General features: G+C 70.3%; 108 protein-coding genes (2 of these 108 only partly in view). 50 read left to right on the forward strand and 58 right to left on the reverse strand.

Annotated features, from left to right (window positions below; genetic code table 11):
- From IZR02_RS01100 to dinB, 3 genes are all read left to right on the forward strand, one after another.
- Window positions 1-545, forward strand: the 3' portion of a protein-coding gene (locus IZR02_RS01100; protein ID WP_025104131.1) for an enolase C-terminal domain-like protein. The gene continues 532 nt to the left of window position 1, outside the view; the window shows 545 of its 1077 coding nt (coding positions 533-1077); its start codon lies beyond the left edge, outside the window; it ends in the stop codon at window positions 543-545.
- A 1-nt stretch (window position 546) separates the two neighbouring features.
- Window positions 547-1350, forward strand: a complete 804-nt coding sequence (locus tag IZR02_RS01105; RefSeq protein WP_217316545.1) for an SDR family NAD(P)-dependent oxidoreductase — start codon at window positions 547-549, stop codon at window positions 1348-1350.
- Between the two features lie 61 nt (window positions 1351-1411).
- Window positions 1412-2608, forward strand: a complete 1197-nt coding sequence (dinB, locus tag IZR02_RS01110; protein WP_025104129.1) for a DNA polymerase IV — start codon at window positions 1412-1414, stop codon at window positions 2606-2608.
- A 69-nt stretch (window positions 2609-2677) separates the two neighbouring features.
- On the opposite strand, the gene IZR02_RS01115 is transcribed toward dinB, so the two are convergent.
- Window positions 2678-3028, reverse strand: coding sequence for a nuclear transport factor 2 family protein (locus IZR02_RS01115; protein ID WP_025104128.1), 351 nt, complete (start codon window positions 3026-3028; stop codon window positions 2678-2680).
- Window positions 3021-3770, reverse strand: coding sequence for an SDR family NAD(P)-dependent oxidoreductase (locus tag IZR02_RS01120; RefSeq protein WP_025104127.1), 750 nt, complete (start codon window positions 3768-3770; stop codon window positions 3021-3023). Before IZR02_RS01120 ends, IZR02_RS01115 begins: the two co-directional genes overlap by 8 nt.
- 77 nt (window positions 3771-3847) lie before the next feature.
- Here IZR02_RS01120 and IZR02_RS01125 point away from each other — a divergent pair, with 77 nt between their 5' ends.
- Together IZR02_RS01125 and IZR02_RS01130 are read left to right on the forward strand one after the other, a co-directional pair.
- Window positions 3848-4822, forward strand: coding sequence for a C-terminal binding protein (locus IZR02_RS01125; RefSeq protein ID WP_025104126.1), 975 nt, complete (start codon window positions 3848-3850; stop codon window positions 4820-4822).
- Between the two features lie 10 nt (window positions 4823-4832).
- Window positions 4833-5690, forward strand: a complete 858-nt coding sequence (locus IZR02_RS01130) for a fumarylacetoacetate hydrolase family protein (protein ID WP_025104125.1) — start codon at window positions 4833-4835, stop codon at window positions 5688-5690.
- Window positions 5691-5949: 259 nt separating this feature from the next.
- On the opposite strand, the gene IZR02_RS01135 is transcribed toward IZR02_RS01130, so the two are convergent.
- Genes IZR02_RS01135 through IZR02_RS01160 form a run of 6 tightly spaced genes read right to left on the reverse strand, consistent with a single transcriptional unit; the run spans window position 5950 to window position 11349 of the window.
- A complete protein-coding gene (locus tag IZR02_RS01135) occupies window positions 5950-6798 on the reverse strand; it encodes an SMP-30/gluconolactonase/LRE family protein (RefSeq protein WP_025104124.1) in 849 nt (282 codons plus the stop codon).
- Complete coding sequence (locus IZR02_RS01140; protein ID WP_025104123.1) at window positions 6795-7616, reverse strand: hypothetical protein; 822 nt, start codon at window positions 7614-7616, stop codon at window positions 6795-6797. Before IZR02_RS01140 ends, IZR02_RS01135 begins: the two co-directional genes overlap by 4 nt.
- Window positions 7617-7665: 49 nt before the next feature.
- Window positions 7666-8157, reverse strand: a complete 492-nt coding sequence (locus IZR02_RS01145; protein ID WP_025104122.1) for a gluconokinase — start codon at window positions 8155-8157, stop codon at window positions 7666-7668.
- Window positions 8154-9392 (reverse strand): D-mannonate dehydratase ManD, encoded by a 1239-nt coding sequence (gene manD / locus IZR02_RS01150; RefSeq protein ID WP_062766088.1) that lies wholly within the window; start codon window positions 9390-9392, stop codon window positions 8154-8156. The genes IZR02_RS01145 and manD overlap by 4 nt, the downstream gene beginning before the upstream one ends.
- Window positions 9389-10570 carry an N-acetylglucosamine-6-phosphate deacetylase gene (locus IZR02_RS01155; RefSeq protein WP_025104120.1) on the reverse strand — a complete coding sequence of 394 codons (1182 nt, stop codon included), beginning with the start codon at window positions 10568-10570 and terminating at the stop codon, window positions 9389-9391. The genes manD and IZR02_RS01155 overlap by 4 nt, the downstream gene beginning before the upstream one ends.
- The gene (locus IZR02_RS01160) at window positions 10567-11349 is read right to left on the reverse strand and encodes a 6-phosphogluconolactonase (protein ID WP_025104119.1); all 783 of its coding nucleotides are present in this window, start codon (window positions 11347-11349) and stop codon (window positions 10567-10569) included. The genes IZR02_RS01155 and IZR02_RS01160 overlap by 4 nt, the downstream gene beginning before the upstream one ends.
- 139 nt (window positions 11350-11488) lie before the next feature.
- Here IZR02_RS01160 and IZR02_RS01165 point away from each other — a divergent pair, with 139 nt between their 5' ends.
- The 7 genes from IZR02_RS01165 (at window position 11489) to IZR02_RS01195 (ending at window position 18895) form a co-directional block, all read left to right on the forward strand.
- Window positions 11489-12505, forward strand: a complete 1017-nt coding sequence (locus IZR02_RS01165) for a LacI family DNA-binding transcriptional regulator (protein ID WP_025104118.1) — start codon at window positions 11489-11491, stop codon at window positions 12503-12505.
- A 44-nt stretch (window positions 12506-12549) separates the two neighbouring features.
- The gene (locus tag IZR02_RS01170; protein ID WP_025104117.1) at window positions 12550-13593 is read left to right on the forward strand and encodes a Gfo/Idh/MocA family protein; all 1044 of its coding nucleotides are present in this window, start codon (window positions 12550-12552) and stop codon (window positions 13591-13593) included.
- Complete coding sequence (locus IZR02_RS01175; protein WP_025104116.1) at window positions 13590-14621, forward strand: Gfo/Idh/MocA family protein; 1032 nt, start codon at window positions 13590-13592, stop codon at window positions 14619-14621. The genes IZR02_RS01170 and IZR02_RS01175 overlap by 4 nt, the downstream gene beginning before the upstream one ends.
- Window positions 14622-14636: 15 nt before the next feature.
- Window positions 14637-15500, forward strand: coding sequence for a Gfo/Idh/MocA family oxidoreductase (locus IZR02_RS01180; RefSeq protein WP_025104115.1), 864 nt, complete (start codon window positions 14637-14639; stop codon window positions 15498-15500).
- A gap of 232 nt (window positions 15501-15732) precedes the next feature.
- Entirely contained in the window at window positions 15733-17013 is a 1281-nt protein-coding gene (locus IZR02_RS01185; protein ID WP_025104114.1) for an extracellular solute-binding protein, read from the forward strand.
- Window positions 17013-17993 carry a carbohydrate ABC transporter permease gene (locus IZR02_RS01190; protein ID WP_025104113.1) on the forward strand — a complete coding sequence of 327 codons (981 nt, stop codon included), beginning with the start codon at window positions 17013-17015 and terminating at the stop codon, window positions 17991-17993. The genes IZR02_RS01185 and IZR02_RS01190 overlap by 1 nt, the downstream gene beginning before the upstream one ends.
- Window positions 17990-18895, forward strand: a complete 906-nt coding sequence (locus IZR02_RS01195; RefSeq protein ID WP_025104112.1) for a carbohydrate ABC transporter permease — start codon at window positions 17990-17992, stop codon at window positions 18893-18895. The genes IZR02_RS01190 and IZR02_RS01195 overlap by 4 nt, the downstream gene beginning before the upstream one ends.
- A 61-nt stretch (window positions 18896-18956) precedes the next feature.
- On the opposite strand, the gene IZR02_RS01200 is transcribed toward IZR02_RS01195, so the two are convergent.
- Together IZR02_RS01200 and IZR02_RS01205 are read right to left on the reverse strand one after the other, a co-directional pair.
- Complete coding sequence (locus tag IZR02_RS01200) at window positions 18957-20324, reverse strand: mannitol dehydrogenase family protein (protein WP_025104111.1); 1368 nt, start codon at window positions 20322-20324, stop codon at window positions 18957-18959.
- A gap of 42 nt (window positions 20325-20366) precedes the next feature.
- Window positions 20367-21488, reverse strand: a complete 1122-nt coding sequence (locus IZR02_RS01205; RefSeq protein ID WP_025104110.1) for a GntR family transcriptional regulator — start codon at window positions 21486-21488, stop codon at window positions 20367-20369.
- Window positions 21489-21711: 223 nt separating this feature from the next.
- Between IZR02_RS01205 and IZR02_RS01210 the strand changes: the two genes are divergently transcribed.
- Window positions 21712-23370: an Ig-like domain-containing protein gene (locus IZR02_RS01210; RefSeq protein WP_025104109.1), complete on the forward strand. Its 1659-nt coding sequence runs from the start codon at window positions 21712-21714 to the stop codon at window positions 23368-23370.
- A 95-nt stretch (window positions 23371-23465) separates the two neighbouring features.
- Here IZR02_RS01210 and IZR02_RS01215 read toward each other — a convergent pair whose 3' ends face one another.
- Both IZR02_RS01215 and IZR02_RS01220 read right to left on the reverse strand, forming a co-directional pair.
- The gene (locus IZR02_RS01215; RefSeq protein ID WP_025104108.1) at window positions 23466-23810 is read right to left on the reverse strand and encodes a TraR/DksA family transcriptional regulator; all 345 of its coding nucleotides are present in this window, start codon (window positions 23808-23810) and stop codon (window positions 23466-23468) included.
- 229 nt (window positions 23811-24039) lie between these two features.
- Window positions 24040-26577: an MMPL family transporter gene (locus tag IZR02_RS01220; RefSeq protein WP_062766092.1), complete on the reverse strand. Its 2538-nt coding sequence runs from the start codon at window positions 26575-26577 to the stop codon at window positions 24040-24042.
- A 68-nt stretch (window positions 26578-26645) separates the two neighbouring features.
- Between IZR02_RS01220 and IZR02_RS01225 the strand changes: the two genes are divergently transcribed.
- A complete protein-coding gene (locus IZR02_RS01225) occupies window positions 26646-27218 on the forward strand; it encodes a TetR/AcrR family transcriptional regulator (protein ID WP_025104106.1) in 573 nt (190 codons plus the stop codon).
- A 78-nt stretch (window positions 27219-27296) separates the two neighbouring features.
- Here IZR02_RS01225 and IZR02_RS01230 read toward each other — a convergent pair whose 3' ends face one another.
- From IZR02_RS01230 to IZR02_RS01250, 5 genes are all read right to left on the reverse strand, one after another.
- Window positions 27297-27440: a hypothetical protein gene (locus IZR02_RS01230; RefSeq protein WP_017202962.1), complete on the reverse strand. Its 144-nt coding sequence runs from the start codon at window positions 27438-27440 to the stop codon at window positions 27297-27299.
- The gene (purL, locus tag IZR02_RS01235) at window positions 27440-29767 is read right to left on the reverse strand and encodes a phosphoribosylformylglycinamidine synthase subunit PurL (RefSeq protein ID WP_025104105.1); all 2328 of its coding nucleotides are present in this window, start codon (window positions 29765-29767) and stop codon (window positions 27440-27442) included. Before purL ends, IZR02_RS01230 begins: the two co-directional genes overlap by 1 nt.
- 109 nt (window positions 29768-29876) lie before the next feature.
- The gene (locus IZR02_RS01240) at window positions 29877-30257 is read right to left on the reverse strand and encodes a PIN domain-containing protein (protein WP_062766095.1); all 381 of its coding nucleotides are present in this window, start codon (window positions 30255-30257) and stop codon (window positions 29877-29879) included.
- Window positions 30254-30517 carry a type II toxin-antitoxin system Phd/YefM family antitoxin gene (locus IZR02_RS01245; protein ID WP_025104103.1) on the reverse strand — a complete coding sequence of 88 codons (264 nt, stop codon included), beginning with the start codon at window positions 30515-30517 and terminating at the stop codon, window positions 30254-30256. Before IZR02_RS01245 ends, IZR02_RS01240 begins: the two co-directional genes overlap by 4 nt.
- Before the next feature lie 138 nt (window positions 30518-30655).
- The gene (locus IZR02_RS01250; RefSeq protein WP_025104102.1) at window positions 30656-31606 is read right to left on the reverse strand and encodes a helix-turn-helix transcriptional regulator; all 951 of its coding nucleotides are present in this window, start codon (window positions 31604-31606) and stop codon (window positions 30656-30658) included.
- A gap of 99 nt (window positions 31607-31705) precedes the next feature.
- Here IZR02_RS01250 and IZR02_RS01255 point away from each other — a divergent pair, with 99 nt between their 5' ends.
- The 4 genes from IZR02_RS01255 to IZR02_RS01270 all read left to right on the forward strand — a co-directional run bounded on the left by IZR02_RS01255 (window position 31706) and on the right by IZR02_RS01270 (window position 33941).
- Window positions 31706-32146, forward strand: a complete 441-nt coding sequence (locus tag IZR02_RS01255; protein ID WP_025104101.1) for a VOC family protein — start codon at window positions 31706-31708, stop codon at window positions 32144-32146.
- A gap of 276 nt (window positions 32147-32422) precedes the next feature.
- Entirely contained in the window at window positions 32423-32650 is a 228-nt protein-coding gene (locus IZR02_RS01260) for a hypothetical protein (RefSeq protein ID WP_025104100.1), read from the forward strand.
- A gap of 7 nt (window positions 32651-32657) precedes the next feature.
- Window positions 32658-33380: a 3-keto-5-aminohexanoate cleavage protein gene (locus IZR02_RS01265; protein WP_025104099.1), complete on the forward strand. Its 723-nt coding sequence runs from the start codon at window positions 32658-32660 to the stop codon at window positions 33378-33380.
- 396 nt (window positions 33381-33776) lie between these two features.
- Window positions 33777-33941, forward strand: a complete 165-nt coding sequence (locus tag IZR02_RS01270) for a hypothetical protein (RefSeq protein WP_157544407.1) — start codon at window positions 33777-33779, stop codon at window positions 33939-33941.
- Between the two features lie 382 nt (window positions 33942-34323).
- Here the strand turns inward: IZR02_RS01270 and IZR02_RS01275 are convergent, their stop codons facing one another.
- Entirely contained in the window at window positions 34324-34701 is a 378-nt protein-coding gene (locus tag IZR02_RS01275; RefSeq protein ID WP_025104098.1) for a VOC family protein, read from the reverse strand.
- 257 nt (window positions 34702-34958) lie between these two features.
- Between IZR02_RS01275 and IZR02_RS01280 the strand changes: the two genes are divergently transcribed.
- Window positions 34959-35291 carry a hypothetical protein gene (locus IZR02_RS01280; protein ID WP_025104097.1) on the forward strand — a complete coding sequence of 111 codons (333 nt, stop codon included), beginning with the start codon at window positions 34959-34961 and terminating at the stop codon, window positions 35289-35291.
- A 61-nt stretch (window positions 35292-35352) separates the two neighbouring features.
- On the opposite strand, the gene IZR02_RS01285 is transcribed toward IZR02_RS01280, so the two are convergent.
- Window positions 35353-36354 (reverse strand): SDR family NAD(P)-dependent oxidoreductase, encoded by a 1002-nt coding sequence (locus IZR02_RS01285; protein ID WP_217316546.1) that lies wholly within the window; start codon window positions 36352-36354, stop codon window positions 35353-35355.
- A gap of 86 nt (window positions 36355-36440) precedes the next feature.
- Here IZR02_RS01285 and IZR02_RS01290 point away from each other — a divergent pair, with 86 nt between their 5' ends.
- Window positions 36441-37013 carry a TetR/AcrR family transcriptional regulator gene (locus IZR02_RS01290; protein WP_231729561.1) on the forward strand — a complete coding sequence of 191 codons (573 nt, stop codon included), beginning with the start codon at window positions 36441-36443 and terminating at the stop codon, window positions 37011-37013.
- Window positions 37014-37209: 196 nt separating this feature from the next.
- On the forward strand, window positions 37210-37485 hold the full coding sequence (locus tag IZR02_RS01295) for a hypothetical protein (RefSeq protein WP_162817552.1): 276 nt from the start codon (window positions 37210-37212) through the stop codon (window positions 37483-37485).
- Window positions 37486-37886: 401 nt separating this feature from the next.
- On the opposite strand, the gene IZR02_RS01300 is transcribed toward IZR02_RS01295, so the two are convergent.
- From IZR02_RS01300 to IZR02_RS01310, 3 genes are all read right to left on the reverse strand, one after another.
- Window positions 37887-38072 (reverse strand): hypothetical protein, encoded by a 186-nt coding sequence (locus tag IZR02_RS01300; protein ID WP_025104093.1) that lies wholly within the window; start codon window positions 38070-38072, stop codon window positions 37887-37889.
- A gap of 32 nt (window positions 38073-38104) precedes the next feature.
- Window positions 38105-38404, reverse strand: a complete 300-nt coding sequence (locus IZR02_RS18080) for a DUF2599 domain-containing protein (RefSeq protein ID WP_081811583.1) — start codon at window positions 38402-38404, stop codon at window positions 38105-38107.
- A gap of 75 nt (window positions 38405-38479) precedes the next feature.
- Complete coding sequence (locus IZR02_RS01310; RefSeq protein WP_217316547.1) at window positions 38480-39478, reverse strand: hypothetical protein; 999 nt, start codon at window positions 39476-39478, stop codon at window positions 38480-38482.
- A gap of 116 nt (window positions 39479-39594) precedes the next feature.
- On the opposite strand from IZR02_RS01310, the gene IZR02_RS01315 reads away from it, so the two are divergent.
- Complete coding sequence (locus IZR02_RS01315; RefSeq protein WP_157544415.1) at window positions 39595-39768, forward strand: hypothetical protein; 174 nt, start codon at window positions 39595-39597, stop codon at window positions 39766-39768.
- A gap of 12 nt (window positions 39769-39780) precedes the next feature.
- Here IZR02_RS01315 and IZR02_RS01320 read toward each other — a convergent pair whose 3' ends face one another.
- Window positions 39781-40299 carry a monooxygenase family protein gene (locus IZR02_RS01320; protein WP_025104091.1) on the reverse strand — a complete coding sequence of 173 codons (519 nt, stop codon included), beginning with the start codon at window positions 40297-40299 and terminating at the stop codon, window positions 39781-39783.
- 92 nt (window positions 40300-40391) lie between these two features.
- On the opposite strand from IZR02_RS01320, the gene IZR02_RS01325 reads away from it, so the two are divergent.
- From IZR02_RS01325 to IZR02_RS01335, 3 genes are all read left to right on the forward strand, one after another.
- Window positions 40392-41006, forward strand: coding sequence for a MerR family transcriptional regulator (locus tag IZR02_RS01325; protein WP_025104090.1), 615 nt, complete (start codon window positions 40392-40394; stop codon window positions 41004-41006).
- Window positions 41007-41577: 571 nt separating this feature from the next.
- Window positions 41578-45375 (forward strand): Eco57I restriction-modification methylase domain-containing protein, encoded by a 3798-nt coding sequence (locus tag IZR02_RS01330; protein WP_217316548.1) that lies wholly within the window; start codon window positions 41578-41580, stop codon window positions 45373-45375.
- Complete coding sequence (locus tag IZR02_RS01335) at window positions 45372-48839, forward strand: SNF2-related protein (protein ID WP_025104088.1); 3468 nt, start codon at window positions 45372-45374, stop codon at window positions 48837-48839. The genes IZR02_RS01330 and IZR02_RS01335 overlap by 4 nt, the downstream gene beginning before the upstream one ends.
- Window positions 48840-48936: 97 nt before the next feature.
- On the opposite strand, the gene IZR02_RS01340 is transcribed toward IZR02_RS01335, so the two are convergent.
- The 5 genes from IZR02_RS01340 to IZR02_RS01360 form a co-directional block, all read right to left on the reverse strand.
- Window positions 48937-49980, reverse strand: coding sequence for a C-terminal helicase domain-containing protein (locus tag IZR02_RS01340; protein WP_217316549.1), 1044 nt, complete (start codon window positions 49978-49980; stop codon window positions 48937-48939).
- A 77-nt stretch (window positions 49981-50057) separates the two neighbouring features.
- Entirely contained in the window at window positions 50058-51983 is a 1926-nt protein-coding gene (locus tag IZR02_RS01345; RefSeq protein ID WP_217316550.1) for a hypothetical protein, read from the reverse strand.
- Window positions 51980-53662: a phospholipase D family protein gene (locus IZR02_RS01350; RefSeq protein ID WP_157544419.1), complete on the reverse strand. Its 1683-nt coding sequence runs from the start codon at window positions 53660-53662 to the stop codon at window positions 51980-51982. Before IZR02_RS01350 ends, IZR02_RS01345 begins: the two co-directional genes overlap by 4 nt.
- An 85-nt stretch (window positions 53663-53747) precedes the next feature.
- Entirely contained in the window at window positions 53748-54923 is a 1176-nt protein-coding gene (locus IZR02_RS01355) for a DUF6361 family protein (RefSeq protein ID WP_025104085.1), read from the reverse strand.
- Complete coding sequence (locus tag IZR02_RS01360; RefSeq protein ID WP_025104084.1) at window positions 54923-55516, reverse strand: HNH endonuclease signature motif containing protein; 594 nt, start codon at window positions 55514-55516, stop codon at window positions 54923-54925. Before IZR02_RS01360 ends, IZR02_RS01355 begins: the two co-directional genes overlap by 1 nt.
- Before the next feature lie 71 nt (window positions 55517-55587).
- On the opposite strand from IZR02_RS01360, the gene IZR02_RS01365 reads away from it, so the two are divergent.
- Complete coding sequence (locus IZR02_RS01365; RefSeq protein ID WP_025104083.1) at window positions 55588-56805, forward strand: exonuclease domain-containing protein; 1218 nt, start codon at window positions 55588-55590, stop codon at window positions 56803-56805.
- 713 nt (window positions 56806-57518) lie between these two features.
- Complete coding sequence (locus IZR02_RS01370; protein ID WP_025104082.1) at window positions 57519-58700, forward strand: hypothetical protein; 1182 nt, start codon at window positions 57519-57521, stop codon at window positions 58698-58700.
- Window positions 58701-58769: 69 nt separating this feature from the next.
- Here IZR02_RS01370 and IZR02_RS01375 read toward each other — a convergent pair whose 3' ends face one another.
- On the reverse strand, window positions 58770-60272 hold the full coding sequence (locus IZR02_RS01375; protein ID WP_025104081.1) for a SulP family inorganic anion transporter: 1503 nt from the start codon (window positions 60270-60272) through the stop codon (window positions 58770-58772).
- A gap of 118 nt (window positions 60273-60390) precedes the next feature.
- Window positions 60391-61026, reverse strand: coding sequence for a hypothetical protein (locus tag IZR02_RS01380; RefSeq protein ID WP_025104080.1), 636 nt, complete (start codon window positions 61024-61026; stop codon window positions 60391-60393).
- Between the two features lie 97 nt (window positions 61027-61123).
- Between IZR02_RS01380 and IZR02_RS01385 the strand changes: the two genes are divergently transcribed.
- On the forward strand, window positions 61124-61636 hold the full coding sequence (locus IZR02_RS01385) for a hypothetical protein (protein ID WP_036292805.1): 513 nt from the start codon (window positions 61124-61126) through the stop codon (window positions 61634-61636).
- 4 nt (window positions 61637-61640) lie between these two features.
- Here the strand turns inward: IZR02_RS01385 and IZR02_RS01390 are convergent, their stop codons facing one another.
- The 5 genes from IZR02_RS01390 to IZR02_RS01410 all read right to left on the reverse strand — a co-directional run bounded on the left by IZR02_RS01390 (window position 61641) and on the right by IZR02_RS01410 (window position 67576).
- Window positions 61641-62519, reverse strand: coding sequence for a metallophosphoesterase (locus IZR02_RS01390; RefSeq protein ID WP_029989482.1), 879 nt, complete (start codon window positions 62517-62519; stop codon window positions 61641-61643).
- Between the two features lie 42 nt (window positions 62520-62561).
- Window positions 62562-63584 carry a LacI family DNA-binding transcriptional regulator gene (locus IZR02_RS01395; RefSeq protein WP_025104078.1) on the reverse strand — a complete coding sequence of 341 codons (1023 nt, stop codon included), beginning with the start codon at window positions 63582-63584 and terminating at the stop codon, window positions 62562-62564.
- A complete protein-coding gene (locus tag IZR02_RS01400) occupies window positions 63581-65290 on the reverse strand; it encodes an ABC transporter permease (protein ID WP_029989480.1) in 1710 nt (569 codons plus the stop codon). The genes IZR02_RS01395 and IZR02_RS01400 overlap by 4 nt, the downstream gene beginning before the upstream one ends.
- 151 nt (window positions 65291-65441) lie before the next feature.
- Window positions 65442-66461 (reverse strand): ABC transporter ATP-binding protein, encoded by a 1020-nt coding sequence (locus tag IZR02_RS01405; RefSeq protein WP_025104076.1) that lies wholly within the window; start codon window positions 66459-66461, stop codon window positions 65442-65444.
- 35 nt (window positions 66462-66496) lie between these two features.
- Window positions 66497-67576 carry an extracellular solute-binding protein gene (locus IZR02_RS01410; protein WP_025104075.1) on the reverse strand — a complete coding sequence of 360 codons (1080 nt, stop codon included), beginning with the start codon at window positions 67574-67576 and terminating at the stop codon, window positions 66497-66499.
- Window positions 67577-67841: 265 nt separating this feature from the next.
- Between IZR02_RS01410 and IZR02_RS01415 the strand changes: the two genes are divergently transcribed.
- Window positions 67842-69185 (forward strand): HNH endonuclease signature motif containing protein, encoded by a 1344-nt coding sequence (locus IZR02_RS01415; RefSeq protein ID WP_029989478.1) that lies wholly within the window; start codon window positions 67842-67844, stop codon window positions 69183-69185.
- A 48-nt stretch (window positions 69186-69233) separates the two neighbouring features.
- Here IZR02_RS01415 and IZR02_RS01420 read toward each other — a convergent pair whose 3' ends face one another.
- The 3 genes from IZR02_RS01420 to IZR02_RS01430 form a co-directional block, all read right to left on the reverse strand.
- Complete coding sequence (locus tag IZR02_RS01420; RefSeq protein WP_162817549.1) at window positions 69234-70835, reverse strand: glycosyltransferase family 2 protein; 1602 nt, start codon at window positions 70833-70835, stop codon at window positions 69234-69236.
- A gap of 127 nt (window positions 70836-70962) precedes the next feature.
- Entirely contained in the window at window positions 70963-72465 is a 1503-nt protein-coding gene (locus IZR02_RS01425; RefSeq protein WP_025104072.1) for a DUF4127 family protein, read from the reverse strand.
- 40 nt (window positions 72466-72505) lie between these two features.
- On the reverse strand, window positions 72506-73222 hold the full coding sequence (locus tag IZR02_RS01430; RefSeq protein WP_025104071.1) for a GntR family transcriptional regulator: 717 nt from the start codon (window positions 73220-73222) through the stop codon (window positions 72506-72508).
- Window positions 73223-73349: 127 nt separating this feature from the next.
- Here IZR02_RS01430 and IZR02_RS01435 point away from each other — a divergent pair, with 127 nt between their 5' ends.
- The 8 genes from IZR02_RS01435 to IZR02_RS01470 all read left to right on the forward strand — a co-directional run bounded on the left by IZR02_RS01435 (window position 73350) and on the right by IZR02_RS01470 (window position 82613).
- Window positions 73350-74639: an ABC transporter substrate-binding protein gene (locus IZR02_RS01435; protein ID WP_025104070.1), complete on the forward strand. Its 1290-nt coding sequence runs from the start codon at window positions 73350-73352 to the stop codon at window positions 74637-74639.
- A 10-nt stretch (window positions 74640-74649) separates the two neighbouring features.
- Window positions 74650-75618, forward strand: a complete 969-nt coding sequence (locus IZR02_RS01440) for a carbohydrate ABC transporter permease (protein ID WP_025104069.1) — start codon at window positions 74650-74652, stop codon at window positions 75616-75618.
- Window positions 75605-76471, forward strand: a complete 867-nt coding sequence (locus IZR02_RS01445) for a carbohydrate ABC transporter permease (RefSeq protein WP_025104068.1) — start codon at window positions 75605-75607, stop codon at window positions 76469-76471. The genes IZR02_RS01440 and IZR02_RS01445 overlap by 14 nt, the downstream gene beginning before the upstream one ends.
- Window positions 76468-77151 (forward strand): N-acetylmannosamine-6-phosphate 2-epimerase, encoded by a 684-nt coding sequence (locus IZR02_RS01450; RefSeq protein WP_025104067.1) that lies wholly within the window; start codon window positions 76468-76470, stop codon window positions 77149-77151. The genes IZR02_RS01445 and IZR02_RS01450 overlap by 4 nt, the downstream gene beginning before the upstream one ends.
- Window positions 77148-78059 (forward strand): ROK family protein, encoded by a 912-nt coding sequence (locus IZR02_RS01455; RefSeq protein WP_029989466.1) that lies wholly within the window; start codon window positions 77148-77150, stop codon window positions 78057-78059. Before IZR02_RS01450 ends, IZR02_RS01455 begins: the two co-directional genes overlap by 4 nt.
- 71 nt (window positions 78060-78130) lie before the next feature.
- Entirely contained in the window at window positions 78131-78754 is a 624-nt protein-coding gene (locus IZR02_RS01460) for a PadR family transcriptional regulator (protein ID WP_025104066.1), read from the forward strand.
- Between the two features lie 45 nt (window positions 78755-78799).
- Window positions 78800-80515, forward strand: a complete 1716-nt coding sequence (locus IZR02_RS01465; protein WP_025104065.1) for an ABC1 kinase family protein — start codon at window positions 78800-78802, stop codon at window positions 80513-80515.
- Window positions 80516-80651: 136 nt separating this feature from the next.
- A complete protein-coding gene (locus IZR02_RS01470; RefSeq protein ID WP_025104064.1) occupies window positions 80652-82613 on the forward strand; it encodes a BCCT family transporter in 1962 nt (653 codons plus the stop codon).
- Window positions 82614-82631: 18 nt separating this feature from the next.
- Here IZR02_RS01470 and IZR02_RS01475 read toward each other — a convergent pair whose 3' ends face one another.
- Window positions 82632-84215, reverse strand: a complete 1584-nt coding sequence (locus IZR02_RS01475) for an SDR family oxidoreductase (RefSeq protein WP_025104063.1) — start codon at window positions 84213-84215, stop codon at window positions 82632-82634.
- Window positions 84216-84330: 115 nt separating this feature from the next.
- On the opposite strand from IZR02_RS01475, the gene IZR02_RS01480 reads away from it, so the two are divergent.
- Entirely contained in the window at window positions 84331-85554 is a 1224-nt protein-coding gene (locus IZR02_RS01480) for an MFS transporter (RefSeq protein ID WP_051582236.1), read from the forward strand.
- On the opposite strand, the gene IZR02_RS01485 is transcribed toward IZR02_RS01480, so the two are convergent.
- A complete protein-coding gene (locus IZR02_RS01485; protein ID WP_025104061.1) occupies window positions 85551-86096 on the reverse strand; it encodes a MarR family winged helix-turn-helix transcriptional regulator in 546 nt (181 codons plus the stop codon). The genes IZR02_RS01480 and IZR02_RS01485 overlap by 4 nt on opposite strands.
- Window positions 86093-86329 (reverse strand): hypothetical protein, encoded by a 237-nt coding sequence (locus tag IZR02_RS01490; RefSeq protein ID WP_025104060.1) that lies wholly within the window; start codon window positions 86327-86329, stop codon window positions 86093-86095. The genes IZR02_RS01485 and IZR02_RS01490 overlap by 4 nt, the downstream gene beginning before the upstream one ends.
- 128 nt (window positions 86330-86457) lie before the next feature.
- On the opposite strand from IZR02_RS01490, the gene IZR02_RS01495 reads away from it, so the two are divergent.
- Together IZR02_RS01495 and IZR02_RS01500 are read left to right on the forward strand one after the other, a co-directional pair.
- On the forward strand, window positions 86458-86904 hold the full coding sequence (locus IZR02_RS01495) for a MarR family winged helix-turn-helix transcriptional regulator (protein WP_025104059.1): 447 nt from the start codon (window positions 86458-86460) through the stop codon (window positions 86902-86904).
- 69 nt (window positions 86905-86973) lie between these two features.
- Window positions 86974-87300, forward strand: a complete 327-nt coding sequence (locus IZR02_RS01500) for a DUF7882 family protein (protein WP_025104058.1) — start codon at window positions 86974-86976, stop codon at window positions 87298-87300.
- Window positions 87301-87467: 167 nt separating this feature from the next.
- On the opposite strand, the gene IZR02_RS01505 is transcribed toward IZR02_RS01500, so the two are convergent.
- Together IZR02_RS01505 and IZR02_RS01510 are read right to left on the reverse strand one after the other, a co-directional pair.
- Window positions 87468-88220, reverse strand: coding sequence for an SDR family NAD(P)-dependent oxidoreductase (locus IZR02_RS01505; protein WP_025104057.1), 753 nt, complete (start codon window positions 88218-88220; stop codon window positions 87468-87470).
- 124 nt (window positions 88221-88344) lie between these two features.
- Window positions 88345-89658, reverse strand: a complete 1314-nt coding sequence (locus tag IZR02_RS01510) for an MFS transporter (RefSeq protein ID WP_217316551.1) — start codon at window positions 89656-89658, stop codon at window positions 88345-88347.
- Between the two features lie 110 nt (window positions 89659-89768).
- Here IZR02_RS01510 and IZR02_RS01515 point away from each other — a divergent pair, with 110 nt between their 5' ends.
- The 3 genes from IZR02_RS01515 (at window position 89769) to IZR02_RS01525 (ending at window position 92603) form a co-directional block, all read left to right on the forward strand.
- Window positions 89769-90176, forward strand: a complete 408-nt coding sequence (locus IZR02_RS01515) for an ArsR/SmtB family transcription factor (RefSeq protein ID WP_025104055.1) — start codon at window positions 89769-89771, stop codon at window positions 90174-90176.
- Between the two features lies 1 nt (window position 90177).
- Entirely contained in the window at window positions 90178-91155 is a 978-nt protein-coding gene (locus tag IZR02_RS01520) for an SRPBCC family protein (protein ID WP_025104054.1), read from the forward strand.
- Between the two features lie 95 nt (window positions 91156-91250).
- Window positions 91251-92603, forward strand: a complete 1353-nt coding sequence (locus IZR02_RS01525) for a flavin monoamine oxidase family protein (protein ID WP_025104053.1) — start codon at window positions 91251-91253, stop codon at window positions 92601-92603.
- Here IZR02_RS01525 and IZR02_RS01530 read toward each other — a convergent pair.
- The 6 genes from IZR02_RS01530 to IZR02_RS01555 form a co-directional block, all read right to left on the reverse strand.
- The gene (locus IZR02_RS01530) at window positions 92594-93292 is read right to left on the reverse strand and encodes a Pr6Pr family membrane protein (protein WP_029989453.1); all 699 of its coding nucleotides are present in this window, start codon (window positions 93290-93292) and stop codon (window positions 92594-92596) included. The two genes, IZR02_RS01525 and IZR02_RS01530, sit on opposite strands and share 10 nt — an antisense overlap.
- A 139-nt stretch (window positions 93293-93431) precedes the next feature.
- Window positions 93432-93818 (reverse strand): DoxX family protein, encoded by a 387-nt coding sequence (locus IZR02_RS01535; RefSeq protein ID WP_025104051.1) that lies wholly within the window; start codon window positions 93816-93818, stop codon window positions 93432-93434.
- A gap of 28 nt (window positions 93819-93846) precedes the next feature.
- On the reverse strand, window positions 93847-94605 hold the full coding sequence (locus IZR02_RS01540) for a ribonuclease H family protein (RefSeq protein ID WP_025104050.1): 759 nt from the start codon (window positions 94603-94605) through the stop codon (window positions 93847-93849).
- A 99-nt stretch (window positions 94606-94704) separates the two neighbouring features.
- A complete protein-coding gene (locus IZR02_RS01545; protein ID WP_025104049.1) occupies window positions 94705-94926 on the reverse strand; it encodes a hypothetical protein in 222 nt (73 codons plus the stop codon).
- A gap of 103 nt (window positions 94927-95029) precedes the next feature.
- Complete coding sequence (locus IZR02_RS01550; RefSeq protein WP_025104048.1) at window positions 95030-95341, reverse strand: protealysin inhibitor emfourin; 312 nt, start codon at window positions 95339-95341, stop codon at window positions 95030-95032.
- On the reverse strand, window positions 95316-96386 hold the full coding sequence (locus IZR02_RS01555) for a M4 family metallopeptidase (protein WP_025104047.1): 1071 nt from the start codon (window positions 96384-96386) through the stop codon (window positions 95316-95318). The genes IZR02_RS01550 and IZR02_RS01555 overlap by 26 nt, the downstream gene beginning before the upstream one ends.
- A 176-nt stretch (window positions 96387-96562) precedes the next feature.
- Between IZR02_RS01555 and IZR02_RS01560 the strand changes: the two genes are divergently transcribed.
- On the forward strand, window positions 96563-98080 hold the full coding sequence (locus IZR02_RS01560; protein ID WP_062766101.1) for an SDR family oxidoreductase: 1518 nt from the start codon (window positions 96563-96565) through the stop codon (window positions 98078-98080).
- Window positions 98081-98150: 70 nt separating this feature from the next.
- On the opposite strand, the gene IZR02_RS01565 is transcribed toward IZR02_RS01560, so the two are convergent.
- Window positions 98151-99242 (reverse strand): sensor histidine kinase, encoded by a 1092-nt coding sequence (locus tag IZR02_RS01565; protein ID WP_025104045.1) that lies wholly within the window; start codon window positions 99240-99242, stop codon window positions 98151-98153.
- Window positions 99235-99906 carry a response regulator transcription factor gene (locus IZR02_RS01570; protein WP_025104044.1) on the reverse strand — a complete coding sequence of 224 codons (672 nt, stop codon included), beginning with the start codon at window positions 99904-99906 and terminating at the stop codon, window positions 99235-99237. Before IZR02_RS01570 ends, IZR02_RS01565 begins: the two co-directional genes overlap by 8 nt.
- A gap of 87 nt (window positions 99907-99993) precedes the next feature.
- Between IZR02_RS01570 and IZR02_RS01575 the strand changes: the two genes are divergently transcribed.
- From IZR02_RS01575 to IZR02_RS01590, 4 genes are read left to right on the forward strand one after another with little or no spacing between them, the layout of a single operon-like run.
- Window positions 99994-100665, forward strand: coding sequence for a M15 family metallopeptidase (locus IZR02_RS01575; RefSeq protein WP_025104043.1), 672 nt, complete (start codon window positions 99994-99996; stop codon window positions 100663-100665).
- Complete coding sequence (locus IZR02_RS01580; protein WP_217316552.1) at window positions 100662-101723, forward strand: alanine racemase; 1062 nt, start codon at window positions 100662-100664, stop codon at window positions 101721-101723. The genes IZR02_RS01575 and IZR02_RS01580 overlap by 4 nt, the downstream gene beginning before the upstream one ends.
- A complete protein-coding gene (locus IZR02_RS01585; protein ID WP_025104041.1) occupies window positions 101720-102670 on the forward strand; it encodes a D-alanine--D-alanine ligase family protein in 951 nt (316 codons plus the stop codon). Before IZR02_RS01580 ends, IZR02_RS01585 begins: the two co-directional genes overlap by 4 nt.
- 42 nt (window positions 102671-102712) lie before the next feature.
- Window positions 102713-103102 (forward strand): VOC family protein, encoded by a 390-nt coding sequence (locus tag IZR02_RS01590; protein ID WP_025104040.1) that lies wholly within the window; start codon window positions 102713-102715, stop codon window positions 103100-103102.
- Between the two features lie 15 nt (window positions 103103-103117).
- On the opposite strand, the gene IZR02_RS01595 is transcribed toward IZR02_RS01590, so the two are convergent.
- The 7 genes from IZR02_RS01595 to IZR02_RS01625 all read right to left on the reverse strand — a co-directional run bounded on the left by IZR02_RS01595 (window position 103118) and on the right by IZR02_RS01625 (window position 109869).
- On the reverse strand, window positions 103118-105703 hold the full coding sequence (locus IZR02_RS01595) for a DEAD/DEAH box helicase (RefSeq protein ID WP_025104039.1): 2586 nt from the start codon (window positions 105701-105703) through the stop codon (window positions 103118-103120).
- A 24-nt stretch (window positions 105704-105727) separates the two neighbouring features.
- On the reverse strand, window positions 105728-106228 hold the full coding sequence (locus IZR02_RS01600) for a hypothetical protein (RefSeq protein ID WP_025104038.1): 501 nt from the start codon (window positions 106226-106228) through the stop codon (window positions 105728-105730).
- Window positions 106225-106788 (reverse strand): GTP-binding protein, encoded by a 564-nt coding sequence (locus IZR02_RS01605; protein ID WP_025104037.1) that lies wholly within the window; start codon window positions 106786-106788, stop codon window positions 106225-106227. Before IZR02_RS01605 ends, IZR02_RS01600 begins: the two co-directional genes overlap by 4 nt.
- Before the next feature lie 68 nt (window positions 106789-106856).
- Window positions 106857-107228: a hypothetical protein gene (locus IZR02_RS01610; protein WP_025104036.1), complete on the reverse strand. Its 372-nt coding sequence runs from the start codon at window positions 107226-107228 to the stop codon at window positions 106857-106859.
- 110 nt (window positions 107229-107338) lie between these two features.
- A complete protein-coding gene (gene deoD, locus IZR02_RS01615) occupies window positions 107339-108052 on the reverse strand; it encodes a purine-nucleoside phosphorylase (RefSeq protein ID WP_025104035.1) in 714 nt (237 codons plus the stop codon).
- A gap of 13 nt (window positions 108053-108065) precedes the next feature.
- Complete coding sequence (locus IZR02_RS01620) at window positions 108066-108725, reverse strand: DNA alkylation repair protein (protein WP_025104034.1); 660 nt, start codon at window positions 108723-108725, stop codon at window positions 108066-108068.
- Between the two features lie 106 nt (window positions 108726-108831).
- Entirely contained in the window at window positions 108832-109869 is a 1038-nt protein-coding gene (locus tag IZR02_RS01625) for an FUSC family protein (protein ID WP_025104033.1), read from the reverse strand.
- Between the two features lie 101 nt (window positions 109870-109970).
- Between IZR02_RS01625 and IZR02_RS01630 the strand changes: the two genes are divergently transcribed.
- Together IZR02_RS01630 and IZR02_RS01635 are read left to right on the forward strand one after the other, a co-directional pair.
- On the forward strand, window positions 109971-110426 hold the full coding sequence (locus IZR02_RS01630; protein ID WP_025104032.1) for an SRPBCC family protein: 456 nt from the start codon (window positions 109971-109973) through the stop codon (window positions 110424-110426).
- Window positions 110427-110521: 95 nt separating this feature from the next.
- A protein-coding gene (locus IZR02_RS01635) for a DUF998 domain-containing protein (RefSeq protein WP_025104031.1) crosses the window boundary here: on the forward strand, window positions 110522-111597 show its 5' portion. 13 nt of this gene lie beyond the right edge of the window; only the first 1076 of its 1089 coding nucleotides appear in the window; the start codon lies at window positions 110522-110524; the stop codon falls past the right edge of the window.

Here is a 111597-nt window from a genome sequence, read left to right on the forward strand (position 1 = left end):
CGATCCTCGGCGCCGAGCTGCCGTCATCGACCGGACTCGTGGTGGATGTGGGCTTCGGCTGGCCCGACGCGGAGTCCGCCGTGGCGGAGGTCGCGCAGTGGGGCGCCCCCCGCCTGGCCTGGCTGGAGGATCCGCTGCTCCCCGAGGATGCGGCCGGTGTCGCCCGCATCCGCCGGGAGACCGGGCTGCCGGTGGCGGTGGGCGACGAGGTGACCGACCCCGCCGTGCTCCGGGCTCTCGTCGAGGTCGGCGAGGTCGACGCGCTGCGCCTCGACGTCGTGGCGATCGGCGGCATCACCCCCGCGCGCGAGCTCATCGCCTGGGCGGCAGAGCGCGGCGTCCCGGTGTCCGGACACGTGTACCCCGAGGTCACGGCCCACCTCGGCATCCAGGTGGAGACCTTCGCCCGCGGGGTGAATCCCTACGACCCCGCGCCCTCGTTCGTCACGGGCGGGCCGCAGTTCGCCGGCACCGTCACGCCCCCCGCGACTCCGGGGCTCGGCTTCGGCCTCGATCCCGCCGTCTTCCGTTTCGAGAGGGACTGACATGACACCTTCCCCGCGCAGCGTCGTGGTCACCGGCAGCGGCAAGGGCATCGGCCGCGCGGTGGCCGCGCGGCTCACCGCCGACGGCTGGATCGTGGTCGGGCTCGAACGCTCGCCCGGCTCCGGGACCGTGGAGGAGGGCATCGTCGCCGAGGTCGTGCTCGGCGACGCCTCCGACCGCACGGCCCACGAGCGTGCCGCCGCCGCCGCGCGCGCGAGGGCTCCGCTGGCCGGCTGGGTCAACAACGCCGGAATCACGAAGCGCACGCCGCTGCACGAGCTCGACGAGACGGTCGTGCGCGAGATCGTCGACATCAACGGCTTCGGCTACCTCTGGGGCTGCTCGACCGCCGTGTCCGCGTTCCTCGATCAGGGCGTCGGCGGGGCGATCGTGAACATCGGCTCGATCCACGGGCGGTCGAGCTTCGTGGACCACGCGGCCTACGAGTTCACGAAGGGCGGCATCGACGCCCTGAGCCGCAGTGTCGCCGTGACATATGGCGGACTGGGCATACGAGCGAACACCGTCGCGCCGGGCGGCGTGCGCACTCCGCATCTGGAGGCGCAGATCGCGCGGGCGGCCGACCCTGCGGCGGAGGAGCGCCTGCTCGCGGAGGGTCCGCCCATGGGACGCATCGCCCGTGCGGAGGAGGTCGCCGCGGTGACGGCGTTCCTGCTCTCCGACGAGGCCCCCTACCTCTCGGGACAGTCCATCGCGGTCGACGGAGCGTGGACGGCGTCGTTCGGGGACATCACGCTCGACCCCGCGCTGCGGGAGCGGTTCGAGGCGCCCCCGGCCTCCTGAACTCCGGCCACGCGGATGTCCCCGGTCCGTGCGACGATCCGCTCGTCGACGGGAGAACGGGATGCGCGGGGAAGCGACGGTTCTGCACGCCGATCTCGATGCGTTCTACGCCTCGGTCGAGCAGCGTGATGCGCCGGAGCTCCGCGGGCGTCCGGTGATTGTCGGCGGCGGGGTCGTGCTGGCCGCGAGCTACGAGGCGAAGGCGCGGGGCGTCCGTACGGCGATGGGCGGCCGGCAGGCGCGGGAGCTGTGCCCCGACGCCGTCGTCGTGCCGCCGCGGATGGAGGCCTACTCCGCGGCCAGCAAAGACGTCTTCCGCATCTTCCGCGACACCACCCCGCTCGTGGAAGGGCTCTCCATCGACGAGGCGTTCCTCGAGGTCGGCGGCCTGCGACGCATCGCCGGCACTCCCGAGGCCATCGCCATGCGGTTGCGGGAGCGCGTGCGCGCCGAGGCGGGCCTGGCGATCTCGGTCGGCGTCGCCCGCACGAAGTTCCTCGCCAAGGTCGCGAGTGCGGTGAGTAAGCCCGACGGACTCCTCGTCGTCGAGCCCGACCAGGAGGAGGAGTTCCTGCTGCCGCTCCCCGTCGAGCGGCTCTGGGGAGTCGGCGCGGTGACGGCGGAGAAGCTGCACCGTTACGGCATCCGCACGGTCGGACAGCTCGCGGAGCTCGAGGCCGCGACCGCGGAGCGCATGCTCGGTAAGGCGACCGGAGCGCACGTCCATGCTCTCGCCCGCCTGCGAGACCCCCGCCCCGTGGACACGACCAGGCGCCGGGGATCGATCGGGTCGCAGCGGGCGCTCGGCGTCCGTCCGCGGTCGCCGGAAGAGCTCGACGTCATCCTCACCCAGATCGTCGACCGGCTCGCGCGGCGACTCCGCGACGGCGACCGCGTGTGCCGGACGGTGGTGCTGCGGCTGCGCTTCGGCGACTTCGCGAAGGCCACCCGTTCGCGGTCGCTGCGGGCGCCGACCGACCGCACCGCGCTGCTGCTCGCCGTCGCCCGCACGCTCCTCGCCGCGGCGCAGCCCGAGATCAGTGGTCGCGGCATCACCCTGCTCGGTCTCTCGCTCACCCAGCTCGACGCGGCGGACAGCGTCCCGCCCGAGCTGCCGATCGACTGGGACGACGAATCCCGTCTGGACACCGTGCTCGACACGCTCCGCGACCGTTACGGCTCCGCCTCGGTCTCCCGCGCCGCACAGCTCGGCCGCGACCCCGGTTGGTCGTCTCCGGTGCTTCCGGAGCACCACTGACCCCTTTCGAATCGCTTGACTGGTCCCATTTCGGCCGGAAATACAGCCAATCGGGCGATTCGAAGCGGGTCAGGCCTTGAGCATCGACGCCCGCGAGATCACGCCGTCGACCACGTCGAACGTCGCGATGGTCTCCGTGGCGACGCCGGCGTTGATGACCCGCTCCTGCGCGACGACCCAGCGGGAGCCGAACAGGACGCTCGTGTCGATCACGCAGGAGAGCTCCGGATTCTGCAGCCGCGGCTCGTAGAAGGCGCGAATCGCAGCCGACCCGACGAGGGGCTCCGCCGCGACCCCGGTGACCACGGCGTCGTCGGCATACGTCGCGACGAAGGCGTCGAGGTCGTGGGCGTTGAAGGCGTCGAGCTGCGCCTGCACGGTGTCGAGGGCAGAACGGTCCTGGGCGGTGCGGTCAGTCAATGCGAACTCCTCCGTTGACGTCGTAGGTGGCTCCGGTGATGAAGCGGGCCCGCTCCGAGGCGAGCGACGCGATGATCCAGGCGACGTCCTCCGGCTGCCCGAACGCACCGAGCGGGATGCCCGACTCGAGCTTCGCGCGACCCTCGCCCTGGAGCTGATCCGTGATCGCGCTGGCGACCGGGCCGGGCGTGACGGCGTTGACGCGGATGCCCTCGGCGGCGAGGTGCCGGGCGAAACTGCGGGTGATCGCGAGGATCGCCCCCTTACTGGCCGCGTAGTGGATGCCCGTCTGCAGCGCGCCGACCTGCCCGGCGATCGAGGCGATGTTGATGACCGAGCGGTCGCCGTCGGCGGCCCGGAGCAGGAGGAGCGCCGCGCGGGTGAGCAGGAAGGTGCCGCGGGCGTTCGTCTCCAGGACGAAGTCCCACTCCTCGATGTCGATCTCGGGGTACGGGGTGTAGGGGCAGACGCCGCCGTTGTTGACGAGGACGTGCAGGTCGCCCCAGGCGTCCGTGATCTCGGCGATGAGCGCCGTGATGGAGTCGGGGTCGCGGAGGTCGAGGCGCGACACATGGACGTCCGGCGAGCCCGCGGCGCGGCACTCCTCCGCCACGCGTGCGGCTTCGGCCTCCCGTCCGGCGTAGGTGATCCAGAGGGCGACGCCCTCGCGGGCGAGTTCGAGGGCGGCGGCGGTTCCGATGCCGGAACTGGCGCCCGTGACGAGTGCGCGGCGAACAGTCATAACTAAACGCTATAGCAAGAACCGGCTCTCCGGACAGCGCTGTACGAGAAGTTGCTAGATGCTATAGCATCGCATCCATGACCGCGCCGCTCATCCTCGTCACCGACTGCGACCTCCCCGGGACCGTCATCGAAGACACCCTCCGCGCCGCCGGCCTCCGTGCCGAGCGGGCCGCCTCCGGGAGCCCGGACGACATCGCCGCCGCCGGAGCCGACGCCGAGGCGCTGGTCGTGCAGTGGGCGCGCATCGACGGCGACCTCATGGACCGCCTGCCGAACCTCCGTTTCATCAGCCGTGTCGGCATCGGCTACGACATGATCGACGTCGAGGCCGCCACGGCCCGCGGCATCGCCGTCGCAAACACGCCGAGCTACTGCATCGAAGAGGTCGCCGCGCACACCGTCGCGATGATCATGACCCAGGCCCGCGGCCTCTCCGCCTACGACCGGGCCGTACGGCAGGGCGTCTGGAAGGCCGTCGACGCCCGGCCGCTCGCCGTGCGGCCGTCCTCCACCACCGTGTCGGTGCTCGGCTTCGGCCGCATCGGATCGATCGTCGCCCGCGGGTGTCGGGCGCTCGGCTTCCGTGTGCTGGTGGCCGACCCGTATGCCTCCGACGACGCCGTGCGCGACGCAGGCTGCGAGCCCGTCGACATCCCGTCGGCGATCGCCCGCGCCGACATCCTCACCCTGCACGTGCCGCTGACGGACGAGACCCGCCACCTGATCGACGCCGCGGCCCTGGCGACGATGAAGCGGGACGCCGTGATCGTGAACACCTGCCGGGGGCCGCTCATCGACGAGGACGCCCTGGCCGCGGCGCTCCGCGACGGCCGGCTCGCCGGTGCTGCTCTCGACGTCTTCGCGGAGGAGCCGCTCCCCGGCAGCTCCCCGCTGCGCGCGCTCGACACCGTGCTGCTCACGCCGCACGCCGCCTGGTACTCCCCGGAGGCCCTGGCGGATCTTCCCGTGCACGCCGCCGAGAACGTGATCCGCTCGCTCGCCGGCGAGGCCGTGCCCATCGTCAACCCGGCCTTCGCCGCCGCGCGCTGAGAGGACTCCCATGGAACTGCTGCGACTCGGCGCGATCGGCCAGGAGCGCCCCTACGTCCGCGATGACGAGGGCGTGGTGCGCGATCTCAGCTCCCTGACCCGTGACATCGACGGCGCCTTCCTCGCCGCGGACGGCATCGCCCGCGTGCGGGCGGCACTCGCCGACGGCTCGCTTCCGAAGGTGGAGACCGCGGGACTGCGCGTCGGTGCCCCTGTGGCGCGGCCGACCGCGGTGATCTGCATCGGCCAGAACTACGCGGCGCACGCGGCGGAGTCGGGCTCCGAGCCGCCCGCACACCCGGTGGTGTTCTTCAAGCACCCGAACACGGTCGTGGGGCCGGACGACGTCGTGCTCCTGCCGCCGGGAGCCGAGAAGGTCGACTGGGAGGTCGAGCTCGCGGTCGTCATCGGCCGCACCGGGCGGTACCTGCCCTCCGCGGAGGCCGCGCGCGACGTGATCGCCGGCTACACCATCTCGAACGACGTGTCCGAGCGGGCGTATCAGCTCGAGGTCTCCGGCGGACAGTGGTCGAAGGGGAAGTGCTCCGAGACGTTCAACCCCCTCGGCCCGGCACTGGTCCCCGCGGACGAGGTCGACCCCCAGGCGCTGCGCCTGCGGTCCTTCGTGAACGGCGAGCCGCGGCAGGACTCCTCCACCGCCGACATGATCTTCCCCGTGCTCCAGCTGGTGCACGAGCTCAGTCACTACCTCGTGCTCGAACCCGGCGACGTCATCAACACCGGCACTCCGCAGGGTGTCGCGCTGTCCGGACGCTTCCCCTACCTGCAGGACGGCGACGAGATGACCATCGAGATCGAGCGACTCGGCCGCCAGCACCAGCGCACGGAGCGGGTCCGTCTCGGGTGAGGCCTGTGCCCGGGGCACGGTTCCTTTCGCTGAGTGCAACCGTGTCCCGGGTAGAGGTCTCTCCCGGGTGCCCGCGCGGGCTCAGGCATGCGCACAGGCTCAGGCGGCTGAGGGGAAAGGGGCCTGCTTTCGTGCGACAGCCTGGTGCCGCGAGCGCCCGGCGGCTCAGGCATCCACGGGTACTCAGGCATCCGCGCAGGCTCAGGCGGCTGGAGGCGAAAGTGCCTGATGCCGCGCGAGCGCCTGCCCCGCGGGCGGGTCAGCCGGCGAAGGGGAGGACCGGGAGGCCGTGCGCCCCGGGACGCACCGCGAACACCGACCCCGCGGCGGTGCCGTGATCGGACGGCAGGCCCTGCGCGGAGGTCGTGATGAAGAGCGTGCCGAGGTCGTCGCCGCCGAACGTGCAGGCACTGACCTGGGGCACCGGCAGCACGATGTCCTCGCGCACGGTCCCAGAAGGCTCGAACCCCCGCACGCGGCTCCCGCCCCACAGCGCGACCCAGACGCTGCCGTCCGCGGCGACCGTGAGGCCGTCGGGCACGCCGTCGTCCTCGGGGATGTGCGCGAACACCCGGCGTCCGCGGAGCTCGCCCTCGCTCACGTCGAACACGTCGATTCGGCCGGTGTCGGTGTCCACGTAGTAGACGCGGCGGCCGTCCGGGGAGTAGCTGACCCCGTTGGACGAGGTCACGCGGGGGAGCACCGTGGTCACGTCGAGGGCGGCGTCGATGCGCAGCACGGTCCCGGCACCCGCGGTGGAGGCCGTGGACATCGATCCGGCCAGGAGTCGTCCTCGCGGGTCGCAGCAGCCGTCGTTCATGCGCACCGGGCCGTCGTCGAGCAGGGTCGCGACGGGACGGGCCTCCGCGTCGGGGCCGTCGGCGAGGTACAGGGTGCGCGCGCCCACCGCCACGAGGCCCCCCGACGTCCGCGGGCGGAAGAACGCGAGGTACTCGTCGTCGATGTGCTGGCGGACGATCTCGTCGCCGCGGAGGGTGAGCAGGTCGCCCGCGTCGCCGTCGACCCAGCGCAGGCCGCCCCACCCGGGCCACCAGACCGGGGCCTCGGCGTGGACGGCGACCGGGCCGGTCACGTTCTCGGGAGTCATGCGCCCTCCGCCGTCCGCCGCGGGTCGGTCACGGGCAGCGGCTCCGGGACGGGGTCGGCATGATCCGCCGCTGCGGCAGGGGCGGACGGAAGCTCCTTCGCCACCTGCTTCTCGAGCACGGTCACGGCCTCGTCGGAGAGCAGGATGAGGCCGTCGAGCTCCTCGCGCACCCGCTTGTACGCGATGTTCCGCTCGGACTGCGTCGCCGACTCGTCCACGGCGACCTTGAGGAGCTGCTGCGCGCGGTCCAGGCGCTTGCGCTCGGCCTCGGTGAACGTCGAGTCGCGCAGCCGCCGGGCGTCCTTCTCCGCGATCTCGAACGCGACCGCGTAGTCGCCGACGGCCTGCAGGTACTCCGCGATCTGGTGCTCCGCGAGCTTCGCGTCGGCGGCGGCCGGACGCAGCGCGTCCGCGGTCTTCTTCGCGCGCAGGAAGGCGGCCGTCAGCGGCTGGCGGCCGTCGCTCATCGCGGGGAAGGCGATGAGCTTGGCGACGTCGAGCTCGTAGTCCAGCCACCGCGCGGTGATCTCATCGTGCTCGGCGAAGAGGCGGGCGAGCAGGTCGTCGGGCGCCACGGAGGCCGTGGTGTCGACGACGGTGGGACCCCCGTGCTTCGCCTGCCGGGCGGCCGCGCGCGCCTCGATCTCGGCGGTCTTGACCTGCGCCTTCATGCGCAGGGCCTCCAGCCGGCGCTCGTGTCGACGCTTGGAGCCGCGCTCCCAGGCCTTGGCGACCCCGCCGGCCATGCCCATGATCGGGAAGACGAGCCACCAGTAGTCACCCGCGAAGTTCCAGAAGCCCCGGATGAACTCGTCCATGATGGGTTCAGCCTACTGCGCGACGGCGGGTCGCCGGGGGCCCGCGCGGTCACGGGAGGGCGCGCACGATCCGGTCGCAGAGGACGGCGGATGCGTCGTCCACGACGATGACGACTCCCGCCTCGTCGGCGCCCAGCGGTTCGAGGGTGTCGAGCTGCGAGCGCAGGAGATCGGGCGGCATATAGTGCCCGGTCCGGCCGTCGATCTGCGCGGCGATGCGCGCGGGGCTCCCGACGAGGCTGACGAACCACGTCCCGGGTGCACGAGCGCGGAGGCGGTCGCGGTAGGCCCGCCGCAGGGCGGAGCACGCGACGACCACCTCGCCCGCGGCCGCGAGGTGGTCGCCCACCCGGTCGAGCCACGGCCAGCGGTCGGCGTCGTCCAGCGGGGTGCCCGAGCGCATCTTGGCGACGTTGGCCGGCCCATGCAGGTCGTCGGCGTCGATGAACGGGACGGCACGCCGCTGGGCGAGCTCGCGCCCGACCGTGGTCTTACCCACGCCGGACACCCCCATCACGACGATCGGCCGCGGAGATGTCACCAGTCGTGGACCGTCCCGTCGAGCAGACGGTTGTACGGCAGGTAGGCCTGGGCGTACGGGTACTTCCCCGCTTCATCGACGTCGAGCGCGACGCCGAGACCGGGGGCGTCACCGGGGTGCAGGTAGCCGTCCGTCCAGGTGAACGACTGCTGGAAGACCTGGTCGGTGCGCGTCCCGTGCCGCATGTACTCCTGGATGCCGAAGTTGTGGATGGCGAGTCCGAGGTGCATGGCGGCCGCCATGCCGACCGGCGAGATGTCGGTCGGCCCGTGCATGCCGGACTTGATCTGGTACATCGCGGCGTAGTCGAGGGTCTTCTTCAGGGCGGTGATGCCGCCCATGTGGGTGACCGCTCCGCGCACGTAGTCGATGAGCTGGTCGCGGATGACGTCCTTGAAATCCCAGACGGTGTTGAAGATCTCGCCGATCGCGAGGGGCGTGGTGGTGTGCTGGCGGACGAGCCGCAGGGCCTCCTGGTTCTCGGCCGGCGTGCAGTCCTCCAGCCAGAAGAGGTCGTACGGCTCGAGGTCCTTCCCGAGGCGGGCGGCCTGGATAGGGGTCATCCGGTGGTGGCCGTCGTGCAGGAGCGGCAGGTCCGGTCCGAACTCTTGGCGCACCGCGTCGAACACTCCGGGGAGGTGCCGCAGGTAGGCACCGGTGTCCCAGTCCTCCTCCACCGGGCGCGCGCCGCGGCGGGCCGGCTCGTGGTCGTACCGCACGGTCGCGTCGCCGACGTCGGCCCCTTGGGCGGCGATCCCGTAGATGGCGCGGAGGGTCGGCACCCCGGTCTGCACGCGGATGGCCCGGTACCCCTGCTCCTGATGCGCCCTGATCGAGTCGAACAGCTCCGGGAGCTCCTTGCCGGAGGCGTGTCCGTAGGCGAGGAGGCCGCCCCGGGAGGAGCCTCCGAGCAGCTGGTACACGGGGAGTCCGGCGACCTTGCCCTTGATGTCCCACAGGGCCATGTCGACGGCGGCGATGGCGGCCATGGTCACCGGGCCGCGGCGCCAGTACGCGCCGCGGTAGAGGAACTGCCAGGTGTCCTCGATGCGGGATTCGTCGGCGCCGAGCAGCAGGGGGACGACGTGCTCGCGGAGGTAGGCGACGACGGCGAGCTCCCGGCCGTTCAGCGTCGCGTCGCCGAGTCCGGTGACGCCGTCCGCGGTCGTGATCTTCAGCGTGACGAAGTTGCGGTCCGGGCTGGTGACGATCACCTCGGCCTTGTCGATGGTCATGCGATGCCTCCCGAGGCCGGTGCGCCGGTCGTGGTCTGGATGAGCTCGCCGGCGATGTGCACCTCGAGCGGGGTGATGCGGGTGTCGCCGGGCCGCCAGTCGAAGAGCAGCACGTCGGCCCGGGCGCCCGGTCGCCAGTGCGGCCCGTCGTCGAGCACGGCGGCGGGGGCCGCGGTGGCGAGGCGCATCGCGGTGGCGAGTGAGCCGGTGAGCCGGGCGACGGTGGCCACGCCGACGTCGAGCGTCTGCACGGAGCCGGCGAGGAATCCGGTGGAGAGGTGGCGCAGGGCGCCGTCGTCGGCGAGGTGCACGCCGCCGCCGACTGTGGAGACGCCACCGTCGCGGAGGGCCGCCGGGGTGGCGACGGCGTCGCTGACGAGGAAGAGGCCGTGGTCGCGCTTGGCGGCGATCATGGTCGCGAGGGTCGCGTCCGGCAGATGGTGGCCGTCGGCGATCACCCCCGCGGCGAGGCGGGGCTCGGCGAGCTGGGTCCACAGGTAGTTCGGATGACGGGGGAGCACGGCGTGCGCGCCGTTGCCGAGGTGCGTGGAGAGGGTGGCGCCCGCATCGACGACCGCGGCGATCTCGGCGTCGGAGGCGTGCGTGTGTCCGACGGCGACCCGCACCCCGTGGGCGACGAGGAAGCGGGTCGCCTCGACGGAGCCGGGGTGGTGCGGGGAGAGCGTCACGACGCGCAGGAGTCCGGGGGCCGCGTCGAGCCAGGACTGCAGCTCGGCGAGGGACGGAGGGCGGATGTGTGCGAGCGGGTGCACGCCGCGGGGTCCGTCCTGCTCCGAGAGACTGGGGCCCTCGACGTGGATGCCTGCGACCGCGCGGGAGGTGGCGGCGGAGGTGCGCACGGCCGCGGCGACGGCGCGGATGCGGGCGACCATGTCGTCGGCGGAGGCTGTGATGACGGTGGGGAGGAAGCGGGTCACCCCGTGCTCCGCGAGCGACGCGGCCATCGCGATAATGTGCGCCGGGTCCGGGACGATTGCGTTCGCGTCGCCGTCGCGGTGCCCGTTGACCTGCAGGTCGATGAGCCCGGGACCGATCCACGGGGCCCCGTCGCCCGGGTCGGCGACGGGGGTGAGGGCGCCGATGCGGCCGTGCTCCACGACGACGTCGAGTCCGCCGGTGCCGAGGGCGTTCCGTCCGTGGAGGGTGAGCGCGGTCATCGCGCCGCCTGCGCGGTCTCGACCCGGGCGGGGTGCAGCAGGGAGGCGGCGTCGCGGTCGACGTGCACCTCGCAGCAGGAGTGGCGGCGCAGCACGGTGCACGGCCAGCGGGCGCTGATCGGCTCCTCGACGAGGGCGCGCACGGCTTCGGCCTTGCGCGCGTCGGGGACGGCGCACACGAGGTGCGCGCCGGCGAGCAGGGCGGGGATGGTGAGGGTGAGCGCGTGCGTGGGCACGGCGTCGAGAGTGTCGAAGCACTCGTCGTCGACCTGCTGCACGCGGCTGGCGAGGTCGAGCTGCACGGTGCGCACGGGGCACGGGTCGCCGAGGTCGGCGTCGGGCGGGTCGTTGAAGGCGATGTGGCCGTTCACGCCGATGCCCAGGCAGACCAGGTCGATCGGTGCTTCCGCGAGCAGCTCGGCGTACTCGGCCGCGGCCGCCGCGGCGCCGCGTTCGGTGTGCATCGGGTGGAACGCGGCGGGGTGCACGACGTCGACGAGGTGGGTGCGCAGCCAGGTGCCGAATCGCTGCGGTGCGGCGGCGTCGAGCCCCAGGTACTCGTCCATGTGCAGGATCGTGATGCGGTCCCACGGCACCTCGGGCTCGGTGGCGAGCGCGCGGTACACGTCGAGCTGGCTGGGGGCCGCGGCGGCGATCATCCGCGCCGAGCCGCGGGCGGCGACGGCCTCGCGCAGGGTCTGCGCCGCGGATCGGGCGGCGGCAGCGCCCATCGCGATGCGGTCGGGATGGGCGTGCAGGGCGAACGTCGTCGTGCTCATGATCCGCCAGCGTAATGCAACCGCTTGCAAAGTCAAGCCCTCGACGCGGACCGACGAGACGGCACCCACCCCTGGGCGCCGGGCGGACGCGGACGCCGACACGCGCGCCGCAACCGCAGGCGGGCTTAGTGTGTGTGACGTGACAGCCAACAGGAAGACGCCGTCGGGTTCCGTGACGATCGGCGACATCGCGCGGGTCGCCGGGGTCTCCCGGTCGACGGTGTCGCGTGCGTTCAGTCGCCCCGAACTGCTCAACCCCGAGACGGTCCGCCGGGTCAAGGCCGCGGCGGACGAGCTGGGTTACGTCGTCAACCATGCGGCGCGCGCGCTGTCGACCGGTCGCTTCGGCAACGTGGCCGTCGTCGTTCCCGACATCGCCAACCCGTTCTTCCCTCCGCTCGTGCGCCGCGTGCAGACGCTCGCCGACGCCGAGGGGTACGCGGTCTTCCTCGGCGACTCCGACGAGATCGCCGACCGCGAGGCGAACCTGACTTCCCGCCTCAGCGCGCAGGTCGAGGGCTTCGTGCTCGCCGCACCCCGCCTGGACGAGGAGCGCATCCGGGAGCTCGACGCCGCGCGCCCCGTCGTGCTGGTCAATCGTGACATCGAGGGCCTGGCCCGGGTGCTCATCGACCCGAGCGGCGGGCTCGACGAGGCGGTGGCGCACCTGCACCGACTGGGTCATGCGCGCGTGGTGTACCTGTCGGGGCCGCGGGAGTCGTGGTCGGATCAGCAGCGCCGCGCGGCCCTCGATCGCGCGGCCACGCGGGTCGGGCTCGAGGTGATCGTGCAGGAGCTGGGTCGCCCCAGCTCGGCCGGCGGGCGCGACGCGGTCGGCGGCATCCTCGCCTCCGGTGCCACGGCCGTTATCGCCTTCGACGACGTGGTCGCGCAGGGGGTCATGGCGGGGCTGGCCCTGCGGGGAGTCGACGTGCCGCGGGACATCAGCGTGATCGGCTGTGACGACACGCTGGCCTCGGGGACGCATCCGGCCCTCACCACCATCTCCGCCGCGTCCGCCGCGGCCGGGGAGGCGGCGGCGGAGCTGCTGCTCGGGGTGCTCGCGAGCGGCCAGCGATCCGATGCGCGCGTGACCATCGCCACCCACCTCGTGGTGCGCGCGACGACGGAGGCCGCGCACCCGCCGCAGGGCTGAGCGGCGGTTGACAGTGCAACCGGTCGCATGATTCACTGTCGCCCATGCCTCGGATCGCGATCATCGGTGCCGCCCATCCGCACGTCGACTACGTGCTCGACGAGCTGGCCCGCACCGACCGCGCCGGATTCGAGCTCGTCGGCGTGCAGGACGCGGATCGGGAGATCGCCGAGCGGCACGCCGCCCGGTTCGGCGTCCCCGCCGTCGACCACGCGGACGACCTCCTCGCCCGCGGCGTCGACGTCGCGGTGATCGCCGGTATCTACGGCGGCCGCGGCGCGGAGGTCGTCGCCGCGCTCCGCGCGGGCGCTCACGTGCTGGCCGACAAGCCGCTGTGCACGTCCGTCGCCGAACTCGACGCGATCGCGGCGGCGGCCGCCCAGACCGGCCGCACGGTGAACCTCATGCTGGAGAAGCGGGGGTACCCCGAGACGCGGGCCGCGCTCGCGGTCGTCCGCTCCGGCGAGCTCGGCGACATCGTGGGCATCACCTCCTCCGGTCCGCACAAGCTCAACCGCGACCAGCGCCCGGCCTGGTTCTTCGATCCCGCGGCGTACGGCGGCATCCTCGGCGATCTGTCCGTCCACGACCTCGACGCGGCCCTGCTGTTCGCGCCCGCCGACGAGGGCGTCGTCCGCGGGGTCGTGTCCGCCCCGCTCGACGGAGAAGACCTCTTCCCCCGGTATGGCGCGGCGACCCTCACGACCCCGGGGACGGTGGTCACGGCGGAGGTGAGCTGGCTGACGCCGCGGGCCTCCGACGTGCACGGCGACTACGGTCTGCGGCTGGTCGGCACCCGCGGCACGGCCGAGATCTTCTGGGCCCGCGGCCGTGTGGAGGTCACGACCGACGATCGCCCGACGCGCGAGCTGGAGCTGCCGGCCGGTCTCCGCCCCGCCCAGGAGGCGCTGGACGCGTTCGCCGCCGGCCGCACCCCCCAGGTGGGCACGCGCGACTCGCTCGCGGCGACCCGCCTCGCCCTCCTCGCCCAGAAGTCCGCCGACCAGGGCGGCGTCGCGCTCCCCTGGTCGCGCACCGCCGACGGCGTCGTTCCCGACGTCGCGTCCCGACGACAGGAGTCCTCATGACCGAACCGCTGCGCATCGCCATCGTCGGCGCGGGGGTGATCGGCGCGGTCCATGCCCGCCTCGTCGCCGCGCTCGACGGCGCCGGAGAGCTCGCCGCCGTCGTCGACGTAAACGAGAGCAGAGGGCGTGCGCTCGCCGCGCAGTACGGGGTGCCCTTCCACGCCTCCGCCGCCGCGGCGTACGCGACCGAGCGGATCGACGTGGCGGCCGTCTGCCTGCCCAGTGCGTTCCACGCGGACGCGGTCGTCGAGGCCCTCGACGCGGGCGTCGACGTGATCGTCGAGAAGCCGATCGACGTTACCCTCGCGGCCGCCGATCGGGTTCAGGCGGCCGAGCGCGCCTCGGGCCGCACGGTCTCGGTCATCAGCCAGCGCCGCTTCCAGCCGGTCGCCTCGTTCCTGCGTCGATCGATCGACGAGGGCGCGCTGGGCCGCGTGACCTCCGGGGTCGTGGAGTCGGCGTTCTTCCGCCCCCAGGAGTACTACGAGTCGGGCGACTGGCGCGGAACCGCGGCCATCGACGGCGGCGGGGCGCTGATGAACCAGGGCATCCACGCGCTCGATCTGCTGCTGTGGATGCTCGGCACGCCTGTCTCGGTGAGCGCCAGGACGGGACGGCTCGCGCACGACGGCATCGAGGTGGAGGACGTCGCCGGCGCGGTGATCGCGTTCGAGAGCGGCGCGATCGGGCTGCTGCTCGCGAGCACCGCCGCGTTCCCCGGACTCCCGGTCCGCCTCGCGGTGCACGGATCAGCCGGCACCGCCGTGATGGAGAACGACGGGCTGTCGTTCTTCGCCTCCGCCACCGCGCCTGCGCCGGCCGCGGACACCCTCGTCGAGCATGACGTCCCCGAGGGGTGGAGCGACGTCGACATGGCACACCGCCGGCAGTACCTCGACGTGATCGATGCGATCCGGACCGGGCGACGACCGGCCATCACCACCGACGACGGCCGCCGTGCACTGCAGGTCGTGCTCGCGGTCTACGAGTCCGCCCGCACCGGTCGTCCCGTCGACCTCGCCGAGTGAAAGAGGATGAGACACATGAGAACGAGAGACGTCGCCATCGTCGGCATCGAGAACAGCCACGCCGAGGAGATCATCCGCTACCTCAACGTCGAGCAGCCGGCCGCCGTGCCGGTGCGGGTGGTCGCGCTCGTCGCCGGCGAGGAGGAGCGCACCAGGGAGCTCGCGGCGCTCGGCGGGATCACCCGCATCGTCGCGGACCCGGCCGAACTGCACGGCGCGATCGACGCCCTCATCGTCACCTCCCGGGACGGCGCGCGGCACCGTGCGCTCGCCGTGCCGTTCCTGGAGGCGGGTACCCCGGTGTGGGTCGACAAGCCGCTCGCGGCGAGCGTCGCGGACGCGGAGGAGATCATCGCCGCGGCCGCCCGCGGGCGCACCCCGCTCACGTCGTCCTCGGCGCTGCGCTGGGTGGCGGACACGGACGCGCTCGCCGACGGCCTCGACGGGATCGGCGAGCTCCAGACGCTCACCGTCACAGGACCGGCGGATGCCGCGAGCCCGTACAGCGGCATCTTCTTCTACGGCATCCACATCGCCGACGTCGCACAGCGACTGGTGCCCGGTGAGCCGGAGGACGTGGACGTCCGGCTGCTCCCCGGGGGAGTGGTCGCCCGGTACCGCGTGGACGGGGTGCTGGTGACGCTGGAGTTCATCCGCCCCGACGGGGACGGCCAGGTGCCGTTCCGGGCGACCGCGGTCGGGGGACACGGGGTCCTCAGCCGCGACATCGTGCTGGGCGCGGACTACGTGCAGCCGGGGGTCGACGCGTTCGCCCGGATGCTGGAGACCGGGGAGAGGCCGATCCCGGATGCGCAGCTGCTGGCACCCGTCCAGGTGCTCGCGCAGGTCGCGACCGCGGTGACGGCCCCCGTCGCCTGAGCCTGCAACGCGGTGCAGGGCGCCGCACGGTCGGGTGCTGTTCTCGGGGCAGGATGCGCGTCAGCGGCCCGCCGGACACCCGGAAACACAAGAGAAACACAACTGTTACACCCTCTTCCCCGAAGAAGCCCTTGTAATGCAACCGATTGCACGTTAGCGTGAGATCCGGTTGATCCACCCGTTCATCGGACACCTGTCGGTGACCGTCGAAGAAGACCATGGAGGAACGAGAATGGCACGACGCACCCTGATCGCGGCAACCGCTTCACTGGCCGCGGTGCTGGCCGTCACCGGCTGCAGCTCCGGCAGCGGCAACGCCGGAGACGGCGACGCCGAGAGCGGAGACCTCCGCGTCTGGCTCATGCAGGACTCGGTGTCCGACGACGCCGTCGCGTGGCTCGAAGAGGAGTTCGCGGCGCAGAACCCCGGGTCCACTCTCACCGTCGAGATGCAGCCCTGGGACGACATCGTCTCGCGGCTGCAGACCTCGTTGGCCAGCGCCTCCGAGACCCCGGACATCGTCGAGATCGGCAACACCAAGACCGCGACGTTCGCCAATGTGGGCGCGCTCGCCGACATCTCCGACCTGTACGACGAGGTCGGCGGCGACGACCTCATCCCGAGTTTCGTCGACCAGGCGACTCTCGACGGCAAGACCTACGCCTACCCCCTCTACGCCGGAACGAGCGTGGTGTTCTACCGCACGGACCTGCTGGAGAAGGCGGGCGTCGAGGCACCGGAGACGCTCGATGACCTCGTGGCGGCCGCCGCGGCCGTGCAGAAGGCCAACCCCGACGGCGTCGACGGCTTCAAGGGCATGTACTTCCCCGTCGTCGACGTGCACGGCCTCGAAGGCTGGTTGTTCTCGCATGACGCGAACTACGCCGAGGAGAAGGACGGCGCGTGGGTGAGCGGACTCGACACCCCGGAGGCCAAGGCCGCGCTGACGCAGATGCAGACCCTCTGGCAGGACTCGTCCCTCGGCGCGCTCGACGCCAAGGAGACCGCCGGCAACCCCTGGGTGCCGTACAACAACGGCGAGGTCGCCATGTTCTCCTACCGGGTCTTCGCGCAGGACAGCATCGCCCCCGAGCTCGCCGACGTCACAGGCGTCATGGCCCTGCCGCCGGCGGAGGCAGGAGGGGAGAGCCACCAGTTCCTCGGCGGCTCGAACGTCGGCATCGCCGCGAAGTCGTCCCGGCAGGAGCTCGCGAAGAAGGCCATGAAGCTCATCCTCAGCGAGGACTTCATGACCCAGCTCGCCGAGGACTCCGGCTGGGTGCCGGGGAACACGACATTCGCGTCGGCCATCCCCGACGGGATCGTGCCCGCCGAGCTGCAGCAGCAGATCGCCGACACCAGCCGCCTCACCCCCGCCGCGCCGAACTGGGCGATCGTCGAGGGCAACAACATCCCGGTCGACCTCTACTCCGCGATCGCCAAGGGCGAGGACATCGACGAGGTGGTCGCGCGCATCGGCGCGAAGATCGAAGACACCCTCAACGCCGACTGATGATGGCCACTCCCGTGATCGACGTCGAGGCCGCCCCCGCGGCGCCTCCGTCGGCGGCCGCTCCTCGCACGCGCTCGCGCCGCGGGCGGGGAGCGCTGCTGCCGTACCTCCTGATCGCGCCGCTGCTGACCGCGGTGGTGATCGCCCTCGGCTGGCCGCTGCTGCAGCAGTTCCTCATGTCGCTGCAGAAGTTCGGTCTTGCCCAGCAGTTCGGCGCGGAGCCGGAGTGGGTCGGACTGGCCAACTACGGCCGGATCCTCACCGATCCCGCCATGTGGGTCGTGTTCTTCCGCTCCGTGCTGTTCTGCGCGGTGTGCGCGTCCTTGTCGATGGTCGTCGGCATGCTTCTCGCGCTGCTGCTGACGAAGGTGAGCAGCTGGGCCCGCATCTCACTCCAGGTCACCCTGCTGCTCGTGTGGGCCACCCCGGCGCTCGTGACGATGGTGATCTGGCAGTGGCTGTTCGACGCCCGCTACGGTCTCGTGAACTGGATCCTCGCCCGCATCGGCTTCCCCGACATGGCCGGCTTCCCGTGGACCTCCACGCCGATGGGCGTGTTCACGATCGCCGCGATCACCGTCATCTGGGGCAGCCTGCCGCTGATCGTGTTCATGATCCACTCGGCGCTCACGCAGGTGCCGAACGAGGTGCTCGAGGCGGCTCAGCTCGACGGCGCCGGTCCGTGGACGCGGTTCCGTCATGTGACCCTGCCGCTCATCACCCCCGCGGTCATGATCGTCGGCCTCCTCCAGATCGTGTGGGACCTGCGCGTGTTCACGCAGATCTACGTGCTGCAGCAGGCCGGCGTCTCGATCGAGGAGACCAACCTCCTCGGCACCTACATCTATCGGATCGGCATCGGGCAGGGCGAGTACGGCGATGCGTCCGCGCTCGCCACCATCGTGCTGATCCTCACCCTGCTGCTCACCTGGAAGTACATCGCCAAGATGTTCGCCCAGCAGAAGGAGGCCGCGGAATGAGCGCCGACACCATGCCCCGCACGACCGACCTCCCGGCCGTCGTGCCCCCGCGCTCCCGGCGCAGCCTCGGCACCCGCAACGACGCCCGGCGTCGCGGCTGGAACGGGGTGGCCATCGCGGCCGCGTTCCTCCTCGTGTTCCCGATCTACTGGATGGTGAACACGGCGCTCTCCGACAACGACGACCTCTTCTCGCGCACGCCGCGGTTCTTCCCGTTCCCGCTGACCTTCGACAGCTTCGCCGGCATCCTCGCCGACAGCGGCTTCTGGTCGGCGCTCGGCATGAGCGCGGGCGTGACCGTGGTCGTCGTGGTCGTCGCGGTGCTCTTCGGGTTCTTCGCGGCCGTCGCCGTCAGCCGGTTCCGGTTCAAGGGCGGCGGCCTCATCATCCTTCTGGTCCTCATCGTGCAGATGATCCCGACCGAGGCCCTGTTCATCTCCCAGTTCCGCATGCTGGACGGCTGGAACCTGCTGAACACCGTCGGAGGACTCTCGCTGCTCTACATCGGCACGGTCGTGCCGTTCACGGTGTGGCTGCTGCGCGGCTTCATCCACGGCATCCCCGCGGAGCTCGAGGAGGCCGCGATGGTCGACGGCTGCAGCCGGTTCGGGGCGTTCGTGCGCGTCACCCTCCCTCTGCTCGGCCCGGGTATCGTGACGGCCTCGGTGTTCTCGTTCCTCCAGGCGTGGAATGAGTACACGCTCGCCCTCGTGGTCATGACCAAGCCAGGCAACGCCACGCTGCCCCTCTGGCTGCAGACTTTCAGCAGCGAGTTGTCGGCCACCGACTGGGCGGGGATCATGGCGGGCGCCACGCTCATCTCGATCCCCGTCGTGATCCTGTTCCTCTTCGTCCAGGGCCGGCTCGGCGCCGGCATGATGGCCGGAGCAGTGAAGGGCTGATCCGCGGGAGAGCCGCCGGCCTCGCGGGGTCGGCGGCTCCGGCGTGTCCGGGGCCGGAACGCTACGGGCGGACGGGCGAGAGCCGGACGTCCGCGGCTGCGAGGTCTGGTGCGAGCAGCTCGAGGAGGGCGTGCGGCGGGTCGGCGACCGCGGCCCGGCGGGCCAGCTCGTCCGCGGCGACGTCGTCGAGCGGACGGCCCGCGCGGACCTCCGCGACGACGAAGCGGATCCACGCATCGATGAGCCGGATGGCGGCCGCGCCGGAGACGCCCCGCGCCAGGGCCAGCCGGAGGGGGTCCACCGCGCGGGCGCGCAGCTTAACGCTGCCGTCGGCGGCGATCTGGCGGAGCCGGTGCGCGATCGCCGGGTTGGCGAAGCGGGCGGTCAGCGCGGCACGGTAACCGGGGAGGTCGAGATCGGCGTCGGGGAGGAGGGCCTCGGCGAGGTCCCACAGCGCCCGCACCCCGGCCGCGCCGGAGGGATCGGCGATCGCCTCCGCCACCGTCTCCCGGCCGCGGATCAGCCCGTCGTATGCGAGCAGGGAGTGGGCGCCGTTCAGCATCCACAGCTTGCGTCTCTCGAACGGCGCGATGTCCGCGACGAACAGGGCTCCCGCGTCCTCCCAGCGCGGACGCGCGCCGCGGAAGGTGTCGGTGAGGATCCAGCTGTGGAACGGCTCGGTGATCACCAGGGCGTCGTCGTCGACCCCGGTCCGCGCCTGGAACGCCGCGACGTCGGCGGGGGTCACACGGGGCGTGATGCGGTCCACCGCGGTGCTCACGATGTCGATCCGCTGCCCGATCCACGCGGCGAGCTGAGGGGAGACAGCGGTCGCGGCGTCGATGAGCGCCCGCTCCAGCGCCGCGCCGTTCGCGTCGAGGTTGTCGCAGGGGACGAGGGCGAGCGGGGCGTCGGGCACCGCACCACGGCGGGCGTCCAGTCCCCAGAGCAGCCGTCCGGGCATCGTCTTCAGCGCACCGGGGGTCACAGGCGCGGCGTCCGGTCCGAGCGCCGCCGCCAGCAGAGCGAGGTCGGCCCGGACATCGGGGTCGTCACGGTCGAGGCGGCCGTCGGCGGCGAGCCGATAGCCCTTCTCTGTCACCGTGAGCGTGACGATCGACACCTCGGGGCGACCCAGGAGGTCGCGCAGCGCATCGGTGTCGGCACCTTCGTACGCCGCGACGATGCTCTCGACGGTCTCGATCCCGTCGCCGTCGGCGCCGCGGGTGAGGAGCGTGTAGACGTCGTCCTGCCGGGCGAGCAGGGCCGCCTGGTCCGGGGAGCGGCCGGTGAAGGCGGCGATGCCCCACTCCCTCCCGGGGTCGGCGTGCGCGGTGAACCAGGCCTGGTGCGCCCGATGGAAGGCCCCGAGGCCGAGGTGGACGATGCGGACGGGGGCGCGGGGCGCACGACGGGTCGGGCGGGGCACGGGTCACCTCTTCTCGAGGGAGCGGCCCTCGTCGACTCCACCCTAGGATGGGGTCGGCAGGGATGCAAGCGGTTGCATGGAACGGGCGGAGAGGGTGGATCGGGCCCGACTTGACGAACGCCGGCGCACCTCCGGCTGCAGCAGCATCCGCACCGGTGCCGGGCGGCCGCCGCCGTCCAGTCTCGCCAGCAGGGTCGAGGCAGCGAGGCGACCGATCTCCCGCTTCGGCGGGGAGACCGCGGTCAGGGGCACCGGCGCGTGCGCGGCCTCTTCGTCGTCGTGGGAGACGAGCGCGACGTCCTCGGGCACCGACAGCCCGACACCGTGGAGATGCGGGAGCAGCGCGATCGCCTCCCGGTCGCCCAGGCACACGACGGCGTCCAGGGCGAGCTCCCGCACGCGCCGTGCGTAAGCCGCGACGGCCGGGGTGTCCCACGACGAGCGCCGCTCCGTCCCGTCGGCGACGTCGGTGAGGCCGAGGTCGTCTATCCCGCGCTGGAAGCCGCGCCAGGCGGCCGCCGAAGTGGCGGTGTCGCGTCGGCCGAGGAACCCGATCCGCCGCCGTCCCGCGGCCGCGAGGTGTCGGACTGCCGCATAGCCGCCGGCCACGACGTCGGTGCAGACGGCCGAGAGGGTGTCGTCCGGCGGAGCGCCGGTCGGCAGTCGCTCCATCAGCACGACGGGCACGGGGAGGCCGCGCAGCAGGTCGAGGCGGGCGGACGGGTCGGCTCGATGCAGGGTGGGGGTGAGGAGAAGGCCGTCGCAGCCGTCAGCGATGGCCTCTCGGATGCGGCGGATCTCGACCGCGTCGTCGTACGCGCTGGAGGTGACGCGCAGGGTGGCCCCGGCGGCCGCCGCCACCTCGGCGACGCCCGCCACCACGGCGGGGAAGTAGTAGTCGAGCGACGGCACGATCACTCCGATCCGCCGTCGCGCCCGCGCGGCCACGTAGGTGCCCGCGCCCTGGCGTCGCACGACCAGTCCCTCGGCGGCGAGCAGGGCCAGCGCACGGCGCACGGTGTTGACGCCGACCGCGTGCGCGCCGGCCAGCGCGGTCTCCGGGGGCAGGCGGTCGCCGGGCGTCCACTCGCCTGCCGCGATCCGCGCGCGAAGCTGTGCGGCGAGACTCCGGAACAGCGGCTGGGTGTTCGGAAAAGCGCTCACACGACCCTCCCGTCCGTGGGTGTCTGCTTTGTGCAACCGTATTCATTCCAAGGGTGCGGGACAAGGGTCCCCCGGCCGCTGCGGATCTCCGACGGGCCGGCAGGAGTGCGCAGTCCTTCCCCTATTCCTTCCCTCCCGCGTGTCCCGCGTTGACCCGTCTCCCGCGCGGCGTCACGGTGGCAGTCACGACGACTCCGCGCCGCGCGGAGCGGAAGGAGACACGATGAGACGCACACGCTGGCTGTCGGCGCTGGTCGCCGCCACCCTTCTCGCCGGCGGGGCGGTCGCCTCGAGCGGCGCCGCCTCCGCCCAGACGGTCACGACCGCCCTCGCCATCACCTCGCCGACCGACGGTGCCGTCGTCAGCGGCTCGACCCTCACCGTCGAGGGTAGCTTCGCCAATGCCGCGGAGCTCGTGCTCGTCGTCGGGGCGCAGGAACTGGTGCCCATCCCGACCAGCGGCACCTCCGGCACCTGGAGCGTCGATCTCGACATCGCGGACGTCGACGGACGGCTCGATCTCGCCGTCCGCGGCCGCGACCTCACGACGCTGTACACGACGTGGTCGGACTTCCTCGCCGTGGAGGTCGACAACCCCGCCGCCTCGCGTCCCGTCGTCACCATCGCCTCTCCTGTCGAAGGGGCGTACGCGGGCTCGAGCCTGGACGTCGAGGTCGCGGTGCAGTCGGATCGTGCACTGACGACGGTCGAGGTGCGGGTCGACGGCGGTGCCTGGCAGGCCGCCACCGCGCAGTCCGGCGGGCTGTACGCGACGTCATTCCCCGTTGGGCCCGCGCGGTTCGCGAGCATCGAGGCGCGGGCCGTCGACGTGTCCGGGCACACGGGGGAGTCGACGACCACCTACGTGGCCCTCGGCGGGGCGACCCCGGAGGCCCCGGTCGTCTACGACCAGGACCGCGCGATGTGGATCTGGGAGCGCGCCTCGTACGAAGCCGTCTTCGACACCGACGCCCGGGACCGTCTCGGCGCCGTCATGGACGACACGACGACCTTCGGCTCCGACCCCATCCGCACGATCTACCTCGGCGTCGACAAGTACGGCAGCACCGACATGCTGCGGGAGTCGCGGTCCGAGGTGGCGGCGTTCGTCCAGTGGGCGCGCGGCCGCGGCTACCACGTGCAGGCCACCGTCGCCGGTGGCACGCGTCCGCCCTATCTCGGCGCGCTGGAGCAGTTCGAGCACTTCGCCGTCGACGAGTTCGAGAAAGTCCTCGACTACAACCTCGCCGTGCCGGAGTCGGCCCGCTTCGACGGCATCAACGTCGATATCGAGCCGTACATCCTGTCCGCGTGGAAGGAGCCCGGCAACGGCGGCCTGCCTGTCCGCTGGCTCGAGGTGCTCGACACGCTCATCGAACGTCGGGACGCCTCGGGGCTCCCGGTGCTCGTGGGGCCGGCCATCCCGCGGTGGCTCGACTCGTCGGCCTGCTGCACGTCCATCACCTGGAACGGGCAGACGAAGGCCCTGAGCGATCACATCCAGGACATGACCGACTACATCGCGATCATGGACTATCGGGACACCGCGGACGGCAGTGCCGGGATCATCGCGCAGGCGCAGCACGAGATCGACTACGCGAACCAGATCGGCAAGCCGAACTCGGTCGTCGTCGGCATCGAGACGAAGGACCTCTCGGGCACCGGTGACCCGGAGACGGTGACGTTCTGGGAGGAGGGGCGCACCTACCTCGAGGGCGAGCTCGACAAGACCTACGCCGCGTTCCAGGATGACGCCTCCTTCGGTGGCATCGCCATGCACCACTACGACGATCTGCTGATGCTGCCATCGGCCTGGGACGACACCCCGCCGGTCTACTACCCGGTGCCCGGCGCCGGCCCGGGAGGCCCCGCCCTGCCCTGACCCGTGGTCACACCTTCGGAGATCCCGGCCGGCACGCCGTCGACAGTCCCTGTCGCCCGGCGTGCCGGCCCACGTCTCCGAAGTCGTGCCCGGCGTCAGCGACCGAGCTTCTCGGCGCAGGCGACGCAGTACTCCGCGAACGGCCGCACCTCCAGGCGCTCCGGCGGGATGGGTCGCCCGCAGTGCGCGCAGATGCCGTAGGTCCCGGCGTCCATCCGCATCAGCGCCTCGTCCACCTGGCGGAGCTCCTCCTGCGCCGCCTCGGCCAGCCCCGACAGTCGGGACCACTCCGACGAGAGCGTCACCCCCTCCGGGTCGTGCTCGTCATCGTCGTTCGAGCCCTCGCGGTCGTGCATGAGCTCCGCGAGCGTAGTCGCCGTCGCCGCGACGCGGGCTTCGGCCTCGGCGCGGCGCTCTTGCAACAGCGCTCGCAGATCCATCCGCCCACTCTAGGCCCGCCCTGCGACACCCGCGTCGTCGCCGGACCAGCCGTCCGCGCGAGATCAGGCGACACCGGCTGCAGGTGCCTGAACTCCCGCGCCTGCCTGTCCCCTCCGGACAGCCTGCCCCCGCGACCGCTCGCGCAGGTTCAGGCATCCGCGCGGCATCAGGCGACCCTGGTGACAGGTGCCTGAACCCGCGCGAATGCCTGTCCCGCGCGAACCAGACTCAGCCGCGACGGGTGCGCGGGGGCTCCACGGTGGGGACGGAGTCGGTGTGCACGCTGGGGTGGTCCCGCTCCAGCGCCGCGCCCTCCATGTCGACGTTCGGGATGATGCGGTCGAGCCACTTCGGCAGCCACCAGGCCGAGCGTCCGAGCAGGTGCATGAGCGCGGGCATCAGCAGCATCCGCACCACGAACGCGTCGAGCAGCACGCCGAACGCGAGACCGAACCCGATGGACCGGATGATGGTCGACTCCGAGAACACGAACCCGCCGAACACCGACACCATGATGAGCGCGGCCGCGATGACGACCGAGCGCCCGGCTCGGAAGCCCTGCGCCACGGCATCGCGCGCGGAGGCGCCGTGAACATAGGCCTCCCGCATCCCCGACGCGAGGAAGAGCTGGTAGTCCATCGCGAGTCCGAACAGGATGCCGACGAGGATCACCGGCAGGAAGCTCAGGATCGGACCGGTGCTGTGCAACCCGATGAGGTCGGCGCCCCACCCCCACTGGAACACCGCGACGATGAGCCCGTACGTCGCGAACAGCGACAGCACGAACCCTCCTGTGGCGATGAGCGGCACGAGCAGCGAGCGGAACACGACGATCATGATGAGCAGCGACAGGCCCACGACGACCACGAGGTACAGCGGGAGCACGCTCGCCAGAGCCTCGGAGATGTCGATGTTGGTGGCGGCCTGACCGGCGACGCCGAGGGTGATGCCGCCGTCGATCTCGGGGAGACCCCGCAGATCCTGCACCAGCTTCTCGGTGGAGGCGCTGTTCGGGCCTTCGGCGGGCAGCACCTGGAAGGCGAGGAGCGTGTTGTCGTCCGACGTCGCGACGGGGGCCACCGCGACCACGTCGTCCTGCTCGGCGATCTTCTCCGCCACGGTCACCTGCGTGGCCAGCAGGTCGTCGTCGCTCACGGCGTCGTCGAGGGTCGCGGTCACCAGGAGCGGCCCGTTCGCGCCCTCGCCGAACTGCTCGTCGACGGTCGAGAACGCGCGGTAGCTGGTGGAGTCGGCCGGTTCGCTCGACCCGTCGGGGAGGCCGAGGCGCATCGACATCGCGGGGATCGCGATCACGAGCAGCGCGACGACGCTGACGAGCGCGGTGACGACGGCGCGCAGCGTCGACATCCGCCGCACGGGCTTCCCGGCCACGTGCTCCTGGCCGATGGTCGCCCGCGCCTTGCGGCCGAGCAGACGGGTGCCGACGAGGCCGAGGATCGCCGGGGCGAGAGTCACGGCGACGAGCACGGCGACGGCGACGCACACCGCTCCCACCGTGCCCATGAGGCCGAGGAACGGCACGCCCGTCACGTTGAGGGCGAGGAGCGCGACGATGACCGTGGTCCCCGCGAACACCACCGCGGTCCCGGAGGTACCCGTGGCCAGACCGATGGACTCGCGCACGGGCGACCCGGCCAGCAGCTGCTTGCGGTGCCGGTTCACGATGAAGAGGGAGTAGTCGATGCCGACCGCGAGCCCCAGCATCACGCCGAGGACGGGAGTCACCGAGGCCATGTCGACGACGCCGGAGAACGCGAGCGACGCCGTGACGCCCACGCCGACGCCGACCACGGCCGTGACGATGGGCAGGGCCGCACCGATCAGCGAACCGAGCATCACGATGAGCACGACCGCGGCGAACGCGAGACCGATGGCCTCGCCGACGCCGAAGATCTCGGGCACGCCCTGGGCGATGTCGGTGCCGAAGTCGACCGTGACGCCGTCGATCTCCTCGTCCTGGAAGTGGGCGATGGTGCTCTGCTTGGTCTCTTCGGCGAGCTCCAGGCGCGGATCGACGAAGGAGACGTTGACGATGGCCGTGGAGCCGTCCTCCGAGACGACGCCGATGCCGTCCGCGAGGTCCAGCAGGGTCGTGCCGAGGTCCAGCTGCTCCGCGCTGTCGGCGAGCTCCGCGCGGTTCTCGTCGATGGTGTCCTGCTGCGCGTCGAGCTGCGCGAGCTGGGCGTTCAGCTGCGCGAGCTGCGCGTCGAGCGCGGCGGTCTGCTGGGCTGGCGCGCCGGCGGCCTCGGCCTGCGCGCGCGCCCCTTCGAGCTGGGTGATCCCGGCCTCGAGCTGTGCCCGGCCGTCGTCGAGCTGGGCCTGGCCGGCGTCGAGCTGGGCGCGGCCGTCGTCGAGCTGGGCCTGGCCGTCCGTCAGCTCCTTCGCCTGCTCGTCCTGCAGCCGCTGGGCGTCGAACGGGTCGACGACGGAGGCGACGCCGTCGAGGTCTCCCGCGCTCGCGGCGAGGTCGGAGATCGCCTGCTTCTGCTCGTCGGTGAAGGGCTCCCCGTCGTCCGTCCGGTAGACCACCGTCCCGGTGCCCCCGGCGGTGTCCGGCAGCTTGTCGGCGAGCTGATCGGTGACCTCGCCGGAGGCGGTGCCGGGGATGTCGAAGCTGTTGCTCAGCGTGCCGCCGAAGGTGAGGAAGGCGCCGACGCCGAGCCCGAGGATGAGCACCCAGGAGACGATCACCGTCCACGCCCTGCGCGCAGCGAAAGAACCCAGACGGAACAGCAGTGAAGCCACGTGATCTCCTTCAGACGAAAAGAGCATACGGCACGTCTCGTCTAGGGATCTGTGGCTATCCTGAACGCATGGTGAACGAGCATCGCAGTGGCCCTGTGCGCAGCACTGCGGCCCGCGAGGCGATCCTCGATGCGACGGCCCGGCTCTTCCACAATCAGGGGTATGACCGGCTCACGATCGAGGGCATCGCCAAGGAGGCCAAGGTCGGCAAGCAGACCATCTACCGCTGGTGGCCGTCGCGCGGCGCGCTCATCGGGGAGTGCCTGGCCGAGGGACGCCTCATCCCCGTGGACTTCGTCGTGCCCGACACCGGAGACCTCTCCGCCGACGTGGAGACCTGGCTGCGGAGCGTCCTGTCGATCCTCGAGAAGCCCCAGGGCGGTGTGCTGCTGCGGTCTCTCGTGGCCGCGGCCACGGAGGATGCCTCGGTCGGTGCGCACCTCGGCGAGAGCCTCGGGGTGGAGAAGTACCTGTCGGAGCGTCTCCGCGGCGGCATCCGCGACGGTCAGCTGCCGGAGGACGCCCCGGTCGAGCAGCTCGGTCGCGCCATCCTCGGGGCCATCATCGTGGAGTCTCTCGGCCGCGAGGCCCACGATCCGGGTTCCGTCGTCGCCCTGACCCGCTACCTCTTCGCTCGCTGAGGTCGCGGATTCGCACGGGGTCGCACGGATTCAGGGAACCCCTGCGACCCGGGTGCGAATCTGCGACGCGGGCCCGGATCAGCCGAGGAGCAGGGTGAGCACGGTCGCGCCGCCGCCACCGAGGATCAGCGCCACGATGACGGTCCACGCGATGATGCGGATGCGCCGGTTGCGCTTCTCGCCGAGGTCGCCGTAGTCCTCGCTGAGGCCGTCGCCGCTCATCAGGCCACCGGCTCCGTGACGGTCGGGCCGAAGTACGACGGCAGCGTGGCCTGCGAGCGCTCGCGGAGCTCGGCGGCCGAGACGGTGAAGACGTCCTGCACCTCGAGCTGCGGCTCGCTGTCCGTGACGCCGATGCGGGCGACCGGGTAGCCGCGGCCCTCGCAGAGCCCGCGGAACTTCACGTCGTCCTCGCGGGGAACGGTCACGATCACGCGGCCGGTCGACTCGGAGAACAGGGCGGTCGCGGCGTCCACGCCATCGCGCTCGATGATCTCGTTGAGCCAGACCCGGGCGCCGACGCCGAAGCGCATGACGCCCTCGGCCAGGGCCTGCGCGAGACCGCCTTCGGAAAGGTCGTGCGCCGAGGAGATGAGCCACTCGTCACGGGCCGCGGCGAGCAGTCCGGCGAGGCGCTTCTCGCCCGCGAGGTCGACCTTCGGCGGGCGGCCGCCGAGATGCTGGTGCACGACCTCGGCCCACGCGGAGCCGGAGAGCTCGGTCGACGTGGTGCCGAGCAGGTAGATGTTCTGCCCCTCGTCCTGCCAGCCGGACGGGATGCGGCGGGAGACGTCGTCGATGATGCCCAGCACGCCGACGAGCGGGGTCGGGTGGATCGGCACGTCGCCGGTCTGGTTGTAGAACGAGACGTTGCCGCCGGTGACGGGGGTGCCCAGCTCGTAGCAGCCGTCTGCGAGGCCGTCGACGGTCTGCCCGAACTGCCACATGACCTCGGGGTTCTCGGGAGAGCCGAAGTTGAGGCAGTCGGTGATGGCCGTTGGCACGGCACCGGTGACGGCGACGTTGCGATACGCCTCGGCGAGCGCGAGCTGCGCGCCGGCGTACGGATCAAGCTGGCAGTAGCGGCCGTTGGCGTCGGTGGCGACGGAGAAGCCCAGGCCGGACTCCTCGTCCACGCGGATCATGCCGGCGTCGTCGGGGAAGCTCAGGGCCGTGTTACCGAGCACGTAGTAGTCGTACTGGTTCGTGATCCAGCTCGTGTCCGCGAGGTTCGGGGAGGCGACGAGGGCGAGGAACTGCTCGCGCAGCGTCTCCGCGTCGTTCGCGCGCGGCAGGTTCTCGGCGGCGTCGGCCTGCAGCGCGTCGATCCACGTAGGGTAGGCGACCGGGCGGTCGTAGACGGGACCGTCGACCGCGACGGTCGAGGGGTCGACATCGACGATGCGCTCGCCCTGCCAGTCGATGATGAGGCGTCCATCGCCGGTGACCTCGCCGAGCACGGAGGTCTCGACCTCCCACTTGTTCACGACGGCCAGGAAGGCGTCGAGCTTCTCGGGGGCGACGATGGCCATCATGCGCTCCTGCGACTCCGACATGAGGATCTCCTCGGCCGTGAGTGTGGGGTCGCGCAGCAGCACGTTGTCGAGCGAGACGTGCATGCCGCTGTTGCCGTTGGCCGCGAGCTCGCTGGTCGCGCAGGAGATGCCGGCGGCGCCGAGGTCCTGGATCGCCTCGACGAGTTCGCCGCGGTAGAGCTCCAGACAGCACTCGATGAGCACCTTCTCGGCGAACGGGTCGCCCACCTGCACCGCGGGGCGCTTGGTCGGGCCGCCGTCGGCGAACGTGTCGGAGGCCAGGATGCTCGCGCCGCCGATGCCGTCGCCGCCGGTGCGGGCACCGAACAGGACGACCTTGTTGCCGACGCCGGTGGCGTTCGCGAGCTTGAGGTCTTCGTGGCGCAGCACTCCCACCGCGAGCGCGTTCACGAGCGGGTTGGCCTGATAGACGGAATCGAAAACCGTCTCGCCGCCGATGTTCGGAAGGCCGAGGCAGTTGCCGTAGAAGCTGATGCCGCTGGTCACGCCGTGCACGACGCGGGCGGTGTCCGGGTGGTCGATCGCACCGAAGCGCAGGGCGTCCATCACGGCGACGGGGCGGGCGCCCATCGAGATGATGTCGCGGACGATGCCGCCGACACCGGTCGCCGCACCCTGGAAGGGCTCGATGAACGACGGGTGGTTGTGCGACTCGGCCTTGAAGGTCACGGCCCAGCCCTCGCCGACGTCGACGACGCCCGCGTTCTGGCCCATGCCGACCATCAGGCGTTCCTTCATCTCGTCGGAGACCTTCTGGCCGAAGCGGCGCAGGTAGTTCTTGCTCGACTTGTAGGAGCAGTGCTCCGACCACATCACCGAGTACATCGCCAGCTCGCCCGAGGTGGGGCGGCGGCCGAGGATCTCCTTGATGCGCGCGTACTCGTCGTCCTTGAGCCCGAGGGCGCCGTACGGCTGCTCCTTCTCGGGCGTCGCGATCGCGTTCTCGACGGAGTCGGGGACGTGCTGGGGGGAAGGTGCAGGGGCGGTGGTCACGCGCACTCCAAAGGAAGGGGCCGGCGGGGCGTCTTCAGTCTACCGGCGCGGTCGGGGCCGTTCTCTCGTGCGTGCCGTCGGACGGCGTCAGGACGGGAAGGCGGCGGCGTCATGGCAGCTCGGCGAGGGTCAGGCCCTGCGCGCGTGCGGCGGCGGCGAGCTCGCGGTCGAACGTGAGGAGCGCCGTGACCACGTCGCCGAGTTCGAGCGCGGCGGCGAGGTGGAGAGCGTCCAGAGTGCGGAGCCCTGAGCCTGCCCGGGTGGCCGCGGTCAGCGTCTCGTCGTCGAGGGAGACGAGCGCGACGCGGTCGAGGAGGTCGACGACGGCTTCACGGTCGAGGGAACGGCGGTCGGCGATCGCGTGCAGCTCCACGGCGAGGAGGCGCGAGGAGACGAACTCGCTGCCGTCCGCGAAGGCGCGGACGACCGCTTCCGACCCCCCTTCCTCGATGAGTGCCTTCGCGGCTGCTGAGGTGTCGAGGTAGATCACGACCGGTCGGCTCGAAGCTCGCCGAGGATCTCCGTCACGGACAGCGAATCCGGCACGGGGGCGCGGCGGAGCGGACCGCTCGCGCGGGGCAGCGTCACCCGCCCGTTGGCGATCATGCGTGTCCAGGCCGTCTCAGCGGGCGGCGACAGCTCGGCGATCGGGCGCCCGCGGTCTGTCACCGTCAGGTGCTCGCCGGCGGTGACGCGCGCCAGCACCCGCGCGGTCTGTTGATTCAGTTCGGTCTTCGACACGGTGCCCATCTCCTCAGGGTAGGTCCAAAGTAGTAGAACTACTAGTTCTCCGATTCGTGGGTCCAGTGAACCATCGCTCGGCGACATTGCGAGGCCGCACGGACGGATCTCCCCGAAGGCTCTGGATAACTCCCCTGCAGGGCAGCGTCAGGAGGAGGAGTGCGCTGCTGCGAACCGCTGCGCCAGCACCCCCGCCGCCTCGCGCAGCGCCTCGGGCCCGACCACCGTGAACGGCGCGTCGAACCGGGCCACCGCGGCGAGCACACCCGTCCACGACCAGGAGCCGACCGTGACTCGGCACGAGTCATCCGACAGCGGCACCACGGCGCCGTCTCCGACCCACGGCGCCACGTCCCGCGCCGGCAGGGCGATATCCACCACGCCCGTGCACGGCCAGCGGTCCTCGGTCGTCGAGCCCTTGGCACGGGCGGCGAGGAAGGTCTGTGCGTCCGCGGCGGGCAGGGGTCGCGGCGTGAAGGAGGGCCCGGTCGGCGTGCGTGGCTGCAGTCGATCGAGGCGATACGTGCGCCAATCGGCCGCGTCGAGGTCCCAGGCCAGCAGGTACCAGCGGCCCTCGCGCGCCACGACGGCATGAGGCTCGGTGCGCCGTGGAGGGCGGTCCCGCGCGGATCCGTAGTCGAAGCGGAGCACCTTCCGGTCGCGTACCGCCGCGCTCGCCGCCTCCAGTACGGCCGGGTCGGCGCGGACCGTGGCCGGTGCTCCGTCGAAGCGGATCCCGTCGATGCGGTGGCGCAGGCGTGAGGGCATGACCTGACGGACGGTCGCGAGCGCGCGCTGAGCGGCCTCGGTGACCTCGACCCCGGTCGCGCTCGCACTCTGCAGGGCGACGGCGATCGCCACGGCCTGCTCGTCGTCGAACAGAAGCGGCGGCATGTCCGACCCCGCTTCGAGGCGGTAGCCGCCGTACGGGCCCTTGGCGGATCCGATGCGGTAGCCGAGCGCGCGCAGTCGATCGACGTCGCGGCGCACCGTGCGCGGTGTGACGCCGAGACGGTCGGCGAGTTCCCCGCCGGGCCAGTCGCGCGTCGCCTGCAGCAGGGACAGCAGCGCGAGCATGCGCGACGAGCTTCCGGTCATGGCTCCATTCTGCGGTGGAAAGAGGACAGAAACAGACCTCTACCTCTGTGACGGTGGGATCACGCGGTCCGATCGGCGGACCGGGACACGGAGGACACCATGACTCTCACGACCACCACTCACCTCAACTTCCGCGGCACGGCCCGTCAGGCCCTCGACTTCTACCGGTCGGTCTTCGGCGGCGAGGTGACCGCGGCCACCTACGGCCAGTTCGGGATGCCGGAGGGTGTTCCCGGGTTCGACAAGCTCGTGTTCGGCCAGCTCGACGGGCCCGTGCGCCTGATGGCGTATGACGTCCCGGGATCGGACGACACGGCCGCGACTGCCGGCACCACCCGTCGTGAGAATGGGATGACGATCACGGACCGCTCCTTCTTCCAGTCGCTGCGAGCGGACTCCCTGGATGAGCTGCAGCCCGTCTGGGACGCTCTCGTCGAGGGGGCGACGGTGATCGAACCTCTCGCCGCCTCCGCGTGGTCCGCCGGTTTCGGCATGCTCACCGACCGCTTCGGCGTGACCTGGGTCCTCGACGTCGCCTGACCCCCGTCGGACCCTCGACCCGGCCCCGTGCGGTCGACCCGGCCCCTTGCGCCCGTCCGCAACGGGCCGGGATGCAGGCAAGGGGGTGGGTCAACGAGCGGCGTGCCTCCTGCAGCCGACCCGGCCCCGTGCGGTTGACCCGGCCCCTTGCGCCCGTCCGTAACGGGCCGGGATGCACGGCAGGGGGTGGGTCGGCGCCCGTGGGCGACATGACATGTCAAGGGCCTCTTCGTCGTCGGTCGCCTGACGTAGAAAGGAGGAGAAGAAAGGCAGGGCATGGCCGCAGGAGACATCGAGACGTTCTCGCGCAACGGCATCTGGTTCAACCGGATCCAGGGCGAGTCGCACACGCTGGGCAGCAGCTTCGAGTCGATGGAGGAGGCGGTGAAGGTCGGCCGTGGCGCGGCGACAGCGCGTCAGGTGCAGCATTTCGTGCGCACGGAAGAGGGGCCGTCCGACGACGTGGCTCCGAACGAGGCGCACCCGCGCGACCTCATGTGGTGAGTCGCGGATGATCCTGCAGGTCTGCGTGAACGGTGCCAGGGATGTCGCGGAGCATCCGTGGCTGAGCGCCGACGAGACAGTGGTAGCCCAGGACGCCGCGGCGGCCGTGGATGCTGGTGCCGCAGAGATCCATGTGCATGCGAAGGACGCCGCCGGCCGCGACTCCCTGGCGCCCGAGGATGTGCGGCGGTGGCTCGGAGCCGTCCGTGCTGCGGCGCCGGGCATACCCGTGGGCGTGACGACCGGAGCCTGGGCCGAGCCCGACGTGTCGCGACGGCTCGCGGCCATCGAAGGCTGGACGGAACTTCCCGACTACGCCTCCGTGAACTGGCACGAGGCCGGAGCCGACGAGGTGGCCGCGGCGCTGCGTCGACGGGGGATCGGCGTGGAAGCGGGCATCTGGGACGCAGCGGGGCTCGAGGCGTGGCGGGTCTCCCCGGTCCGCGGTGCGTGCCTGCGCGTGCTCGTGGAGCTTCCCGCGGAGGCCGCCGACGTCGTCCGTCCGCACGCCGAAGGGCTGATCGCCCAAGTGGCGCGCGAGGAGCCCGACCTGCCGATCCTGCTGCACGGCGAGGAGCTGTCGGCTTGGCCCGCCCTCGACCTCGCGGGGGAGCTCGGCCTCGATACGCGGATCGGCCTGGAGGACACGCTCCTCCTCCCGGACGGCACCGACGCCCCGAGCAACGCCGCCCTCGTCCGCGCCGCCCGCGCGCGCCTCCCCCGCGCTTAGTCCGGCCGCCCTCGCGCGGCGCCGGTGTGTCGCACCGGTGCGGGCGCAGAAACGTCCCTCTCTCCGCGAGTTCCGGTCCCCCTCCGCACTCCACATCTCAGCCCCGCTCGTGCGAGTGCAGAACCGGGCCTCACCGCGCGAACTCCCGCTCGTTTTCGCACTCCCCATCACGGTTCGTATACGCGCCGCCGCGGGGTGCGAAAGCGCCCTTCGCGAGGTGCGCATCGGTCCGTTCTTGCACTCCGCACTGCGGGGGACTCCCGCCCCTTGAGTGCGGGTGCAGAACCGCACCTCCCGTCGCCAGTTCCGGGGCGTTCTCGCACTCTGTTCGGAAGGCGGCGGTCCGAACCGTGTCAGGGCCTTCCCGAGGAGCACGACCGTCCCTACGCTGGAGCGATGTTCGCCGGTGCCTCCGTCTTCTTCCTTCTCGTCTACGTGGTCGTCCCGCTCCTCGCGCTGCTGCTCCTGTGGCTGATCATCTACTCGGCGGTCCGGGCGGCGCTGACGGCGCATCGCCGCGCCCTCGCCGCGGAGCGCACCACCGCGCCGGATACCCCCTGATCCTTCGCGTCCAGCGACCTCGCACGCCTCGCCCCTGACGCCGAGCGCAGGTGCAGAACCGCTCCTCCCGCCACCCGGCTCCGGCACGTTTCTGCCCTTACCTGCACGGGTGCCCGTCCGGGACGCCGGTGCGGGTGCAGAAACGTCCCGGGCCCCGCGAGTACCGGAAGGCTTTCGCACTTGCCAACGACGTGCGCGCCACTCTGCCCCGGTGCGAGTGCGAAAACGTCCCTGGCCTCGCCCGCTCCGGAACGTTTTCGCACTCGCCAACGGCTTACGCGCCACGCTGCCCCGGTGCGGATGCAGTAATGCCCCTCAGCTCGCCCGCCCCGGAACGTTTTCGCACTCCGCACCCGCAGGGTCCTGCACGAACGCTCCGGACTCACCCGGCACTCCACCCGCCCCAGTCGGGACGGTCCACGATGCAGAAGCGGTTCCCCTCGGGGTCTTCCATGATGATGTAGTCGGCGTCGTCGGGCCGACCGTCCCAGTGGACCTCCCGTGCTCCGAGCCCGGCGAGGCGCTCCACCTCGGCAGCCTGGTCCTCCGCGTAGATGTCGAGGTGGATGCGCGGCGGCAGCACACGCTCCGAGTGGTGCGCGTCGAGCGCGATGCACGGTGCGTCGGCGTCGCGGGGTTTGAGTACGGCCCAGTCGTCCTCCGCGGGGTCTCGTTCGACGTAGTCGAGGGCTGCCTTCCAGAATGCGGTCTGGGCCGGGAGGTCGTCCACGCGGATCACGATCGACACGATCTTCAACATGCCGCCGAGGGTACGGCGAGGGTAGGCCTCCGCGGAGGGGCTTGCGCCGCCGCGCGGGATCAGCTTCCGCAACGGGGCGGTGGGGCGATCACCGGCTCCGAGGCGCGCCGTGCTGGTCGGTGGAGGTGACGGCGACACGAGCGCCCTGGGCGACCGTGTCGGCGAGCGTCCCGACCGCAGCCCACTCCGCAGGTGTCGTGTCGGAGTGGTGTGACCGGCATCCCGCCGGAACCGACCCCGTCCGATATCGTGCGGCCATGGAGACCACATCCGAGCTGACGCACGAGACCGATGACGACGCACGGTCGGGGACCGCGCCAGAGGCGGAGGAGGCCGAGCGCGCGGAGCGGCGACGGCTGGCCGCGAACCGCCTCGGATGGATCGTCGCGTGGGGCGTGTCCGTCGTCGCCCTGATCGTCGGCATCAGTCTCACGGGGGTCGGGACGGTTGAGCACATCGTCGAGTACAGCGACAGCTACGACGTCTTCACGCGAGAGGTCTGGCCCGCGGGCCTCGTGCTCCTCGGCGTGGGCGCGCTCGGCGTCATCGCCACCGCCCTCGCCACCGCGGTCCTCCCGCAGAAGCGCTGACCCAGACGGAGAACGCCCCCGCCGTTCGGGTCGGCGGGGGCGTCGGTTCCACCGAGTCGCGTTACTGCACGGACCAGCCGCCGTCGGAGGCGAGGATGGCGCCGTTGATGTTCACGGCGTCGTCCGAGAGCAGGAAGGTGATCGATGCGGCCAGGTGCTCAGCGGTCGCGACGGTCGGGATGGCCTGCTGGAACGGGGCGAGGCGGCCGGAGCCGTACTCGGACATGTGCGGGGGCATCGGGATGCCGGTGGCGACGCCGCCCGGGGCGACGGAGTTCACGCGGATGCCCGTCGGCCCGTACATGAACGCGGCCGACTTGGTGACGCCGATGATGCCGTGCTTGCTGGCCGTGTAGGCGTTGCCCGAGGCGTTGCCGCGCAGGCCCGCCTCGCTCGACACGTTGAGGATCGCGCCGCGGCCGGCCTTCTCCATGACGGGGATGACCGCGCGCATGAGCTTGAACGGCGCGGTGAGGTTGATCGCGATGACGCGGTCCCACACGGCATCCGGGGTCTCGCCGGCGGGGGAGAAGTCGTCGTTGATGCCGGCGACGTTCGCAAGCCCGTCGATGCGGTCGCCCGCGGCGGCGACGACGGCGTCGATCGCGTCCTGCGTGGTGAGGTCGCCCGCGACAGTGACGATGTCGGCGTCCGGGAATTCGGCCTTGAAGGCGTCGAGCTTCTCGGCGGCGATGTCGCTGGCGATCACCCGACCGCCTTCCCGGGCGATGCGCGAGGCGGTGGCCTTGCCGATGCCGGAGGCGGCACCCGTGACGATGACGGTCTTGCCGGCGAAGCGCCCCGCCGTGACCTTCTCGGTCCAGCCCTCGGAGGCGTCGTCCTCGGGGATCTCGCCGTTGTTCGCGGCGCGCACGAGGTCGTCGACGACCGACTGCGGGAGCTGGCCCTGGCTCATGGCGACGAGTTGCTGCAGGGGGAGTCCGAGCAAGGGGGTGAGGAGGTCGGGGTCGGCGCCCGTCTGCTCGAAGAGGCCCCGGATGAGTGGGCCGCCGGTGGGGTCGTTCATCCAGTCGCCGATGGTGGAGTGTGCGGTGAGGGCCATGCTCTTTCTCCTTGCTCGGGTGCCGTCGTAGTTTCGCAACGGTGCGTCTACTTATGTTCCAGTGTACGCCTCTGTACGCTCGAAAGGTGCCCCGTCCTCGCAGTGAAAAGGCCCGCCAATCCGTGCTGGAGGCGATGCGCCGCGCGCTCGCCGCAGACGGGTACGAAGCCGTGACGATCGAGGGTCTCGCGGCTGAGGCGGAGGTGTCGAAGCAGACGATCTACCGGTGGTGGCCGTCGAAGGCCGCGATCCTCGGCGAGGCGTTGCGTGAGGGGACTGTCCCTGGGGCGGACGCGGTGGTGCCGATGACGGACGACCTCGGCGCGGACCTGCGTGCGTGGTTCACGGCGGTGTCCGCGGGGCTGGCTCGACCCGAGGGCGTCTCGCTGGCGCGGGCGCTCATCGAGGTGACGGCGGCTGATCCGGAGCTGGGGCTCGTCTTGAACGAGCGGCTGGCGGCGCCGATCCGGGAGTGGGTGGCGGAGCGGATCTCCCGCGGACGCACGGACGGAGACGTACGGGCCGACGTGGATGCCGCCGCAGTCGCCGACGAGTTCATCGCGATCGCCTCGTACTCCGCCCTGATCGGGCAGCCGTTGAGTGCGGAGCGGGTGGAGGAGACGGTGGTGCGGTTGCTGCGGGGGATCGCGGCGGGCTGAGTCTCTCGCTGGATTGCTGTGCGGCGCGACGGTTGCGGTTCTCCACGCTGCACTCGTCGGGTACCTCGAGGCGAGAATATCGGTTGTGACCTCATATGTATGCTTCCATGTGTCGCATGACACAGCGAACCCGATCCCGCGGCATCGTGTCGGGGCCGGCGGGCGTGTGGTGGCCGTGGGTGAGGAACTGCTAGAGGTGGACATCATGCTTTTTGTCGCGGTGGGCGTGGCTCTTCTCCTCTGGGGGGCGTTGGTGGGGCGGGTCGGCAGCAGGCTCGGCACTCTTCTCGCCATCGTTCCCGTTCTGGTGTGGTTCGGGGTCCTTGCGTGGTTCGGCTCGTCGGGCAACCTCGACAGCCCGGCTGGAGATGCGCTTGCCGTGTACCTCGTGATCGGGCTCCTTGCCTTTATGACCGGCGTCAACCTCGCCGATCGCTCCGTGTCCGTGCGCAATTCACGATGGAAGCCATGACCCGCTCGGCGTGTGATGCCGGCGACGAGTGTGGCGGTGACGTCGTCTTGACGGAGCCGCCGGCCGCGGTCTGACCTGCGCGGGCTGAGAGGTCGCCCTCCGCCACCTGCGAGCAGACCAGCCCGCGAGACTGGGTGCAAACGCGGTGTCAGGTGCGAGGGGATGAGCTGTTCCAGGTTGTGGCCCCGAGCCAGACCGCCGCGTACCCAAGGGCGGCTGATCCGAGCTGGATTTGGAACGGCCCCATCTGGGGCATGAAGCTCATGTTCCTGAAAACTCGCGGGTCCGGGACTACACGGCTGCGCTCGGGATGCGTGGAATCAACGAGCGGTGTGCGGGTATGGGCGACCCGCCACCCTGATGGGTAGCGGGGCCGATCGAGCAGAGCTGTAGACCCTTGGTCACTCCTTTCGGAGGAGGATGCTTCCGAAGCCGACGAGCATGAGGCATGCGCCGAGCAGGCCAGTCAGAGCAGCAGGTGCGAGGTTGCCAGTCGTGTGCTCCGCGTCTGAAATGTAGCCCTCAGCAATCGCCATGACGATGGCGAGGACGATGACGCCAGCGCCGACGAATCCTATGCTGACCATCGCTCGTCTCGTTGGTTGCTTCACAATCGCTCCTACGGGTTGCATCCTGCCGTTAAGACGTCGCTGTACCTTACGTCAGGCCGCCAAGCGTCGAGGTTCCATGACCGGCGCGGGCGAGCGGCTGTCCGGCATCGTCGCGCTCTCTGACAGGAGCCCCGGCCGTGGCTCACGGTGTGGGCCCGGGCGGAGAGGTATGACGGCGCGCGTTGCGATATCGCTTCATCATCGCGCCGAACCACACAGCGGCGCCCGCCGCCGCAGTCGCTTCGAGCGCCGGAGCGAGCTGGGGCACGGAGTTCGCTCCCACGAGCACCGCAAGGAACCAGCCCCATACGCACAGGGTCGCGATGAGATGGCTTCGAGGGCGTGTGATCGTTGAGAACCACGTGGGCTTCATCGTCTGTTCCTCACCGGCAAGGTCCGCCGCGGTAGGTATCGACCCACCAGACAAGACCGGGGACGACATAGGGCTGGGTCGCCGTCACCTGCACACACTTCTTCGGTCGGGACTTCTCAGCGATGCCGGCGTTCCACACCAGTGATCCCGCGGCGAGGAGGCAGACGGGTGCCATGGTCCCGCATGCGAGTCCTCCGAGGGTGCCAAGGCCTTTGTCATAGATGATGGCCGTCTCCGCTCGGTTGAATCGCATGCGGTACTGGAAGAAGTTGGGGCGGTCGAACGTCGGGTCCGCGACGATCGGGTACGCGTAGTCGCCGCCGCGGTGCTCGACGACCTGGATCAGAGCCGATCCGGATGACTCGTATCGTGTCGGCACGTTGACGCCGGCGGCATCCCGCGCCCATGGCACCGCGACGTCGGCGACGATCTTCTCGACAAGGGACGTCACGCCGGTGTCTGGGTCGGTGACCTCTTCGGCCGTAAAGGCGATCGCACTCCCGTCCTGCTGGATCTCGACCGACACCCCTCCGCCGAAGTCGTACTCGAAGCGCTCGGTCTGCGAGGCATCCCTAATGATCGCGCTCGCGCGAATCTCCTCCTCGCCGGCGATGACGTTGATCGATGGCGTGTTCGCGTCGCCGAGATAGGTCACTGACCCGTCCTCTCCGACGGTCGCGTCATCAAGGTGGCCAGCGCCGGGAAGCGACACGGACATCGTTTCCTCACCGTCGGGCAAGAGGACGGAGATCCCGTCGTCCGGTGCCGCGGCAATCGTGGCCTTTCCGCCGCCGTCGAGGGTGGCCACGATCTGCTCGGAACTCTCGGTCGTTTGGGCAGCGGTGATGGGCACGGGCGCGACCTCCGTGACCAGCGCGACGATCTCCTCGGTCGCGAGGTCGGTTCCGTCCGCACCGGTATCCGCGGAGGCGGCCGGGACGGTTGCGAGGGATGATGAGCCGACGATCGCAGCGGTGAGCAGGCTGGCGAGTCTGAGGTGTTTGCGCACGTTCTCTCCGATCAGATCAATTGCGCGCCTGTGACCAATTGAAGACCTCATACGACGACGTATGCAATATATTCGAGGGACCTGCCCAGGAGCATGCGGAGCGCTAGGATCCAGGCATGGACGCGTCGTTCTTCAGCTGGACCGGGTTCGCCATCACCGCAGCGGTCGCGGTCGTGATCCTCGTGCTCGCGTTCCTGCTCGTGCGCGCGGTGGCGCGAGTGATCGCGCGTCGCCGGAGCCGTGGCCGGGGGCGCATGCCATCCGCACCTCGCCGTCCGTCCGGACGTTGAGCGCGACCTGCCTCACGCCGTTGGGTCGTGCGCGGGCGCTGCCGCGGGGGCCACTGTCCGTCCGTCCGTGAATCGCGCCTGCGCACGGTGGTGGCGTCGCGGTACGGGAACGTGCTCCGTCGCGGCTGCGAGGCCCATGCGCTTCGTCGAGACGTACACGCTCTCGGCGGTGTCGACGAGGAATGTCTCGTGCCACACGCCGACCGCTCCCGGAGCCTTGCGGGCGGCGCGGTTGAAGGCCGTCCATGCCGGACGATGCTGCTGGTCCGGGTTCGAGGCATAGGCGTAGAGCTTGTCGACCGACGACCAGAACTGCACGACGTAGGGGCCGCCCGATCCGAGGAGGAGATGGTAGCCGAGCAGCCCGGAGTCGGGCTCGGTGCTGAGCTCGCGGAGCATGCGCGGCATGGCGACGAACGCGGGCAGCCACAGGTCGGGGCGCCACCACCGGTTGATCTGCATCCCGATGTGGAACACGACGAGCTCGCCTTCGTGGCGGTGGGTCATGCGACCCGTGACGACTTTCGACATGGCGACTCCTCGTATGGATAGCGATGCTATCCATAATGGATAGCGATGCTATCCATAATGGATAGCGCTACTATCGAAGTCAAGAGGTGGCCATGAGGATTTCCGAACTGTCAGCGCAGACCGGCGTGACCGTGCCGACGATCAAGTACTACCTACGCGAGGGGCTGCTGCCCGAGGGGGAGCGCACCTCCGCGACGCAGGCCTCGTACGGCGAGAAGCACGTCGAGCGGCTGCGCGTCATCCGGGCACTGCTCGACGCAGGCGTGAGCATCGCCGAGACGCGGCGGGTGGTCGCGGCGCTGGATGATCCGCCCGCGAACCCGCACGAGCTGCTGGGGACCGCGCATGCCGCGATCACCCCGCCGGCCGTTGAGTCGTTGGACCTCGCCGGGGCCGAGGCGCTCGCCGCCCAACTCGGATGGAAGCCGGGGATGTGTGATCCGGCCGTGTTGAATGCGGTCGCGCGGGCGCTGCAGGGGCTGGAGCGCGTCGGGTTCACGGTGCCGGAGGCGGTGATGGCGGAGTACCTGGCGAGTGCGCGGCGGATCGCGGATGCGGAGATCGCGGGGGTGCCGGAGGAGTCGGCGGAGGCCGCGGTGCGGTACGTGGTGCTGGGGTCGGTGTTGGTGGAGCCGTTGTTGTTGGCGTTGCGGCGGGTGGCGCAGCAGGTGAGCTCAGGGGAGCGGTTTGGCGGCGGTGTCGCGTGACGAGCGTGAGTCGAGGTCGAGCGCTCCGCCTTCGCCCACTCGCTCTGGGGGCACCCGAGCCGTGTGGAATCCGTACATCGCTATGCACGAGCGAGGACGGGCCGCGACCCCAGGGCCTCTGTCCGCAATGACGTCCTGGCGATGCCGCGGGCGGTCGGACCGAGCGCGCCAGCGGGTGATCCAACAGGAGCCCAATGCGCGGGCAATCAGCGTCGACGGCTGTGGTCCGACTGGGGTCGGTAGGATCAGCGAGGAGGAACTCAAACGATCTTCGAGGCCGCCACATCGCGATCCAACGATTGGCGACGTTCGGTGACAACCTAGCGGTGCTGCAAGGTGTGGAGTTTGGGTCAGTGTGGAGGGAGCGGGGAACGTGCCGGCATTGCAGCTAGACGGATCGAGCACGGTTGCGTGGGTGGACCTGCCCTCAGGCGCTGCCGACGCCATCGTTGTTCTTGGTCGGGATGATGCTGGGGCGGGGGCGATCCAGGTCGGTGTCGCTAATCTAACCGCGCGGCCGACGAAAGGCATACTCGACGATCTCTGGCGGTCGCGGGGCACGCGGGCTCCTATGGGCTTCATCGTCGCCGCTGTCGCTCCGGACGGCGTATGGCTTCACTACCCGTCCGCGGGCGCACCGCCTATCGGTCCCGTCACAGTCGGTCAGGCGGAGCGCCAGCTTCAGTCTGTACTGGAGGAGGAGAACGGACTTGCTGCTCACGGGCGCATTCGTGCCATCCAGGAGGCGATGTCGTCGGCGGGTACAGACGGCTTCTCCAACCACTTCCTGTTCGCCACCTATCACCTGAACCGCGATGTGCCTCGCCGCCCCGATTGGGAGTCGGCGGGCAAGAAGGCGACGCCGATCCTGCCCAAGCGCGGCATCGAGCTGGTGACTGCGCTCGGGTTCGATGCCGAGCCCGCCGGATCGGAGCGGCTGCTCGTCCTGCGCACATTGACCGGTCCGCGGCGTGCAGTCGCCGTGCTGCTGCGCGACGACGAGCACTTCGATCGGAAGTCCACGACGTATCAGCTCACGCCCGTCGCCAAGGCACTGGAGATCGCTGGCCGCGAGGACGTGCCGTGGGTGATCGCGCTGCGCAAGTCCACCCTGCGGCTCTACCCCGGACGCGACGGCGTGGGCGTCGGCCAGCGCGGCCAGTCCGAGACCTACTTCGAGCTGGACCTGGACTTGCTCGCGCCCGAGCAGGCCGCACTGCTCACCCTCATCTTCTCCGCCGATGCGCTCGACGCCGACGGCTCCGCGCAGCAGATCCTCGACGGCTCGGGCAAGTACGCCGCCGACCTCGGCACGCGACTGCGCGACCGCGTGTATGAGGGGGTGGTGCCTCGGGTCGCGCTCGCCATCGCCGACCAGCTCCCGACGCTCGGGCTCGCGCTCGATGCTCAGGGTCTTCAGATGGCGTATCGCCTGACGATGCGCGTCCTGTTCCGGCTGCTGTTCCAGGCATACGGGGAGGCGACCGAGCTGCTGCCCGCGGGCCGCGATGACCACTACGACGCGAACTCGCTCCAGGCGTTCATCACCCGAGAGATCGGCACCAGCCCTGACCAGTTCTCCACCGAGTCGGCCGCGATCTGGTCGGACCTCACGCAGGTGTGGGAGGTCATCTTCCACGGCAACTCTCGCTGGGAGGTGCCCGCCTACGGCGGCAGCCTGTTCGACCCGGCCACCGAGGAAGGCGCGCTGCTGTCCCGCGTCAAGCTCACTGACAGCGTGATCGGCCCCGCCCTCCACGAACTCCTCAGCGAGGAGACAGTCGACCAGACCTGGGGGCCGGTCGACTTCCGCAGCCTCCAGGTGCGCGAGTTCGGCACCATCTACGAGGGCCTACTGGAATCCAGCCTCTCACTCGCCGAGCAGGACCTCACCGTCGATCGGAACGGCGCCTACGTTCCCGCAAAGGATGACGATGAGGTCGTCGCGCCCGCGGGCAGTCCATACTTCCACTCGGCATCGGGGGAGCGCAAGGCGACCGGCTCGTACTACACCCCGAAGATCGTGGTGGATCACCTCATTGAGCGGTCGGTCGAACCCGCGCTGAAGGCCCACCTCGACCGCATCAAGACGCTGATGGACGACGGCAAGGAACGCCAGGCCGCCGACGCCTTCTTCGACTTCCGCGTCGCGGACCTCGCGATGGGCTCCGCGCACTTCCTGGTCGCCGCCGTGGACAAGATCGAGCGCGGCATGCGCGACTTCCTCACCGCCACCGAGGTGCCGGGCGTGCGCGCCGAACTCGCGCGCCTCGCGGAGAAGGCACGCGAGGCACTCGGGCAGGACACGGACGGCGCGAAGGCGATCACCGACGGCCAGCTCCTGCGCCGCCAGGTCGCCCGCCGCTGCATCTACGGCCTCGACATCAACCCGCTCGCCGTCGAGCTGTCACAGCTCGCACTCTGGATTCACACCTTCGTGCCCGGCCTGCCGATGTCGAGCCTCGACCACGGACTCGTCCTCGCCAACTCACTCACCGGCATCGGCACCATCGACGAGGCGATGGACGCGCTGAAGGCCGACGGCCTGTTCGAGCAGATCATCCGCGAGCCGCTGACGGCCGCACGCGACCTTCTCATCGACTACGCGAACGCTTCCGAGGCCGACAAGTCGGAGGTCGCGGCCGGTGCGGAGATGCTGGCCAAGGCACGCGACGCAGCGGCTCCGGCGAAGGCGATCTTCGACGTGGCTGTCGCCAAGCGTCTCGGCGTGACGATTGACGAGGCGTGGGACGCCGAGCAGTTCACTGCTCTCGCAGCAATGCGCGAAGTGCGTGAGGCCGTCGATCCGCTTCAGCCCGCGCACATGCCGTATCTGTTCCCCGAGGTGTTCCTTCGAGAGCGGCCGGGGTTCGACGTTCTCGTCGGGAACCCGCCCTGGGAAGAGGTGATGGTCGAAGAACCGAAGTTCTGGCTGCGCGTGCGGCCCGGTCTGCTCGGGCTGAAGCCTGCCGCGCTAAAGGCAGAGATCGCGCGCCTCCGCTCTGAGCGAGTAGACCTGTTGCCTGAACTGCAACGCGAGATCGATGTGGTCGATGCGCTTCGGAAGGTGCTGCTCGCTGGCCCGTATCCGGGCCTTGGCACAGGTGATGTCGACCTCTACCAGGCGTTCGCATGGCGCTTTTGGCACCTGCTTCGAGAACGCGGCGCGCTCTCGTTCATCACACCGCGGTCGTTGATGAACGCAGCAGGGAACGGAGAATGGCGCGCCAACTTGATGCCGAAGGCAGTCACAGAGGTCGTGACTCTAACGAACAGCGCGAACTGGGTCTTCGAGAACGTCGATGGCCGGTATTCGTTCGCGCTGAGTGCGATTCGCCGAGACGATGAGAGCGGCGGGGCGGTCCGCCTCGCGGGTCCGTTCTACAACGAGCGCGAGTTCCTGGCCGGGCGGGACGTGCTTGGCGAGCTTCGTTTCGCCGCTCTCACGGCCGCTAGCGCGACCGCAGCACTTCCCAATCTTCCCGATCCAATGAGTGTGGATGTTTTTGCTCAGCTCCGTGACGCGCCTCGGCTCGATGCGAAGCGGCGTGGCTGGGACTTCCGGCCCGTCCGAGAGTTTGACGCAACGAACGACCGGCCGACCTTTGACGACGGATCACAGGCTCCAGGGAAGCTTCCGGTCCGCGGAGGCGCAGGCTTCGACTTGTGGACTCCGGAGACGGCCGAGGTGTATGCGTGGGCCAACCCCGCAAGGGTTGAGGCTGCGCTCCAGGCCAAGCGGCAGCGTCAGATAGGGCTGAAGTCGTCGGCGTTCTTCGGGAAGTCTGCGTCCTGGGCTGCCGACGCGGCCACACTCCCGCTCTGTCATCCGCGCATCGCGTTCCGAGACGTGGCTCGTTCCACCGATACGCGAACTTCTATTGCGGCGCTGGTAGCGCCAAAGACTGTGCTTGTGAACAGCGCCCCATATGCATTCCGTGCGAACGGCGACGCGAAGGCTGAGGCGTATCTGCTTGGCGTACTGTCGTCGGTTCCGCTTGATTGGTACGCCAGGAAGTACGTCGAGCTTCACATGAACCTGCACATCTTCAATGGGCTTCCGATCCCCGAGTATGTTCCGGAAACTGCGCTGGCCGACCGGGTCGTGAACGTGGCTGGTCGCCTCGCCGCAGTGGATGCGCGGTACAAGGCGTGGGCCGAGGAGGTCGGCGTCGAGGTGGGGACGGCCAACGCCGAGCCGACGAAGACGGAACTCATCGCGGAACTCGACGCGCTCGTGTCCCTCCTCTACGGGCTGACGTCGGAGCAGGTGGAGCACGTCTTCGCGACCTTCCATCGCGGCTGGAACTACGCCGCGCGGCTGGAGCGCGTTCTCGCGTACTACGAGCAGTGGAAGGACGCGGCATGACAGACCAGCTTCCCGTCTTCGCGACGAATCGGATCGCGCCGCCGATGACGGTGCGTGAGGAGGTGCGTCGTCTGTTCCGGGTGAATCGGGAGGCGCTGGCTGTTCCGCCGAGCGCCGCGATTGCGACGGCCTACATCAACCCGGCGGGGTTCCTGATGCTCGCTGATGAGCTGGAGAAGCTGCCGCGCATCCGCATCCTGCTCGGGGCCGACCCGGTGCCCGATCCGCTGCTGCCGGTGGATGCGGATGCGACGATGCAGAAGCGGCTCGATGCGGCGCTGACCGATCATGTGCGCTGGTTGAAGGCGGAGCGTGACGCGCTCGGGTTCGAGCTTCGGGCTACGCAGTCGGCGCAGCGGCTCGTGGAGTGGCTGCGCGCCGCCGACGAGCGCGGTGAGCCGATTGTGGAGATCCGTCGCTACACGGGCGGGTTCCTGCACGGCAAGGCGTTCATCAGCCACCACCCGACGCATCCTGCGTATCTCGCGGGGTCGTCCAACCTGACCTACGCCGGGCTCACGCGCAACGCCGAGCTGAACGTGGGCGCGTCTGGGCAGCACGGGTCGACGCCGCAGGTGATCGACTGGTTCGAGGAGTGCTGGGCCGACTCCGAAGCCTTCGACCTCGCCGGGTTGTATGAGCCGCTGTGGGCCGAGCACACCCCGTGGAGCGTCTTCCTCCGCATGTTGCTGGCCCGCTACGGCGAGCATCTCGATGACGAGCAGGCTGGTCCGACGCGCTTCGAGCTGACCCGGTTCCAGGCCGACGGTGTGAAGCGGATGAGGCGGCTGCTGGAGGAGGTCGGCGGCGTGCTGGTGGCTGACGAAGTGGGTCTTGGTAAGACTTTCCTCGCGCTCGAAGTGATCGCCGCAGCCACCGAGCAGCAGCGTCAGCGTGTGCTCGTCGCAGCTCCCGCAGCGCTGAAGGCATCGGTGTGGGATCCGGTGCTGGAGAGGTACGACATCTCCCGTCGTGTCTCGGTGCACTCCTACGAGGAGATCCGCAGCCGTATGGATCCGGAGCACCCCGAGCATCTCGGGTTCTACGAGCGCGCCGAGGACGCTGCGCTGGTGATCGTGGACGAGGCGCACAACTTGCGGAACGCGGGAGCTGCGCGCTCGGAGGCGCTGGATCGGATCATTCTCGCGGGGCGGCACCCGAAGAAGGTCGTGCTGCTGACCGCCACGCCAGTGAACAACTCGCTCATCGACCTGGAGACCCTGGTCAAGTACTTCATCCGCGACGACGCGCGCTTCGCCTCCATCGGCATTCCGTCGATCCGCAAGTACATCCGTGACGCGCAGGCCCTCGATCCCGAGGCGCTGACGCCCGCGCACCTGTTCGACCTGATGGATCAGGTCGCGGTGCGGCGCACCAGGAAGTTCGTCAAGGACAACTACCGCGGCGAGACGATCGCCGGGCCGGGAGGCAAGAAGATCCCGGTCGAGTTCCCCGACGCCGACGTGCGTCGTGTGGACTATCAGCTTGATGGGCCGGGTGAGGCGTTGGTTGATGCGGTCACCTACGCGCTAGACATCCCCGAGGATGAGGCGCACGTCGCGTCGTTCAGCGTGCGCCGCAGCGACCCCGGGCGGCTCCTGCTTGCCCGGTACGTTCCCAGTAGGTATCTGACGACCGAGGACCTGAACAAGACCGAGGTTTCGAACATGGGGCTGCTGCGCTCCGCGCTGCTCAAGCGGCTCGAATCCTCGCCGACCGCGCTCGCCGGCACACTCGGCGTGCTCATCCAGACGCACGAGGCGTTCCTCTCGGCGCTCGGGAAGGGCACCGTGCTCGTCGGCGGCGCGCTGCGGGACTACGTGAACTCCGAGTCGGAAGACCTGGACGAAATCGTCGCCGGTCTCGACGAGGATGCTGAGCATCAAGCCACCCCTGCTGAACTGTACGACGCAGAGCTGCTGGCATCAGATGTCGAGCGCGACCTCGTACTAATCCGTCAACTCCAGTCGCTCGCCAAGACCGCAGCGCACGACGGTGAACCGAAGGTTACGGCGCTCCTCGCAGAGCTGGAGCGAGTTTCGGCCGACGCCGACAAACCCGCCGTGACGAGCGCACCCAGCGGCGACCGGCGGAAGGTCATCGTCTTCTCCACCTACGCCGACACCATCCGCGACCTACACGAGCGGCTCATCCACGCGCTGGACGCGGTGCCGGACGGCTCGCCGCTCGCAGCGTACCGAGGCCGGGTCGCGCCTGCGGTGATCGGCGAGTTTGCGTCAGGTAAGACAGGAGGGATCAACCAGACGGCCCGAGCGAAGGCGGTGGCAAACTTCGCTCCGCGGACGGCAGGAGCGCTCAAGACCGATGGAACACCAGTGGAGAAAGACCTCTACGACATCCTGCTGACGACCGACGTGCTCGCCGAAGGCGTGAACCTTCAGCAGGCCGCGCATATCGTCAACTACGACCTGCCGTGGAACCCGATGCGCATCGTGCAGCGCCACGGGCGCGTCGACCGCATCGGCAGCCAGCACAAGTCCATCGAACTTGACGTCTTCTTCCCCGCTGAGCATCTCGACGAATTCCTCGGGCTCGAGCAGACCCTGATCCGCAAGCTCCGGCAAGCTGACGCCGCGATCGGCGCGGGCAAGGTGCTTCCCGGCGTATCCCACTACCCACCGCAGGAGCACTACGACCCCGATGCAATCGTCGGCGAGATCGAGGAACTCATCGAGCAGGGCGGCGGTTCGGCCGCGGGCTCGGGAGAGGAGTACCGGCGACGCCTCGCCAATGCGCTCGACGCCGACCAGACCCTTCGCGGGCGACTCGAAGACCTGCCCTACGGCATCGGTAGCGGATTCGTGAACCCCGCCGTCTCCGGCCGCTCCTTCGTTTTCTGCATAAAGATGGGTGACACCGGCCACATCTGGTTCCGCAACGTGAATGCCGACGACGCCTGGCAGCCCGTTGCCGACGAGGATGGTCGGGTCGTGGTCGACGACACCCTGATCTCGCTCGTCACGGCCGACCCCGGTGGGCCTGACAGGCCGCGTTCCCTGCCCGACGGGGCGTTCCGCGCTGCCTACGAGGCATGGGCACTCGCACAGGAGGATGCGCACGACGAGTGGATGCGCTCCACTGACCCGAACGCCCTCGCCGCCGAGATCCCGACATCCTTCCGCGACGCGCGTGAGACTATCCTGAACAACGGCGGACACCTCGGCGCGGCACAGCTTCAGACCATAATGCGACTCAACACCGTGCCGACCGCCAAGGCAAGAAAGGCGATGCGAGCTGCGCTGCGCACCCCCGGGAAGCCCGAAGCTGTAGTCGACGCGATCCTCCAGGTGCTCGACGGATTTGGCATCCAGCCCGCCGAGAAGGTCGAACCGCTCCCGCCCATCGCGCTCGACGACGTGCGCCTCATCGCCTGGATGGCAGTCGAAGGGACGAAGGCGACGGAGGTGGAAGATCCCGGGCCGTCGGCACTGATCAGCAATTAGCCAGCTCGCGCCTATGGAGACCGCTCGTGTCCCTGGGCGTTGATGGAGCGAGGATCGGCATCGGCGTGAGGGGTTCCCTTGGGAGTGGCATCGTGCACTACCCGAGGCCCTGTTTTGCGGGTGGCTGCAGATCGATCGCCCCCGCCGTAAGGTCGCGTTCCCCGCTACCCTGCGTCATCAACCGCAGCAGGTCCTCCTGTCGGGGTTGCCCGAGCGTGAGGCGGTACAGGGTCAAGGCGTCCAGCAGCCGCTCGTACTTGTCGTGGTCGCGGCTCAACGTGAACGAGGCGATCCGCCGGTGGATCCGGGCGTCCCCCTCGTAGACCCACCACGGCGCGAACTGGCCGAGCTGTTCGGTCTCGGGCGACGCGAGAGCAGCAGCGAACGCCGCGTCCCATGCCCCCTCCGACGATGACAGCACCTCCTCCCAGTGCGCGGCTGCCACGTTCTTGCGCACGGCATGGCCCATGAACCGGTGCACCCGGCCCTCGCGCTGCTCGAAGTCGACGGGGTTCGACGGCAGGTTCCAGTGCACGACGGCGTGGCTCCACCAGTGGAAGTCGATCCCCTCCTGGCCGATGCTCGTCGACGCCAGCACAAACGGCGCGAAGGGGCTGTTGAACGCGGCTCGCACTTCGCTCTGACGCGCGGCGACCTTCTCGTCGGCGTCCGTGCCGGTGCCGCCGTACCGCACCGCGAACCTCGTCGGGAACGGGATCTGCGCACGCTCGGCAGTCGCCTCGTGCCCGCGCAGCGTCGCCGCGTTCGTTCGCACCGCCGACGCCGCACCCGCCGCGATCTTCCACAGCCCGTCGTCGTCGAGCAGCCCGCCGCCGAGATCACTGCGTAACTGGTGCACGTACTCGTCGATGACCGCCTGCAGGTTCCCGTCCGCGCAGTAGTCCAGCACGGCGCTCCAATAGTGCGCACCCGGGACCCCCACGGTGTCGAGGAGAGCCGCGGCATCCGGCCGTGCGAAAAGCGAACGCAGACCGAGCGACAGCACCCACGCCGCATGCCACACACCCGCCTCCGTCGCATCCGCCGACGCGGCACCGCGCAACGCCCGATACGCGATCGACCCAGGAGCGTGCGCGCCGAAACGGGCCAGGTCACGGTGTGCACGGGGGTCCTGATCCATCGCTTCGACTGCCGCCCGCACATAGTCCGCGAAACGGCCAGACCGCGCATCCAGCACCCGCAGGACCGACAGGGCGTTCACGCCGGTCGGCACCGCACCGGGTGTCGCGAAGAAGGCATGTGACGGCTCTGCCGCATCATCGTCGCTGGCGGCGCTCGCCGTGAACCCTTCCGCATCGACGAGCCCCCGGCCGCACGAGCCGCCCGCAGCGGATCCCACGACTCGGCCAGAGCTGGATGCGGCCAGAACAGTGCGAGCGAGTTCATCTGCGTAGGCCGCCCCGTCTCGCCGATCGCCCACGTCAGACGGCTGCTCGTCGAATCGGTCGACAGTTCCGAACCCGCATACGCGTGGCGAGCCGCCTCATGGCTGAGCAGGCCAGCGACTGCGGTCGGCACCCCGTTCCACGCCGAGAACACGACGTGCTTCGTGACATCCCCCACACTCGAAAACACCGGGCCTGGCCGGAAGTACGGCATCGACGGCGGCATCCAGAGCAGCTTCCACCACCCGCGCCCGATCGTGTCGGCGGCCAACGCGCGCAGCAGCCCGTTGCCGAGATCGAGCTCCTCCCGCGCACTCACCTCGTCACGCGTCAGCCCTCTCGTTGCGGCCAGCAGCTCGCGGACCGTGACATCGTCGCGCCCCAACGCGTCCCGCACGCTGCTCCCCGACTTGTACGTGTCCATGAACGAGGCGAAATACGGGATCGACTTCCACTGCTCCAGATCCACCCGCGCTCCGAGATGCGTGCCCAGCCGATGCAGCGCCGCCCAGTCGGAGATCTCCGCCGCCGTCGGCACCCCGCCGTCGAGTGGACGGTCGACCACCATGTCCTGGTTGCGCGCGAGCGGCGGCCGCTCCGACCGCGACAGGTACGGAAGCAGCACCTCACGCACCCGGCGAGCGGATGCCGTCGCATCGCCGTCGGTGATCAGGGCGAGACGGTGCGCGTCGAGCGCATCCTTGACCGACCTGACACGGACGGCGTCCTTGTCGGTGAGGAACTCGATGAGCTTGAGGAAATCGGCATTGTGGTCCTCGCCGACCTCAGCCTCCGTCGTATAGGGCTTGAACGGGGTCGCCGAGAGGAGCAGGACCCTGACGCCCTCGGCATTGAAGAGGTCGTGGGCGAGCTCACCGCCCTCGGTCATCGGATCGAGGAGCGGGCGGAAGCGCTGGAACTCATCGAGGATGACCAGATCAGGCTGCAGAGCGTCCACCCCGGCACGGGCCAGATGCCGACGCAGCTTCGCGACGAGCTCCATCACCTCGTGCCACAGTCGACCGCGGGTCGGGCGATCGCCCAGGACACGGACCTCCTCGCGGAGCTCGAGGAACCGCGCCCACAGGTCGTCCCCGACGATCGCCTCCTGGTACCGCCTGGCGATCTCGGGATCGGCGCCGTCCTCACCCAGGCGGTCCCGCGTCCACTGCACCCGCCCCGCGAAGTTTCTCGCCGACTGCACAGCCCCCTGGAAGAGCCAGCGCGTCGGCTCGTCCTCGTCCACCCCGAGCGCATCCTCCGCCAGCACGCACAGCAGCGCCCGCTCGTCGCCGTTGCCCGACCGCCAGCCGCCCTCCTTGAACGACGTGCCAGGGGTGAAGGAGACAAGGTTCACCTTCTTGCGGCCCGTGTCTTCGGGGGCTGCGAGCTTGCGGCTCTCCCGCGCCAGCAGCGTGAGCCTCGTCGCCATCGCGAGGTGCTTGTCGCCGGTGACGTTCAGACGCTGCAGGTTCTGGTTGGCGAGGTCGGCGTTGCTGCAGATGTACACGATGTCGATGCGCTTCACCGCGTCGACGTCGTTCAGCTCCTGGATGGCCCTGGCGATGATCCCCCGCGCGATCACGCTCTTGCCCAACCCGGTCTCGTCGGCGACGAGGAACCGCCCGCTGCCGTCCGCACGCCCTGACCCGTAGAAACGGTCGATCACATGCTCCACCGCGTCCTGCTGGAAGCCCTTGAGCCCGCGCATCACCGCGTCGACGTCGAGACCCGTCATCGTTCCACACCCGCCGCTTCCGTGACTGCCGCCCACACCTCGGCGAAGCCCGGCGGCAGAGCGTTGCCGCGCGCATCCTCTGGCACATGCCGCAGCACCCGCTCCACGTCCACGAGCCCCGACCGGTTCGTGGCCGACGCCCGCACGAGAAGCTCCAACAGTCCGGCACCGTTCTCCGCGACCCCCGCACCGAACGCCGAGGAGAACGCGCCCCCGCCCCCGCCGGTGCCGATCGACGTGAGGTTCCCGTCTTGCAGCATGAGCCGTATGAAACGCGCCACCGCCCCGGGCTCAGTGAGGTGAGCGGCGACGATCGCGTCGCCCCGACCAGGCACGTCGTCGAGCAGGTCCGCGACCACCAGGGTCTCGCGTCGGCGGCCGTCGCCATCCGTCAGTGCGATCACCACGAACGGAGTGATCTGCTCCAGGCGCAGGGCCGTGGACTCGTAGGGGGCGTCGGCGGTCGGCAGAGGCCCGGGGATCGGATCCGGCTGAGACAGCATCCGCCAGCTCAGCGTGAACCGGTCGTCCACCACCTGCGCACCCTCCGCCCACACCGTGACCGTGTATTCGCCCTCCGCGTTCACCCGAACTACGAGCCGGGCGCGGGCGAGCTCCCGCAGCGCACTCTCCAGCCGACGGTCGGCCTCCTCGTCCTGGCTGCTCTGGGCGCCGCCCGCCGTGGTGTACTCCTCGATCAGCGGAGCAAGCGACCCGAGCACTGCTTCGACCCCGAGGTGCGACTTCGGCCCCTCGGCCTCGACCATTACCTCGACGTTGTTCGACCAGGCTGGCCCAGTGGCGTTCGCCGACCCCACGAGCAGTGTCGACTGCTTGTGCGCGTGGTCGTGCACCACCATCTTTGCGTGCAATCCGCGCAGTTCTCCGGAAGCGACCGCCGAGGTCTCGGCGTCGGCGAGCGCCTGATCCACCATCTCGTCGAGCACGCGCAGCGAGAGTCCCTGCAGCGTCTCGGGCTGCAACCGATCCAGGGCCTCCGGGCGGCTGAGCAGGGTCGTTTTGCCGCCTGGTCGGGCCCGCAGAAGCCGCACGCCCTCATCGGTGACGAACGGGGAGACGACGGCGGTGCGGATGCCGTTGAGACGCGGTCTCGCGTCGCTCAATGGCCGTCCGATCCCGAAGGCATGCACCCGGATCGCGCGCACGTGGTCTGGATGCTCCCAGCGGATGCCGGTCCACGCCTCCGCCAGCCGCGCGATCCGGTCGGCCCGCTCGGGGGCGAGCGCTGGGGCTGTCCGACCGTCGTCCACCAGCCAGCGCAGCAGGCCGGCCATCACGTGGTTCGAGCGCACCGTCTCCTCGTCGAGATCCTCGTCGGGCCCGCCGTCGAGGGAGACCACCGCATCCCACGTGCGGTCGTTCGTGAGGTTCCGGCTGCTGCAGACGAATCGGTAGCGGCGCTCCTCGTCCCGCTCGAACTCCAGGAACCATACCTTCGGGTGGAACAGGCGGCTCCCCGGCATCCGCACCGGGTGCACCATCGGCTCGAGGACGGTGACGAGCTCGCTCGCCGTGCCGAGACCCAGGCACCCGGCCTGGGCGAACAGGTCGATGCGCTGCGTGGCCCGGCGCACGGCCCCGAGGATGCCGACCTCGTCGTCGACCTCCACCGCGCCAGCGAAAGCGAGGGGGATCGACAGGGCGGCTTCGAGGGTCATCGTGAAGCTCGTGCCCACCGCATGTGACAGGTGGAATCCAGCCGGAGGCCGGAGCAGATCGGACAGGAGCGAGCGCGAATCGGGTTCAAGCACGAGCCAGCCCCTCGTGGATGTCGCGGGCGAACTGCCGGACGGTCGCCCAGCGGAACGTCAGCAGGGCGCTGCCCGACGCCCCCTTCCACGTCTCGAGCCGCCGCGGGTTGCCGAGACGCGTCTTCGCGCCCTTGATCTTCTCGCGCTCCCGGATCATCGTTCGAGCTTCCAGGAGATCGGCGATCGAGCCCGGATCGCTGCGCTGCACGAGAGTCGTCCAGTTCTGGACGAACCGCTGCGCGGCGGGTGTGACCGGGAGCTGGCTGCCACGTTCCTCGCGGAGGACGGAGAGCAGATCATCGAGGCGCCATTCGTCGTAGCCCGCCGCGAGCTCCGCGGGCCACCGGGCAAGGCGATCCCGATAGTCGTCGCGGAGCTCTGCACGGTCCGCTTCCTCGGCGAGGAGCAGGTTGTAGAGCAGTTGCGCGCCGTGGAGGATCGTCGCGAAATGCTGCGCATGGCGCAGGACCCTTGCAGCCCGTTGCGGTGCTCGGGTCGCGGCCGCGTCCTCCCACGGAGCCCGGCGGTCGTCCTCCGGTCGCTGCTGCACGAGATGCGCCAGAAGAGTACCGGGCGCGTGCTCGAGCACGCGATCCCGCAGCCAGCTCGCCTCCTCGGAGGTCAGCGCGAACCCGTCAGCCACCTCATCGGGGAACCCTGTCGGGATCGGTGGGGCCGACCAGAGGGAGGTGGACGTCGTCAGGCCGTCGTCGTCGACGTGCACGTGCGGGTTCGACGCCTCGAATGCCTCCGCACGGCTCGCCGGCCGGGTGAGGATGCCGTACCGCTGCAGCATCGACCAATACACCGAGGACGGCAGGGTCTGCAGGTCGCGGCCGGCACGCTCGCCGAGCAGACCGTCCGCATCCGGCGAGAACCGCAGGGTCTCGATCAGCTCCAGCTCGGTCGCATCGGGCTGGCGCGTGCCACCCTTCACTCGTGACCTCGACTGTGCGGCGAACTGGAAGCACCACGGCACGAACAGCAGATAGCGCGCGCGGGTGTGCAGGGTCGACGTGCCAGGAAACAGGGCGTCGCTGATGCCGTCGCGAAGCTGCCCGATGCCCAGCTCGTCTCGGCTGTCTCTTTGCGTGAACATGGCCGCGAGCTCCCGCATCCGTCGCTGCTCGTCTGCCGACACGTCGAGCCAGGTGATCACGGACGCCATCAGATCGCCGCCTGTCTCTTGGCCTCATGAGCTTCCCACACGCGGGTTCTGATCTCCTGCGCGTCCTGATCGGCCAGGCGCATCAGCTCCAGCAGGTGCTTGTGGTGCGCCCAGTGCCGCTGCCACAGGTCGGGGCCGACGGCCGCTTCAAAGTCGACACGAGTGGGGGACGCCTGGCGCTCGTACTCCTGTAGGCGAGCGATGCGATCTTCGATGTCAGCAACACCGCGAGATTTCGGAGAGAGCGGGGCCGAGCTGCGCATCCAGGTCAGCCAGTCCTTGTTGCCCTTGCTCTGGTTGCACTTGCCGCAGGCGGGTACGAGGTTGTGGATCTCGGAGATGTATCCCGTCGGTCGCTGGTTGCTCACCAGAGGACGAAGGTGGTCCCATTCCGTGCTGGTGTCGCCGCAGTAGCTGCAGCTCACACGATCGAGCATGCCGAGGGTCTCGAGGGCTGCGCGAACCTCTGCCTCGGTTGGCGGGACCACAGGGATGATGCCGTTCACGAATGAGTTTGTAATGCTCGAACTCCGACCCGTGATCCGCACGGGTTTCGGCATCGCGAACGTGCTGAGGTAGATCGGCGACTTCATGTCTCGATCATGGCGGAATTCGCGTCGAGAGCGTCCGAACAAGTGCCTACGGTCGCCGCTACAGTGGCGGCATGACCTCGATCCCCGCGCCCTCATCCGGCTTCGCGACTATCGACTTCGAGACCACGGGCTTTTACGCAGAGGGGACAGATCGGGCGATCGAGATTTCTGTGGTCCACTCGGAGCCGGATGGCACGATCACGGGCCAGTGGGAGACGCTCATCAACCCGGGCCGAGACCTCGGGCGGCAGGACATCCACGGCATCAGTGCCCGCGAGATACTGCGTGCACCGCAGTTCGCCGGCATCACCGCCGACCTGGTCGACCTGCTGTCACAGCGCGTGGTCGTGGCGCACAACGCCTCATTCGACATGCGATTCCTCGAAGCCGAGCTGGGGCGTGCGGGCTACTGGGCGGGCGTGCCGTTCGTAAGCATCTGCACGATGCGACTGGGGCGGACCCACCTTGGCGGAAGCAGCACGCTCGCCGACTGCTGCGCTGCCTTCGATATCGACCTCAGTGGGGCACACCGCGCAGCGGTTGATGCACGCGCGACCGCAGAACTCCTCGGCGCTTTCGTGGCGAGCACGGGGCAGTCCTCATGGCGCGACCTGCTCGGACAGGCAGAGCGGCTGGCCCCGTACACCGGGGAGCGCGGTGAGTGGCTTGCGCGTTCCAACGTCGAGGACTATTCGCCAACCTTCTTGGAGCGGATCCTCGACCGCGTCCCGGATGTCAGCGACACCGACGAGCAAGCGGAATACGTCGCCCTCGTCGAGCGCTGCCTCCTCGACCGCTACCTGTCGGAGCATGAGAAAGACGCCCTCGTCGCGTTCGCTGAGCGATCGGGTTTGCCTCGCGCTACGGTCGAGCGACTACATCGCGACTACCTCGCCGCCCTGGTCAAGATCGCTTGGGCAGATGGCGTGATCACTGAGGATGAGCGCGCCGACCTGATCTCTGTCGCGCAGCTTCTGGAGGTGCCCACGGAGATCGTGCTGGACGCCGTCGCTCAGCCGGTCGAGATCGTGGAATCTTCTGCCGCGACATCGACTTTCACACTGAGCCCCGGAGACATCGTCGTGCTCACTGGAGAGATGACGAGAGCACGTTCGGAGTGGGAGCAGCGTCTCCGCGAACATGGCATCGTCGCGAAGCCCGCCGTCACTAATGCAGCGCGTCTGGTGGTCGCGGCCGATCCAGATTCCCTCTCCGGCAAAGCGCGAAAAGCGCGGGACTACGGCATCCCGATCGTCGGGGAGTCCTGGCTCGCCGAGCGCTACGCGTGACCGACGGAACGGCACGAGCATGACAAGTGTGGCTGAGTTGTTGGCTCACGCCGGTCTCGTACACCAAGGCGTCGTGCGCTGGGGTGATAGTCCAACCGTGGCGGGCCCCGGGGCGTATCTCGTGTCGACGGCGGAGGACCTGGAATCGAGCGCAGGCCTCGAAACCCCGCCCCTCGATTCGCAGGCGATCGCCGCGTTACTCGACGCGCGGCCGGAGACGTCGATCGACGGGACGCCTGCGACACCTACCGCGGTCGAACGTCGACTCCAAGCGATGTGGCCCGCGGGGGAGCCTGCCATCTACGTAGGACTCGCTGGGACCAGCGTTCGTGCCCGTGTGCGGCAGTTTTACACGACGCGTATCGGGGCTCGGGCCCCGCATACGGGCGGGTGGCCCGTGAAGATGTTGGACCAATCGAAGCTCTGGGTGCATTTCGGAGCCGCGCCTGACCCTGTCCTGGCGGAACGCGTCATGCTCGAACGATTCGTGTCGGGACTCGGAGCCGAAGTTCGCTCCGCGCTAATCGACTCAAACCTCGCGCTGCCGTTTGCGAATCTGACTATGCCTCGAGTTGGCCGAAAGAAGCATGGCTTCACAGGCGTGAGGGCGCCGCGGAATGTCCGCGGAGCCCGCTAGCATCCGATTAGCGCAGACCTCGAGTCAATCCGTCGGCGCTCTCTGAAACCGATCGAGGATCACGCTGGGGGATTCTGTGGCGCAGGACAAAGACGTCGTCAACACGGCACCGGCCGAGGTTGCCACCTCGGTGAAGCTTCCGGATGACTTTCAGGACAAGGTCTTCAAGGCCATCGCTGTCCAGCGCCCGGCGGTGGGGGCGTACATCAAGGAGGTGCGCCGAAAGAACCCGGGAGCGACACCCGCTCAGGTGATGAAGATCATCGAGTCGCAGTACGTCGCTACGACCACCGCAGCGAGCGCTGCGGTTGGCGCCTCCGCGACGATCCCGGCGGTCGGCATTCCCGTGGCACTTGGGCTCGGGGTCGCCGACCTGCTGTTCTTCTATGAGACAACTGCTCTCTTCGCTCTCTGCATGGCTGAATTGCGTGGAATCTCCGTCGACGACCCCGACCGCGCGAAGGTCATCGTCCTCGGCGCACTTCTGGGGGAGAAACGCCGAAGCCCCGTGTCCCAGATCGTGCTGAGCGCGCTCCCCGCCGGAGCAACTGTTGCGGGAGCGCGCGCGGTCGCCGGGGGAGCTCTTTCAGGCGCGACCCCGAAATGGGGCGACTTGGTTGCCCAGCAGATACCTGATTCCGCGCTCGTGCCAGTGACCATGGTGCTGGCAAAACAGGCGATCGCACAGGGAACGGTGATGGGCGCCGTGAAGATCAGTTCGAAGGCGATCCCCGTTATCGGTGCGGTGGCGGGAGGAGCGACCAGCTTCTACTTCGGAAGCAGCGTGGTGAAGTCGTGCCGCGCTGGCTTCTCCGAACCGACGGAGATCTGGCCGGAATGGCTCGAGCTGACGGACAGCGACGGCGACGGTATCCCGGACCCCTCGAAGGCTGTGCTTGCGATGCGTGCTGCATCGGAGTCAGCAAAGGACTTCGGCGAGAACGTGTGGGGACGAATCGTTGACTCTACTGAGGTCTTCAGGAGCGTCGACCTCGACGGCGACGGTGTTCCCGACGAGGCGCGCGCGGTGACCGCGGTAAAGGGTGCGGTAACGACTGTCGGCGCTGCGGCCGGTGGAGCAGCGAAAGCCGTGGGTGGAGCGGCAGGTGGCGCTGTCAAGGCAGTCGGCGGCGTGGCAACGGGTGCTGCTGGCGCCGTCTCCGGTCTCTTCAAGCGAGGAAAGTTGGCGACGGGTAAGCCCGACAACAGCACAGACGAACAGACGGCTGAAGCGGAATCAATCGAATCCTCGAGCTAAACGCGCGCAACATTCGAGGCCTCTGACGTTCTTTCGGCGTGAGAGTGGTTCGCCGCACTGGCTTCCCCGCTACTCGAACCCTCCCGTCAACCGCCCGTGCATCGTCCCGCTCGAGTCATTCATCCCGACGATCTCCACCGTCTTCCCCAACGCGACGTACTTCGTCTCGATCGCATCCAACGCGGCAACAGTCGACGCATCCCACACGTGTGACCCGGACAGATCCACCACAACCCGACCCGGATCCTCGGTATATGAGAACAACGTCGTCAGATCATTGCTCGACGCGAAGAACAGCTCCCCCTCCACGACGTACGTCACGGCATCCTTGGCCTCAGACAGCACGCGCGTGACCGAAACGAAGTGCGCCACCCGCCGCACGAACAGCACCGACGCGACCAGCACCCCACCGACGACCCCGACCGCCAGGTTGTGCGTGATGAGTACCAGCGCCACCGTAGACACCATCACGAACGTCTCGCTCTTCGGCATCCGCTTCAGCGTCGACGGCCGCACACTGTGCCAGTCGAACGCCCCGATCGCGACCATGATCATCACGGCTACGAGCGCCGCCATCGGGATCGTCCCGACGAAGTCACCGAACACCACGACCAACACGAACAAAAACAGACCGGCGCAGAACGTCGAGATGCGGGTCCGCGCGCCCGACGCCTTCACGTTGATCATCGTCTGACCGATCACCGCGCATCCGCCCATGCCGCCGAACATCCCGGACAGCACGTTCGCGACGCCCTGTCCCCACGATTCGCGGGTCTTGTTCGAGTGGGTGTCGGTGATCTCGTCGACGAGCTTCGCGGTCAGCAGCGACTCCATGAGCCCGACGAGCGCGACGCCGAGCGCGAACGGCGCGATGATCGTGAACGTCTCCCACGTCAGCGGGACGTTCGGGATAAACAGCGACGGCAGACTCCGCGGCAGCTCACCCTGATCGCCGACCGTCGGCACCGTGATCCCGAAGGCGAGCACCACACCCGTGACGATGATCACGGATAAGAGCGGCGCCGGCACGATCTTGGTGAGCTTCGGCATCACGAGCATCACGATGATCCCGAGCGCCACCAGCGGATACACCAGCCACGGCACGTCGATGAGCTGCGGGAACTGCGAGCTGAACACGAAGATCGCGAGCGCGTTCACGAACCCGACCATGACGCTGCGCGGGATGAACCGCATGAGCTTCGCCACGCCGAGCACCCCGAGGACCACCTGGAAGATCCCGGCGAGGATGACCGTCGCGATGAAGTAGTCGAGGCCGTACGTCGGCGCGACGGGAGCGATCACGAGCGCCACGGCACCGGTCGCCGCGGTCACCATCGCGGGTCGCCCGCCGAGGAACGCGATCGACACCGCCATGATGAACGACGAGAACAGCCCGACCTTCGGGTCCACCCCCGCGATCACCGAGAACGCGATCGCTTCCGGGATGAGCGCGAGTCCGACGACGAGCCCGGCCAGCACCTCCCGCGTCAGCAGTCGCGGGTTCTTCAGCGCATCGAGCACCGAGGGGTGGGCGCGGTAGCGGGCGCGGTCGTCGACCGTCGTTGCAGACATGGAGCTCCAGGGGAAGGCGCCTCAGAGAGGAGGCAGACGTTCCAGCCTACGTGCACGGTTCAGCCTCTCCTCCGGTGCGGGCTTGGCGCCTCGGCCGCTATCGCCTGGGCAGTCACTCTCAGAGGTAGGGCGTGAACTCCGCCGTCACATCGCGCCCCAGAGTCTGCGCCGCACGGAGAGACAGAAGGTGGCCATTCACGTGCGCTGACCAGCGAGAAGCACTGCGCACCTCGTTCGGTCCAATCTCCCTCGCCCACTGGAGCGCATATGTGCGCGAATCGAGCACCAAGAGCGTGGCGACGTCGAAGTCGAAGGACCGAAAAACGGAGAAGACCGCATTCGCACTCGTGGATGCGCTCCTCGTTCGGGCCTTAACCTGAATGCGACGGTCACCCGCGAGCACGTCGTACGACTTGGCGGAGTTCGGCTCGAGAATGCCACCGTAGACCTGAGCGGCGACGTACTCGGCGTAGTCGCCGAGGGGCGCGTTTCCGGTCCGGACGACTCCGCGCATGCGCAGCTCTGCGAGAATCTGCGCGTACTGCTTCAGCAGCGCGGACGTCGGCTCCGACTCGAGAGGCCGAGTTACTTCCCTAGCGAAGACCTCATCGAAGAGATCAAAAACTTCCTCGGCGGTCAGGTCCCAGGCCTTCCCGCCCTTCGGAAGAGCACCGTGACGGGACCGGAGAGCGGCGCGCGCCTCTGCTATCGGCACGTCGAACCGGGCCGCGAATGCGTGGGCGGTGATCTTCACTCCTTCACGCTACCGACGACCGAGGAAAGACTAGGAAGGCTTCCACCCGCCCCACACATCCGCCAGGATGAACACGACCGCCCCGAAGGAGTCCCGCATGTCGTCGCTCGCCCCGTCCACCGCCCCGGACACGGCATCCGCCGCGCTCCCCGGCGCCGTGGTCATCGCCGCGATCCGCCGCGTCCTCCTGTGGTCGCTGATCGCCGCATTCCTCTACCCCGTGTTCATGACCGCCAGCAAGGGCATCTGCCCCGGCGGGGTCGACGGGAACGGCGGGTTCATCGACTCCACTGGTCAGCCGGTGGACGAGGCTCCGCAGTGCATCCAGCTGACGCTCGCGCCGAGCCCCCTCGTCTACATCGCCATCGCCGTCACCGTGCTGCTCGCGCTCGGTCGCGTGATCAAGGCGACTGACGAGCGCGCGGCGCTTCGCACCCTGGAGTGGACCCTGCGCGGAGTCGGACTGTTCGTGGTGGTCGCGATCGTCGTCTCGCACGTCTGGTTCGCGCTGATCCCGCTCGAGCAGTTCACCGGCGACTCCTGGACCGTGTTCAGCCCGTTCCCGTTCGGCTCGATCGACGTCGAGGTGACGCCGATGACGACCTCGTGACGGCTTAGTCCCGCCAGTCGATCCCGACGCCGGCGATCCGTCGTCCGGCCTCGTCGGCGGCGACCGGCTCCCCGACGTCCGCCCCGCGCTCGAGCGAGACGGCGGAGTGCACGATGGTGTCGGCGTACACGTGCACGAGGTTGTAGCCCTGTGCGGCGTCCTGTCCGCGGGTGGCGCCGACGGGCTGCGCGAGGTCCTGTCCGTACGCGCTCGACGAGGCCACGGCGACAGGGATCCCGGCGAAGGTGCCGAACGACGGATGGTGCACGTGCCCGGACAGGATGCCCCGCACGTCCGACCCCCGCAGCACCGCGGCCAGCGCGTCCTGATCCCGCAGCTCGACCGTCACGGCGAGGTCGAGCACCGTCGGCAGGGGCGGATGGTGGATGAGCAGCAGCGTGCCCTGCGGTGCCGCCGTCGACAGCTCTCCCTCCAGCCGATCCAGCTGCGACGACGGCACCTCCCCCCAATGCGCGCCGGGCACCGTCGAATCGACGACGATGACGCGCATCCCCCCGAACCACCGCACCTCGACGATCGGCTCATCACCCGCCCCCGCGAGTCCGAGCTCCGATCGCATGGCACGACGGTCGTCATGGTTGCCGGCCGCCCACACGACCTCGCAGCCGAGCGCATCGGCGGCGGGCGTCACGAGCTCGCGCAGTCGCTGGTAGGAGGCGGCATCGCCCCGGTCCGTCAGGTCTCCCGTGAACAGCAGCGCGTCGGGACGGAGCCCCGAGGCGACGAGCCGGTCGAGCATCTCCGCCAGGTTCGCGTCGGCGTCGGCCCCGCTGCCGTACAGCGGCGACCGTTCACCGGGCAGGTGCGTGTCGGAGATGTGCACGAAGGTGTGCGACGGGCGAGGGTGTTCGGTGAGGATCATGTCTCTTCCTGGTCGGCGGACGGAGGCAGGTCGGGGCAGATGTCAGACGGCGGCGGCGGTGGAGCCCGGGACGAGCGTTCCCGTGAACGAGCGGCGTACGAGCGTCTCCGGCCCGTCCGCCGTGAGCAGCTGCTGCATGGTCTCGACGGCGGCCGCGGCCACCGCCTCCACGGGGATCCGCAGCGTGGTGAGCCCGAGCAGATCGGCGCCGGGCAGGATGCCGTCGCACCCGGTCACGCTCACGTCCCCCGGCACGCGGAGCCCGGCGGCGCGGGCGGCGCGCATCACGGCGAGCTGCCGGTAGTCCGAGGCGCACATGACGGCGGTCGCCCCGGCGCGCACGGCGGCGAGGGCCTCGTCGACGCCGTCCTCGGGACGCGCACCGGCGGAGATCATCGTCACGGCGACGCCCGCCGCGGTCAGCACCTCCTGCATCGCGAGCGCGCGGAGGTGCTCGGGGTACGAGGCCTCGGGGCTTCCGGCGAGCACGACGACGGTCCGGTGGACGAGCGCGACGATGTGCTCCGCGAGCAGACGTCCGTGCCCCTCGTCGTCGTAGTGGGCGGTGTGGATGCGGCCCGCCGACTCCACGCGCCCGGCACGCAGGATCGGCACCTGGTCCGCGAAGGGCTCGAGCTGCGCCGCGGAGATGCCGCCGGTGGCGACGATGAGTCCCGCGACGCGCATGCCGAGCAGCCGGTGCAGCGCATTCACCTGCTTGGCGCCCTGTTCGTCGGCGCCGATCGTGACGGTCACGAGGTCGAGGCCGCGCTGATGCGCCTCCTCCTGCAACCGGGAGAAGAGGAGACCGTACGCGGGGTTGCTCGCATCGCGAAGCATGAGGCCGACGGTGCCGGTGCGTCCGGCGGCGAGCTCCGCGGCCATCGTGTTGCGCACGTACCCGAGCCGCTCGGCCGCTTCCAGGATGCGCTCCTGCGTCTCCGGCGCGAACCGGCCCTCGCCCTTCAAGGCTCTGGTCGCCGTGGCTCGCGACACCCCGGCCGCCGCGGCGACGTCGCTGATCGTGACCCGCAGGGCGGGAGTCCCAGCATCCGCCCCGCTCATGCGCGCTGCTTCCGTCGGCGGGGCGCTCCGGCGCGCGATCCTCGTCCATACACGAGATACATGGTGACACCCATGATGATCATGAGCAGCACGGTGTAGACGAACGTGATGGGCATCGCGTCGAGGTTGTTCTCCCCGCGCGTGCTCTCCTGGATCGCGACGCCGAGCGGCTTGTACAGCGGGTGGTAGAGGAAGATCGCGGCGTCGTAGTCGTCGAGCAGGCTGTTGAAGTTCAGCGCCGTGATCGCGGCTGCGGTCGGCAGCACGAGGGGGATGAGCACGCGCCGGAACGTGGTCAGCGAGCGGGCGCCGAGGATGCGCGAGGCGTCTTCCAGGGAGTCCGGCACGGACGCGAACCCGGCCTTGAGCAGCCGCAGCGTGAACGGGATCTTCACGCAGATGTACGCGACGAGCAGCAGGACCGGCGTCCCCGTGAGCACGATGTTGCCCACGAGCGGCTGCGGCGCGTCGAACGCCATCACGAAGGCCAGCGCGATCAGCACGATCGGCAGGATCCACGGGATGTGCAGCACGTACTCGATGACCGTGGTGAGCAGGTTGCGGTGCTTCTGCATCATCCGCGCGACGAACAGCAGCCCGCCCACCACGATGACCGCGGCGAGGGCGCTGTAGACGACGCTCACGATGAACGGGCGGAGGGCCGCCGCGCTGGAGAACACGGTGATGTAGTTGTCGAGCGTGAAGCTGTCGAGCGTGATCGATCCGGCGAGGATGCTCCGCGCGTCCACGAACGAGAAGATCACGATGAGCACGACCGGGATGAGGTAGATCACCCAGAGCAGGTAGGCGACCACGTGCACGACCGCGTTCGCGAACGGGTTGCGGATGCGCTGCTTCTGGATCGGCGTCGCCACCTTCGCCACCGAGAAGTACACCCCCGATTTCTCGGCGCGGTTCATGATCGCGAGCAGGATGATGGTCGCGACGCCGAGGACGATCGCCAGCAGCGCCGCGATGTCGCGCGTGATCGGGCTGCGCGACAGGTCGATGATGAGGGGGGCGACGGTCTGGAAGTCCGGGCCGCCGAGCACGAGCGGCGCGGTCAGGGCCCCGAGACCGATGAGGAACGTCAGCACCGTGACGGCGAAGAGCATCGGCTTCATGACCGGCAGCACGATGCGGCGCAGGATCGTCCAGGTCGACGCGCCCATGAGCTTCGCCGCCTCGATCGACGCGTAGTCCACCTTGCCGAGCGACGAGGACAGGAACAGCATGTGGTTCGTCGTCGTCGCGAACGTCATCACGAACACGACCGCGAAGTAGCCGGAGAACCAGTCCCGGTTCATGTCCGGCCAGATGTTCACCATCAGATTCGTGATGAAGCCGAATTTCCCGTAGATGAAGTTGTAGCCGGCGGCGAGCACGATGCCGCCGTAGATCAGGGTCGTGGCGTAGCCGAGCCAGAGGAGCTTGGCGCCGCGCACCTGGAAGTACTGCGTCACCAGCACGATGAACACCCCGACGACGTTGACCGTGACGGACAGCGTGATCGCGAGGAGGAAGCTGTTGCCGAGCGTCTTCAGCGCGCGCTCGCTGCCGAGCAGCTTCTCGACGGCGCGGATGCTGAACTGGCCGTCCGGGAAGAAGGTCGCGGCGAGCAGCTCGGCGTTCGGCAGCACGAGGAAGGCGGCGGCGAACCAGATCACGACGATGCCGGTCACCCAGGCCAGCGGTGAGCGGAGCATCGCGCGCACGCTGCCGGGCCGTCCGCGGCGGAGGCGGGGCTTCGTCGCGGTGCCCGCCTCGGCGGCCTCGGTCGTCAGGGCGCCGGACGCGTCGGTCATGGCCGCGGACGGCGGCGGCACCGGGCGGGAGTCGTTCTGCGGAGCGCTCATGTCACGCCGCCGGGTACTGCAGGATCCACCGCGGGTCGACGTCGATGCGCACGGCGTCGCCGACGTCCCACCGGTGCGCGCTCGCCGCGGCCGGCACGCTCACCCGGAGCGTCGCATCGGCCGCCGACACCGTGTAGACGCTGTGGCTGCCGTGGTACGTGCGCTCCGCGACGGTGCCGTCGAGCGACGCCGTGCCACCGGCGGTGGCCGCGGACGGCGATGCCAGGTGCAGCTTCTCCGGCCGCACGTAGCTCTCGGCCGTGGCGTCGAGGCCCGCGCCGATCGCGACGAGCTGCGCGGGGCTGAGGCGGTTGTTCTCGCCGATGAACCGGCAGACGAAGGGCGTCGCGCTGCGGTCGTAGATCTCCTCCGGGGTGCCCACCTGCTGCAGCGTCCCGGCGTCGAGCACGGCGATCCGGTCGCTGAGGGTGAGCGCCTCCTCCTGGTCGTGGGTGACGTACACGGTGGTCACGCCGACCTCGTGCTGCAGCTCCTTGAGCTGCTCGCGCAGCTGCACGCGGAGCTTGGCGTCGAGGTTCGACAACGGCTCGTCGAGCAGCAGGATGCTGGGGGTGAGCGCGAGCGCTCGGGCGATGGCGACGCGCTGCTGCTGGCCGCCGGACAGCTCCGCCACGTTCTTCTCGAGCTGCGACGCGGCGAGCCCGGTGCGGTCGGCGACCTCGTCCACGCGCCGCCGCTGCTCGGCCTTCGACACCTTCTGCACCGAGAGGCCGAACGCGATGTTCTCCCGCACGTTCATGCTCGGGAACAGCGCGTAGTTCTGGAACACCATGCCCACGCCGCGCTTCTCGCTCGGCACGCGGGTCACGTCGCGACCCGCGATGTGGATGCGCCCGCCGGTCGGCTCGATGAACCCCGCGAGCGTGCGCAGGGCGGTGGTCTTGCCGCATCCGGACGGACCCAGGAGGGTGAAGAACTCACCCTCCTGGATCTCCAGATCGAGGTGCGAGACCGCACGGTGGTCGCCGAACACGACCTCGACGTCGTCGAAACGGATCATCGTCTTCTCTCTCTGCCGGTGCGGGACTGCGCGGGTCAGCCGATGTACTCGAGCGTGACCTTCTCGACCCAGGCGCCGAGGTTCTCGCTCACGAAGCCGAAGTCGATGTCCTGGCGGTCGAGCGTGCCCATGAGCTCGACGACCGCGGGGTTGGCCTTCTCGACCGCGCCCTCGTTCACCGGCATGGCATTGAACTCCGCGGCGAACTCGCCCTGCACCTCGGCGCTGCCGAACCAGTCGATGAACTCCTGCGCCTTCTCCTCGTTGTCCGTGCCGTTGATCTGCGCGATCTGCTCGGTCACGTAGGGGACGCCGTACTCGGGAACGATCATGCCCGTGCTGGTGCCGTACTCCTCGTCGCGGGCGGAGATGCCGCTCGACGGCAGCACGCCGTAGTCCACCTCGTCGCGGGTGATGCGGGCGTAGAGGTCGGTGCCCTCCACGGCGGGGGAGCCGTTGGCGTAGTACGACTTCACCAGGTCCCAGCCCTCGTCGCTCACGCCGAGGTCGCCGTCCTCGTCGAGGTGACGGGTGAGCATGCTGGCGAGCACGAGCTGCGGGGTGGCCTGGCCGAGCGCGGGGTTGACCTCGTAGCGGCCGGCGTACTCCTCGTCGGTGTACAGGTCGTCGGGGTCGGTGGGCGCGTCGCTGATGCGGTTCTCGTCGTAGACCGTGACGATCGCCTGCTCCACGAGCGGCCAGAACGCGCCGTCCTTCGGGTCGCCGGCGTCCGCGGGCACCTCGCCGCTCCAGCTCGGCTCGTAGGCCGTGATGGCTTCTTCCGTCTTGAGCTGCTCGAAGAACATGTTGTTCAGGCCGAAGACCACGTCGCCGACGGGGTTGTTCTTCTCCGCGATGATGCGGTTCGTCAGGTCGGCGCCGCCGAGGCCCACGATCTCGATGTCGATGCCCGCGTCGGCCGCCTTCTCGGTGATCCACTCACCACGGCCGTCGCTGTTCGAGTTCGTGTAGACGATGAGGGTGTCGCCGGAGCCGCTGTCGCTGCCGCCGCCGTCCGCGTCTCCGTCGCCGCCCGCCGTGCATCCGGTGAGCGCGATCGCCGCCGCGGCCGTCAATCCGATGAGCGCCCAGCGCCTCTGCTGCCTGTCGGCCATGTTCATCCTTTTCTCGCCTTCGAGGTGTGTCGATGCGACACTACCGGTTCTTGTGGTGAAGGCACAAAGATTGTTTGGTTTCGTGAGCGCGGTCGCGCGTCCGCACTCAAGATAGGCGCGCGGCGTGAACGTGAGGATGCGATGAGGTGAACGGGTGGGGGCCTGCGTCGGACCTGGGACGAGGTGCCCTGTCGGCCCGGGCGGAATGCTGGCATCCATTAGGACAAAGCTTCGAAAGTCGGGCGCTTCGGAGATAAAATGAAGCATGTCGAAAATGTCCGGGTTGCGCGAGGCGATGGAGCGTCTCGACCAGGCGTGGGACTCTGCGGGTGATGCGCCGGAGCTCTCCCGCACGCAGCTCGTCGACGTCGCCGACGCGATCGGACTCCTGCGGCGCCGACTCGATGCACTGCACGTCGACGTGGCCGCCGGCATCGCCCGGGAGTCGCGCGCCGAGCTCGGTGCCGACAGCCTGGCGAAGCAACGCGGGTACCGCACGGCGGCGAAGCTCATGGCCGCGATGACAGGCATCTCGACGGGCGAGGCGCAGCGTCTGGTGAAGGTCGGAGAGGCGATCGCCCCGCGAAGCGATCTGCTCGGCGCGCCGCTGCCCGCGCGGTACCCGCTCCTCCGGGAAGCGCTCGCGTCGGGTGCCCTCGGAGCGCCGGCGGCGGCACTCCTCGTCGTTTTGCTGGACCGCTGCCGCGTGGCTGCGGGAGCGGAACGCATCGCCGAGGCGGAGCGCGTGCTGGTCGCCACAGCCGAGGGGCTCGAGCTCGATGCGGTGCGCAAACTCGTCCTCCGCGCCGAAGCGTGGCTCGACCCCGACGGCGTGGCGCCGCGGGCAGAGGAGCAGCGCGCTCGGCGCGGACTGCGCATCTTCGAACGGGATGGCATGGTGCACCTGCACGCGCAGCTCGATGCCGAGACCGCGGCGCCGGTCGTCACCGCCATCCGCGGGCACGTGTCCGCCGTGTTCGCCGCCCGCCTCGACGCCCCTGACGGAGCGTCGCCGGACGCCGACCGGCGCTCGGTCGCGATGATCCAGGCCGATGCGCCGGCCCTCTTCTGCGGGCATGTGCTCGGGTGCGAGGGTGACCGGGTGCCGCTCGCGGGGGCGACGGTGGTCGTGCGCGTGTCCCTCGACGATCTCCAGGCCGGCACCGGGTCGGCGACGATCGACGGGCTGGACCAGGTGATCGACATCGGTGCCGCGCGGCGGATGGCGGCCAGCGGTGGGATTATCCCGTGTGCCCTCGGCGGGGCGAGCGAAGTGCTCGACTGGGGTCGCGAGAAGCGCCTCTTCACACGAGCCCAACGCCTGGCGCTCGCCGAACGGGACGGCGGGTGCGCGATGTGCGGGCTTCCCCCGGGGATGACGAAGGCTCACCACCTCCGCTGGTGGCAGCGCGACCGAGGTCCGACCGATCTCTCCAACGGGATCCTGCTCTGCGAGACCTGTCACCACCGCATCCATGACAACGGGTGGGAGATCGTCATCGAGGGTTCCGGTGTGGCCGGCCGGCCATGGTTCCTTCCGCCGCGGTGGGTCGACGCGCAGCGCACACCGCGGCTGGGCGGACGGGCGCGCTTCGATGTCGCGGCCTGAGTGCGGTGCGCGGGTGCGGGAGTTCGGGCGCGGGGGGTTGTGGGGCTGTCAGCGGCGGAGGCGGGAGCGCACGCGTCGCGCGGTGCGTGCCAGGGCGTCACGCCAGGCGCCTCCGGGCCATTCCCGGTGCAGGCGCAGGCTGCCGTCGTCGTTCCGCACGAGTTCGACCCGCCGGCCCGCGAGAAGGGGCGAGCGGCCGAGGTGTGCGACCACGTCCGGGGCGGCCGTCAGCGGCGCCGTGAACACCCAGCCGGCCACGCGGACCGCGACCGATAGATCGGCGTCGCGCGCACCGTCCTCGCGGAACACCTTCATGGGGTCCACGGCGATGGGAACCGCGTCGAGGCGCTTCGGTCGGCGCCCGCCGACCTTGCGCTCCGAACCCGCGGTGGACTCCGCGGCCTGGCCCGGCTCCGGGGTGTCCTGCGCGACCATGTCGACCCGGTCGGCACGGCGCTCCTTGCGGGCGTTCAGCAGGCCCGAGGGAAGATCCTCCGTCGTCGACAGCGGGAGGGACAGCAGATGATCCGCCGAGCCGACCGTCTCGAACACGAAGGCCTCTTCGTCGTTCCGGCGCACGCGGACGCGCACGGTCAGCTGCAGCCCTCCCCGCGACCAGCGCGCCGAGGTCACGGCGGCGGTGCAGGTCGTCTCGGCCTCGAAGGCGGCGAAGGCGAGCAGGTCGTCGCGGCGGTCGGCGCGCAGCAGCGCCGCCCGGATGCGCTGCGGGAACGACAGCCCCGCGTCCACCCCCGGGCCGAAGCGCCGCTGCACGAGCGGCACCACTACATCCAGCAGGCGGTCGCGGTACTCCGCCGGGTACTTCACCATCCGTCGCCCGGCGATCCTGTTGAGGATCTTGCCGCGGAACCAGTGGCGCAGCAGCCGATCCCGCACCTTCCCCGGTTCGGTGTTCGCCTCGACCACGTCGAGCACGGTCTCCAGATGCGGGAAGTACGACTCCGGCTCGATGCGAGCCGAGCTCGCGCTCCCCGGCTCCTTCACCCACGCATAGCAGGGCTCGCTCGCGAGCACCGAGATCGTGTCAGCGGCGAAGTACGCCTGCATCACGAAGAGATGGTCTTCGAGCCGCACCTTCCCGTCGGGGAAGCGGATGCCGTTCTCCCGCAGGAAGGCCGTCCGGAACATCTTGTGCGGCGTCAGCATCTCCAGGATCGGGTCCTCCCCGAGCACCGCGTGCGGGATGTCGCGCTGGAAGATCTTGGCGGGCAGCTTGCGTCCGATGCCCACCTCCTTGCCGACCACGACATCGGAGCCGTTCTCGTCCGCGTAGTCGCACAGCCGCTCCAGCGCCCGCGGGTAGAGGCGGTCGTCCTGATCGACGAACTGCACGTACGTCCCTCTGGCCTCTTCGACACCCCGGTTTCGCGGAGTGCCGGGCCACCCGGAGTGCGGCAGCGACAGCACGCGCACATGCGGACGGTCCTTCGCGATGCTCTCGAGCCGCGCGGCCGTCTCCTCGCCGGAGCCGTCGTCGCAGAGCAGGACCTCGAAGGCCCGCGGATCCAGCGTCTGCGCGTCGAGCGAGGCGATGAGGTCGTCGAACGACGCCTTCGGCCGGAACACCGGCACCACCACGCTCACCCGCACGCGGCCCCCGGCCGCCTCGTCCCCGGTCGCACTGCTCATGGACGTCATCCCCCTGTGATCGTGACCGGCCCGAATCTCCCCCGCCGGAGATTCCAGCCAACCATCCCTTCCTGTGGAGCGCGCCAGGCTCGCGGCGGTCCCGGGTGTATGCCGCCGCCGTGGAGGATCAGTGCAGGGTGAGACCGATCTCGAACGAGCGCCGCCAGGGGAGGGTCAGCTCCGCGATCCGCACGTCGTCGGCGGGCAGCATCGACTCCAGGAGGGCCGTCAGCTCCGCACGGATGACGCGCTCGGCCGTCGCGACCTGCGCATCCTCGGCCATCGGGTAGATGTCGGGGAAGAGGGAGGGACCCGCATCGGTGCGCACCACGGCCTGGTAGGCGAAATCGTCGAGCAGCCGCGTGAGCAGGGCGATCCGGGCGGCGCGCTCGTCGAAGGAGCCGATGGCCCGGCCCACCACTCCGGCGGCGGCCACCGCGACGACGCTGCCGAGCGTGTTCCCGGCGGTGTTCCACCCGCCGAAGGCCTCCAGGCGCCCGAGCAGTCCGGCCTCCGCCAGCGCGCGTACGAGCGCCTCGTCCGCGCCGTTCGGGTAGCGCACGTCGGCCAGGGCCACATGCTCCCCCGCCTCCAGACGCTCCCGCACGAGTGCGACCGTCCCCGCGACGGCCTCGACGTCGACGACCTCCGGCCGCCCGCGGAACATGTCGTGCCGGTCGGGGTCCGGGGCGTGCAGCACGAGGGTGACGTCGCCTCCCGCGGCGACCTCCTCGGCACCGGCTGCGCGGATCTGCCGGCTCGCCGAGGCCGCGAGCGACATGTTCTCGTACGGCGGGACGCGCTCCATGCCGGCGGCGTCCGCGCAGGCCACCGAGAACGAGGCGGTCACCCCGGCGTTCGCCGCGAGGGCCCGGGCGACGAGCGCGGCCCCGACCTCGTCGGCCCCCGGGTACATCAGCACGCGCCGGCCCGACGGCAGCATCCGCATCCAGTGCCGGAGCCAGACCTGCTCCGCGCTTCCCGCCGCGAAGGGGGCGGTGTCGTCGGCGGTGATCGCCAGGAAGTCGAGGGTCTCGTCCTCCACGAGGCCGAGCGTGGAGAGGTTCACGATGTGATTGCGCAGCCGCCGAGACGAGTAATCGGAGACGACCGCGGCGGGCACCGGAGTCAGCTCGTCGAGCGGCAGCACCTCGGTCTCGCCGAGCAGCCGGTGCGCGTCGCCGCCGAGCGCGTGGATCTCCTTGCCGTGCTCCGTCCAGTAGGTCGGCTCCTCGGCCGCGGAGTAGGAGTTGCTCGCCCTGGTCACCAGCGACACCGCCGAGATCGGCAGGTCGGGCCGCATCCGCCGCACCTCGCGCAGCACGTCCAGGCGCGCCAGCACGTCGCGAGTGGTGTCATGACTCGTGCGACTCGCGATGAGGCCCCCGTAGAGCAGCATGTCCACCGACACCACGAGGTGCACCGTGGCCGGATCCGCGGCGCGTTCGCGCAGCCAGGCGCCCAGCCCGTCGGCATCGCCCGCGGTCCGGTACGAGGGGAGGAGCTCGGCGGGCGGAACGTCGAGGGTGACCCCGGCGACGGCCGCGACGTCGCCCGGGAGCTTGACGTTCACCGGCCGATCGTCGAGGGGGAGCAGCGCGATGCGCGGGCGGAGGATCGGGTCGGACACGAGGAGCCTTTCGTCGGTGAAGGGGGTCGCAGATCGGGGATCAGGGGCGGGCGATGGAGACGAGGTACGAGTAGCGGTCGCCGCGATACACCGATTCGGCGTACTCGATCGGGCGGCTGCGGGCGTCGTAGGTCGTGCGCTTCACGAGGAAGGCGGGGGAGAACGGCGGCGTCTGCAGCGCGGCGGCCTGCTCCTCGTCGAGCACGACCGCGTGGATCTCCTGGTCGGCGCGCACAGCGATGATGCCGAAACGGGTGCGCAGGTCGTCGTAGAGCGAGTCGCCCTCGATGCCGTCCTCCAGGCCGGGCACGGCGTCGGCCGCGATCGAGCACGCCTCCAGACAGATCGGGATGTCGTCGGCGGTCCGCACCCGGCGGATCCGGACGACGGGCGACTGCGGGCTGAGGTTCAAGGCGTACCCTGCGGTCTGCCCGGCCGCCGCGGTGCCCACGTCGACGGAGAGGGAGCCGGGTCGCATGTTGCGGGCGAGCATGTCCTCCGAGAACGAGGTCAGCTCGAACGCCTTGCTGATCCGCGAGGCGCTCACGAACGTGCCCGCTCCCTGCAGCCGGTACACGAGACCGTCCCGTTCGAGCTCGTCGAGGGCGCGACGCACCGTCTGCCGGTTCACCTCGAGCGACTCCGCGAGTTCGCGCTCCGTCGGCAGCTTCTCGTGGGGTGCGAGCCCCTGGTCGATGACCTCCTCCAGATGCCGCCGCACGCGTTCGTGCTTCGTGAGGCCCTCGATCGCCGCCATGGTTCCCCCTCGTTTGGACTAACCCAATCTTGACGATCACCCGGGATTGTGTCAATGTCTCCTCTCAGCGGTTCTTAATTGGTCTATTCCAATCCTTTGCACGGTCAACGATGAGCGGAGAATCCCCATGCACGTGAAGCACAACATGCGCCGACGCGTCCTGGTCGCCGGGGCGCTGGGCACGGCGACGATCGTCGCCCTGAGCGGCTGCGCCGGCGGCGGCGGCGACGCGGACGGCCCCACCGAGATCACGTTCTCGTACCTGTGGGGAGGCGAGGAGGCGAAGGCGCTGGAGGCGATCATCGCCGACTTCAACGCCAGTCAGGACGACATCGTCGTCACGGGCGTCTCCAGCCCTGACACCCAGAAGCAGCTCACGTCGATGTCGTCGTCGAACGGCTCCTTCGACATCTCCGACAACTTCGGCAACACCGTCGGCGCCTGGGCCTCGAAGGGCATCCTCGCGCCGCTCGACGAGGCGATCGCCGCCGAGGACATCGACGTCGACGACTTCGTCCCCAGCGCCATGGAGCAGATGACCTACGACGGCAAGATCTACTCGCTGCCGATCGCCATCCACAGTTTCCAGCTGCTCTACAACCCGCAGCTCCTGGAGGAGGCCGGGGTCACCCCGCCGACCACGATGGACGAGCTCGCCGCCGCCATCCCGAAGCTCACCAAGAAGGACGCGTCGGGCAAGATCACGCAGCTCGGACTCGGCTCGGCGAACGACAGCACCACCCTCACGACCCTCGGCTACGCCTTCGGCGGGAGCTGGGACGGCGAGGACGGCCCGACCCCCGCGGAAGACGGCAACCTCGAGGCCCTGCAGTGGTATCAGGACAACGTGATCGAGCCGGTCGGTGCCGACGCCATGGCCACGTTCGTGTCCGGACAGGGCGAGTACCTCTCCGCGCAGGACCCGTTCTTCAGCGGCCAGGTCGCCATGATCATCGACGGCGAGTGGCGGTCGGCCAGCGCCGCCAAGATCGCCCCCGACTTCGAGTGGGGCGTGACCGCGATCCCCGCCGCCTCGCCGGACCTGGAGAACAGCACGCAGGTCACCGCGAGCACCCTCTTCATCCCCGCGAACTCGAAGCACAAGGAGGAGGCGGCCACGTTCCTCGCCTACCTCGTGAGCGACGAGCCCATGGAGAAGTTCGCCGTCGCGCTCGGCAACCTCCCCGGCCGCTCCTCCCTCGCCGGCAGCGCTGCGTTCGACGAGCTGCAGGACTTCGGCGTCTGGGCGGAGGCCGCGTCGTCCCCGAACGCGAAGTCCCTGGCGAGCCGTCCGTACAGCGCCGAGTACGCGACCGACCTCGCGACCGCGTTCGACGAGGTCGTGCGACTGACCGCCACCCCGGAGGAGGCGATCGCGACCGTCGAGGAGCGCATGGCCTCCTACGCCTCGAAGTGAGTCGGTCCTCGTGACCACGGCAACGGCACCCCGGGTCCGGCAGGAGAACGCTCCTGCCGGACCCGGCGCTCCCGTCCGGCGGCGCCGCAGCCGCCGGACCACGCTGATCGGGCTGGCGTTCGCGTCGCCGTTCATCGTCGGCTTCCTGTTCCTGTTCGCCTATCCGATCGCGGCGTCGGCGTACTACAGCTTCACCGACTTCAACCTGTTCCAGGCGCCGGAGTGGGTGGGGCTGGACAACTACACCCAGATGTTCGCCGACGGGGTGTTCTGGAAGTCGCTCGCCAACACGGCCGTGCTCACCGTGTTCGGCGTGCCGCTCGCGATCGGCATCGCGCTCGCCGGCGCGCACCTGCTGAACACCCCCGTGCGGGGCCAGCCGCTCTACCGCGCGCTCGTCTATCTGCCCTCGATCGTGCCGGTCGTCGTCGGTGGCTACCTGTGGCGCTGGCTGCTGAACGCGCAGTACGGCTTCATCAACCATTTCCTGTCGTGGTTCGGCATCGAGGGCCCGGCCTGGCTGCAGCAGCCGGAGTGGACGAAGCCCGCCATCATCCTCATGTCGTTGTGGACCGTCGGCGGCACCATGATCATCTACCTCGCCGCCCTGCAGGAGGTGCCGAAGGAGCTGTACGAGGCGGCCGAGCTCGACGGCGCGGGGGCGTGGCGCCGCTTCACGAACGTCACCTGGCCCACGGTCTCCCCGGTCACCCTGTTCCAGGTGATCGTGAGCATCATCGGGTTCCTGCAGATCTTCACGCAGCCCTACATCCTGTCGCAGGAGCGCCTCAACCAGGCGGGCTCGGGGCCGGGGCAGTCGATGCTCTCCTACGCGATGTACCTGTACCAGAACGCCTTCGTGTTCCTGAAGATGGGCTACGCCTCCGCCATGGCGTGGACGCTGTTCATCATCACGCTCGTCGTGAGCCTCATCGTGCTCGCGACCTCGAGGAAGTGGGTCCACGATGGTGCACGCTGACATCTCCGCACCGGTGCGCCGGCCCCGTCGCACCCGGCGCACGCTCCGCCGCGTCCGGCAGCAGATCGCGGTGACGCTGCTCGCGCTGCTGTTCCTGTTCCCGCTGCTGGTGATGCTGTCGACCGCGTTCAAGACACCAGGCGACGTCTTCTCCTCCCCGCCCACCCTGCTGCCCGCCGAGTGGACGACGGCCAACTTCGCCGAGGCGTTCGCGCAGATCCCGGTGTGGCGTTACCTCGCCAACACGCTCTTCGTCTCGGGCATGAGCATCCTCGGCACGGTCATCTCGTGCCCCCTCGTCGCCTACGCGCTGGCGAAGGTGAAGTGGCGCGGTGCCCGGCCGCTCCTGATCCTCGTGCTCGCCACGATGATGCTGCCGCCGCAGGTCACGCTGATCCCGCTGTTCCTCGTGTGGAACGGGCTGGAGGCGACGAACACCTATCTCCCGCTCATCGTCCCCGCGTTCCTGGGCACGCCGTTCTTCATCTTCATGATCCGGCAGTTCCTCCTCGCGGTGCCGGACGAGCTCATCGAGGCCGCCCGTCTGGACGGGGCCTCCGAGTTCCGCACCTACGCGACGATCGTCCTGCCCCTGGCGCGTCCGGCCATCGTGACCGCCGCGATCTTCCAGTTCGTCTGGGCGTGGACCGACTTCCTCAATCCCCTCATCTACCTCAACGACCAGTCGACGTACACGCTGTCCATCGGTCTGTACGCCTTCTTCGGGGAGAACGACGTGGCCTGGGGGCCGCTCATGGCCGCGTGCGTGATGTTCACGCTCCCGGCCGTGGCGATCTTCCTCCTCGGACAGAAGTTCTTCATCGGCGGTGCCAGTGCAGGAGCCCTCAAGTGACCCATGAATCCCTCGCCCTCCTCCGCGGCCGGCTCGTCGCCTCGGTCCAGGCCTCCGCGGGAGCCCCCGCGAGAGACGCCCACGTCATCGGCGCGCTCGCCGAGTCGGCGCTGCTCGGCGGCGCGAGCGGCCTGCGGCTCAACGGGCCGGAGGACATCCGTCGGGTGCGACCGGTGACCGATGCGCCGATCATCGGGCTCCACAAGGTCTGGAACGGCGTCCGCAACGTCATCACCCCGAAACGCGCGCTCGCCGCGGGGCTGGCGGAGGCCGGTGCCGACATCATCGCGGTGGACGCCACGACGGAGCAGCTCGGCACGGACTTCCGGCTCATCGGGGAGATCGCCGCGGCGACGGGGCGGCCCGTGATGGCCGACGTGTCGACGGTCGCGGAGGGCGAGCGCGCGTGGGAGGCGGGGGCGGCGGTCGTCGGCACGACCCTGTCCGGCTACACCCCGCACTCGCCGAGTCAGGACGACCCGGACCTCGACCTCGTGGCCGCGCTCGTCGCCGCGGGGATCCCGACCATCGCCGAGGGGCGCTACCAGACCCCTGCGCAGGTGCGCGCGGCCTTCGACGCCGGGGCTTTCGCGGTCGTCGTCGGCGGAGCGATCACCGATCCCATCGCCCTCACGCGTCGGTTCGTCGCGGCGACGCCGGCCGCCCGGGAGCGGGTGTGATCGTCGGGGTCGACATCGGCGGCACGAAGATCGCCGTCGCGGGGTTCCGTGCGGAGCCGGGCGGGGCGCGCCGTCGCGCCACGGCCGTGCACACCCTGTCGACGCCGGCCCGGGAGGGCGGCGAGGCCATCGTGCGGGCGGTCGTCGATGCGATCGATGTGATCCGCGGCGGGGAGCCGCTCGCGGCGGTCGGCGTGGGCACCGCGGGCGTGGTCGATCAGGACGGCGGCATCACCTCCGCGACCGATGCGATCAGCGGCTGGGCGGGCTTCCCGCTGCGTGCGGCGCTCGTCCGAGCCCTCGATGCCCCGGTGGCGGTCGTCAACGACGTGCACGCGGCGGCGGTCGCGGAGGCCACGGCAGGGGCGGGTCGGGGAGCGCGTGGTCTGCTGATGGTCACGATCGGCACCGGCATCGGGGGAGCCGTCGTCCTCCCGGACGGTCTTCGCGCGGGCGCGACAGGCACGGCGGGATCGGTCGGGCACACCGAGCTCGCCCTCCCGCCAGGACTGGCCGGTCGTCGATGCGGCTGCGGAAGGGTCGGGCACGTCGAGGCCGTGGCCTCCGGTCCGGCGCTGGAGCAGACGTACCGCGAGCGCACCGGCATGGCGCGCACGCTGCGGGAGGTGGACGCGGCCGCTCGTGCCGGGGATGCGGTCGCCGAGGAGGTGATCGCGGAGGGGGCGGCGTTCCTCGGTCGCGCGCTCGCCGGGGCGCAGGCGCTCCTGGATGTCGAGGTCGTCGCGGTGGGCGGCGGCGTGGCGGCCATCGGGGAGCGGTATCTCGCCGAGGTCGCCCGCGCCTACCGCGCGGCGGCGATGCCGGGGCCGTCGACAGCCCGGGTGCGATCGGCGGAGCTCGGGGTCGATGCGACCGTCACCGGGGCCGCGGTGCTGGCGCCGGCCTGAGTCCGGATTCCCACCCCGCATTCAGCGTTAACGATATATCGTTGAGTATCGTTCACGACTGGGAGGTCATCATGAACAACGCATTCCCCTCCACCCCGTTCGGCGGCAGCGGCAACGGCAGTAATGGCGGCGACTTCGCCGGCGGCCTCGGCAACCTCTTCGGGGGCTCGCAGGGTCCGGCCGGAGCGCTGTTCGAGGCGATGGACCAGCTCCGCAAGTCGTTCGAGTCGCGTCCCTCCGGCGGGTCGCGCATGGCCCGCGGCGATGTGCGCGCCGCCGTCCTCTCGCTCCTCACCGAGCGACCGATGCATGGCTACCAGATCATCAACGAGATCGCCGAGCGCAGCGGCGGCACCTGGAAGCCGAGCGCAGGTTCCGTCTACCCGACGCTCCAGCTCCTCGCCGACGAGGGTCTGATCGAGGCCGAGGAGCAGAACGGTCGCAAGACCTACGCCCTCACGGAGGCCGGCCGGGCCGTCGCCGCGGAGAGCACCGAGACCCCGCCGTGGGTGCCGTCCTCCGACAAGGACCGCAGCCGCGACGCCCGGTACAGCGCTCTGCCCAAGGCCGGGGTCGACCTCGCCGCCGCGGCCGCGCAGGTCGGGCGCAGCGGCTCCGCGGAGCAGGTGCAGCAGGCCATCGAGGTGCTCGACGAGGCCCGCCGTAGGCTGTACACGATCCTCGCCCAGGACTGACCGCGTCGTGCGGCGTCCGGCGCGGAACGGCGGAAGGATGACGCGATGACGGCAGCGGCGGCACAGGGTCCTCACCGAGCCCGGTACCGCCGCATCCTGTCGTTCGCGAGCCGTGAGTTCCTGAAGATCTGGTGGTTCGAGCTCGTCCTTCCGCGGTTCGGGCTGTCTTCCATCGCGGAGCGCACGCGCGCCCGCCGCATGCAGCGGTTCGCGCGGCGGTTCCATACGCTCGCGGTCGAACTCGGCGGGCTCATGATCAAGGTCGGGCAGTTCATGTCCTCGCGCCTCGATGTGCTCCCGCCCGAGATCACGGCCGAGCTGGAGGGGCTGCAGGACGAGGTCCCCGCCGTGCCCACCCCGCAGATCCGGGCGCTCGCGGAGGCCGAGCTGGGCATGCCGCTCGAGCGGGTGTACGCCTGGTTCGACGACACCCCCGTCGCGGCCGCGTCCCTCGGCCAGGTGCACCGTGCCCGGCTGTCGGCGCTCGACGCGGAGGACACCGGGCTCGACGAGGTCGTCGTCAAGGTGCAGCGCCCGGGCATCGACGAGATCGTCGCGGTCGACCTCGCCGCCCTCCGCCGGGTCGCGCGGTGGCTCACCCGGGTCCGGATCGTGGCCGACCGCGTGGACGCCCCCGCCCTCGTGGAGGAGTTCGCCGTCACGAGCATGGAGGAGATCGACTATCTCCACGAGGCCCGCAGCGCCGAGCGGTTCCGGGAGAACTTCGCCGACGACCCGCGCGTCGCCGCCCCCGAGATCGTCTGGGAGCGCACGACCCGCCGGGTGCTCACGCTGTCCGACGTGACGGCGATCAAGATCAACGACACCGCGGCGCTCCGGGCGGCCGGCATCGACCCCTCCGCGGTCGCCGACGCTTTCGCCGAGGTCATGTTCGACCAGGTCTTCACGCACCGGTTCGTGCACGCCGACCCGCACCCCGGCAACATCTTCGTCACGCCGGTCCCTTCGACGAGCTCAGGGACCCAGGGCGGCTCAGGGACCCCGGGCGGCTTCCGGCTGACGTTCATCGACTTCGGCATGATGGCCGAGGTCTCCGACAACCTCCGGCAGGGACTTCGGACCCTCCTCATCGCGGTGACCGCGCGGGACAGTCGCGGCCTCGTCCGTGCGGCGAAGGAGATCGGCGTACTCCTCCCCACGGCCGACACCGGCGAGCTGGAGCGGGCGCTGACCACCCTCTTCGCGCGCTTCGGCGGCATGGGGTTCGCGGAGCTGAGCCGGGTGGACCCGCGGGAGTTCACCGACTTCGCCGAGGAGTTCGGCGACATGGTGCGGCGGCTTCCGCTGCAGCTCCCCGAGGACATGCTGCTCCTCATCCGGGCCGTGTCCCTCACGTCCGGCATGTGCAGCGGCCTCGATCCCGCGTTCAACGTGTGGGACGCGGCGGAGCCGTATGCCGCGCGGCTGCTCCGCGACGAGTCCGGCACCCTCATGCAGGACATGGCGCAGCAGGCGATGGCGAACGCGGCCACGACCTGGCGGCTCCCGAAGCGCATCGACGACATCATCACCCGCGTCGACGACGGCAACGTCTCCTTCGACACCTCGCGTCTGGAGCGCCGCCTCGACCGGCTGGAGGGTATCGCGCGGCGGATCGCCTCCGGGGTCCTGTTCGCGGCGATGCTCATCGGCGGGGCGCTGCTCGTCGGTCCGCTCCCGCCGCTGGGCATCACCCTGCTGTGGGTCTCGGTGCTCCCGCTCCTCGGCGCCCTCTTCCTGGGTCGCCGCCGCCCCCGCTGACCCGCCAGGCCCCGCCCAGACCCCGCCGGGCGGCCCCGCCAGAACAGGCGATCGCGCGGAATCAGGCGCTCCCGCGCCGGGGGTGCCTGATGTCCCGCGTCCGCCTGAGCCCGCGCAGGTGGAAAGATGGTCTCTCATGGACACGCCTGACGAGAAGCCCACCGAACGCTCCGCAGGATCCCCGACCCGTCCGCGCACCGACGCCGTCGTGACCGGAACGCACCGCCAAGCCGCGAAGGCCTCCGAGACGGCGCGCAAGATCGTCCGCGACATCACGACGGTCCCGCCGCGCAGCGTGCACCCGGCGCTGGTTCCCGGGGTGTCGGTGGAGGAGACGGGGCGCACCTACCGGACCGACCCGCTCGTGTTCGGCGTTGCTGCGGCGTTCGCCCTCGCCTTCATCGCGTGGGGAGTCTTCGCGGGGGACAACCTCGCCGGCACCACGAGCACGGTGCTCGCCTGGGTCGTGGAGTACTTCGGCTTCTTCTTCACGACCATCGCCACGATCATCCTCGTGTTCATGCTGTTCGTCGGCTTCAGCAAGTACGGGCGCATCCCGCTCGGCCGCGACGACGAGGAGCCGGAGTTCTCGATGTTCTCGTGGATCTCCATGCTCTTCGCGGCGGGCATGGGCATCGGCCTGGTGTTCTGGGGTGCGGCGGAACCGCTGACGTTCTTCGAGAACCCGCCGCCGGGCACCGTCGAGGCGAACACCCTCGAGGCCATGCACACCGCGCAGGCCCAGGTGCTCTACCACTGGGGTCCGCAGGCCTGGGCGTTCTACGCGCTCGTCGGTGGGGCCATCGCCTACGGCGCCTACCGCCGCGGCCGCACGCCGCTGATCTCGTCGATCTTCGCCCCGCTGCTCGGCGAGAACCGCACGACGGGCCCGGTCGGCCGCACGATCGACATCTTCTCCATCATCGTGACGCTGTTCGGCACGGCCGCCTCCCTCGGTCTCGGGGCGCTGCAGATCGGCCACGGCGTCGAGCTCGTCAGCGGCATCGGACCGCTCGGCAACGGCATCCTCATCGCGGTCATCGCGGTGCTCACGGCGTGCTTCATCGCCTCCGCTGTCTCCGGCGTCTCCAAGGGCATCCGGGCGCTGTCGAACATCAACGCCGTCGTCGCGATCCTGCTCGCGTTCTTCGTGTTCTTCGTCGGTCCGACGCTGCTGATCCTCAACGTGATCCCGTCGGTCGCCGTGCAGTTCCTCGGCGATCTGCCGACCATGATCGGCCGCTCCGCATCGCAGGGAGAGGCCGCGCAGGCCTTCCTGTCGAGCTGGACGATCTTCTACTGGGCGTGGTGGATCTCCTGGTCGCCGTTCGTCGGCATGTTCATCGCGAAGATCTCCCGCGGACGCTCGCTCCGTCAGTTCGTGTCGGTCGTCATCGTCGTGCCCTCCGCGATCTCGCTCGTGTGGTTCGCGATCTTCGGCACGACGGCCATCCAGCAGCAGATGGACGGCGCAGGCCTCGTCGTCGACCCGCCGGAGGAGGTGCTGTTCGGGGTGCTGGAGAACCTGCCGTTCCCGCTCATCACCAGCATCGTGCTCATCCTCCTCATCGCGATCTTCTTCATCACGGGCGCCGATTCCGCCTCACTCGTCATGGGCACGCTGTCCCAGCAGGGCCGCCCGGAGCCGTCGCGCTGGGTCGCCGTCGTCTGGGGTGTGTTGGTCGGTGTGATCGCCGCGGTGCTGCTCGTCAGCGGCGCCGAGGGGAGCGGCCTGCAGTCGCTGCAGAACGCGACGATCATCGCGGCGCTGCCGTTCGCGATCATCATGGCGTTCATGATGATCGCGTTCATGAAGGATCTGCGGCGCGATCCCCTGATCCTGCGCGACCGCTACGCCAGGGCCGCCGTCCGCCACAGCGTCATGGCCGGACTCGAGGAGTACGGCGACGACTTCGCGCTCGTGCCGGTCGAGTACGACCACTCGGAGGACGACCTCGCCTGGATCGACGAGGACACCGTCGACGACACCCTCGCCGAGGTGTACGAGGCCGCGACCGAGGCGATCGACATCATCCCGCCGGCCGAGGTGGATGCCGCCGTCGATGCCGCGATGGACGCCCCTGCCGACAAGGACTGAACGGGAGAGCTCAGGCGCTCACGCCGGATCAGGCACGTCCTCTCGCAGGACGCCTGAACCGGCGTGGTCGCCTGCCTCGGCAGCCGCGGTGATCCGCGCGGCCATGCCGGAGAAGATGAGTCCGTGGAAGGGCAGCACGGCGAGCCAGTACAGCCGGCCGAGGAGCCCGCGGGGGAAGAACACGGCACGCTGCTCGTAGCGGGCGCCGTCGCCGTCGGGCACCGCGCGCAGTTCGAGCCAGGCCTCGCCCGGCACCTTCATCTCGGCGCGGAGTCGCAGCAGATGCCCCTCCTCGGTCTGCTCGACCGCCTCGACGCGCCAGAAGTCGATCGCATCCCCGACGCGGGCGGCGGTGCGGCTGCGGCGTCCGCGGCGGAGCCCCACGCCGCCGACCACGCGGTCCATGAGCCCCCGCACCGCCCAGAGCAGCGGCGACGAGTACCACCCGTTCTCCCCGCCGATCCCGAGGATGACGCGCCACAGCTCCGCGACGGACGCGCGCGTCGCGACGGAGCGCTTGTCCGTGAAGACGGTGCGTCCGGCCCAGTCGGGGTCGCTCGGCAGCGGGTCGCTCGGGGCGCCGGTCACCTCGGCGTCCTGCCAGCTCGTCTCCACGGCGTCCGCGTCCACCCGGCCGAGGGCCAGCGCCACGGACCGGCGATACGGCGTGAGCCCGCCCTCGGGCCGCGGGATGAGCGCGTCGACGGCGTGGTCCTTCATGATGCACTCGTTCTGCAGCGAGGCGACGAGGGGCCGGGCGATGGAGCGCGGCACCGGCGTGACGAGGTTCACCCAGTGCGAGGCGAGCTCCGGGGTCAGCACCGGAAGGGCGGCGATGGCGCGCTGCCGCAGTCCGGCCTCCACCGCGTACCCGTTCATCATCTGCCCGTAGCGCAGCACATCCGGTCCGCCGATGTCGACCGCGCGGTTCACCTGGTCGTCGACCCGTGCCGCCCCGAGCAGGTAGTGCAGCACGTCGCGCACGGCGATGGGCTGGATGCGGTTGCGCACCCACTTCGGCGCCGGCATGTACGGCAGCACGTCGGTGAGGTGCCGGATCATCTCGAAGGACGCCGAACCGGAGCCGATCACCACGCCCGCCTGCAGGACGAGGGTCGGCACCCCGGACTCCAGGAAGATCTCGCCGACGTGGACCCGGGAGCGCAGGTGAGGGGAGAGCTTCACGTCGTCCGGGTGCAGGCCGCCGAGGTAGACGATCCGCCGCACCCCGGCTCGGGCGGCCGCGGTGGCGACGGTGGCCGCCGCGCGCTCGTCGCTCTCCTCGAAGCTCTTGCCGGCCGACATGGAGTGGATGAGGTAGTACACGACGTCGACGTCGTCCATCGCGGAGGCGACGGCGTGCTCGTCGTCGGCGGACCCCTCGAAGATCTCGCACTCCTCGCCCCAGCCGAAGGAGGCGGCGCGGACGGCGTCGCGGGCGAGGACCCGGACCCGGTAGCCGGCGTTCAGCAGGCGCGGGGTCAGGCGGCCGCCGATGTAGCCGGTGGCGCCGAGCACGAGGGCGCGGGGCGCGGAGCCGTCGTCGCGGGGGGCAGCCCGAAGGGCGTCCTCGCGACCGGTGGGCTGGGTGAGCTCGCTCATGCTCCGAGCGTAGATCCCGGGGCCGACACGGGGAACGGGCTTGCGCCCGCGGCATCGCCGTCATGACACGCTCGCGAGTACCCGGCGACAGGGTACGGTCGTATCCGTGACCTCCATCGAATCGATTCGACGACTCCCCGCGGACCGTGCCACCCGGCGCGCGCGCATCGCCGTCTCGGCGCTGTTCCTCACGAACGGCGCCCTGTTCGCGAACATCCTGCCGCGCTACCCCGAGATCAAGGCCGCCCTCGGCCTGGACAACCTCGGCTACGGTCTCGCGCTCGCCGCCTTCCCCGCCGGCGCGATCGCGGCCGGACTCCTGGCGGCCACGCTGATCCGTCGCTTCGGGTCGGCGCGCATCGCGGTCATCGGCACCGTGCTCACGAGCCCCGGCCTGCTGTCGGCGGCGTTGTCTCCGACCGGCGTCCTCTTCGCGATCGCCCTCTTCGTCGGCGGCGCCTCCGATGCCATCACCGATGTCGCGCAGAACGCCCACGGCCTGCGCGTGCAGCGGCGGTACGGGCGCTCCATCATCAACTCCTTCCACGCCATCTGGTCCATCGGTGCGGTGATCGGCGGAGTGATGGCCGCGGGCGCGATCGCGCTGCAGCTCCCGCTCGCCGTCCACCTGGGGACCTCGACTGCGGTGTTCGCGACGGTCGCCCTCGTCGCCCTCCGCTTCTGCCTGCGGGGTCGCGACGACGAGACGGAGGCGGACGCCGTGGCGGAACCGCAGGAGATCTCCGGCGCCGTCCGCCGCGGTGTCCCGGCCCGGACGATCATCGCCGTCATCGCCCTGACCCTCATCGCGATGGCCGGGGCCATCGCCGAAGACGCAGGCAACTCGTGGGCCACCCTCTACCTCGGCGACTCCCTGGGAGCGGCGGCAGCCGTCGCGCCGCTCGGGTTCATCGCCCTCGTCGGCGCGCAGTTCGTCGGCCGTCTGCTCGGCGATCCGATGACCGACCGCTTCGGGCAGCGCGCGGTGGCGCGGGTCGGCGGCCTCATCGCCGCCGTCGGGATGACGCTCGCGCTGCTGTTCCCGAGCGTGCCCGGCACGATCCTCGGGTTCGCGGCCGTGGGCTTCGGCATCGCCACCCTCATCCCCGCCGCGATGCACGCCGCCGACGAGCTCCCGGGACTGCGGCCCGGTGTCGGGCTCACCGTGGTGTCCTGGCTGCTGCGGCTCGGCTTCCTGCTGTCGCCGCCGTTCGTCGGGTGGCTGGCGGAGACGCAGAGCCTGCGCGTGGGTCTCGTGGTGGCACCGGTCGCGGCGCTCGTGGCCGTGCTGCTCGCGGGATTCCTGGACGCCCGGCGCCCGCGGAACGCGTCGGACTAGGCCGGCTCCTCCACGAGGTCGGCGCCGCCGTGCACGGCGTCCGCCTCGGCGGCCTCCTGGATCGCGGCGGTCATCCCGACGAGGAACCGCATGACGACCACGCGCTCCTCATCGGTGAGGTCGTCCACGAGGGAGAGCATCCGGCGGTGCATGGCACCGAGTGTCGCGCGCACCTCGTCGTCGCTGCTCACGGTGGGCACGACGATGCCGGCGCGGCGGTCGGTCGGGTGCGGTTCGCGGCGCGCGTGCCCGCCCTTCTCCAGCCGGTCGATGAGCGTCGTCGTCGACGCGGTGGAGATGTCGAGCATGCGCGCCAGATCGATCGGCCGCACGATGCGACCGGCCTTCTGCTCGCGCAGCAGGAACCGGAGGGCGACGAGGTCGGTCTCGTTCATGCCCATGGACGCGCGCGTGCGGGCGCGCATCGCCGTCTCGGCACTGCGGTAGCGCCGCAGCATGTTGAGCACGTCGACCGTGGTGGCGCGCTCGCTGTCGGGGTACCAGTATCCGGAGGCGTGGAACTCACCGGTGCTGTCGGTCACGCGACCTCTCCTTCGTCGCTGGAACCGGCCTCCCGCTCGAGCATCTCCATCGCGCCGGTCTCGACCTCGGCCGGGACGATGCGCAGAAGACCGCCCGTGATCGCATCGGTCTCGGCGGCGATGATCTGCTCGATCCGGCGTCGCGAGACGGAGGGGAAGAGTTCCTCCAGGCGTGCGAGCAGATCGGCGTAGCGGATGTACGACGCCTCCTCGAGGCTCAGTGGCTCGGGCATGGCATCCTTTCGGGGGCAGGGTTCCATCATCGCACCTCCGGAAGTCCCTGGTCGCACCCGATATCGCTAGACAGCCTTACTGTCAGGTTGCCGAGGTACCATGGAGTTCGGGGAAGGAGGATCTCTGCATGGGAAACACGAGTACCGACGTCACGACCTCAGCGCTCGCTCGCGATGTCGACGACTTCCGTCGCGCCGACGCGCAGTTGAACCGCCGTCTCGCCGCCCGGCGCGAACCCAACGATACCGACCGTGCGGCGATGCACTTCATCAGCACCGCGCCCGTCGAGAAGCCCGTCACTCCCCGCGACCTCGCCACCTACCTCGGCATCAGTACGGCCGCCGTCACGAGCGTCGTGCGACGGATGTCGGAGCGGGGGCAGATCGTCGTCGCGCCTCACCCCCTGGATGCGCGGTCCAAGGTCCTCCGGCCGTCGCTCCGCGATCTGCACGGACAGGGCGACGAGCTGGCGCAGCGCGTGGCCGCCATCGAAGGCGAGTTCACCGCGGAGGAGGCGGCCGTGATCTCCCGCTTCTTGCGCCGTCTCACCGACGAACTCGGCGATCTCCCCTGATCGACTTGATTTAACTAGTTAAACTAGTAAACTATCCTCGTCCAGCTTTTCTGCCACGAGGAGAAGAACATGGGAACCCTCACCTACGCGAACCTCGCCGAGCCGATCGAGATCGACGACGAGCTGCTCGCCCACCTTCGCGCCGCCACCGTCACCAAGCTGCGGCGCAACGAGCCGTTCGCGCTCACGGTGGAGACCGGCGCCGACCGCACCGAGACGCTGTGGATCCACGCGTCCATCCCGATCCGCTTCGTCGTCGAGACGTCGGTCACCCTGCAGCGACCGCTGCTGGCCCGTCTCATGCAGGCCGCGGGTTCGACCGGCGGACTCGACCTCACCGACCCCGAGCTCGCGCTCGATGCGGTATCGCGCGAATTGCACGCGATGTCCGCCTGATAACGGAGGGGTGCAGACCTGCCTCATCGCCTCGGGATCCTCTTCAAGGGCTCTCGGATCCCGGGCGGTGACGGCTACGGCGAGAACGGAGCGGGGGCTCTCGATCGCCGACCGCGGCATCCGGCCGCCGGGATTCGGGTTCCCGGCAGTCGGATGCCGTTTCTTCGTCAGAGGGCGGTGTAGCCGCCGTCGACCAGGTGGTAGCTACCGGTGATAAAGCTCGCGGCGTCGCTCGCGAGGAACACCACGAGGTTCGCGACCTCCTCGGCCTGGCCCAGGCGCCCGATCGGGTGCTTGGACACGAGGAAGTCCTTCGCCTCGTCGCCCATGTTCGCCAGGAGCGGGGTGTCGATGAAGCCGGGGCCGACCGAGTTCACGCGGACGCCCTGCGCGGAGTACTCGAGGGCGGCGGTCTTCGTCATGCCGACGACGCCATGCTTGGCGGTGACGTAGGCGGGGGAGCCCGCGAAGCCGACGCTGCCGAGGATCGAGGCGATGTTCACGACCGAGCCGCCGCCGTTGGCGAGGATCGACGGGATCTGCGCCTTCATGTTGCGGAACACGGCGTTGAGGTTGATGGCGATCACCTTGTCCCACGCGTCTTCCTCGTAGTCCGCGGTGGGCGCGGTGGCGCCGCCGATGCCGGCGTTGTTGACGCCGATGCGGAGCGGGGCGAGCGAGTTGGCGAGCTCGACCGACGAGGCGATCCAGACCGGGTCCGTCGCGTCGCCGACCGACGCCTCCGCGGTGCCGCCAGCGGCGCGGATCTCCTCGACGACCGCGTTCGCGTGCTCCGCGTTCAGGTCGTTGACCACCACCGCCGCGCCGTTCTGCGCCAGCAGCAGGGCGACCGCGCGGCCGATGCCGCTGCCCGCTCCTGTCACGATCGCCGAGCGGTTCGAGACGTCGTACTGAGCCACTTTCGGGCTCCTTCCCGGGCGGGCGCGGTGCCGGGAGATCTTCTCGGACGGTCCGTCCTTCCCTCCAGCCTACGCCCGGAATACCGGTGTGGATTCATGTGAATGGAAATGCTCGGCGGGCTGGCTACGCTGTGGGGACCGTCTGCTCCGGTGTCGTCTCATCCGACTCATCGGCCTCGTCGCGGGGCTGAAGGCCGCGTATGAGCGTGGCGCCCAGGCACAGCAGGACGAGAGCGACCACCCCGGCGCCGACGAGGGCGAGCCGGGGGCCGGCCACCGTCACGATGATGCCGGCGGAGAGGAAGACGAGGATCTGGATGACGTTCTCGGCCATCTCGTCGAGCCCGCCGATGCGCCCCAGGTGTTCGTCCTCGACGCTCGTCTGGAAGAGCGAGGTGACGGCGACGTTGTAGGGCGCGTTGACGAGCGCGCTGATACCCACGCCGACGAGGAGGACTCCGATGTTGGGTGCCATGCCCATCACGAACTGCGCGACCACGAAGAAGGCGAGGCAGACAAGGAATAACGGTTTGACCTTCACCCACTTCACGAAGATCCCCACGAGCAAAGCAGCGACGACCGCGATCAGTCCGTTCCACGACAGCACGATTCCGAGGGTCTCGACCGGGAGGCCGAGTTCATCGTCGAGCAGGAAGAGGAGACCGAAGGAGTTGACGCCCGCAGTGAACGTCACGCCGTAGGAAGCGACCAGCACGCCGAGCGCGAGTCGATTGCGCGCCAAGAGGCCGACAGCTTCGGGAATGCCGCGGATCGAGTCGGCGGCCTCCACCAGGCCGGTGCGGATGCTGACGCGGAGTGGCGTCTTCTCTCCACTCGTGGGCTCCGGGCGGATCAGGACCCGCAGGAGCGCGGCAGAGATGAGGAAAGACACCGCGTCCAGGAGGAAGGCGACCGACGGGCCGTAGGCGGCGAAGGCAAGTGCCGCCAACGCCGGACCGACGGAGGCGAGGGCCCAGCTCACCGCCTGGATGATGCTGTTCGCGCGGGGGATCATCCCGCGCCGAACCAGGCGGGGCACGAAGACGAACGCCGACGAGGCGAAGAAGACGCTCGCCGTCGCTGCGCTGAAGACGAGCACATAGGCGAGCGCGCCGGGAGCAACCACCCATGCGACGACAGCGAGCGCCACGCTGAGAGCGCCGCGGATGAGCATGGTGGCGATGAACGTCTTCCGAAGGTCGAAGCGATCGGCGATCGCTCCGGCGATCGGAGCGAAGAGCATTCCGGGGACGACTCCTGCCAACAGGAGAAGAACGCGAGTGAGCTCCTTGTCCGGCGTCTCCTCGTAGAACCAGAGATTCAACGACATGACCCGGAAGGCGTCGCCGAGGTTCGACACGGCGATCGTGCTCAGGAACACGAAGAAGGTCCCGGGGAGGCCGAGGAACGACCTTCCGGCGTGCCGCACTCTGTTCATGCTCTGCCTTCTCGAGTCGGTGCAAGAGGATCCGCCCACCGTAGCCGAGCGGGAATCGTCCACAGGAAAGTTCTTGACACGCTCGCGACGCGGGTCTAACGTACAACCAAATGGTTGCACAAACGGAGTTGAGCGAAGCGGAGGTCGACCGTGTGTTCCACGCACTGGCGACGTCGACCCGGCGGGACATCCTGCGCCGGACGATCGAGCGGGAGCAGTCCGTCTCGACCCTCGCCTCGGAGTACGAGATGTCGTTCGCCGCGGTCCAGAAGCACGTGGCCGTGCTCGAGGCGGCGAACCTCATCGTCAAGCGCGCCGAGGGACGCGAGCGGCTCGTCCGCGCGAACCCCGAGATGATCGCCCGCGCCAGGGCGCTCCTCGCCCGATACGAAGAGTTGTGGCGGTCGCGCATCGCCCGGCTCGACGATCTCCTGGCCGAGCCCTCCCCGCCCGCGGGAAAGAGACCGGCCTCCACCGACCCCACCAGCAGTCAACGCAACGAATCGCAAGGAGACTGACATGCCTGTCACGGACATCATCACGGATGCCGAGAACCTCACCATGACCGTCGTCGCCGACCTCGCCGCGCCCGTCGAGCGCGTCTGGGCCGCCTACACCGACCCGCAGCAGCTCGAGCGGTTCTGGGGTCCTCCCGGCTGGCCGGCCACCTTCACCCGATGGGACCACACCGTCGGCGGGCGAGCCGTCTACACGATGAACGGTCCCCGCGGGGAGAAGGCCTCCGGCACGTGGGAGTTCCTGGAGATCGACGCGCCGCGCAGCTTCACGGTGCTCGACTCGTTCGCCGACGAGGAGGGCACGCCGGATGCGAACCTCCCCTCCATGCGCATGACCTTCACGTTCGAGCCGACGGCCGAGGGCACACGCATGGTCAACACGAGCCACTTCACGTCTGCCGAGGCGCTCGAGCAGGTCGTCGCGATGGGTGCCGTTGAGGGCACCCGGATGGCCATGGCCCAGCTCGACGCCGTGTTGCAGGACCTCCGCGACTACGCGCAGGGCAAGGGCACGCGGGTGGAGCTGCTCGACGACACGCACGTGCGCATCACCCGCCTCGTCGAGGGTCCGCGCGAGCTGGTGTGGCGCGCCCACTTCGAGCCCGAACTCATCCGGCAGTGGATGCTCGGGCCGGACGGGTGGGAGATGACCGAGTGCGTGTCGGCGACCGAGGTCGGCCAGTCGTACCGGAACTCCTGGGCGCCCGTGGGCGACACGGAGGGTGAGCCGTTCGGATTCGAGGGGGAGGCACTGCTGATCGACGCCCCGAAGCGCGCCGTCACCACCGAGCGGATGCAGGGCATGTCGACCGAGACGCTCAACGACCTCAACCTCTACGAGGAGGACGGCGCGACCCTCGTCACGGTGCTCATCGAGTATCCGGACAAGGAGACGCGCGACATGATCCTCGCCACCGGCATGGCCGACGGCATGGAGGCCTCGTTCGCGCGACTGGAGCGGGAGCTGCTGTCCGTCTGACACCCAGGCACTCGCGCCGGAACAGGCGGTTCTCGTGGAGAGCCGCCTGTTCCGGCGCTTCTGCCTGTGCGAAAGCGGGATAAAGTGGCGGCACGATGAGGATCACGCGCCGTACCCTGCTCCTCGGCGCCGGAGCCGGTGCCGTCTCGGTGCTTCTCGCCTCCTGCACCCCGGAGCCGGAACCGACGCCGACCCCCACCCGCACGCGCGAACCGGAGCCGCCGCCCGGTGTCCCCGCCCCGAGCGGGAGCGTCCGCAGCACCTGGACCACCGACCCCTTCGCCCGGGGCGCCGCGAGCTTCACTCCCGTGGGGGTGCTCGCCGCGACCCGTGCGGCGCTCGCGCAGCCCGTCGACGACCGGCTCTTCTTCGCGGGCGAGGCGACCGACGACGAGGCGCCGGGTACCGTCCGGGGAGCCCTGCGGTCGGGCCGCCGCGCCGCGCGGGAACTCACCGTCGCCGCCGAGGACGGCGAGCGGGTGGCCGTGATCGGCGCCGGGATCGCCGGAGCGACCGCCGCTGCGCAGCTCGCGGAGGACGGCCTGCAGGTGACGGTGTTCGAAGCGCGCGACCGCGTCGGCGGCCGGATCCTCTCCCGCGCGGACGAGGAGTGGCCGGTTCCGGTGCAGCTCGGCGCGTGGCTGTTCGGCGAGGCGGACGCGGAGCTTCTCGAGACGATCGACGAGGGGGACATGGACCTCGTCGACCTTGACGGGGCGCGGTGGCGCTCGGCCGAGGGCGATGTCGACCCCGTGGATCCGCAGCCGGTGGAGGCCGCGGTGACCACGGCGCAGTCCGCCCCGCAGGACTCCTCGGTGGCGGACGCCCTGGTGGCAGCCGGCATCGACCCGGAGGATCCCGCGACCGCCGCGCTCCTCGCGCTCCTCGCCGCACGGACCGGCGCGGACGCCGTCGACCTGTCGAGCTGGTTCGCCCCGCCACTCCCGGACGCGGCGCTGCAGGGGGTCGGCGACGACCTGACCCCGTTCATCGAGAGCACCCTGGACGGGGTGAAAGTGGGGCTCAGCTCGCCGGTCACGCGCCTCGCGTGGGACGACACCGGGGTGAGTGTGCGCCTCGGCACCGGGGAGGCCCTCTCCTTCGACCGGGTGCTGCTGACGGTGCCGCTCGGGGTGCTGCAGGAGCAGGCCATCGAGTTCGATCCGCCGCTGCCGTTCGACAACCGCGGCGCCGTCTCCGCGCTCGGGATGGGCGCCATCGAGACGGTGTGGCTGCGATGGGACGAGCCGTTCTGGGACGGTGACGAGGCGATCTGGCACGCGGTCGGCGACGACATCGCGATCCCTACGTGGATCAACCTCCGCCCCTCGACCGGCGAGAACGTGCTCGTCGGGATCGTGGGCGGTGCGGCGGCCCGGGACTTCGCGGAGCTCGGGGACGCGGAGGCCGTCGAGGCGGCACTCGCTTCGCTGGCGCTCTACGCCTGAACCGGCTCGCGCGCGGCCTCGGCCGGGGCGCGGTCCTCGGGAGGAGGCTCGGCAGGAGCGCGGTCCCACGGGTCCGGCAGGCGGCTGATGAGCACGAGCGCGGTCGCCACGGCGGCGAACACGGCCAGCGCGATCGCGCAGGAGACGGTGAACTCGACGGGACCGCTCACCTGCCGCGGGTCGAGGAAGTAGTACGGGTACCAGCCGATCAACGGTCCGCGGATGAGCGTCGCGACGCCCCACAGCACCGGGTAGGCGAGGGTCACCGGGATCACGCGCCACGGCACCGCCCGATGCCCCGGGGCCAGGGCCCAGGCCGCGACGGTCACCGCGGGCAGCCAGAAGTGCAGCACCTGATCCGACCACGGCACGTCGATGCGGATCCCCCGGACTCCGGCCTGCCAGACGAGGATCGCGAACACGAGTCCCGCCGTGATCGTCCAGGTGAGCACGAGGGCGAGCGCCACCGTGAGCCACCGCGGGTCGCGGGCTCTCCTCAGCGCGAGGACTCCGGCGACGGTGAGGAGGACGACGAAGGCGATGTTCGACTGGTTCGTCAGGTACGCGAAGAAGTTCTGGCTCGCGATGGTGTTCGACGCGAGTCCCCACGCGAGGCGGTGGATCAGCGCGACGAGGCAGACGGCGGCGGCGGTGAGCCGGAGCAGGCCGAAGACGGTGCGCCTGCTCACCGTCGCCTCGTCCTTTCCGCCATCCGCCGAGTCTACGGAGCCGACCCGGGGTGACGCCGCATCAGGCCGCCGCACGGGTTCAGGCGTGGCTGGGGGTGGGGGCCTGTTCTCGCGCGAAGGCCTGCTCTCGCGGGGTGGGTCAGCGGCGCGGAGCGCGCGTCGACCACAGGGCCAGCGCGATGAGCGCCGGCTGGAAGAACAGACGCACGAAGCGCTTCATGTCGGTGTCGAGGCCGAAGCCGTCGCGATGATGCATCCACTGCGCCACGTTGCCCGGGAAGACCGCGGCGAAGAAGAGCGCGGCGACGGTGCCGACCGTGCGACGGCGGCGTCGGGCGAAGAGGAGAGCGGAGCCGAGCGCGACCTCGGCGACGCCGGACGCGAGCACCGTGGTGTCGGGATCGAGCGGCAGCGATTCCGGCACCTGAGCCTGGAATTCCTCGCGGGCGAACGTGAGGTGGGAGACGCCGGCGAACACGAGCGAGGCGCCGAGGAAGATCCGGCCGATGGTGCGGGGAGTCGACATGGTGCGAGTGTACGCCTCGCCGTCGCCGTCAGATCAGGCGGCGGAGCGCTTCTTCGAGGGTGATGCCCTGCGCTTCGGCGCGGTCCCGGAGACGCGCGTGCTCGTCGGGCGACAGCGGCAGCTGGATCACGATGGGGTCGTCCTGCGCGAGGTCGAGTCCGTCGAGGAGGTCCGAGGTCTCGGCCCACAGCGGCACGGCGAACTCCGCCTCCGCGACGGGGGTCGAGGTGCGGGAGGAGGCTGTCGTCGAGGCGGATGCCGGGGCTTCGGCGGCGGCAGCGGCGACCGGGGCGGAGGCGGCGACGGCGGCTCCGGCATCGGTCGCGCGGGTGAACCCGGGGCCTCGACGCGGCTCCTGCTTCTGCTGATAGGCCTTGGCGGCGGCGTTCGCGCGCTCGTCGGCGGCTTCGTTCAGCGGGTGTCCGGCGTGGCCTTTGACCCAGGAGAACTCGACGTCCCGACCGCGCATGGCTTCGTCGATCCCCTCGAGGAGGTCGCGGTTCAGCACGGGCCCGCCGTCGGACTTCCGCCACCCGCGGCGCTTCCAGCCGGGCATCCACTTCGTCACGGAGTCGATCACGTAGCGGCTGTCGCACTCGATCAGGAGCTTCTCGTCGGTGCCGGCCGTCGCCCGGAGCAGCTCGAGGACGGCGCGGAGCTCGCCCTGGTTGTTCGTGCCGTGCGGGGAGCCGCCGGCCGCCCAGTTCGCGTCGTCGATGTACCAGGCCCAGCCGTTCGGGCCGGGGTTGCCCAGGGCGGAGCCGTCTGCGGCGGCGGTGATGGTCATCCGTCCACCGTATCGCTGGCCGCGGACGCACTTTCGCGCCGCGGTCGCACGGAGTGGTCCGGAAGCTGCGACGGGGGTGCGAAACAGCGACGCGCGGTGTCAGTCCTCGGGGTCGGCGTTCTCGGTGCTCGCGGCCTCGGGGGCGGGCGGGGCGACGGGGAACACGATGGAGCTCACCGAGGACGGGGTGTCGAGGCCGAGGGTCAGCGGGTCGAGCGCCGGCGCGGCGTCGAGCGTGTCTGCGGCCGAGGTCTCGAGAGGTTCCGAGGGGAGTCCCCACTGCTTCTCTTCTTCCTCCGGTCGCTGCTGGAAGAGTCCCATGTCTCCATTGTCACCCCCGGGCGGCGCGGGGTCGCGGTTTCCCACCGAGGTCGCAGGGATCGGGCGGCATCCTGCGACGGGAGTGCGAATCTGCGACCGCGGGTCACTCCGAGCGCGCGGCCTCCCGCACGGCGTCGACGAGGGTGCGCCACGGACCGTCCACGGCGGAGTCGGGCAGCTCCCGCTCCCGACGCTCGGACGGGGTGCGGGCGCGGATGCTCCAGACGAACCGGTCGGCCCCGGGCTCCGTGTCGACGTCGTCGTCCCAGGGGCAGCTGTCGATGAGGCCGATCCATTCCTCGGCGTCCGGCGGCTCGGCCTCCACCCGCCACTGGCGACGGATGCCGGCGAGACCTCCCGAGCGCACGACGGCGATGACGACAGGGGCGTCAGGCGGCGTCGGGTCCTCGGTCATCCTCATAGACTCCCACGGTCGTCCACGCGCGTCGAGCGGCGGCGACCGCCTCCTCATCGACGGAGGCTGCGGCGGCGACCGTGGCATCGGCGAACTCGGTGAAGGTCGCGGTGCTCGCCAGTCCGCCGGTGAGTGCCCGGTACCAGACCGTGCCGGCGCGCTCCCAGGCGTTGCCGCCGAGGTCGAGGGCGAAGAGGGCGAAGGCGCGGTTCGGGATGCCGGAGTTGATGTGCACGCCCCCGTTGTCCTCGGTGGTGCGCACGAATCCGCTCATGTGGTCCGGCTGCGGGTCTTTCCCGAGTTCATCGTCGTCGTAGGCCGTGCCCGGCGCGATCATGGAGCGCAGGGCTGAGCCCTCCACCGCATCCGTGAAGATCTCCGCCCCGATGAGCCAGCTCGCCTGGTCGGCGGACTGCCCCAGGGCGTACTGCTCGGTGAGGGCGCCGAACACGTCGGCCACGGACTCGTTCAGTGCGCCCGGCTGGCCCTGATACTCCAGGTTCGCCGTGTGCTGCACGACACCGTGGGCGAGCTCATGCCCGATCACGGTGAGCGAGCCGGTGAAGTGCTGGAACACCTCGCCGTCGCCGTCGCCGAACACCATGCGCTCGCCGTCCCAGAACGCGTTGTCGTAGTCGACGCCGTAGTGGACGGTCGCGTCGAGAGGAGCGCCGGCGTCGTCGAGCGAGTTGCGGCCGAACGCGGAGAGCAGCATCTCGAATGTCGCGCCCAGGCCGTCGAACGCCTCGTTGACGGCGGTGTCGGCGACGGGCTCATCGTCTTCCGTGCGGACCACGGCCCCCGGGAGCTGCTGGGTGTTGCCGGCGTCGCTGATCGTGCGGTTCGGCGCATCCGAGAGCTGCGCGACGAGGTCGCCGTTCTCGTCGATGGAGAGGTCGATGCGGGCGCGGAACGGCGGGCGCCCCGCGGTGAGCGTCTGCCGGGCGGCGGCGGCGGCCTTCGGGAACCGACCCGACTCCGCCAGTCGGGCGAGCAGGTAGGAGGGGACGACGCCGGGGTGCGGGAAGGATTCTGCGCTGCTCATGCGTCGACCCTACGCCGGGGTGCGGACACGGCAGGAGACCCGCCGCCGTTCTGCGACGAGGGTGGGAGCGATGTCGGTGGTGGCCGAGCGCGTACTAGTCGGCGGATTCGCCGCGGGAGGCGCCCGGCACCCAACCCAGCAGGAGACCCCCAGGACGGTCGCGTAAAATCGGCCTAATGACCGACGCGCCCGACGCCACCCCCGACCTGGGCCCCGGCATCGACCCCGACGACCTCGCCACGACGCTGCGCGTCCTCGCCGAGCTGCACACCATCGACAACGAGCACCCCGACTTCGTGGCCGTGCGCCACGCGACCGCGGCCATGTTCAAGGCGGTCAAGCGCGTGCGGCGCAAGGAGATCCGGGATGCGATCGCCGAGGCGGACAAGGCCGTCGTCGCCCGCACCGCCACCGGCGCCCCCGACCGCATCGACGACGAGACGCGCGGGCACGACCTCGCGTCCCGTGTGATCGACGCCCCCATCGCCGGCGAGCTCCTCAAGCCGCGCAACTGCTACATCTGCAAGCAGCCGTACACGCTCGTCGACGCGTTCTACCACCAGCTCTGCCCGGACTGCGCCCGCTTCAGCCACGGCAAGCGCACCGCCCGCACCGACCTCACCGGAAAGCGCGCGCTGCTCACCGGCGGCCGCGCGAAGATCGGCATGCACATCGCGCTGCGCCTCCTCCGCGACGGTGCGCACACCACGATCACCACCCGGTTCCCGCGTGACGCCGTGCGGCGGTTCTCGGCTCTCCCGGACGCGGGCGACTGGCTGCACCGGCTGCGCGTGGTCGGCATCGACCTCCGCGACCCCGCCCAGGTGATCGGGCTCGCCGACTCGGTCGCCGCGCAGGGCCCGCTCGACATCCTCATCAACAACGCCGCCCAGACGGTCCGCCGCTCACCGGGGGCGTACTCACTGCTCGCCGACGCGGAGCTCCAGCCGCTGCCGGACGGCCCGCTGCCGGAGATGGAGACCTTCGGGCACACCGTCGACCCGCACCCGCAGGCGCTGCAGGCCTCGGTCGACGCGCATCCGCTGCTGTCGGTCGCGGCGCTCGGCGGCACGGTCGCGGAGCAGGGGGGACAGGCGCTCACGGCCGAAGACCTCGCGCGGCTCGCGATGGCCCCCGGCTCCTCCTCGCTCGAGAAGCACGCGGACGGCACGGCGATCGATGCGGGCGGCCTCGTGCCGGACGTGAACCGCGTCAACACCTGGGTGCAGTCCGTGGATCAGGTCGATCCGCTGGAGATGCTCGAGGTGCAGCTCGCCAACACGACCGCTCCGTTCCTGCTCATCAGCCGGCTGCGGGCGTCGATGGCCGCGTCGTCGTCGCGCCGGAAGTACGTCGTGAACGTCTCCGCCATGGAGGGACAGTTCTCTCGCCGTTACAAGGGCCCGGGCCACCCGCACACCAACATGGCGAAGGCCGCGCTGAACATGCTGACCCGCACGAGCGCGGGGGAGATGTTGGAGAAGGACGGCATCCTCATGACCGCCGTCGACACCGGCTGGATCACCGACGAGCGCCCGCACTACACGAAGGTGCGCCTCGCGGAGGAGGGCTTCCACGCCCCGCTCGACCTGGTCGACGGCGCCGCCCGGGTGTACGACCCCATCGTGCGCGGCGAGGCCGGCGAGGACATCCACGGCGTCTTCCTCAAGGACTACGAGCCCAGCCCCTGGTGACGGCCGTTCGAATCGCCTGAATGGTTCCATCCGGAGCCGAAACAGGGCCAAACGGGCGATTCGAAAACCGTCAGCCGGGGTAGGGGTGCGGGAACCAGACCGTCACGATGAGGCCTCCGCCGGTGCGGGGCGTCAGCACGAGGGTGCCGCCGTGGGTCTGCGTGATGCGCTGCACGATCGCGAGGCCGAGGCCCACCCCGGCGTGCTCCGGCCCGCGCGTGCGCTCGGTGCCGCGCTGGAAGGGCTCGACGAGCGTCGCGACCTGGGAGGCGTGCAGCTCCGCACCGGTGTTCTCCACGACGAGGGCCACCGCATGCGGCAGGGAATGCGTGCGCACCGCGACGGAACCCCCGCCGTCGCTGCGGTTGTGGACGATCGCGTTGGCGACGAGGTTCATGACGAGCTGCGGCAGCAGGGCGGAGGAGCCGAGCACGGTCGCCGGCACGCCGGACACCTCCACCTCGACCCCGCGGCGGTCGGCGAGCGGCAGGAGGGCCTCGACGGATTCCTCTGCCAGGAGCGACAGGTCGACGAGCGTCCGCGGGAAGGTGCGCTGATCCGCTCTGCTCAGCAGCAGCAGCGCCTCGGTGAGGTCGATCGCGCGCGTGTTCACCTCGTGGAGCCGGTCGATCAGGGCGTCGACGTCGCGGTCGGGATCGGTGCGGGCCACGTCGAGGAGGGTCTGCGAGATGGCCAAGGGGGTCCGCAGCTCGTGCGAGGCGTTCGCGGCGAAGCGCTGCTGCTCGGCGACGTGCGCCTCGAGCTGCTCGAGCATCGTGTCGAAGACGTCGGCGAGGTCGCGGAACTCGTCGCTCGGGCCCTCCATGCGGATCCGGTGCGACAGGGAGCCCTGCGCCGCGAGCCGTGCGGCGTCGCCGATGCGGTCGAGAGGCGCCAGCATCCGTCCGGCGAGCAGCCAGCCGCCGCCGAGACCGATCGCGAGCAGGGCGACCATCACCATCGCGGCGACGGGTACGAACGCCCGGATCAGATCCGAGCGGTTGGGGACGAAGAACTCGACGACGGGGATCTGCACATCCGGCACGTAGCGCAGGAGATAGAGCGCCACGGCCCCGAGCAGCAGGAGGCCGGAGACGACGACGATGCCCGCGTAGCTCAGGGTCAGCTTGAGGCGGACGCTGAGGCCGCGCCGCCTAGGCATCCGCGTCGGCCCCGATGCGGTAGCCGACGCCGGGCACCGTGAGGATCAGCCACGGCTCGCCGAGGCGCTTGCGCAGCGAGGACACGGTGATGCGGACGGCGTTCGTGAACGGGTCGGCGTTCTCGTCCCACGCCCGCTCCAGCAGCTCCTCGGCGCTGACCACGCCGCCCTCGGCGTCGACGAGCACCTCCAGCACGGCGAACTGCTTGCGGGTGAGGGCGACGTAGCGGCCGTCGCGGTAGACCTCGCGGCGGAACGGGTCGAGGCGCAGCCCGGCGATCTCCAGCACCGGTGGCCGCGCGCGCTGTCGGCGGCGGTCGAGGGCGCGCAGCCGCAGCACCAGCTCCCGCAGCTCGAACGGCTTGGTGAGGTAGTCGTCGGCGCCGAGCTCGAACCCGGAGGCCTTGTCGTCGAGGCGGTCGGCGGCCGTGAGCATGAGGATGGGGATGCCGCTGCCCGAGGCGACGATCCATCGCGCGATGTCGTCACCGGACGGACCGGGCACGTCGCGGTCGAGGATCGCGATGTCGTACGCGTTGATGCTCAGCAGCTCGAGCGCGGTGTCGCCGTCGCCGGCGATGTCGGCCGCGATCGCCTCCAGTCGCAGCCCGTCGCGGACCGCCTCGGCGAGGTAGGGCTCGTCCTCGACGATCAGCACACGCATGGCAGTGATCCTACGCAGTGCGGCATATCGCCGGTGTATGGAAAAGGCCATACGTCGTGGCAACCGCGGGCTCTCTTCACTGGAAGCATGAACGACCTCCGCACCCCCCGAGCCGTCCGTGCCCGGCGCCGTCGGCGGATCGCCACCACGGCGTCCGTGCTGGCGCTCGCCGTGGTCGCCGCCGTCGCCGTGCAGCAGTCGCTGTCGGCCGCGTTCGCCGAGACCGCCCCGATCGTCACACCCGCCACCACCGGTTCCGATTCCGAGCCGCACACGCCGACCGGATCGGTGCTCGCCCCGAGCGAGGCCGACGGCGTGATCCGCGACGGCGATCAGCCCACGGTGTTCGATGTCGACAGGGTCGCCGTCGGCAACCTCGACCCCGCCCTGCTCGACGCCCTCCAGCGCGCCGCCTCCGATGCGGAGGCCGACGGGGTGACGTTCCTCGTGAACAGCGGATGGCGTTCGGCAGCGCTGCAGGAGCAGCTGCTCCGCGACGCGATCGACGACTACGGCTCGGAAGAGGAGGCGCGCCGCTGGGTGGCGACCGCGGACACCTCGGCGCACGTCTCCGGCGACGCGGTCGACCTCGGTCCGCTCCCGACTCTCGACTGGCTCACGCAGCGCGGATGGCGCTACGGCCTCTGCCAGACCTACGGCAACGAGTCCTGGCACTACGAGCTGCGACCGGAGGCCGTCGATGACGGGTGCCCCGCACCGTACGCCGACCCCACCGAAGATCCGAGGATGCAGCGATGACGGCCCTGCTCGCGGAGGGGATGACCCTGTCCCGCCTCCACGCACCGACACTCTCCACCCTTCCGGCCGCCGTGACCGAGAACCTCCGCCGCGTGCGGGAGGCCGCCGCGGTACCCGTCATGGCCGTGGTCAAGGCCGACGCGTACGGTCATGGCATGGTGGCCGTGGCGACCGCCGCCGTGGCCGCGGGGGCCGAGTGGCTCGGGGTCACCGACGTCGCCGAGGGGGTCGCGCTGCGCGAGGCCGGACTGCGCGTGCCGATCCTCGCCTGGCTGCACCCCGCGGGCATCGACGCGCCGCGCGCGGCCGCCGCCGGGGTCGACGTGGCCGTGGGTTCCGTCGAGGAGCTGCGTCAGCTCGCGGCCGATGCCGCCGCTCCGGTGCGTGTGCATCTGCATCTCGACACGGGGATGGCGCGGGGAGGGTGCCCCGTGGAGGACTGGGCTGAGCTGCTGCGCACGGCGCGGGCGGCCCGCGGCCGGATCGAGGTCGTCGGGGTGATGGGGCACCTCCCCCGCGCCGACGCCGCGGATCCGCGGGCGAACGCGCTGCTCGTGCATCTCGCGGCGACCTCGGGCGCCCTGACCGATCCCGCGACGCACTTCGACATGGTGCGCGTGGGGGCCGCCCTCGTGGGGATCGACCCGTCCGAGACGGTGTCGCTGATCGGGGCCTCGCGTTTCACCGCTCCCGTGGTGCACAGCGCCGCGGTGCCGGCCGGCACCGTCGTGGGCTACGGCGGGACGCACACGACGGCGGTGGCCACGCACCTGAGCGTGGTGGGCGTCGGATACGCCGACGGCATCCCGCGGGAGATCGCACCGGGAGCGGGGGTGGAGATCGGAGGGGAACGGCATCCGATCGTCGGCCGGGTGTCGATGGATCAGATCGTCGTCGACACCGGGGGGAGGGCGTTCCCCCGAGGAGCGGTCGCGACGGTGTTCGGGCCGGACGGCGGCGCGGTGCCGTCGGTGCAGGAGTGGGCGCGGTGGGCGGGCACCATCCCGCACACCATCGTCACGGGCATCGGCCCGCGGGTGAAGAGGAGCGTGGCATGACGATGAAGGTCCTGGTCATCGGAGGGGGACAGAATCCCGAGCACGAGGTGTCGCTCGCCTCGGCGGCCGCGGTCGCCGCGGCGCTGCGGTTGGGGGGACACGCCGTCACGACCGTGACGATCGACCGCGACGGCGTGTGGCGGGCCGACGGCATCCCGCCCGGCGTGAGTCCGGCGTCGTCGTTGCAGCAGGCCCTGCCGCTGCTCGCGGCGAGCGACGTCGTGTTCCCCGTGGTGCACGGTGCGCTGGGGGAGGACGGCGCCCTCGCAGCGCTGTGTGCGCTCGCCGGGGTGCCGGTCGTCGGCTCCGCGCTGGGGGCGGGCGCGATCGGCATGGACAAGTGGGCCACGAAGCTCGTGGCCCAGGCGGTCGGGCTGCGCACCGCCCGAGGGCGGCTCGTCGCGGCCGAGGACATCGGCGACGTGGAGTTCGAGGGCGCCGTCGTGGTCAAGCCGGTCACGGCCGGCTCGAGCCACGGCGTGAGCCTGGTGACGGAGGAGGGCGATCTGCTCACGGCGCTGCGGGGGGCGGCGCGCTTCGACCGGCGGATCCTGGTCGAGGAGGTCGTGCACGCACGGGAGATCGACGTCGCCGTGCTGCGGGAGAAGGGCGGGGTGCGGTGGGCCGCCCCGCCCCTGGAGATCCACGCGCCCGGGCTCTTCGACACCGCGACGAAGTATGACGGCACGGCCCGGTTCACGGTTCCCGCGCAGCTCGATGCGGCCGCCACGACGGCGCTCAAACGCGCCGCGATCGCGATGTTCGACGCCCTGGGGTGCGACGGGGTCGCCCGCATGGACTTCTTCCTCACGGACGAGGGTCCGGTGCTCAACGAGGTCAACACGATGCCGGGGCTGACCGCCGCTTCCCAGGTGCCGCGGATGTTCGCGGCGGCCGGGGTGGACTACGTCGACCTCGTGGGCCGGCTCGTGCGCGCGGCCGTGTGAGAGGGGGTCGACAGGGCGCCTGCGGAGGCGGATGCTGGGGACATGGCAGCCTTCACAGCGGAGAACGCGTTCAGCGGCTTCAGCGTCGACGACATCGACGCGGCGAGAGAGTTCTACGGCACGACCCTCGGGCTCGACGTCGAGGTCAACGCGATGGGGTTCCTCGACCTGCGTCTGCCTCGCGGCGGGTCGGTCCTCGTCTACGCGAAGCCGAACCACACCCCGGCGAGCTTCACGATCCTGAACTTCCCGGTGGCGGACGTCGACGCCGCCGTCGAGGAGCTCAACGAGCGCGGGGTGCAGACCAAGATCTACGGCGACGACGAGTTCCCGTCGGACTCCCGCGGCATCGTCAGGGGGAACGGGCAGGGACCCGACATCGCGTGGTTCCGCGACCCGGCGGGCAACGTGCTCGCCGTCATGCAGGCCTGACGGGGCCCGCCTCGCTCACAGCCGGTCGACCGCCGTCACGGTGACGACCGCCTCGCCGGCCTCGTCCGACGCGGCGAGATCGACGGTGGCGCTGATGCCCCAGTCATGGTCGCCGGCCGGGTCGTCGATGATCTGCCGCGCCGTCCACGCGGTCGGACCCTCGGTGAGCAGCAGCATGCGGGAGCTCCGGGCGTCCGGTCCGGTGCCGATGTCGTCGTGCTCGGCGAAGTACGCGTCCAGCGCGTCGGACCAGGCGGCGGCACCGAACGTCGGGTCGAGCTCGGCCAGCGCGTCCACGTCCTCCCGGGCGGCGAGCTGCACCCGCCGGAAGAGCTCGTTGCGGACGAGCGTGCGGAAGGCGCGGGTGTTGCTCGTGAGGCGCTTGGGTGCGGGCGGGACGATCGGCTCATCGGTCTCGCCGCGGGCGGCGGTCCCGGCGGTCAGCTCGCTCCACTCGTCGAGCAGGCTGGAGTCGATCTGGCGCACGAGCTCGCCGAGCCAGGCGATGAGGTCGTGGAGGTCCTCGTCCTTCCGCTCCTCGGGGATCGTCTGGGAGGCGGCGCGATACGCGTCCGACAGGTACCGCAGCACGACGCCCTCGGAGCGGGCGATCTTGTAGAACGCGACGTACTCGCCGAACGACATGGCCCGCTCGTACATGTCGCGGACGACGGACTTCGGGTGGAGCGCGAAGTCCCGGATCCAGGGCTGCGCGGCGCTGAAGGTCTCGAAGGCCGCGTCGAGGAGCTCCTCCAGGGGCTTCGGGTAGGTGATCTCCTCGAGGAGCTCCATGCGCTCGTCGTACTCGATGCCCTCGCGCTTCATCGCGGCGACCGCCTCGCCCCGCGCGAGGAACTCCTGCTGGCTGAGCACGGCGCGCGGATCGTCGAGCGTCGCCTCGACGATCGAGATCATGTCCAGCGCGTACGACCCCGTCCCGACCCCCTGGTCCCCCGAGCCCGCCTGGTCTCCCGAACGCGCCTCGGTCCCTGAGCTTGTCGAAGGGTCCAGCAGGTCGAACGCCGCGAGGGCGAACGGCGAGAGCGGCTGGTTGAGCGCGAAGTTCGGCTGCAGGTCGACCGTGAGCCGGACGCCCTTCGGTGCTCCGGGCACTCCCGTGTCGAAGGTCTCCACGACGCCCGATTCCCGGAGCGTGCGGAAGATCGCGAGGGCGCGGAGGGCGAGCGCGCGCTGCCGGGTGCGCGGCTCGTGGTTGTCGAAGACGAGCCGGCGGACGTTCCCGAACCCATCCCCGCCCCGGGCGATGACGTTGAGCAGCATCGCGCTGGTGATCTGCATGTGCGAGGTCAGCGTCTCCGGCGTCGCGTCGATGAGCTTCCGGAACGACGGCTCGCCCCACGACACGAAGCCGTCGGGGGCCTTCTTGCGGATGATCTTCCGCTTCTTCTTCGGGTCGTCGCCGGCCTTGCGGATCGCGGCGAGGTTCTCGGTCTCGTGCTCCGGGGCCTGGGCGACGACGGTGCCCGCGGTGTCGTAGCCCGCGCGTCCGGCCCGGCCCGCGATCTGATGGAACTCCCGCGCGTTGAGCTGCCGCATCCGCGCGCCGTCGAACTTCGTCAGCGCGGTCAGCAGCACGGTCCGGATGGGGACGTTGATGCCCACGCCGAGCGTGTCGGTGCCGCAGATGACCCGGAGGAGACCGCGCTGGGCGAGCTGCTCCACGAGTCGGCGGTACTTCGGCAGCATGCCCGCGTGGTGCACGCCGATGCCGGCCCGGAGGAAGCGCGAGAGCGTCTTGCCGAACGCCGTCGTGAAGCGGAAGCCGCCGATGAGGGCGGCGATCTCGTCGCGCTGCTCGCGCGTGGCGACCTTCGTGCTCGACAGGGCCTGCGCCCGATCCATGGCCGCCGCCTGAGAGAAGTGCACGATGTAGATCGGTGCCTGCCCGGTGTTGAGCAGGTCGTCGATGGTCTCGTGGATGGGCGTCGTCTCGTAGAAGAAGTGCAGGGGGACCGGGCGCTCGACCCCCGTGACCGAGGCGGTCTCGCGTCCGGTGCGGCGCGTGAGGTCGGCGGCGAGGGTGGTGACGTCGCCGAGGGTGGCCGACATCAGCACGAACTGCGCCTGCGGGAGTTCGAGGAGCGGCACCTGCCAGGCCCACCCGCGGTCCGGGTCGCCGTAGAAGTGGAACTCGTCCATGACGACGAGGCCGACGTCGGCGGCATCGCCCTGGCGCAGGGCCAGGTTGGCGAGGATCTCCGCGGTGCAGCAGATGATGGGGGCATCGGCGTTCACGGCGGAGTCTCCCGTGACCATCCCCACGTTCTCGGCGCCGAACACCTCCGCCAGCGCGAAGAACTTCTCGCTCACGAGGGCCTTGATCGGTGCCGTGTAGTAGCTCCGGTGCCCGCGGACCATCGCCGCGAAGTGGGCGCCGACCGCGACGAGCGACTTCCCGGTGCCGGTCGGCGTGGACAGGATGACGTTCGCTCCGGAGACGAGTTCGATGAGCGCCTCGTCCTGCGCGGGGTACAGGCGGATGCCGGTCGACTCCGCCCACTCCACGAACGCCAGGTAGACCGCATCGGGGTCCGCCGCGTCGGGAACGAGAGAGGGTTCGAGCCGCGGCGTGGGATTCATGGTGCTTCGATCATCCCATCTGCGTCATGTCGCCGATCCCGTGACCCCGAGCGCGGTGAGCAGCTCGTACGCCGTGGAGCGCGCGTGCACGATCACGGTGCCGAGCTGCGAAGAGGAGGCCGACACCGAGAGCAGGAGCTGGCCGTACGGCGCGAGGATGAAGCTCAGCAGTGCCATCTGGTTCTCGCCGATGGACAGCGACACGATGGCCGACAGCGTCGGCTCCGTTCCTCCCGCGATGATCTCGGCCTCGGCCCGCGCGACCCCGAACAGGGAGCCGTTCATCGCCGCGAGCTGCTCGCCGCCGTCGGGGTCGACGCCGAGCGAGGCGATGTGGAGGCCGTCCGCGGTCCCGAGGACCGCGGTCGTCAGCTCCGGGAAGCGCTCCTCCAACTGCTGCAGACGGGTCTGGGCCGACGGGCCGACGATCCGCGACCACAGCGCCCAGTTGCCGGCGACGTCGGGGTGCATGCGGGACGGATCGGGCGTCGTGGCGGCGTCGTGCCGCCCGGCGGGTCCGGTCATGGCTTCTCCTCCGGAAGATCGAGAGCGGCACCGGCGACGCGCATCACGCTGTCGCGGTCGCGCGCGTCGGCCGCGAGGACGCGGGAGACGGGGATGCCGTGCCGCGCGAGCACGGGGGCGAGATCGCCGCGGATGTCGCCGATCGCGTGCCCCGCCGCGTGGCTGACGGCGATCACGATCCGATGCTCGTCTCCGGAGAACACGTCCAGCCACTCCTCGGCGTCGGCGGCGAGGGTGTCGTGGTCCGCGCGCAGCCAGAGCAGCACCCGAGTGCCCGGCATCGAGACCCGCTGCCGGGCGGACGCGAAGCGCTCTTGCCCCGGGATGCCGACGAGCGCGATGGAGACCTCGGGCGTGGGCCGCCAGGTCCCGTAATCGAGGCCGACGGTCGTCGTCGTCTTCCCGTCGCCGCTCGCGAGCGACATCGGCACGTCGGTGTCCACCGGTGGGACATCGCTCAGGGCGCGGACCGCGGTCGTCTTGCCCGCGCCCACCGGACCGGCGAAGATCACGCGGTACCGCTGAGGCAGGTCGGTCCGTCGCCGACGCGGGCGCCTCATCGTCCGCTCCGCGGGACCGCTCTTCCGCTGTCGTCCTCTCCCGAGGCCGCTCCCCACGGCCCCATGGATCACGCGCCGAGGGCGGCGACCCGGCGGTTCACCGAGGAGCGCAGCAGGGCGAGGTTCGTGGCCTGGCGATCGGCGGCCAGGTAGATGAACAGGTCGTCGTCGAGCATCTTGAGCAGGTGCAGCTGCGTGTTCAGCGTCAGCAGCATGTCCTCGAGCTCGCCCTCGATGCCGAGGGCGTCGATCGTGCGCTTCTTGTTCTTCACGATCTCGCTGTTGAACGCGCTCGCGACCTCGAGGTCGAAGTCCGGGCGGACGGAGCTCGAGGCGAGCGGCAGTCCCGATTCGAGGTCGACGATCGACGCCCCGATGAATCCGTTGATGTCGCGTTCGATGTCCGCCAGCAGCGCGTTGAGCTGATCTTGCGTGGCCATGGTTCTCCCCAGTCGTCTTCGTCGCGCGCAGCAGCGACCGCCCTGTGCGGTCGTCCCCGGCGCCGCGCGACCTGTGAAGTGTATAACGTTACTCGACGAGGAGGCCAGTCTCAGACCGAGGTCGCCGCGCGGAGGGCGATGCGCACCATGTCCCCGAACGTCTGCTCGCGCTCCTGGGCCGTGGTCTCCTCGCCGGTGACGATGTGGTCGCTGACCGTGCAGATCGCGAGCGCGCGGCGTCCGTGGAACGCGGCGAGCGTGTAGAGGCCCGCCGCCTCCATCTCGACGCCGAGGATGCCGTGCTGCACGAAGGGCGCGGTGAGCTCCGGCCGCGTGCTGTAGAACTGATCGCTCGAGAACAGCGGCCCCACGTGCACCGTGGACGACAGGGGCTCCGTCTCGCTCGCCTCCACCGCGGCGCGCAGCAGGGCGAAGTCGGCGAGGGGAGCGTAGTCGAGGCCGTGGAAGCGCACGCGGTTGATCCCGGAGTCGGTGCTCGCGCCGTTGGCGATGATGATGTCGCGCACCGCGAGCTTCTCCGTCAGCGCGCCGCACGACCCCACCCGGACGATCGTCTGCACGTCGTACTGGGTGAACAGCTCCGTCGCGTAGATCGCCATCGACGGCTGCCCCATGCCCGAGCCCTGGACGGAGACCCGATGCCCCTCCCAGGTGCCGGTGAAGCCCAGCATCCCTCGCGTCTCGGAGTACAGCTCGGCGTCGTCGAGGAAGGTCTCGGCGATCCACCTCGCCCGCAGCGGGTCGCCGGGGAACAGCACGATGGGGGCGATCTGACCGGGATCCGCGGCGATGTGGGTGCTCATCCGCTCAGCGTACTCAGCCCTCGCGACGGCGGACGATCTCCCCGATCCAGAGGGGTGCGAAGGGCGAGGTGCAGCCGGGAGCCGTGGGGTAGTCGGCCAGGACCTGGAGCCGCTCGCCGATGTCGACGGCCCGTGCCCGCAGGTCCGGATGGAAGATGCCGATGTTCGCGAGGGTCTCGTTCATCGCCCACTGCAGGCGCGGTGGGGCCTGCTGCAGGTCGCGTTCGATGAGGTCGAGCAGGTGCGGCAGGTCGAGGCCGGCGGCGTCCTTCGTCACCCGGACCGTCGTGAGCGACCACGCGGCGGCGGCGACGGTGGGATCGGCGTCGTCGAACCAGCGCCGGCTCAGCTCCTCGGCGAGGGGCGACTTCTTGAGGACGTAGTTGACGAACCAGTCGTTGACCTTGGGCGGACGGGTCTCGCGCAGCATCGTGTCGAGCTCGTCGGCGGTGAAGTCGGCCGGGCGGCACACGAGCAGGGCCAGCAGCCGGGCGGACGTCTCGCCCGTCGCCCAGAGCTCCCGCGCGAGGGTCTGGTCGGTCTTGATGCGCTTCGCGAGAGCGCGCATCCGGCTCAGGTTGATGCCGTGGTCGTCGCCGCGCTTCTCGTTCGCCGCGCGCTGCTTGGGGTCTTCCAGCGCCGCGAGCTCCGCCAGCGCCTCCTCCACTGTCATCCCGCCAGGGTAACCCCCGTCGACCCACCCCTTTCGGTGCGTCCCGGCCCCCTGCGGACGCACGCACGGGGCCGGGAGGCGCGAAAGGGGGTGGGTCGTCGGGAAGTCAGTCCTCGTCGAGGAGTTCGCCGCGGATGCGACGGAGGTCTTCCATGAGGGAGCCGATGAGGATCCAGTGCTGCGAGGACGGCGGACGGATCACGAGCGGAGCCGTCAGAGCGGGGATCGCGGAGGTCAGCGGCTCGGGCTCCGCGGAGGGCGCCGTGGTCTGCACGGCGAGGCGCACGTCGTGTCCGGCGCGGCGGAGCTGCTCGGCGATCGCGGTCACCGCGGGCTCCTCGCCGAGCCGGTCGTCGTAGTGGTCGAAGTAGGCGCGGGTCATGCCGATGGTCTGCGTGACGATGGGCGAGAGCCGGTCGAGCAGCGCCTTCAGCTCCTGCAGGTCGGCACGATGGGTCGAACGCCGCGGGTTCAGCGTGAGCGACTCCTCCCCGGCGGCGATCGCGGCGGCGGCGGCATCCTTCATGGGCCGCAGCAGCCGCACCTCGACCATGAGCTCCTGGAGCCGCGCCGGCGTCTGCGGGGCGGGCAGGGCGTCCGCCAGGCGGTCGAGGCTCGCGGCGAGCTCCCGCCCGAGCAGCCCCACGTTCCGTCGCGCCGGCTCGACGAGCACCGGGGGCACGATCAGCGCGTTCACGACGATGCCGATCACCACCCCGATCAGGGTCTCCACGATCCGGGCCACCGCGTACTCCGGACTCGACGACCCCAGCGCCAGCACGAGCATCGCCGAGATCGCGACCTGGTTGCCGGTGCCGGGGGACGCCCGGAAGATCCACGCCACGAGCATCGCGACGACGATCGCCAGCAGCACGATCCAGCTCGGCGAGCCGAGGAGCAGGCCGAGCCCGACCGCGATGACGACCCCGACGATCACGCCGATGCTGCGCTCGAGCGCCTTCGACAGCGACTGGTTGACGCTGGGCTGCACGACCAGGAGCGCGGCGATCGCGGCGAACACCGGCAGCTGCCCGGGGAAGACCCAGCCCGCGATCAGCCACGCGGCGATGGTCGCCGCGGCCGACTTCACCACCTGCAGCAGGGGGGAGCGCTGGGAGGCGCGGATCGCGGCGGGGATGCGCATGACCTCCACGGTAGTCGCGCCGATGTCAACCCCATCGCCCTTCTCGCGCCCAGCAGGCTGAATGGAGGCACACGAACGACGAACAAGTGAGGAGCATCCCCATGGTGCAGATCATCGAGACCATCGACGTCGACGTTCCCGTCCGCACGGCGTACAACCAGTGGACGCAGTTCGAGAGCTTCCCGAAGTTCCTCGACGAGGTCGTCTCCATCACGCAGATCGACGAGACCCACACGCACTGGAAGGTGAACGTGGGGGGCGCGGAGCGTGAGTTCGACGCCGAAATCACCGAGCAGCACCCGGATGAGCGCGTCGCGTGGAACAGCGTCGGCGGCGAGACCGAGCACGCGGGCGTCGTGACGTTCCACAAGCTCGACGACAACACCACGCGGGTGACCGTCCAGCTCGACTGGGCGCCGGAGGGGCTGCTGGAGAAGGTCGGTGCGCTGGTCGGCGCGGGATCCCACGCGGTGAAGAAGGATCTGAAGAACTTCAAGGAGTTCATCGAGGGCCGCGGCGTCGAGACCGGCGCCTGGCGCGGTGACGTGGACGCCTGACGCCTCTGCGTCGAGGCCCGGGACCGCTGTCTGCGGCCCCGGGCCTCGTCGCGTGCGGGGCTGCGGACGTCGGACGGGCGTGCTTGCATGGGCGCATGGACACCAGGGAGCGTCTGCGCGGCGAGGCGCGGGCCGTCGTCGCGACCGTGGTCTGCTTCGTCGGGGGAGCCCTCGCCGGGGCCCTGCTCCTCACCGGTCCGCCGCGGCCGCTGACCGGTGAGGGAGGTCTGGCGGTGCCCGCCGCGGGAGTCGCCGGGGGCATCGCGGCTCTGGCCTTCGTCCTCAGCACGCACCTGCACCGTCGGGGGGAGGCTGCGGGGATGCCGCGCTGGCAGCGGGCGGTGTCACGGCTCTCCGCCGCCGCGCTCACCGTGGCCTTCGGGGCCGTGACGGCGATGGGCGTGCTGCTCACCGCGGAGGTGCTCGCGGCGGGCCTGCGGGGTCTCGCGCTCGGAGCGATCGGCGGCGGGCTGCTCACGGGGGTTGCGGCCGCGGTCGGCGGACGGCTCGCGTTCGGCGCCGGAATCGGTCTCCGAACGGCCGACCTCGCCGGACTCCTGTTCGGGTTCCTCGTGATCGGCACGCTGTTCGCGATGGTGACCGCCGTCGACCCGCGGTGGTGGGAGGAGAACTTCTCGCAGCTCGGGGTGGGCTGGGCGTTCAACGGCACCCTGGTCGTGGCCGGGCTGCTGGTCGCCACCGTCGGCGCGTACATCGGGCGCGACCTGCACCGGCTGCGCGGCGACGACGCGCTGTCCCGGATCGCGACCGTGGTCGTGCTGTGGGCCGCGGCCGGACTCGCGCTCGCCGCCGTCGGGCTCCTGCCGCTGTACCGGGCCCCCGTTCCGCACGACATCGCTGCCGTCGCGGCGCTGCTCCTCTTCCTCGGGGCTGCCGCCGCGACGACGCTGACCGTCCCCGGCCGACCCCTGGCCCTCGTGGTGACCTCCGTCGCGGTGGGGGTGCTCGTGGTCGCGGCCGTGCTGCTGTGGTGGCCGCTCGGCTTCTTCCCGGTGACCGCGGTGGAGGCGGTCGTCGTCGGGCTCGGGCTGCTGTGGATGACGACGCTCGTGCGGGTGCTCGCGATCCTTGTACCGGAGGGGACCCGTCCGTCCGCGCGGCCCTCGCTCTGGCAGGGCAGGCAGTCGCGCGAGCTCAGGCGGGTTCGCGC

Source organism: Microbacterium paraoxydans, assembly GCF_019056515.1.
Classification (GTDB): Bacteria; Actinomycetota; Actinomycetes; order Actinomycetales; family Microbacteriaceae; genus Microbacterium.

What these genes read in the sequence shown, in the direction of transcription:
- IZR02_RS01105 (WP_217316545.1), top strand. Translation starts at nt 547, where the DNA reads ATGACACCTTCCCCGCGCAGCGTCGTGGTCACCGGCAGCGGCAAGGGC.
- dinB (WP_025104129.1), top strand. Translation starts at nt 1,412, where the DNA reads ATGCGCGGGGAAGCGACGGTTCTGCACGCCGATCTCGATGCGTTCTAC.
- IZR02_RS01120 (WP_025104127.1), bottom strand. Translation starts at nt 3,770, where the DNA reads ATGACTGTTCGCCGCGCACTCGTCACGGGCGCCAGTTCCGGCATCGGA.
- IZR02_RS01125 (WP_025104126.1), top strand. Translation starts at nt 3,848, where the DNA reads ATGACCGCGCCGCTCATCCTCGTCACCGACTGCGACCTCCCCGGGACC.
- IZR02_RS01130 (WP_025104125.1), top strand. Translation starts at nt 4,833, where the DNA reads ATGGAACTGCTGCGACTCGGCGCGATCGGCCAGGAGCGCCCCTACGTC.
- IZR02_RS01135 (WP_025104124.1), bottom strand. Translation starts at nt 6,798, where the DNA reads ATGACTCCCGAGAACGTGACCGGCCCGGTCGCCGTCCACGCCGAGGCC.
- IZR02_RS01140 (WP_025104123.1), bottom strand. Translation starts at nt 7,616, where the DNA reads ATGGACGAGTTCATCCGGGGCTTCTGGAACTTCGCGGGTGACTACTGG.
- manD (WP_062766088.1), bottom strand. Translation starts at nt 9,392, where the DNA reads ATGACCATCGACAAGGCCGAGGTGATCGTCACCAGCCCGGACCGCAAC.
- IZR02_RS01155 (WP_025104120.1), bottom strand. Translation starts at nt 10,570, where the DNA reads ATGACCGCGCTCACCCTCCACGGACGGAACGCCCTCGGCACCGGCGGA.
- IZR02_RS01160 (WP_025104119.1), bottom strand. Translation starts at nt 11,349, where the DNA reads ATGAGCACGACGACGTTCGCCCTGCACGCCCATCCCGACCGCATCGCG.
- IZR02_RS01170 (WP_025104117.1), top strand. Translation starts at nt 12,550, where the DNA reads ATGCCTCGGATCGCGATCATCGGTGCCGCCCATCCGCACGTCGACTAC.
- IZR02_RS01175 (WP_025104116.1), top strand. Translation starts at nt 13,590, where the DNA reads ATGACCGAACCGCTGCGCATCGCCATCGTCGGCGCGGGGGTGATCGGC.
- IZR02_RS01180 (WP_025104115.1), top strand. Translation starts at nt 14,637, where the DNA reads ATGAGAACGAGAGACGTCGCCATCGTCGGCATCGAGAACAGCCACGCC.
- IZR02_RS01185 (WP_025104114.1), top strand. Translation starts at nt 15,733, where the DNA reads ATGGCACGACGCACCCTGATCGCGGCAACCGCTTCACTGGCCGCGGTG.
- IZR02_RS01190 (WP_025104113.1), top strand. Translation starts at nt 17,013, where the DNA reads ATGATGGCCACTCCCGTGATCGACGTCGAGGCCGCCCCCGCGGCGCCT.
- IZR02_RS01195 (WP_025104112.1), top strand. Translation starts at nt 17,990, where the DNA reads ATGAGCGCCGACACCATGCCCCGCACGACCGACCTCCCGGCCGTCGTG.
- IZR02_RS01210 (WP_025104109.1), top strand. Translation starts at nt 21,712, where the DNA reads ATGAGACGCACACGCTGGCTGTCGGCGCTGGTCGCCGCCACCCTTCTC.
- IZR02_RS01215 (WP_025104108.1), bottom strand. Translation starts at nt 23,810, where the DNA reads ATGGATCTGCGAGCGCTGTTGCAAGAGCGCCGCGCCGAGGCCGAAGCC.
- IZR02_RS01225 (WP_025104106.1), top strand. Translation starts at nt 26,646, where the DNA reads ATGGTGAACGAGCATCGCAGTGGCCCTGTGCGCAGCACTGCGGCCCGC.
- IZR02_RS01230 (WP_017202962.1), bottom strand. Translation starts at nt 27,440, where the DNA reads ATGAGCGGCGACGGCCTCAGCGAGGACTACGGCGACCTCGGCGAGAAG.
- IZR02_RS01245 (WP_025104103.1), bottom strand. Translation starts at nt 30,517, where the DNA reads ATGGGCACCGTGTCGAAGACCGAACTGAATCAACAGACCGCGCGGGTG.
- IZR02_RS01250 (WP_025104102.1), bottom strand. Translation starts at nt 31,606, where the DNA reads ATGACCGGAAGCTCGTCGCGCATGCTCGCGCTGCTGTCCCTGCTGCAG.
- IZR02_RS01255 (WP_025104101.1), top strand. Translation starts at nt 31,706, where the DNA reads ATGACTCTCACGACCACCACTCACCTCAACTTCCGCGGCACGGCCCGT.
- IZR02_RS01260 (WP_025104100.1), top strand. Translation starts at nt 32,423, where the DNA reads ATGGCCGCAGGAGACATCGAGACGTTCTCGCGCAACGGCATCTGGTTC.
- IZR02_RS01265 (WP_025104099.1), top strand. Translation starts at nt 32,658, where the DNA reads ATGATCCTGCAGGTCTGCGTGAACGGTGCCAGGGATGTCGCGGAGCAT.
- IZR02_RS01270 (WP_157544407.1), top strand. Translation starts at nt 33,777, where the DNA reads ATGTTCGCCGGTGCCTCCGTCTTCTTCCTTCTCGTCTACGTGGTCGTC.
- IZR02_RS01275 (WP_025104098.1), bottom strand. Translation starts at nt 34,701, where the DNA reads ATGTTGAAGATCGTGTCGATCGTGATCCGCGTGGACGACCTCCCGGCC.
- IZR02_RS01280 (WP_025104097.1), top strand. Translation starts at nt 34,959, where the DNA reads ATGGAGACCACATCCGAGCTGACGCACGAGACCGATGACGACGCACGG.
- IZR02_RS01285 (WP_217316546.1), bottom strand. Translation starts at nt 36,354, where the DNA reads ATGGCCCTCACCGCACACTCCACCATCGGCGACTGGATGAACGACCCC.
- IZR02_RS01300 (WP_025104093.1), bottom strand. Translation starts at nt 38,072, where the DNA reads ATGGTCAGCATAGGATTCGTCGGCGCTGGCGTCATCGTCCTCGCCATC.
- IZR02_RS18080 (WP_081811583.1), bottom strand. Translation starts at nt 38,404, where the DNA reads ATGGGGCTGGTTCCTTGCGGTGCTCGTGGGAGCGAACTCCGTGCCCCA.
- IZR02_RS01315 (WP_157544415.1), top strand. Translation starts at nt 39,595, where the DNA reads ATGGACGCGTCGTTCTTCAGCTGGACCGGGTTCGCCATCACCGCAGCG.
- IZR02_RS01320 (WP_025104091.1), bottom strand. Translation starts at nt 40,299, where the DNA reads ATGTCGAAAGTCGTCACGGGTCGCATGACCCACCGCCACGAAGGCGAG.
- IZR02_RS01325 (WP_025104090.1), top strand. Translation starts at nt 40,392, where the DNA reads ATGAGGATTTCCGAACTGTCAGCGCAGACCGGCGTGACCGTGCCGACG.
- IZR02_RS01330 (WP_217316548.1), top strand. Translation starts at nt 41,578, where the DNA reads ATGGGCTTCATCGTCGCCGCTGTCGCTCCGGACGGCGTATGGCTTCAC.
- IZR02_RS01335 (WP_025104088.1), top strand. Translation starts at nt 45,372, where the DNA reads ATGACAGACCAGCTTCCCGTCTTCGCGACGAATCGGATCGCGCCGCCG.
- IZR02_RS01340 (WP_217316549.1), bottom strand. Translation starts at nt 49,980, where the DNA reads ATGGATCAGGACCCCCGTGCACACCGTGACCTGGCCCGTTTCGGCGCG.
- IZR02_RS01345 (WP_217316550.1), bottom strand. Translation starts at nt 51,983, where the DNA reads ATGACGGGTCTCGACGTCGACGCGGTGATGCGCGGGCTCAAGGGCTTC.
- IZR02_RS01350 (WP_157544419.1), bottom strand. Translation starts at nt 53,662, where the DNA reads ATGACCCTCGAAGCCGCCCTGTCGATCCCCCTCGCTTTCGCTGGCGCG.
- IZR02_RS01355 (WP_025104085.1), bottom strand. Translation starts at nt 54,923, where the DNA reads ATGGCGTCCGTGATCACCTGGCTCGACGTGTCGGCAGACGAGCAGCGA.
- IZR02_RS01360 (WP_025104084.1), bottom strand. Translation starts at nt 55,516, where the DNA reads ATGAAGTCGCCGATCTACCTCAGCACGTTCGCGATGCCGAAACCCGTG.
- IZR02_RS01365 (WP_025104083.1), top strand. Translation starts at nt 55,588, where the DNA reads ATGACCTCGATCCCCGCGCCCTCATCCGGCTTCGCGACTATCGACTTC.
- IZR02_RS01375 (WP_025104081.1), bottom strand. Translation starts at nt 60,272, where the DNA reads ATGTCTGCAACGACGGTCGACGACCGCGCCCGCTACCGCGCCCACCCC.
- IZR02_RS01385 (WP_036292805.1), top strand. Translation starts at nt 61,124, where the DNA reads ATGTCGTCGCTCGCCCCGTCCACCGCCCCGGACACGGCATCCGCCGCG.
- IZR02_RS01390 (WP_029989482.1), bottom strand. Translation starts at nt 62,519, where the DNA reads ATGATCCTCACCGAACACCCTCGCCCGTCGCACACCTTCGTGCACATC.
- IZR02_RS01395 (WP_025104078.1), bottom strand. Translation starts at nt 63,584, where the DNA reads ATGAGCGGGGCGGATGCTGGGACTCCCGCCCTGCGGGTCACGATCAGC.
- IZR02_RS01400 (WP_029989480.1), bottom strand. Translation starts at nt 65,290, where the DNA reads ATGCTCCGCTCACCGCTGGCCTGGGTGACCGGCATCGTCGTGATCTGG.
- IZR02_RS01405 (WP_025104076.1), bottom strand. Translation starts at nt 66,461, where the DNA reads ATGATCCGTTTCGACGACGTCGAGGTCGTGTTCGGCGACCACCGTGCG.
- IZR02_RS01410 (WP_025104075.1), bottom strand. Translation starts at nt 67,576, where the DNA reads ATGGCCGACAGGCAGCAGAGGCGCTGGGCGCTCATCGGATTGACGGCC.
- IZR02_RS01415 (WP_029989478.1), top strand. Translation starts at nt 67,842, where the DNA reads ATGTCGAAAATGTCCGGGTTGCGCGAGGCGATGGAGCGTCTCGACCAG.
- IZR02_RS01420 (WP_162817549.1), bottom strand. Translation starts at nt 70,835, where the DNA reads ATGAGCAGTGCGACCGGGGACGAGGCGGCCGGGGGCCGCGTGCGGGTG.
- IZR02_RS01430 (WP_025104071.1), bottom strand. Translation starts at nt 73,222, where the DNA reads ATGGCGGCGATCGAGGGCCTCACGAAGCACGAACGCGTGCGGCGGCAT.
- IZR02_RS01435 (WP_025104070.1), top strand. Translation starts at nt 73,350, where the DNA reads ATGCACGTGAAGCACAACATGCGCCGACGCGTCCTGGTCGCCGGGGCG.
- IZR02_RS01445 (WP_025104068.1), top strand. Translation starts at nt 75,605, where the DNA reads ATGGTGCACGCTGACATCTCCGCACCGGTGCGCCGGCCCCGTCGCACC.
- IZR02_RS01460 (WP_025104066.1), top strand. Translation starts at nt 78,131, where the DNA reads ATGAACAACGCATTCCCCTCCACCCCGTTCGGCGGCAGCGGCAACGGC.
- IZR02_RS01465 (WP_025104065.1), top strand. Translation starts at nt 78,800, where the DNA reads ATGACGGCAGCGGCGGCACAGGGTCCTCACCGAGCCCGGTACCGCCGC.
- IZR02_RS01470 (WP_025104064.1), top strand. Translation starts at nt 80,652, where the DNA reads ATGGACACGCCTGACGAGAAGCCCACCGAACGCTCCGCAGGATCCCCG.
- IZR02_RS01475 (WP_025104063.1), bottom strand. Translation starts at nt 84,215, where the DNA reads ATGAGCGAGCTCACCCAGCCCACCGGTCGCGAGGACGCCCTTCGGGCT.
- IZR02_RS01490 (WP_025104060.1), bottom strand. Translation starts at nt 86,329, where the DNA reads ATGCCCGAGCCACTGAGCCTCGAGGAGGCGTCGTACATCCGCTACGCC.
- IZR02_RS01495 (WP_025104059.1), top strand. Translation starts at nt 86,458, where the DNA reads ATGGGAAACACGAGTACCGACGTCACGACCTCAGCGCTCGCTCGCGAT.
- IZR02_RS01500 (WP_025104058.1), top strand. Translation starts at nt 86,974, where the DNA reads ATGGGAACCCTCACCTACGCGAACCTCGCCGAGCCGATCGAGATCGAC.
- IZR02_RS01510 (WP_217316551.1), bottom strand. Translation starts at nt 89,658, where the DNA reads ATGAACAGAGTGCGGCACGCCGGAAGGTCGTTCCTCGGCCTCCCCGGG.
- IZR02_RS01515 (WP_025104055.1), top strand. Translation starts at nt 89,769, where the DNA reads ATGGTTGCACAAACGGAGTTGAGCGAAGCGGAGGTCGACCGTGTGTTC.
- IZR02_RS01520 (WP_025104054.1), top strand. Translation starts at nt 90,178, where the DNA reads ATGCCTGTCACGGACATCATCACGGATGCCGAGAACCTCACCATGACC.
- IZR02_RS01525 (WP_025104053.1), top strand. Translation starts at nt 91,251, where the DNA reads ATGAGGATCACGCGCCGTACCCTGCTCCTCGGCGCCGGAGCCGGTGCC.
- IZR02_RS01535 (WP_025104051.1), bottom strand. Translation starts at nt 93,818, where the DNA reads ATGTCGACTCCCCGCACCATCGGCCGGATCTTCCTCGGCGCCTCGCTC.
- IZR02_RS01540 (WP_025104050.1), bottom strand. Translation starts at nt 94,605, where the DNA reads ATGACCATCACCGCCGCCGCAGACGGCTCCGCCCTGGGCAACCCCGGC.
- IZR02_RS01545 (WP_025104049.1), bottom strand. Translation starts at nt 94,926, where the DNA reads ATGGGACTCTTCCAGCAGCGACCGGAGGAAGAAGAGAAGCAGTGGGGA.
- IZR02_RS01550 (WP_025104048.1), bottom strand. Translation starts at nt 95,341, where the DNA reads ATGACCGAGGACCCGACGCCGCCTGACGCCCCTGTCGTCATCGCCGTC.
- IZR02_RS01555 (WP_025104047.1), bottom strand. Translation starts at nt 96,386, where the DNA reads ATGAGCAGCGCAGAATCCTTCCCGCACCCCGGCGTCGTCCCCTCCTAC.
- IZR02_RS01560 (WP_062766101.1), top strand. Translation starts at nt 96,563, where the DNA reads ATGACCGACGCGCCCGACGCCACCCCCGACCTGGGCCCCGGCATCGAC.
- IZR02_RS01565 (WP_025104045.1), bottom strand. Translation starts at nt 99,242, where the DNA reads ATGCCTAGGCGGCGCGGCCTCAGCGTCCGCCTCAAGCTGACCCTGAGC.
- IZR02_RS01570 (WP_025104044.1), bottom strand. Translation starts at nt 99,906, where the DNA reads ATGCGTGTGCTGATCGTCGAGGACGAGCCCTACCTCGCCGAGGCGGTC.
- IZR02_RS01575 (WP_025104043.1), top strand. Translation starts at nt 99,994, where the DNA reads ATGAACGACCTCCGCACCCCCCGAGCCGTCCGTGCCCGGCGCCGTCGG.
- IZR02_RS01580 (WP_217316552.1), top strand. Translation starts at nt 100,662, where the DNA reads ATGACGGCCCTGCTCGCGGAGGGGATGACCCTGTCCCGCCTCCACGCA.
- IZR02_RS01585 (WP_025104041.1), top strand. Translation starts at nt 101,720, where the DNA reads ATGACGATGAAGGTCCTGGTCATCGGAGGGGGACAGAATCCCGAGCAC.
- IZR02_RS01590 (WP_025104040.1), top strand. Translation starts at nt 102,713, where the DNA reads ATGGCAGCCTTCACAGCGGAGAACGCGTTCAGCGGCTTCAGCGTCGAC.
- IZR02_RS01595 (WP_025104039.1), bottom strand. Translation starts at nt 105,703, where the DNA reads ATGAATCCCACGCCGCGGCTCGAACCCTCTCTCGTTCCCGACGCGGCG.
- IZR02_RS01600 (WP_025104038.1), bottom strand. Translation starts at nt 106,228, where the DNA reads ATGACCGGACCCGCCGGGCGGCACGACGCCGCCACGACGCCCGATCCG.
- IZR02_RS01605 (WP_025104037.1), bottom strand. Translation starts at nt 106,788, where the DNA reads ATGAGGCGCCCGCGTCGGCGACGGACCGACCTGCCTCAGCGGTACCGC.
- IZR02_RS01610 (WP_025104036.1), bottom strand. Translation starts at nt 107,228, where the DNA reads ATGGCCACGCAAGATCAGCTCAACGCGCTGCTGGCGGACATCGAACGC.
- deoD (WP_025104035.1), bottom strand. Translation starts at nt 108,052, where the DNA reads ATGAGCACCCACATCGCCGCGGATCCCGGTCAGATCGCCCCCATCGTG.
- IZR02_RS01620 (WP_025104034.1), bottom strand. Translation starts at nt 108,725, where the DNA reads ATGACAGTGGAGGAGGCGCTGGCGGAGCTCGCGGCGCTGGAAGACCCC.
- IZR02_RS01625 (WP_025104033.1), bottom strand. Translation starts at nt 109,869, where the DNA reads ATGCGCATCCCCGCCGCGATCCGCGCCTCCCAGCGCTCCCCCCTGCTG.
- IZR02_RS01630 (WP_025104032.1), top strand. Translation starts at nt 109,971, where the DNA reads ATGGTGCAGATCATCGAGACCATCGACGTCGACGTTCCCGTCCGCACG.